At 68.7% G+C, this 112037-nt stretch carries 110 protein-coding genes (1 of these 110 running past the window's edge); 50 read left to right on the plus strand and 60 right to left on the minus strand.

Annotation, left to right across the window (positions count from 1 at the left end; all coding sequences use genetic code 11):
- The first annotated feature begins 36 nt into the window (after nucleotides 1-36).
- Nucleotides 37-498 carry an SRPBCC domain-containing protein gene (locus ACFVHY_RS00005; protein ID WP_390266752.1) on the plus strand — a complete coding sequence of 154 codons (462 nt, stop codon included), beginning with the start codon at nucleotides 37-39 and terminating at the stop codon, nucleotides 496-498.
- A gap of 11 nt (nucleotides 499-509) precedes the next feature.
- Here ACFVHY_RS00005 and mnhG read toward each other — a convergent pair whose 3' ends face one another.
- The 6 genes from mnhG to ACFVHY_RS00035 are packed head-to-tail and all read right to left on the minus strand — an operon-like array spanning nucleotide 510 to nucleotide 7311.
- The gene (gene mnhG, locus ACFVHY_RS00010; protein ID WP_390266756.1) at nucleotides 510-842 is read right to left on the minus strand and encodes a monovalent cation/H(+) antiporter subunit G; all 333 of its coding nucleotides are present in this window, start codon (nucleotides 840-842) and stop codon (nucleotides 510-512) included.
- Nucleotides 839-1102 carry a monovalent cation/H+ antiporter complex subunit F gene (locus ACFVHY_RS00015; RefSeq protein ID WP_058251350.1) on the minus strand — a complete coding sequence of 88 codons (264 nt, stop codon included), beginning with the start codon at nucleotides 1100-1102 and terminating at the stop codon, nucleotides 839-841. The genes mnhG and ACFVHY_RS00015 overlap by 4 nt, the downstream gene beginning before the upstream one ends.
- The gene (locus tag ACFVHY_RS00020; protein ID WP_390266759.1) at nucleotides 1099-1956 is read right to left on the minus strand and encodes a Na+/H+ antiporter subunit E; all 858 of its coding nucleotides are present in this window, start codon (nucleotides 1954-1956) and stop codon (nucleotides 1099-1101) included. The genes ACFVHY_RS00015 and ACFVHY_RS00020 overlap by 4 nt, the downstream gene beginning before the upstream one ends.
- On the minus strand, nucleotides 1953-3569 hold the full coding sequence (locus ACFVHY_RS00025) for a Na+/H+ antiporter subunit D (protein WP_390266762.1): 1617 nt from the start codon (nucleotides 3567-3569) through the stop codon (nucleotides 1953-1955). The genes ACFVHY_RS00020 and ACFVHY_RS00025 overlap by 4 nt, the downstream gene beginning before the upstream one ends.
- Nucleotides 3566-4360, minus strand: a complete 795-nt coding sequence (locus ACFVHY_RS00030) for a Na(+)/H(+) antiporter subunit C (protein ID WP_390266765.1) — start codon at nucleotides 4358-4360, stop codon at nucleotides 3566-3568. Before ACFVHY_RS00030 ends, ACFVHY_RS00025 begins: the two co-directional genes overlap by 4 nt.
- On the minus strand, nucleotides 4357-7311 hold the full coding sequence (locus ACFVHY_RS00035; protein WP_390266768.1) for a Na+/H+ antiporter subunit A: 2955 nt from the start codon (nucleotides 7309-7311) through the stop codon (nucleotides 4357-4359). The genes ACFVHY_RS00030 and ACFVHY_RS00035 overlap by 4 nt, the downstream gene beginning before the upstream one ends.
- A 73-nt stretch (nucleotides 7312-7384) precedes the next feature.
- On the opposite strand from ACFVHY_RS00035, the gene ACFVHY_RS00040 reads away from it, so the two are divergent.
- Nucleotides 7385-7813: a hypothetical protein gene (locus tag ACFVHY_RS00040; protein ID WP_058251345.1), complete on the plus strand. Its 429-nt coding sequence runs from the start codon at nucleotides 7385-7387 to the stop codon at nucleotides 7811-7813.
- 8 nt (nucleotides 7814-7821) lie between these two features.
- Here the strand turns inward: ACFVHY_RS00040 and ACFVHY_RS00045 are convergent, their stop codons facing one another.
- From ACFVHY_RS00045 to glp, 6 genes are all read right to left on the minus strand, one after another.
- Nucleotides 7822-8679 carry a universal stress protein gene (locus ACFVHY_RS00045; RefSeq protein WP_390266771.1) on the minus strand — a complete coding sequence of 286 codons (858 nt, stop codon included), beginning with the start codon at nucleotides 8677-8679 and terminating at the stop codon, nucleotides 7822-7824.
- Entirely contained in the window at nucleotides 8676-10355 is a 1680-nt protein-coding gene (locus tag ACFVHY_RS00050) for an MDR family MFS transporter (RefSeq protein WP_390266774.1), read from the minus strand. Before ACFVHY_RS00050 ends, ACFVHY_RS00045 begins: the two co-directional genes overlap by 4 nt.
- Before the next feature lie 193 nt (nucleotides 10356-10548).
- Nucleotides 10549-12843, minus strand: coding sequence for an AAA family ATPase (locus ACFVHY_RS00055; protein WP_390266777.1), 2295 nt, complete (start codon nucleotides 12841-12843; stop codon nucleotides 10549-10551).
- A complete protein-coding gene (locus tag ACFVHY_RS00060) occupies nucleotides 12840-13886 on the minus strand; it encodes a CDP-alcohol phosphatidyltransferase family protein (protein WP_390266780.1) in 1047 nt (348 codons plus the stop codon). The genes ACFVHY_RS00055 and ACFVHY_RS00060 overlap by 4 nt, the downstream gene beginning before the upstream one ends.
- A 26-nt stretch (nucleotides 13887-13912) precedes the next feature.
- Entirely contained in the window at nucleotides 13913-14644 is a 732-nt protein-coding gene (locus ACFVHY_RS00065) for a phosphatidylserine decarboxylase (RefSeq protein WP_390266783.1), read from the minus strand.
- Between the two features lie 104 nt (nucleotides 14645-14748).
- Nucleotides 14749-15990: a gephyrin-like molybdotransferase Glp gene (gene glp / locus ACFVHY_RS00070; RefSeq protein ID WP_390266786.1), complete on the minus strand. Its 1242-nt coding sequence runs from the start codon at nucleotides 15988-15990 to the stop codon at nucleotides 14749-14751.
- 99 nt (nucleotides 15991-16089) lie between these two features.
- Between glp and ACFVHY_RS00075 the strand changes: the two genes are divergently transcribed.
- Entirely contained in the window at nucleotides 16090-16890 is an 801-nt protein-coding gene (locus ACFVHY_RS00075) for an HAD-IIA family hydrolase (protein WP_390268741.1), read from the plus strand.
- A 76-nt stretch (nucleotides 16891-16966) separates the two neighbouring features.
- Here the strand turns inward: ACFVHY_RS00075 and ACFVHY_RS00080 are convergent, their stop codons facing one another.
- The 4 genes from ACFVHY_RS00080 to ACFVHY_RS00095 form a co-directional block, all read right to left on the minus strand.
- Nucleotides 16967-17425, minus strand: a complete 459-nt coding sequence (locus ACFVHY_RS00080) for an SRPBCC family protein (protein ID WP_058251338.1) — start codon at nucleotides 17423-17425, stop codon at nucleotides 16967-16969.
- Nucleotides 17426-17526: 101 nt separating this feature from the next.
- Entirely contained in the window at nucleotides 17527-18012 is a 486-nt protein-coding gene (locus ACFVHY_RS00085; protein ID WP_390266790.1) for a DUF350 domain-containing protein, read from the minus strand.
- Nucleotides 18013-18125: 113 nt separating this feature from the next.
- Complete coding sequence (locus tag ACFVHY_RS00090; RefSeq protein WP_390266793.1) at nucleotides 18126-19238, minus strand: acyl-CoA dehydrogenase family protein; 1113 nt, start codon at nucleotides 19236-19238, stop codon at nucleotides 18126-18128.
- A 41-nt stretch (nucleotides 19239-19279) separates the two neighbouring features.
- Nucleotides 19280-20473, minus strand: a complete 1194-nt coding sequence (locus ACFVHY_RS00095; RefSeq protein ID WP_058251335.1) for an acyl-CoA dehydrogenase family protein — start codon at nucleotides 20471-20473, stop codon at nucleotides 19280-19282.
- Nucleotides 20474-20682: 209 nt separating this feature from the next.
- Between ACFVHY_RS00095 and ACFVHY_RS00100 the strand changes: the two genes are divergently transcribed.
- Complete coding sequence (locus tag ACFVHY_RS00100) at nucleotides 20683-21303, plus strand: TetR/AcrR family transcriptional regulator (protein ID WP_390266797.1); 621 nt, start codon at nucleotides 20683-20685, stop codon at nucleotides 21301-21303.
- Here the strand turns inward: ACFVHY_RS00100 and ACFVHY_RS00105 are convergent.
- Nucleotides 21255-22493 (minus strand): MFS transporter, encoded by a 1239-nt coding sequence (locus ACFVHY_RS00105; protein ID WP_390266800.1) that lies wholly within the window; start codon nucleotides 22491-22493, stop codon nucleotides 21255-21257. The two genes, ACFVHY_RS00100 and ACFVHY_RS00105, sit on opposite strands and share 49 nt — an antisense overlap.
- Nucleotides 22494-22580: 87 nt before the next feature.
- Here ACFVHY_RS00105 and ACFVHY_RS00110 point away from each other — a divergent pair, with 87 nt between their 5' ends.
- Both ACFVHY_RS00110 and ACFVHY_RS00115 read left to right on the plus strand, forming a co-directional pair.
- Nucleotides 22581-23162, plus strand: coding sequence for a TetR/AcrR family transcriptional regulator C-terminal ligand-binding domain-containing protein (locus tag ACFVHY_RS00110; protein ID WP_390266803.1), 582 nt, complete (start codon nucleotides 22581-22583; stop codon nucleotides 23160-23162).
- 23 nt (nucleotides 23163-23185) lie between these two features.
- Nucleotides 23186-24598, plus strand: a complete 1413-nt coding sequence (locus ACFVHY_RS00115; protein WP_390266806.1) for an amidase — start codon at nucleotides 23186-23188, stop codon at nucleotides 24596-24598.
- Between the two features lie 156 nt (nucleotides 24599-24754).
- On the opposite strand, the gene ACFVHY_RS00120 is transcribed toward ACFVHY_RS00115, so the two are convergent.
- The 7 genes from ACFVHY_RS00120 to ACFVHY_RS00150 all read right to left on the minus strand — a co-directional run bounded on the left by ACFVHY_RS00120 (nucleotide 24755) and on the right by ACFVHY_RS00150 (nucleotide 31759).
- On the minus strand, nucleotides 24755-26410 hold the full coding sequence (locus ACFVHY_RS00120) for a cation acetate symporter (protein ID WP_390266809.1): 1656 nt from the start codon (nucleotides 26408-26410) through the stop codon (nucleotides 24755-24757).
- Nucleotides 26407-26763, minus strand: coding sequence for a DUF485 domain-containing protein (locus ACFVHY_RS00125; protein WP_058251329.1), 357 nt, complete (start codon nucleotides 26761-26763; stop codon nucleotides 26407-26409). Before ACFVHY_RS00125 ends, ACFVHY_RS00120 begins: the two co-directional genes overlap by 4 nt.
- 173 nt (nucleotides 26764-26936) lie before the next feature.
- Nucleotides 26937-28700: a cation acetate symporter gene (locus tag ACFVHY_RS00130; RefSeq protein WP_390266812.1), complete on the minus strand. Its 1764-nt coding sequence runs from the start codon at nucleotides 28698-28700 to the stop codon at nucleotides 26937-26939.
- On the minus strand, nucleotides 28697-29095 hold the full coding sequence (locus ACFVHY_RS00135; protein WP_390266815.1) for a hypothetical protein: 399 nt from the start codon (nucleotides 29093-29095) through the stop codon (nucleotides 28697-28699). Before ACFVHY_RS00135 ends, ACFVHY_RS00130 begins: the two co-directional genes overlap by 4 nt.
- Nucleotides 29088-29903, minus strand: coding sequence for a LytR/AlgR family response regulator transcription factor (locus ACFVHY_RS00140; protein WP_390266818.1), 816 nt, complete (start codon nucleotides 29901-29903; stop codon nucleotides 29088-29090). The genes ACFVHY_RS00135 and ACFVHY_RS00140 overlap by 8 nt, the downstream gene beginning before the upstream one ends.
- A 79-nt stretch (nucleotides 29904-29982) precedes the next feature.
- On the minus strand, nucleotides 29983-31173 hold the full coding sequence (locus ACFVHY_RS00145) for a sensor histidine kinase (protein ID WP_390266821.1): 1191 nt from the start codon (nucleotides 31171-31173) through the stop codon (nucleotides 29983-29985).
- Nucleotides 31166-31759: a TetR/AcrR family transcriptional regulator gene (locus ACFVHY_RS00150; RefSeq protein WP_390266824.1), complete on the minus strand. Its 594-nt coding sequence runs from the start codon at nucleotides 31757-31759 to the stop codon at nucleotides 31166-31168. The genes ACFVHY_RS00145 and ACFVHY_RS00150 overlap by 8 nt, the downstream gene beginning before the upstream one ends.
- An 81-nt stretch (nucleotides 31760-31840) precedes the next feature.
- Here ACFVHY_RS00150 and ACFVHY_RS00155 point away from each other — a divergent pair, with 81 nt between their 5' ends.
- A complete protein-coding gene (locus ACFVHY_RS00155; RefSeq protein ID WP_390266827.1) occupies nucleotides 31841-32791 on the plus strand; it encodes an SDR family NAD(P)-dependent oxidoreductase in 951 nt (316 codons plus the stop codon).
- On the opposite strand, the gene ACFVHY_RS00160 is transcribed toward ACFVHY_RS00155, so the two are convergent.
- From ACFVHY_RS00160 to ACFVHY_RS00185, 6 genes are all read right to left on the minus strand, one after another.
- Entirely contained in the window at nucleotides 32785-34314 is a 1530-nt protein-coding gene (locus tag ACFVHY_RS00160; RefSeq protein WP_390268744.1) for a polyamine aminopropyltransferase, read from the minus strand. The two genes, ACFVHY_RS00155 and ACFVHY_RS00160, sit on opposite strands and share 7 nt — an antisense overlap.
- A 100-nt stretch (nucleotides 34315-34414) precedes the next feature.
- Complete coding sequence (locus tag ACFVHY_RS00165; RefSeq protein ID WP_058251322.1) at nucleotides 34415-34840, minus strand: DUF350 domain-containing protein; 426 nt, start codon at nucleotides 34838-34840, stop codon at nucleotides 34415-34417.
- 57 nt (nucleotides 34841-34897) lie between these two features.
- Complete coding sequence (locus ACFVHY_RS00170) at nucleotides 34898-35431, minus strand: DUF4247 domain-containing protein (protein WP_390266831.1); 534 nt, start codon at nucleotides 35429-35431, stop codon at nucleotides 34898-34900.
- Complete coding sequence (locus ACFVHY_RS00175; RefSeq protein ID WP_390266834.1) at nucleotides 35428-35976, minus strand: DUF2617 family protein; 549 nt, start codon at nucleotides 35974-35976, stop codon at nucleotides 35428-35430. Before ACFVHY_RS00175 ends, ACFVHY_RS00170 begins: the two co-directional genes overlap by 4 nt.
- Nucleotides 35977-36038: 62 nt before the next feature.
- Nucleotides 36039-36674: a DUF4178 domain-containing protein gene (locus ACFVHY_RS00180; protein ID WP_068970516.1), complete on the minus strand. Its 636-nt coding sequence runs from the start codon at nucleotides 36672-36674 to the stop codon at nucleotides 36039-36041.
- Nucleotides 36675-36744: 70 nt separating this feature from the next.
- Nucleotides 36745-36987 carry a hypothetical protein gene (locus ACFVHY_RS00185; RefSeq protein ID WP_390266837.1) on the minus strand — a complete coding sequence of 81 codons (243 nt, stop codon included), beginning with the start codon at nucleotides 36985-36987 and terminating at the stop codon, nucleotides 36745-36747.
- A 353-nt stretch (nucleotides 36988-37340) separates the two neighbouring features.
- Between ACFVHY_RS00185 and groL the strand changes: the two genes are divergently transcribed.
- The 7 genes from groL to ACFVHY_RS00220 all read left to right on the plus strand — a co-directional run bounded on the left by groL (nucleotide 37341) and on the right by ACFVHY_RS00220 (nucleotide 45713).
- On the plus strand, nucleotides 37341-38966 hold the full coding sequence (gene groL, locus ACFVHY_RS00190; RefSeq protein WP_058251318.1) for a chaperonin GroEL: 1626 nt from the start codon (nucleotides 37341-37343) through the stop codon (nucleotides 38964-38966).
- Complete coding sequence (locus ACFVHY_RS00195) at nucleotides 38935-39210, plus strand: winged helix-turn-helix transcriptional regulator (RefSeq protein ID WP_390266840.1); 276 nt, start codon at nucleotides 38935-38937, stop codon at nucleotides 39208-39210. The genes groL and ACFVHY_RS00195 overlap by 32 nt, the downstream gene beginning before the upstream one ends.
- A gap of 44 nt (nucleotides 39211-39254) precedes the next feature.
- A complete protein-coding gene (locus ACFVHY_RS00200) occupies nucleotides 39255-39914 on the plus strand; it encodes a DsbA family protein (protein WP_390266843.1) in 660 nt (219 codons plus the stop codon).
- A gap of 402 nt (nucleotides 39915-40316) precedes the next feature.
- A complete protein-coding gene (locus ACFVHY_RS00205) occupies nucleotides 40317-41243 on the plus strand; it encodes an MSMEG_6728 family protein (RefSeq protein ID WP_390266846.1) in 927 nt (308 codons plus the stop codon).
- Between the two features lie 363 nt (nucleotides 41244-41606).
- The gene (locus ACFVHY_RS00210) at nucleotides 41607-42632 is read left to right on the plus strand and encodes an alpha/beta hydrolase (protein ID WP_390266848.1); all 1026 of its coding nucleotides are present in this window, start codon (nucleotides 41607-41609) and stop codon (nucleotides 42630-42632) included.
- Nucleotides 42633-42660: 28 nt separating this feature from the next.
- Nucleotides 42661-43467: a tyrosine-protein phosphatase gene (locus ACFVHY_RS00215; protein ID WP_390266851.1), complete on the plus strand. Its 807-nt coding sequence runs from the start codon at nucleotides 42661-42663 to the stop codon at nucleotides 43465-43467.
- Between the two features lie 44 nt (nucleotides 43468-43511).
- Nucleotides 43512-45713 (plus strand): glycoside hydrolase family 3 C-terminal domain-containing protein, encoded by a 2202-nt coding sequence (locus ACFVHY_RS00220; protein ID WP_390266854.1) that lies wholly within the window; start codon nucleotides 43512-43514, stop codon nucleotides 45711-45713.
- A gap of 5 nt (nucleotides 45714-45718) precedes the next feature.
- On the opposite strand, the gene ACFVHY_RS00225 is transcribed toward ACFVHY_RS00220, so the two are convergent.
- Nucleotides 45719-46201 carry a PaaI family thioesterase gene (locus ACFVHY_RS00225; RefSeq protein ID WP_058251304.1) on the minus strand — a complete coding sequence of 161 codons (483 nt, stop codon included), beginning with the start codon at nucleotides 46199-46201 and terminating at the stop codon, nucleotides 45719-45721.
- Nucleotides 46202-46329: 128 nt separating this feature from the next.
- Between ACFVHY_RS00225 and ACFVHY_RS00230 the strand changes: the two genes are divergently transcribed.
- The 5 genes from ACFVHY_RS00230 to ppk2 all read left to right on the plus strand — a co-directional run bounded on the left by ACFVHY_RS00230 (nucleotide 46330) and on the right by ppk2 (nucleotide 50101).
- Nucleotides 46330-46938 (plus strand): TetR/AcrR family transcriptional regulator, encoded by a 609-nt coding sequence (locus ACFVHY_RS00230; RefSeq protein ID WP_058251303.1) that lies wholly within the window; start codon nucleotides 46330-46332, stop codon nucleotides 46936-46938.
- Between the two features lie 139 nt (nucleotides 46939-47077).
- Complete coding sequence (locus ACFVHY_RS00235) at nucleotides 47078-47755, plus strand: DUF4166 domain-containing protein (protein ID WP_058251302.1); 678 nt, start codon at nucleotides 47078-47080, stop codon at nucleotides 47753-47755.
- A 90-nt stretch (nucleotides 47756-47845) separates the two neighbouring features.
- Nucleotides 47846-48286: an SRPBCC family protein gene (locus ACFVHY_RS00240; RefSeq protein ID WP_058251301.1), complete on the plus strand. Its 441-nt coding sequence runs from the start codon at nucleotides 47846-47848 to the stop codon at nucleotides 48284-48286.
- A gap of 109 nt (nucleotides 48287-48395) precedes the next feature.
- Entirely contained in the window at nucleotides 48396-48917 is a 522-nt protein-coding gene (locus ACFVHY_RS00245; RefSeq protein WP_058251300.1) for a DUF6764 family protein, read from the plus strand.
- A 233-nt stretch (nucleotides 48918-49150) separates the two neighbouring features.
- Complete coding sequence (gene ppk2, locus ACFVHY_RS00250) at nucleotides 49151-50101, plus strand: polyphosphate kinase 2 (protein ID WP_058251299.1); 951 nt, start codon at nucleotides 49151-49153, stop codon at nucleotides 50099-50101.
- A gap of 61 nt (nucleotides 50102-50162) precedes the next feature.
- Here ppk2 and ACFVHY_RS00255 read toward each other — a convergent pair whose 3' ends face one another.
- Entirely contained in the window at nucleotides 50163-50975 is an 813-nt protein-coding gene (locus ACFVHY_RS00255; protein WP_390266860.1) for a hypothetical protein, read from the minus strand.
- A 356-nt stretch (nucleotides 50976-51331) separates the two neighbouring features.
- Here ACFVHY_RS00255 and ACFVHY_RS00260 point away from each other — a divergent pair, with 356 nt between their 5' ends.
- On the plus strand, nucleotides 51332-52576 hold the full coding sequence (locus ACFVHY_RS00260) for a DUF222 domain-containing protein (RefSeq protein WP_390266863.1): 1245 nt from the start codon (nucleotides 51332-51334) through the stop codon (nucleotides 52574-52576).
- Between the two features lie 88 nt (nucleotides 52577-52664).
- Here ACFVHY_RS00260 and ACFVHY_RS00265 read toward each other — a convergent pair whose 3' ends face one another.
- From ACFVHY_RS00265 to ACFVHY_RS00285, 5 genes are all read right to left on the minus strand, one after another.
- Nucleotides 52665-54335 carry a thiamine pyrophosphate-binding protein gene (locus ACFVHY_RS00265; RefSeq protein ID WP_390266866.1) on the minus strand — a complete coding sequence of 557 codons (1671 nt, stop codon included), beginning with the start codon at nucleotides 54333-54335 and terminating at the stop codon, nucleotides 52665-52667.
- Nucleotides 54335-55126 carry a cyclase family protein gene (locus tag ACFVHY_RS00270; protein ID WP_390266869.1) on the minus strand — a complete coding sequence of 264 codons (792 nt, stop codon included), beginning with the start codon at nucleotides 55124-55126 and terminating at the stop codon, nucleotides 54335-54337. Before ACFVHY_RS00270 ends, ACFVHY_RS00265 begins: the two co-directional genes overlap by 1 nt.
- Nucleotides 55126-55860 (minus strand): tellurium resistance protein, encoded by a 735-nt coding sequence (locus ACFVHY_RS00275; protein WP_078111705.1) that lies wholly within the window; start codon nucleotides 55858-55860, stop codon nucleotides 55126-55128. The genes ACFVHY_RS00270 and ACFVHY_RS00275 overlap by 1 nt, the downstream gene beginning before the upstream one ends.
- Before the next feature lie 104 nt (nucleotides 55861-55964).
- Nucleotides 55965-58142, minus strand: coding sequence for an Ig-like domain repeat protein (locus tag ACFVHY_RS00280; RefSeq protein ID WP_390266872.1), 2178 nt, complete (start codon nucleotides 58140-58142; stop codon nucleotides 55965-55967).
- Nucleotides 58143-58170: 28 nt separating this feature from the next.
- Nucleotides 58171-59847 (minus strand): Hsp70 family protein, encoded by a 1677-nt coding sequence (locus tag ACFVHY_RS00285; protein ID WP_390266875.1) that lies wholly within the window; start codon nucleotides 59845-59847, stop codon nucleotides 58171-58173.
- A gap of 76 nt (nucleotides 59848-59923) precedes the next feature.
- Between ACFVHY_RS00285 and grpE the strand changes: the two genes are divergently transcribed.
- Complete coding sequence (gene grpE, locus ACFVHY_RS00290) at nucleotides 59924-60433, plus strand: nucleotide exchange factor GrpE (RefSeq protein ID WP_390266878.1); 510 nt, start codon at nucleotides 59924-59926, stop codon at nucleotides 60431-60433.
- On the opposite strand, the gene ACFVHY_RS00295 is transcribed toward grpE, so the two are convergent.
- On the minus strand, nucleotides 60394-62448 hold the full coding sequence (locus tag ACFVHY_RS00295; RefSeq protein WP_390266881.1) for a prolyl oligopeptidase family protein: 2055 nt from the start codon (nucleotides 62446-62448) through the stop codon (nucleotides 60394-60396). The two genes, grpE and ACFVHY_RS00295, sit on opposite strands and share 40 nt — an antisense overlap.
- Nucleotides 62449-62509: 61 nt before the next feature.
- On the minus strand, nucleotides 62510-63454 hold the full coding sequence (locus ACFVHY_RS00300) for a hypothetical protein (protein WP_390266884.1): 945 nt from the start codon (nucleotides 63452-63454) through the stop codon (nucleotides 62510-62512).
- A 217-nt stretch (nucleotides 63455-63671) separates the two neighbouring features.
- Between ACFVHY_RS00300 and ACFVHY_RS00305 the strand changes: the two genes are divergently transcribed.
- Entirely contained in the window at nucleotides 63672-65249 is a 1578-nt protein-coding gene (locus ACFVHY_RS00305) for a serine hydrolase (RefSeq protein WP_390268747.1), read from the plus strand.
- Nucleotides 65250-65252: 3 nt separating this feature from the next.
- Here the strand turns inward: ACFVHY_RS00305 and ACFVHY_RS00310 are convergent, their stop codons facing one another.
- Genes ACFVHY_RS00310 through ACFVHY_RS00320 form a run of 3 tightly spaced genes read right to left on the minus strand, consistent with a single transcriptional unit; the run spans nucleotide 65253 to nucleotide 67636 of the window.
- Entirely contained in the window at nucleotides 65253-65741 is a 489-nt protein-coding gene (locus ACFVHY_RS00310; RefSeq protein WP_390266887.1) for a DinB family protein, read from the minus strand.
- Between the two features lie 10 nt (nucleotides 65742-65751).
- Nucleotides 65752-67011 (minus strand): NADH:flavin oxidoreductase, encoded by a 1260-nt coding sequence (locus tag ACFVHY_RS00315; RefSeq protein WP_390266890.1) that lies wholly within the window; start codon nucleotides 67009-67011, stop codon nucleotides 65752-65754.
- A gap of 22 nt (nucleotides 67012-67033) precedes the next feature.
- Nucleotides 67034-67636 carry a TetR/AcrR family transcriptional regulator gene (locus ACFVHY_RS00320; RefSeq protein WP_390266893.1) on the minus strand — a complete coding sequence of 201 codons (603 nt, stop codon included), beginning with the start codon at nucleotides 67634-67636 and terminating at the stop codon, nucleotides 67034-67036.
- Nucleotides 67637-67754: 118 nt separating this feature from the next.
- Here ACFVHY_RS00320 and lpdA point away from each other — a divergent pair, with 118 nt between their 5' ends.
- Both lpdA and ACFVHY_RS00330 read left to right on the plus strand, forming a co-directional pair.
- On the plus strand, nucleotides 67755-69140 hold the full coding sequence (gene lpdA / locus ACFVHY_RS00325; RefSeq protein WP_390266896.1) for a dihydrolipoyl dehydrogenase: 1386 nt from the start codon (nucleotides 67755-67757) through the stop codon (nucleotides 69138-69140).
- A 4-nt stretch (nucleotides 69141-69144) separates the two neighbouring features.
- Nucleotides 69145-70029: a DNA-3-methyladenine glycosylase family protein gene (locus ACFVHY_RS00330; RefSeq protein ID WP_390266899.1), complete on the plus strand. Its 885-nt coding sequence runs from the start codon at nucleotides 69145-69147 to the stop codon at nucleotides 70027-70029.
- 15 nt (nucleotides 70030-70044) lie between these two features.
- Here ACFVHY_RS00330 and ACFVHY_RS00335 read toward each other — a convergent pair whose 3' ends face one another.
- Together ACFVHY_RS00335 and ACFVHY_RS00340 are read right to left on the minus strand one after the other, a co-directional pair.
- Complete coding sequence (locus ACFVHY_RS00335) at nucleotides 70045-70689, minus strand: class I SAM-dependent methyltransferase (RefSeq protein ID WP_390266903.1); 645 nt, start codon at nucleotides 70687-70689, stop codon at nucleotides 70045-70047.
- A gap of 16 nt (nucleotides 70690-70705) precedes the next feature.
- Entirely contained in the window at nucleotides 70706-71242 is a 537-nt protein-coding gene (locus ACFVHY_RS00340; RefSeq protein WP_390266906.1) for a carboxymuconolactone decarboxylase family protein, read from the minus strand.
- 25 nt (nucleotides 71243-71267) lie between these two features.
- Between ACFVHY_RS00340 and ACFVHY_RS00345 the strand changes: the two genes are divergently transcribed.
- Nucleotides 71268-71732 carry a MaoC family dehydratase gene (locus ACFVHY_RS00345; RefSeq protein WP_058251282.1) on the plus strand — a complete coding sequence of 155 codons (465 nt, stop codon included), beginning with the start codon at nucleotides 71268-71270 and terminating at the stop codon, nucleotides 71730-71732.
- Nucleotides 71733-71749: 17 nt separating this feature from the next.
- On the opposite strand, the gene ACFVHY_RS00350 is transcribed toward ACFVHY_RS00345, so the two are convergent.
- Entirely contained in the window at nucleotides 71750-73159 is a 1410-nt protein-coding gene (locus tag ACFVHY_RS00350) for a lipase family protein (protein WP_390266909.1), read from the minus strand.
- A gap of 297 nt (nucleotides 73160-73456) precedes the next feature.
- Between ACFVHY_RS00350 and ACFVHY_RS00355 the strand changes: the two genes are divergently transcribed.
- Nucleotides 73457-74869 (plus strand): lipase family protein, encoded by a 1413-nt coding sequence (locus ACFVHY_RS00355; protein ID WP_390266912.1) that lies wholly within the window; start codon nucleotides 73457-73459, stop codon nucleotides 74867-74869.
- Between the two features lie 68 nt (nucleotides 74870-74937).
- On the opposite strand, the gene ramB is transcribed toward ACFVHY_RS00355, so the two are convergent.
- On the minus strand, nucleotides 74938-76380 hold the full coding sequence (ramB, locus tag ACFVHY_RS00360; protein ID WP_390266915.1) for an acetate metabolism transcriptional regulator RamB: 1443 nt from the start codon (nucleotides 76378-76380) through the stop codon (nucleotides 74938-74940).
- A 60-nt stretch (nucleotides 76381-76440) separates the two neighbouring features.
- Between ramB and ACFVHY_RS00365 the strand changes: the two genes are divergently transcribed.
- The 5 genes from ACFVHY_RS00365 (at nucleotide 76441) to ACFVHY_RS00385 (ending at nucleotide 82225) form a co-directional block, all read left to right on the plus strand.
- Nucleotides 76441-77211: a hypothetical protein gene (locus tag ACFVHY_RS00365; protein ID WP_390266918.1), complete on the plus strand. Its 771-nt coding sequence runs from the start codon at nucleotides 76441-76443 to the stop codon at nucleotides 77209-77211.
- 467 nt (nucleotides 77212-77678) lie between these two features.
- Nucleotides 77679-78974 (plus strand): isocitrate lyase, encoded by a 1296-nt coding sequence (aceA, locus tag ACFVHY_RS00370; RefSeq protein ID WP_058251280.1) that lies wholly within the window; start codon nucleotides 77679-77681, stop codon nucleotides 78972-78974.
- A 162-nt stretch (nucleotides 78975-79136) separates the two neighbouring features.
- Nucleotides 79137-80003 carry a 3-hydroxybutyryl-CoA dehydrogenase gene (locus ACFVHY_RS00375; RefSeq protein ID WP_390266921.1) on the plus strand — a complete coding sequence of 289 codons (867 nt, stop codon included), beginning with the start codon at nucleotides 79137-79139 and terminating at the stop codon, nucleotides 80001-80003.
- A gap of 288 nt (nucleotides 80004-80291) precedes the next feature.
- Nucleotides 80292-81077, plus strand: a complete 786-nt coding sequence (locus tag ACFVHY_RS00380; RefSeq protein ID WP_390266924.1) for a heparin-binding hemagglutinin — start codon at nucleotides 80292-80294, stop codon at nucleotides 81075-81077.
- A gap of 209 nt (nucleotides 81078-81286) precedes the next feature.
- Nucleotides 81287-82225: a hypothetical protein gene (locus ACFVHY_RS00385; RefSeq protein ID WP_390266927.1), complete on the plus strand. Its 939-nt coding sequence runs from the start codon at nucleotides 81287-81289 to the stop codon at nucleotides 82223-82225.
- An 87-nt stretch (nucleotides 82226-82312) separates the two neighbouring features.
- Here ACFVHY_RS00385 and ACFVHY_RS00390 read toward each other — a convergent pair whose 3' ends face one another.
- On the minus strand, nucleotides 82313-82837 hold the full coding sequence (locus ACFVHY_RS00390) for a helix-turn-helix domain-containing protein (protein ID WP_137810858.1): 525 nt from the start codon (nucleotides 82835-82837) through the stop codon (nucleotides 82313-82315).
- 73 nt (nucleotides 82838-82910) lie between these two features.
- Between ACFVHY_RS00390 and ACFVHY_RS00395 the strand changes: the two genes are divergently transcribed.
- Nucleotides 82911-84155, plus strand: coding sequence for a benzoate/H(+) symporter BenE family transporter (locus ACFVHY_RS00395; protein WP_390266931.1), 1245 nt, complete (start codon nucleotides 82911-82913; stop codon nucleotides 84153-84155).
- On the opposite strand, the gene ACFVHY_RS00400 is transcribed toward ACFVHY_RS00395, so the two are convergent.
- Genes ACFVHY_RS00400 through ACFVHY_RS00410 form a run of 3 tightly spaced genes read right to left on the minus strand, consistent with a single transcriptional unit; the run spans nucleotide 84076 to nucleotide 86575 of the window.
- The gene (locus ACFVHY_RS00400) at nucleotides 84076-84927 is read right to left on the minus strand and encodes a PPK2 family polyphosphate kinase (RefSeq protein ID WP_390266934.1); all 852 of its coding nucleotides are present in this window, start codon (nucleotides 84925-84927) and stop codon (nucleotides 84076-84078) included. The genes ACFVHY_RS00395 and ACFVHY_RS00400 overlap by 80 nt on opposite strands.
- On the minus strand, nucleotides 84924-85748 hold the full coding sequence (locus ACFVHY_RS00405) for an SDR family NAD(P)-dependent oxidoreductase (protein WP_390266937.1): 825 nt from the start codon (nucleotides 85746-85748) through the stop codon (nucleotides 84924-84926). Before ACFVHY_RS00405 ends, ACFVHY_RS00400 begins: the two co-directional genes overlap by 4 nt.
- Nucleotides 85748-86575: a TetR/AcrR family transcriptional regulator gene (locus ACFVHY_RS00410; RefSeq protein ID WP_176455861.1), complete on the minus strand. Its 828-nt coding sequence runs from the start codon at nucleotides 86573-86575 to the stop codon at nucleotides 85748-85750. The genes ACFVHY_RS00405 and ACFVHY_RS00410 overlap by 1 nt, the downstream gene beginning before the upstream one ends.
- 41 nt (nucleotides 86576-86616) lie before the next feature.
- Between ACFVHY_RS00410 and ACFVHY_RS00415 the strand changes: the two genes are divergently transcribed.
- The 6 genes from ACFVHY_RS00415 to ACFVHY_RS00440 all read left to right on the plus strand — a co-directional run bounded on the left by ACFVHY_RS00415 (nucleotide 86617) and on the right by ACFVHY_RS00440 (nucleotide 92196).
- A complete protein-coding gene (locus ACFVHY_RS00415; RefSeq protein WP_078111699.1) occupies nucleotides 86617-87957 on the plus strand; it encodes a DUF445 domain-containing protein in 1341 nt (446 codons plus the stop codon).
- 146 nt (nucleotides 87958-88103) lie between these two features.
- Nucleotides 88104-88625: a helix-turn-helix domain-containing protein gene (locus ACFVHY_RS00420; RefSeq protein ID WP_390266940.1), complete on the plus strand. Its 522-nt coding sequence runs from the start codon at nucleotides 88104-88106 to the stop codon at nucleotides 88623-88625.
- 3 nt (nucleotides 88626-88628) lie between these two features.
- Nucleotides 88629-89804: a heparin-binding hemagglutinin gene (locus ACFVHY_RS00425; protein ID WP_390266943.1), complete on the plus strand. Its 1176-nt coding sequence runs from the start codon at nucleotides 88629-88631 to the stop codon at nucleotides 89802-89804.
- Between the two features lie 68 nt (nucleotides 89805-89872).
- Nucleotides 89873-90196 (plus strand): DUF2516 family protein, encoded by a 324-nt coding sequence (locus ACFVHY_RS00430; protein WP_058251270.1) that lies wholly within the window; start codon nucleotides 89873-89875, stop codon nucleotides 90194-90196.
- Nucleotides 90197-90202: 6 nt separating this feature from the next.
- Complete coding sequence (locus tag ACFVHY_RS00435) at nucleotides 90203-91021, plus strand: MerR family transcriptional regulator (RefSeq protein ID WP_065630158.1); 819 nt, start codon at nucleotides 90203-90205, stop codon at nucleotides 91019-91021.
- A 59-nt stretch (nucleotides 91022-91080) separates the two neighbouring features.
- Complete coding sequence (locus ACFVHY_RS00440; protein WP_390266947.1) at nucleotides 91081-92196, plus strand: alpha/beta fold hydrolase; 1116 nt, start codon at nucleotides 91081-91083, stop codon at nucleotides 92194-92196.
- A 13-nt stretch (nucleotides 92197-92209) separates the two neighbouring features.
- Here ACFVHY_RS00440 and ACFVHY_RS00445 read toward each other — a convergent pair whose 3' ends face one another.
- A complete protein-coding gene (locus ACFVHY_RS00445) occupies nucleotides 92210-93304 on the minus strand; it encodes a UDP-N-acetylmuramate dehydrogenase (protein WP_390266950.1) in 1095 nt (364 codons plus the stop codon).
- Nucleotides 93305-93342: 38 nt separating this feature from the next.
- Here ACFVHY_RS00445 and ACFVHY_RS00450 point away from each other — a divergent pair, with 38 nt between their 5' ends.
- From ACFVHY_RS00450 to ACFVHY_RS00470, 5 genes are all read left to right on the plus strand, one after another.
- Nucleotides 93343-93849 (plus strand): DUF2505 domain-containing protein, encoded by a 507-nt coding sequence (locus tag ACFVHY_RS00450; RefSeq protein WP_390266953.1) that lies wholly within the window; start codon nucleotides 93343-93345, stop codon nucleotides 93847-93849.
- 10 nt (nucleotides 93850-93859) lie between these two features.
- Nucleotides 93860-94372 (plus strand): DUF2505 domain-containing protein, encoded by a 513-nt coding sequence (locus tag ACFVHY_RS00455; protein WP_390266956.1) that lies wholly within the window; start codon nucleotides 93860-93862, stop codon nucleotides 94370-94372.
- A 110-nt stretch (nucleotides 94373-94482) separates the two neighbouring features.
- The gene (locus ACFVHY_RS00460; RefSeq protein ID WP_390266959.1) at nucleotides 94483-95181 is read left to right on the plus strand and encodes a class I SAM-dependent methyltransferase; all 699 of its coding nucleotides are present in this window, start codon (nucleotides 94483-94485) and stop codon (nucleotides 95179-95181) included.
- 10 nt (nucleotides 95182-95191) lie between these two features.
- Nucleotides 95192-96067: a carbon-nitrogen hydrolase family protein gene (locus tag ACFVHY_RS00465; protein ID WP_390266962.1), complete on the plus strand. Its 876-nt coding sequence runs from the start codon at nucleotides 95192-95194 to the stop codon at nucleotides 96065-96067.
- Nucleotides 96064-97239, plus strand: coding sequence for a hypothetical protein (locus ACFVHY_RS00470; RefSeq protein WP_390266965.1), 1176 nt, complete (start codon nucleotides 96064-96066; stop codon nucleotides 97237-97239). The genes ACFVHY_RS00465 and ACFVHY_RS00470 overlap by 4 nt, the downstream gene beginning before the upstream one ends.
- Before the next feature lie 7 nt (nucleotides 97240-97246).
- Here ACFVHY_RS00470 and ACFVHY_RS00475 read toward each other — a convergent pair whose 3' ends face one another.
- Nucleotides 97247-97870, minus strand: a complete 624-nt coding sequence (locus ACFVHY_RS00475; protein WP_390266968.1) for a hypothetical protein — start codon at nucleotides 97868-97870, stop codon at nucleotides 97247-97249.
- Between the two features lie 231 nt (nucleotides 97871-98101).
- Here ACFVHY_RS00475 and ACFVHY_RS00480 point away from each other — a divergent pair, with 231 nt between their 5' ends.
- Nucleotides 98102-98230: a hypothetical protein gene (locus ACFVHY_RS00480; protein WP_259935821.1), complete on the plus strand. Its 129-nt coding sequence runs from the start codon at nucleotides 98102-98104 to the stop codon at nucleotides 98228-98230.
- A 518-nt stretch (nucleotides 98231-98748) separates the two neighbouring features.
- Here the strand turns inward: ACFVHY_RS00480 and purU are convergent.
- Nucleotides 98749-99645 (minus strand): formyltetrahydrofolate deformylase, encoded by an 897-nt coding sequence (gene purU, locus ACFVHY_RS00485; protein WP_390266971.1) that lies wholly within the window; start codon nucleotides 99643-99645, stop codon nucleotides 98749-98751.
- 27 nt (nucleotides 99646-99672) lie between these two features.
- Here purU and deoC point away from each other — a divergent pair, with 27 nt between their 5' ends.
- Nucleotides 99673-100350, plus strand: coding sequence for a deoxyribose-phosphate aldolase (deoC, locus tag ACFVHY_RS00490; protein WP_211539042.1), 678 nt, complete (start codon nucleotides 99673-99675; stop codon nucleotides 100348-100350).
- A 33-nt stretch (nucleotides 100351-100383) separates the two neighbouring features.
- Here deoC and ACFVHY_RS00495 read toward each other — a convergent pair whose 3' ends face one another.
- Together ACFVHY_RS00495 and ACFVHY_RS00500 are read right to left on the minus strand one after the other, a co-directional pair.
- Nucleotides 100384-101361, minus strand: coding sequence for an NAD(P)/FAD-dependent oxidoreductase (locus ACFVHY_RS00495; RefSeq protein ID WP_390266974.1), 978 nt, complete (start codon nucleotides 101359-101361; stop codon nucleotides 100384-100386).
- Nucleotides 101358-102251: a class I SAM-dependent methyltransferase gene (locus ACFVHY_RS00500; RefSeq protein ID WP_390266977.1), complete on the minus strand. Its 894-nt coding sequence runs from the start codon at nucleotides 102249-102251 to the stop codon at nucleotides 101358-101360. The genes ACFVHY_RS00495 and ACFVHY_RS00500 overlap by 4 nt, the downstream gene beginning before the upstream one ends.
- A gap of 47 nt (nucleotides 102252-102298) precedes the next feature.
- Between ACFVHY_RS00500 and ACFVHY_RS00505 the strand changes: the two genes are divergently transcribed.
- Together ACFVHY_RS00505 and ACFVHY_RS00510 are read left to right on the plus strand one after the other, a co-directional pair.
- Nucleotides 102299-102901, plus strand: a complete 603-nt coding sequence (locus ACFVHY_RS00505; RefSeq protein WP_137810487.1) for a helix-turn-helix domain-containing protein — start codon at nucleotides 102299-102301, stop codon at nucleotides 102899-102901.
- 63 nt (nucleotides 102902-102964) lie between these two features.
- Nucleotides 102965-104221: an Ig-like domain-containing protein gene (locus ACFVHY_RS00510; RefSeq protein WP_390268750.1), complete on the plus strand. Its 1257-nt coding sequence runs from the start codon at nucleotides 102965-102967 to the stop codon at nucleotides 104219-104221.
- 3 nt (nucleotides 104222-104224) lie between these two features.
- On the opposite strand, the gene ACFVHY_RS00515 is transcribed toward ACFVHY_RS00510, so the two are convergent.
- Nucleotides 104225-104989 (minus strand): SDR family NAD(P)-dependent oxidoreductase, encoded by a 765-nt coding sequence (locus ACFVHY_RS00515; protein WP_269552011.1) that lies wholly within the window; start codon nucleotides 104987-104989, stop codon nucleotides 104225-104227.
- A gap of 38 nt (nucleotides 104990-105027) precedes the next feature.
- On the opposite strand from ACFVHY_RS00515, the gene ACFVHY_RS00520 reads away from it, so the two are divergent.
- The 3 genes from ACFVHY_RS00520 to ACFVHY_RS00530 are packed head-to-tail and all read left to right on the plus strand — an operon-like array spanning nucleotide 105028 to nucleotide 108179.
- Nucleotides 105028-106155, plus strand: coding sequence for an ROK family transcriptional regulator (locus ACFVHY_RS00520; RefSeq protein WP_078111687.1), 1128 nt, complete (start codon nucleotides 105028-105030; stop codon nucleotides 106153-106155).
- A 58-nt stretch (nucleotides 106156-106213) separates the two neighbouring features.
- Nucleotides 106214-107023: a transglutaminase family protein gene (locus ACFVHY_RS00525; RefSeq protein ID WP_078111686.1), complete on the plus strand. Its 810-nt coding sequence runs from the start codon at nucleotides 106214-106216 to the stop codon at nucleotides 107021-107023.
- Between the two features lie 4 nt (nucleotides 107024-107027).
- Entirely contained in the window at nucleotides 107028-108179 is a 1152-nt protein-coding gene (locus ACFVHY_RS00530; RefSeq protein ID WP_390266982.1) for a putative zinc-binding metallopeptidase, read from the plus strand.
- On the opposite strand, the gene otsB is transcribed toward ACFVHY_RS00530, so the two are convergent.
- The 4 genes from otsB to ACFVHY_RS00550 form a co-directional block, all read right to left on the minus strand.
- Complete coding sequence (otsB, locus tag ACFVHY_RS00535; protein WP_390266985.1) at nucleotides 108176-108964, minus strand: trehalose-phosphatase; 789 nt, start codon at nucleotides 108962-108964, stop codon at nucleotides 108176-108178. The two genes, ACFVHY_RS00530 and otsB, sit on opposite strands and share 4 nt — an antisense overlap.
- Complete coding sequence (locus tag ACFVHY_RS00540) at nucleotides 108961-110448, minus strand: trehalose-6-phosphate synthase (RefSeq protein WP_288815476.1); 1488 nt, start codon at nucleotides 110446-110448, stop codon at nucleotides 108961-108963. The genes otsB and ACFVHY_RS00540 overlap by 4 nt, the downstream gene beginning before the upstream one ends.
- 46 nt (nucleotides 110449-110494) lie before the next feature.
- Nucleotides 110495-110665 carry a hypothetical protein gene (locus ACFVHY_RS00545; protein ID WP_165630609.1) on the minus strand — a complete coding sequence of 57 codons (171 nt, stop codon included), beginning with the start codon at nucleotides 110663-110665 and terminating at the stop codon, nucleotides 110495-110497.
- A gap of 164 nt (nucleotides 110666-110829) precedes the next feature.
- Nucleotides 110830-112037, minus strand: the 3' portion of a protein-coding gene (locus ACFVHY_RS00550) for a threonine/serine exporter ThrE family protein (protein WP_137810482.1). 289 nt of this gene lie beyond the right edge of the window; only the last 1208 of its 1497 coding nucleotides appear in the window; its start codon lies beyond the right edge, outside the window; its stop codon occupies nucleotides 110830-110832.

A 112037-nucleotide genomic window follows, 5' to 3' on the forward strand; every position in this document is an offset into this window, starting at 1 on the left:
GCCGAGCTCGAAGGGTCCTGAAAGCGCGGTTGAGCGATGTTCGAGGACTCGGAGCCGGACCCGTCGCTGATCGACCTTGCAGTGTTCGTGGAACGGCCGCCGGCGGTCGCCTGGCGCGCGCTGACCGAGCCGGATCTGATCGCCGAATGGCTGTCGCCGACAGTCGGTTTCCGGCCGGTCGTCGGGACCACGTTCATCGTCGAGGTGGCGGTGCCGGGCAAGCCGGGCGCGGAGATGGCCTGCCAGGTGGTGGTGGCACACGAACCCGAACACCTGGTCTACAGCTGGACCGACCTTCGGGGGAGCCCGCCACAGCGTTGGATGATGGACTACCGGTTGGCCTCTCACGGCCGGGGAAGCCGGTTGTTCTGGCAGATGAGCGGTTTCGACCTTGCCGACCGCTACCAGCGATTCGCGCGGAATGGGATCGAACGGGCATGGGCTCGAACGCTGCTGCCGGAGTTCGCCCGCGTCGTGCGCGCACTCGACACCCGGTGACACCGATCACCTCAGTCCCGGTCCGGCGACTCCATGTCCCGCTGATCGATGAGTCCGTCGCGGGCCCGTTGCTCCTGGTAGGCGAGCCGGCCGATCCGATGCGCCACGACGGGTGCGGTGATCAGGGCGAAGAGCCCGGCGAGAATCAGCATCCCGCTGTCGACGTTGTCGCCGAGCCGGAGCACGGCTCCCAGCAGGATGAGGAGCAGGCCGAAGGTCTGCGGTTTGGTGGCCGCGTGCATCCGGCTCAGGGTGTCCGGAAACCGGACGAGTCCGATAGCGGCGGTGACCGCCATCAGGCATCCGAGGAGCAGCAGCGTCGCGCTGACGATGTCGATGATCATGTCTGGTCGTCCCGGACTCGGAACCGCGCGATCGACACCGACCCGACGAAGCTGAGGAGGGCCAGGGCCACGATCGCCGGGACCACCGTCGAATCACGGCTGAACGCCGCCCAGGTCCCCAGGCCGCACATGCACAGCGCGATGAGCACGTCGAGTGCGACGAGTCGGTCGAGCGTGGTCGGGCCGCGCAGGATGCGGATCATCGTCAGCACCGCGGCGACGAGCAGCATGGCGGCGGCGATCGTCCAGACGTAGCTCATGAGTCACCTCGTTCCCGCTCGGGCTCGGCCGGTCGTCGTTCCGGTTCGGCGTCGTCGATCGACCGGGCGTTGTCGACCGACCGGTCCACCGTGCGGACGTGGTGGAAGTCCTCGTCGATGCCGTGGAACGGACTCGGATGCCATTCGCTGTCCCGCTCGAACGCCTTGATGAACATCCGCTCGACGTAGGCGACCTGATCGTAGAAGGCCCGCACCTTCTTCTCCGAGCGGACGTCGAAGACGTGCACGTAGAGCATCCGGCGTCGATGGTCGATCTCCAGGACCATGGTGCCCGGCACCAGGTTGAGGTAGTCGACGGCCAGGGTCAGCACCATGTCGGACTTGATCGCGACGCGCACCCGTACCACGGCGCCCAGCGGTGGCCGGCCGGGACGGATGGCCATCCAGCCGATCTGCACACTCGACACGAAGAAGTCGACGATCAGACGGCCGACGAGCTGCAGTACCGACAGGGGATGGATACGGCCCTCGACCGGGACCCGCGGCAACGGCAGCACGGTCAGCACGAGCATCGCCAGCACGATCCCTGCGATCACATTGGCCCAGGACAGCGTGCCCCACAACAGGACCCAGACGAACGTCAGCCACGCGATGGTCCACAACCGGACCGCGACCTCGCGGCCGTCGCTGCCCAGCCACCTGGGCACACGGGTGTGCGTGCGCAGCCACACCAGCGCGCCGACGAAGTGCCAGAAGACGAACAGCAGCGACACGCGCCACACGTTGATGACCAGGGACAGGACCGGTCCCTTGGTCGAGACGACCGGCGGCCGCCGTTTGGGCGCCGCGGATGCTCCGCGGGCGCGGTCGTCGGCTCGATCCTGCGCGCTCATCGGGTACCACCCACTCCCAGCACGGCGTCGACGTAGACGGCGCGGTCGACGACGTCGGTCGCCGCATGGTCGGTGAAGTCGAAGATGGGCCCGGCCCAGAGGGTGAGCACGAGTCCCGCGGCCACCATCGCCATCGTCGGCAGCACCATCATCACGGGCATCCGACCGACGTCCTCACGGTCGGAGAACGCGGCGTCGTCGGCGCTCTCGTCGATCAGTGCGGACGGGCCCTTGTCGGCGAGATCGCCTTCGGGGGCGTCGGCGCGCGGTCGCCAGAATCCCTTGGTCCAGATGCGGGCCATGACGTAGAGGGTGAGCAGGCTGGTGACCACCGACCCGGCGACGAGGATCCAGGCCAGCACGGACCCGTCCTGGGTGCCCGCCTCGAGGAGGGCGACCTTGCCGATGAAACCGGAGAACGGTGGGATGCCGCCGAGATTCAGCGCGGGCACCAGGAACAGGACGGCCAGCAGGGGGCTGGCGATGAGCCCGCCCAGGCGGCGGAGCGAGGCCGAACCGGCTTGACGTTCGATCAGGCCGACGACCAGGAACAGCGTCGTCTGCACGAGGATGTGGTGGGCGACGTAGTAGATCGCCGCCGACATCCCGAGGTCCGACGACAGCGCGATGCCGAAGATCATGTAGCCGATGTGGCTGACGAGGGTGAACGACAGCAGTCGCTTGATGTCGGCCTGGGCGATCGCGCCGAAGATGCCCACGAGCATCGTCAACAGGCCGGCGACCAGCAGCACCGTGTCCATCGTGCCGCCGGGGAACAGCAGCGAGTGGGCGCGCACGATCGCGTACACACCGACCTTGGTGAGCAGGCCGGCGAACACGGCCGTGACGGGTGCCGGCGCGGTGGGGTAGGAGTCGGGTAGCCACGTCGACAGCGGGAACACCGCGGCCTTGATGCCGAACGCCACGAGCAGCACCGCGAACAGCGCGTTGCGGGTTCCGTCGGGGACGTCGTCGAGGCGCACGGCCATCTCGGCGAGGTTGAGGGTGCCGGTCGTCGCGTACGCGAACGCGATGCCCGCGAGGAAGATCAGCGACGACACCATCGACACCATCACGTACGACGCGCCCGCGCGGACACGTTCGGCGCTCGCCCCGAGGGTCAGCAGCACGTAACTCGCGGTCAGCAGGATCTCGAACGAGACGTACAGGTTGAACAGGTCGCCGGCGAGGAACGCGTTGCAGACACCCGCGGTCAGGATGAGGTAGGTCGGCAGGAAGATCGATGTCGGCTGCTGGGCCGTGCCGTCACGGATACCCTGCCCGATCGCGTACACGACGACGCACAGCAGCACGATCGTCGAGACGACGAGCATCAGGGCCGCGAGCTGGTCGACGACCAGCGTGATCCCGAGCGGTCCGTTCGGGTAGCCCTTGTCTCCCCAGCCGCCGATCGCGACCGCGAAGGTCCCGTGGCGGTCGGTCAGGTACAGCATCAGGCACGACGCGACGAACGCGACGGTGATGGCGACGATCGACACCGCCCGCTGGATCTTGGGGCTGCGGCCGAGCAGCAGCGAGACGGCGGCAGCGCCCAGCGGCACCAGCGTCGGCAGCGTGATCAGGACGGGGATCCATGACTCCTGCGGGGTCATCGGTCACCCCCGTTCTCGTCGGCGTGCTTCTTCTTGTCCGGCCCGACCACGTCGCGGTCCGGCATCTCACGCTGGTCGATGACGTCGGGGTCGGCGTCGTCCTCGCCGGACCCGTCGGGAGGTGCGACGGCCGACTTGGGGCCCACCTCGTCGGGACCGAGTTCGCCCGGCCCGTACACGTCCGGCCCGTCCTCGCGGGCGGCGGTCTGCGCCGAGGTCTCGGGATCGGGCTCCTCCTCCGCGCCGCCGATCTCGTCGACGACGTCGGAGTCCGTCGGCATGATGTCGGTCTCGTAGAGCGCGGCGTGCCGGGCGGCGGCCTCCTCCGCGGTGAGCGGATTGCCCTTGTCGTCGAAGTGATCGCCGGTCGGGGTGTCGGAGTGGGTCAGTGGATCGTCGCTGCGATCGCGGTCGGGTGCCGTCCCCAGCGATCCGCTCAAGATCTTGACGTCCTCCTCGTCGTCCTCGACGTCGTCGTCGTCCCGGTTGATCACGAACAGCCGGTAGACCAGTGCCAGGACGAACGCGGCGACGCCCATCATGATCACGATCGCGGTCAGGACCATGCCCTGCGCGAGGGGATCGGCGTCGGACGCCCGGTTCTCCGACGACCGGCCCATGATCGGCGGGTTCCCCATGCCGCCCGACACGACGATGATCATCAGGTTGAGCGCATTGCCGACGAGCAGGAGCCCGAAGAGCATCCGGACCAGACTGCGTTCCATCAGCAGGTACACGCCGCACGCCGCCATCGCGCCGACGACCAGCATCAGCGAGAGATTCGTGGTCATCGGCTCACCTGCTCGCCGGTGGTGTTCGCGGCGTCGTCCGTCGCGGTGTCGCCACGCGAGTTCTCGATGCGCGCCGCGGTGCGGGCGATCGTGGTCTCCACATCGAGACGCGCGCCGAGACTTCGCAGCACGTCCAGGACGAGCCCGACAACGATCAGGTAGATGCCGAGGTCGAAGAACAGGGCGGTCACGAACTTGATGTCGCCGAGGACCGGGACGGTGACCTCGAAGACCGCCGACGAGAGTGCGGGGGCGCCGAGGAACATCGAGACGATCGCCGTGGTCGCCGAGACGGCCAGGCCGGCGCCCAGGATGCGGCCGGGCTCGATCGGCAGCGCCTCACCGAGTTCGTAGCGTCCGCCCGCCAGGTAGCGGAGGACGAGCGCGAGACCCATCGTCAGGCCGCCGGCGAAGCCACCGCCCGGCGCATTGTGGCCGGCGTAGAAGAAGTAGATCGACAGCACGACCATCGTCGGGAACAGCAACCGCGTCGTGGCCTCGAGAACCATCGACCGGTGGCGCGGGTCGCGCAGTCCGGAACCGAGGAGCCACGTGGTGCGGTCCGGTGGGACGTGATCGTCGTCGTCGCTGTCGTCCCCGTTGTCGCCGGCCTGCAGCCGGGCGGCGTCGGCCACGCGTGGTGCCGCTCCGAAGCGGCGGTTGCGGAAGACCATCGACGCGACGCCGGTGGCGGCCGCGATGAGCACCGACACCTCGCCGAGGGTGTCCCAGGCGCGGATGTCGACGAGCAGGACGTTGACGGCGTTGGCGCCGTGACCGTAGTCGTAGGCGGCCTCGGGCAGGTCGACGTGGAGCGGTTCGGTCGAGCGGGCGGACGCCGCGAACAACCCGATCAGGACCAACATGGCGCCGAAGGCGAGTCCGATGAGGGCGCGAAGCGGCTTGAACCCGGTGGCGTGCCGCTTCTCCGGTTCGGCGGGCAGCTTACGCAGCACCAGCACGAAGATGACCAGGGTGAGCGTCTCGACGAGGAACTGGGTGAGCGCGAGGTCGGGGGCGCCGTACAGCGCGAACAGCATCGCGCAGCCGTAACCGGTGATCCCGACGACGAGGGTCGCCGCGAGGCGGTTGCGGAGCAGCACGGCGGCCAACGACGCGGCGACGATGCACCCGCCGATCACCAGCTGCACCGGCTTGGCGTCGTAGTCGATCTCCAGTCGGTCGCGAGCGCCGGCGAACAGCACGATGGTCGGCAGCAGGATCGCGGTGCACAGGATGACGCCCTGCGTCACCGGCAGTGACCCGCGCTGGGTGTTGCGCGTCAGCAGCAGCGACAGGGTGTCGGCTCCGCGCAGCGTCGCGTCGTAGATGCGGTCGGCGTTCACCAGCGGGCGGAAGCCGAAGACGCGGTCGCGGACCCGGCGGATACCGAGGAACAGCAGGGCGCCGCCGACGATGACGATGATCGAGAACACGACGGGCAGACCGAACCCGTGCCACAGCGCGAGATGCTCGAGTTCGTGCCCGTAGCCGTCGAGGGTCTCGGCGTACGGCTCGAAGAGAGCGCCTAGCTGCGGGCTGAACACGCCGGCCGCCACACCGGCCGCGGCGAGCGCCACCGGCGAGAAGTAGAAGGGCCACTTCGGCGGGTGCATCTTGGCGACCGCCGGACTCGGGGTGCTGCGCACCTTGCGGCCGAACGCGCCCCACAGGAAACGGAGCGTGTAGGCACAGGTGATGATCGAGCCGACCAGCAGGATGATGTCGACGGCGTGGGCCTGCCACGAGACGAACGCCCCGGTCTCCCACACCGAGGCGAAAGCTGTTTCCTTGCCGACGAATCCGAGGGTGACGGGGATGCCGGCCATGCTCGCCCCGGCGACCGCGGCGGTGATCGCCAGCCCCGGGAGACGATGGCCGAGCCGGGCGAGCTTGCGGACGTCACGAGTACCCGTCGAGTGGTCGATGATGCCGACGACCATGAACAGCGACGCTTTGAACAGCGCGTGCGCGACGAGCATCGCGATGCCCGCCATGGCGACGTTCGCGTCGCCGATGCCGACCAGTACGGCCATGAAGCCGAGCTGGGACACCGTGCCGAACGCGAGGATGAGTTTGAGGTCGAGCTCGCGCAGCGAGCGCCATCCGCCGAGCACCATCGTCACCAGGCCGAGCCCCACCACGGCGATCTGCCAACTGATCGTCACCGAGAAGGCGGGGGCGAGACGTGCGATGAGGTAGATGCCGGCCTTGACCATCGCGGCCGCGTGCAGGTACGCGCTGACCGGGGTCGGTGCGGCCATGGCGCCGGGCAGCCAGAAGTGGAACGGGACGATGGCCGATTTGGTGAGCGCGCCGATCAGCAGCAGGACCACCGCGATGTCGACGTAGACGCCGGTCGGCGGTGCCGAGACGATCTCCGACAACAGGTAGGTGCCCGACCGCTCGCCCAGCATGATGATGCCGACGAGCATGGCCAGACCGCCGAACGTGGTGACCAGCAGCGCCTGAGTGGCGGACCGCCGAGCCGTCGCGCGCACCCCGTAGAAGCCGACCAGCATGAACGAGAGCACGGTCGTGAGCTCCCAGAACACGTACAGCACCAGCATGTTGTCGGAGATGACGAGGCCGAACATGGCCGCGGCGAACGCGACCATCTCGCCGCCGAACACGGCGACGCGGGGACGGGCGTCGTCGAAGTAGTGGGCGCAGTAGCAGAGGACGAGCGCACCGACCCCGAGGATCAGCACCGACAGGATCGCGGTCAGGGTGTCGAAGCGGGTGGCGATGTCCATCTGGAGTGATGGGACCCAGCTGACCGTCTCGACGCGGGCGGCAGCCGCATCGGCCGGCGGCCAGTTGAGCACGACCCAGATCAGCGCGCCGAGGGGCGCCAGTGCGAGAACGTAGAAACCGCGGGTACCCATCCAATGGATGACTGCGGGCGCGACGAGTGCGCACACTGCCAACGCAGCCAACACAGAGATCAAAAGGGCACTCCGTCTTTCTCCCGGCGGGGTGTCACGGGCGAGCACCCGCGGTGGCTACTTTACCGTTGCCCGTATGTTCCGGTTCGACTGGCTCCGGCGTACCGCCGTCAGCATCGCCGCTGTCCTGCTGGTGTTCGGCCTCGTCGTGGGTTGTGCGGACGAGGAGCAGGCCGGCCCCGACGGCGTCCCGTTGCCGTCGGATTTCCCGGCCGCGCAGGTCCCGCTCATCGACGGTCACGTGCTCTCGGCGAGCGGCAGTCGCTCCGACGGTTGGGAGGTCGCGGTGCAGGGCCCGGCCAACGCGGGCAATCAGCTCGAGGCCGCGACCGAGACGCTCACCGAGGCCGGTTACGTCGAATCGCACCGGTCGACCGAGGGCGGACAATCGGTCGTCGTGCTGTCGGCGACCAAGGAGGGTTCGACCTACTGGGTCCAGATCGGCGCGTCCCCGCAGGCTGCGGGCGGTGGGTCGTCGGTGTTCTATCTGGTCAACGTGGAGTAGGCATCGCACTAGCTCGTCGACCCGCGGTCGAGGTGACCGGACCGGCTGTGATCGACGATCGCGATCGGGCATCGCGTGTGGTGCTGAGCGGCGCGCGCCACCGACCCCGCCCAGGTCGCGAAGGTGCTCCCCGCGCGTGGCCGGGTGACGACGAGCAGCGACGCCTGCGGAACCGCCTCGCCGACGGCCCTCGACGGGTTGCCGTTGACCAACTGCAGCGTCGTGTCGCGGTCGGGGAAGCGCCGGCGCCAGGGTTCGAGCAGCGCATCGGCTCGCGCGTACACCGCTTCGATCCGAGTGGGCGGGGCGTCGTCGGGGATCGCGCACACGATCGCCACGGGGCTGTCGGTGGCATCGGCGTACTCGAAGGCGGTCGACAGCGCGAGATCGGACGGGGCGTCGGCATCGATGGCCGCGACGACCGGACCGCCCGTCGCGAGGTTGCCGTACGGAACCGTCACGACCGGGCATCGCGACCGGGCCGAGAGCGCGGAACTGATGCTCCCGGTGGTGAGGCGTTCGATGAGGCCGGGTCGATGATGGCCGAGGACCATCAGATCGACCTGACCCGACAGCCTGGTGAGCAGGGGTATCGCGAAGTCGTGTTCGACGACGGTCTCGATGCGCAGGCCCGGATGTCGGGTGCCGAGACGGCCGGCCACCGCGGTCAGGTGGGCGGCAGCTGCTTGCCGCGTGGCGGTGACGTCGAAGTCGAGTTCGAACTCGCTGAGTGGTTGCAGCGCAACGGCTGCCGCGAATCCGTGGATCAGTAGCAGGCGGTCCCCGTCGCGGGCCGAGGCGGCCGCCCAGTGAGCGGCCGCCTCGGATTCGGGACTCAGATCGACCCCGACGGCGATGGTGTTCATCGGGCGCGGGTGGCGTCGCCCGTCCGCGTCTCGCCGGCGATGGCGTCGTCCGCGACGGGACCGACCGTCGACGGTGCCACGGCTGCTGGCACGGTGGCGTCGGCGACCGCCGCCTCCTGCGCGCGGCGCTCCTCGTCGCTGCTCATCGTTTTCAGCGCAACCTCCTTGATGAACGCGATGGCGATGAAGCTCAGGGCGGCCATGACCGCCGCGACCAGGAACACCCGGGCGGTGCCGTCGCCGTACGCGCCGCGCACGATGGCCGCGATCGGGGCGGGCAGTTCGTTCAGGTTCGCCAGCCCGGCACTGCCGCCGCCCGACGCACCGGCGCCGATGCCCAGCGCGCCGAGCCCCTTCGCGATGAGGTCGGTGACGTGGTTGGACAGCACCGCGCCGAGCACCGACACACCCGCGGCACCGCCGAGTGAGCGGAAGAAGGTGACCGTCGAGGTCGCCGCACCGAGGTTGTCCGGGCTGACGTTGTTCTGCACCGCCAGCACGAGGTTCTGCATCGTCATGCCCATGCCGCAGCCCAGGATGAAAAGGAACACGCCGACCACGACCATGTCCGTGTGTGCGTCGATGGTCGCGAGCAGTCCGAAGCCGATCGTCATCATCGCGGCACCGGCCACGAGGAATCGCTTCCACCGCCCGTACCGGGTGATCAGGTTGCCCGACACGGTCGCCGACAGCATCGAACCGATGACCATCGGCAGCGTCAGCAGGCCGGCCGCGGTGGGGGAGTAGCCACGTGCGATCTGGAAGTACTGGCCGAGGAAGACCGCACCGCCGAACAGTGCGACGCCGACGCCGACGCTGGCGAGGGTGGCCAGCGTGGTGGTGCGGTCGCGGAAGATGTGCAGCGGGATGATCGGGCTGGAGACCTTCGACTCGACGACGATCGCCAGGGCGAGGAGCACGACACCGAGTGCGACGAGACCGTACGAGGTCAGCGAGGCCCAGTCGAAGTTCTTACCGGCCAGCGTCACCCAGATGAGCAGGGTGCTGACGCCCGAGGCGATGAGGGCGGCACCGAGGTAGTCGATGCTGACCTTCTTGCGGACCACCGGGACGTTCAGCGTGCGCTGGATGACGAGTAGGGCGATGACGGCGAGCGGGACGCAGACGTAGAACGTCCAGCGCCAGCCGAGCCAGCTGGTGTCGACGATGACGCCGCCGATGAGCGGACCGGCGACGGTCGCGACGGACATCACCGCGGCCATCGGGCCCTGGTAGCGGCCGCGTTCGCGCGGGCTGAACATCGTCGCGACGACGATCACGACCAGCGCCTGCAGGCCGCCGAGGCCCAGGCCCTGGATGACGCGGAAGCCGATCAGCATGTCGACCGAGGTGGAGAGCCCGGCGAGGACCGAACCCAGGGTGAACAGGAACAGCGCGCCCTGGACCAGCAGCTTCTTGCTGACCAGGTCGGCGAACTTGCCCCAGATGGGCGTGGTCGCGGTGGACGCGAGCAGGGTCGCGGTGATGACCCAGGTGTACTGGTCCTGGGTGCCGTGCAGGTCGGTGATGATCGTCGGCAAGGCGTTGGACACCACGGTCGACGACAGGAACGCGACGAACATGCCGAGCAGGAGGCCGATGAGGGCCTCGATCTTCTGACGATGCGTCATCGGCACGTCTTCGGCCGGCGCCATCGCGGACGCGGGTGCACTCATATGGCAAACCTCCGAGAAAGAGAGCTGCCCGCGACGAGAAGACGGGCGGGCGGCGAATCGGCGCGCGCGGTGGCGCACCCGATTGGTTGATTGATGCAACTATAAGTCGTGATGGTTGCAACCAACAACTATCGGAGGTTATTCCTGGTGTGTTCCGGGACTCACCCGGTGGCCGAGGGAGGCTCGGCGGTGCTCAGTCGAGCCGGCGCTCGGCGTAGGCCTTGAGGTCGGCGACCTGCGCGGGATCGAGCGACGGCCGAACCCGCTTGCGGGCCTCCTCGACGTCGGCCACAGTCACCGCGGCGGCGTCGATGTCCCGGCGCATCGCCGACAGGGCGGCCTCGCGCAGCAGGGCCGAACAGTCGGCCGCCGAGTAGCCCTCGAGGTCGCCGGCCAGCTCATCGAGGTCGACTCCGTCGAGCGGGACGTCGCGCCCGGTGGCGCGCAGGATGTCCCCGCGGGCGTCGGCGTCCGGCGGCGGCACGAAGACGAGCCGTTCCAGCCGCCCGGGCCGCAGCAGCGCCGGGTCGATGAGGTCGGGTCGGTTCGTCGCACCGAGCACCACGACGTCCTGGAGCGGTTCGACGCCGTCGAGTTCGGTGAGCAGCGCGGCGACCACCCGATCGCCGACACCGGAGTCGGTGGACTGACCGCGGCGCGGGGCCAGCGCGTCGACCTCGTCGAGGAAGATCAGCGAGGGCGCCGACTCGCGGGCACGGGCGAACAGATCCCGCACCGCCTTCTCCGACGACCCGACCCACTTGTCCATCAGCTCGGCGCCCTTGACCGTGTGCACCGACAACTGACCCGACGCCGCGAGCGCGCGGACGACGAAGGTCTTGCCGCAGCCCGGCGGGCCGAACAGCAGCACCCCACGCGGCGGGTCGACGCCGAGCCGGGCGAAGGTGTCGGGGTGTTGCAGCGGCCACAGGACCGCTTCGGTCAGAGCCTGTTTCGTCTCGACCATGTCGCCGACGTCGGCGAGGGTGATCGAGCCCAGCGCGACTTCGGGGGAATCCGAACGGGACACCGGCCGGATGACGTCGAGGGCGCCGACGAGATCCTCGGTGCGCAGCGACGGCGCGGACTTCTCGGCACTCGCACGCGTCGCGGCGCGCAGCGCGGCCTCGCGGGCCAGCGCGGCGAGATCCCCGGCGACGAAACCGGGGGTGCGCGAGGCGACCGACGTGAGGTCGAGGTCGCCGTCGGTCGGGACGTTCGACAGGATCGCCGAGAGCAACCGCGCCCGGGTCGCGGCGTCGGGGAGGCCGATGACCAGTTCCCGGTCGCAGAGCGACGGGTCGCGCAACCGGGCGTCGAGGCGTACCGGTTCGGCGGTGGTCGCGATGAGTGCGATGCGGCCGTCGGCGATGCCGGAACGCAGTTCGTCGAGGATCAGTGCGGCGACGGGCTCGGGTTCGGCGGGCAACAGCGCGTCGACGTCGGTGATCAGCAGGACCCCGGCGCCCGCCCGGGTGCGGGCCACCGCGTCGGCGACCGTCCGCAGGCGGCTGTTGGCCTCCGTCGCACCGACCGTCGGGCCGTCGATGGTCACCAGCGTGCGCGACGCGCACACCGAACGGACGAAGGTCGCCTTGCCGCCGCCGGCCGGGCCGGTGACCAGGACGCCGAGACGCGGTGTCGCACCGAGGGTGCGCAGCACTTCCGGCTCGTCGAGGGTGATGGTGAGCCACTCGGTGAGCTTGGTGATCTGGGAGTCCACGCCGACCAGCTCCGACACCGGCCGGACCGGGATCTCGGGCTCCCGGGCGGGCTCGCGGACCGGGCTGGGCGCGGCGGCCGGCCGCGGGCGGGAGTCGGACTCCGACACCATGCCGAGGGCGCCGGGGATCCGGGGTGACCCCGGACCGGTCCGGTCGACGAGGGGCGGCACCTCGCCCGCGGTCGTCGACCACAGCACGGCGGTGTTGGTCTGCACGCTCACCGGCGTCGACGCCGGACCGCCCGCGGGTGGCCCGGGCTCGGTGGCGGTGACGGTCAGCAACTCGGTGGTCCAGGTGATCCCGACCGACCGGGCCAGGGCGCGCGTGGCCTCGGTCGCGGCGAGTTCGGGGCCGAGGTCGCGGGGGAGCAGCGAGACGGCGTCGCCGACGGACAGGACCTTCCCCAGCAGCGCGCGGCGCAGCGTCGACTCGGTGATCGACTGGGTGGCCAGCGCCGAACCGCTCACCACCACCCGGCTTGCGCCCTGCACCTCAACGGGCGCCAGCACGACCGTCGAGTTCTCGCGGACACCGGCGTTGGAGAAGGCGATCTCGTCGAGGAGGGCGACGCCGGTCGGCGCGGAGGCCTCGGTCGCGGCCACCACGGCCGCCGTGACCCGTGCGCCGGTGATCGACACCGCGTCCCATTCCCGCAGCGAGAGGGCCGTCAACACCTCGGGATGTACGCGGATGATGCCGCGCCGCGCCTCGGCCGCCGAGGGATTGTGCCGCGCGGTCAGCGTGAGGGAGGCCGGTGTGCTCATTCGGACTCGCTTTCGGTCGTCTCGCCGGGCGCGCCGACCACGGACCGGCCGGGGCCGGTGGGACGGTTCAGGCCCATGCGGCCGAGGGAGTTGATGACCGGCCGACGGCGTCGACCTCCGGGCGACGTGGCACGCAGGGCCCGGCGCTGTGCCCGACGTTCGGCCGGCTTGTCGTCCCAGTGCTCGGGCCGGGAGGCGACCCAGCGGCGCGCGCGCCACGCGTACGGGATGTGCAGGACGTATCCGGCGATGGCGATCATCATCAGCACGTACGGGAAGGTCACCAGCAGTGCCGCGGCCGCGGCGACCAGCACCAGCAGGCCGGCCACCGCGCGGGCCGGGATCGACGCGGTCTTCAGCGACGACGTCGGGACGCGACTGACGGCCAGGAAGGCGACGAAGATCAGCCACCCGCCGACGGCCGGCAGCGACGTCCACCACCCGTCGCCGAACTGTTGCTCCAGCCCGATGGGCAGGAGCGCGCAGATCGCCGCGGCGGGCGCGGGGACACCGACGAAGAAATCCTTGGTGTACGCGGGTGCCTCGTCGTCGTCGAGCAGGGTGTTGAACCTCGCGAGGCGCAGGACGATGGCGCAGCAGTAGATCAGTGCGAGCACCCAGCCGAGGTCATGCCCGTCGATGAAGTAGAAGTAGATGATCATCGCCGGCACCACACCGAAGTTGATCGCGTCGGCCAGCGAGTCGATCTCGGCGCCGATCCGGCTCGTGGCTCCCATCAGGCGTGCGACCCGACCGTCGATGCCGTCGAGGAACGCGGCCGCGACCAGGAGAGCCATCGCGGTGTCGACGTCGCCGTTGATCGCCGACCGCATGGCCGTCAGGCCCGCGCAGATCGCGAGGATCGTCAGCGACGACGGGATGACGATGCGGCTGGCCTGTGCCTGGCGGCGCAGACGCCGGCGCTCCGGCTCCCGCGGAACCGGATGTGTCTGTGCGTGCCGGCTGGCCGAGCGCGCGGTCGGGTTGCGCGCGGTGCGCGAGCCGGGGCGTCGCCGCCCGGGGTTCGTGCCGGGTGAGGTCATGTCGGTCGGGTTCACCGGGCCGGAGTTCACTGATCCAGGTACGCGAACGGGGTCTCGCCGCCGACCGCGCGCTGGCCGACCGAGACGCGGGGCCGGGTGCCGGCCGGGAAGTAGACGTCGACGCGCGATCCGAATCGGATAAGCCCGTAGGTCTCGCCGATCGTCAGGGAGTCCCCGACCGACGGCTCGCACACGATCCGACGGGCGATGAGACCGGCGATCTGCACGACGGCCAGCTCGGGACCGGGCGCGCCGTCTGCGGCGCTGGTGCGGATGGTCATCGTGGTGCGCTCGTTGTCGCGGCTGGCCTCGGGGAGGTCGGCGGAGACGAACGCGCCGGGCGTGTGGGTCACGGTCGTCACCGTGCCGGCGACCGGGACGCGCTGCACGTGGACGTCGAAGATCGACAGGAAGGTCGAGACCCGGGGCAGTGGCTGTGTGCCCAAGCCGGACTCGGCGGGCGGGACGGCCTCGTCGACCAGGGCGATGGTCCCGTCCGCGGGGGCGACCACCACACCTGGCTCGGTGGGGGTGACCCGCTTCGGATGCCGGAAGAAAGCAGCGCACGCGCCGGCGGTCAGCGCGGCCGGCCGGGCGATCCAGCGGTGTCGACGCCCGAGGAGCGCGACGGCGGCGGGCGCGGCGACGAACGGCACACCCGCCGGGTGGATCGGAGGGATGGTCTCTCGGGCCAGATCGAGAAAATGGGCGACACGGCCGGTGTCACCGGAGCCGTCCGGACGCGGACGTCGGGCCACGATCAACCTCCTCTGGCCTGTGTCCAGGCCGGATAAATGGTGCGCACCGCATCGCCGGGTGCATCGGCGTCCACTCTAGAGCGCCGCGCCCGGAGACCTCGTCGTCAGCGCAGGACCAGCACGTCCACCAGGGTGCCCGCCTCGACCGCCTCGACGTCGGCGGGGACGTCGATGAGCGCGTCGGCCTCGGCGAGGTAGCGCAGGTGATGTGACGCCGGCGGGCCGATCGGGTCCACCCCGACCACCCCGTCGCGAGGCCCGGCGTCGAGCACGCCGCGCAGGAACTGTCGTTTGCCGCGGGGTGAGCGGATGTCGGCACCGAGACGGGCTCGGATCCGTTCCCGGTCGGCGGGCAGTGCCATCGCGGCCCGCAGCGCAGGCCGGATGAAGACCTCGAAGGACACGAGTGCACTGACGGGGTTGCCCGGCAGCGTGATGATCGGCACGCGCCGGCCGCGGGAGGAGGGGAAGTGGCCGCACCCCTGGGGCATACCCGGCTGCATCGCCACCTTCACGAACTCGACGGTCCCGGTCGCCGACAGTGCATCCTTCACCACCTCGAAGGCGCCGGCGCTGACACCACCCGAGGTGATGATCAGATCGGCGTCGTCGGCGACCTCGTCGAGCCGCGCGGCGAAGTCCGCGGTGTTGTCGGGCACGAAATGCAGGTGACGGCCGGTCGCGCCGGCCTCGATGACCGCGGCGGTCAGCATCGCGCCGTTGGACTCGTAGATCTGCCCGTGGCGCAACGGTTTTCCGGGTTCGACGAGTTCGGAACCGGTGGACAGCACGACGACCCGCAGCCGCCGGGCGACGGTGATCTCGGCGAGGCCCAGTGCGGCGAGCAGGCCGATCTGCGGTGCGCCGATCACCGTGCCGGCCGGCAGCGCCCGGGTGCCGGCCTCGATGTCGGAGCCACCGCGCCGGATGTGCCTGCCGCGCTCGGGTGCGGCGGTGAAGGTGACGGTCGGCGCCGCGGCCACCGGGCCCACCACGGCGTCGGTCAGTTCGACCGGGACCACCGCGTCGGCGCCCGCGGGCATCGGGGCGCCGGTCATGATGCGGTGCGCGGTGCCCGGCTCGAGAGTGAGGTCGTCGGTGCGGCCGGCGGGGATGTCCGCGGCGACCGGCAGGGTGACCGGGTCGTCGGCGCTCGCGTCCGCGAGATCGTCGGCGCGGACCGCGAATCCGTCCATCGCGGAGTTGTCGAAGCCGGGCAGCGACAGCGGGGCGTCGACGTCGGTGAACGTGGCGAGACCCAGCGATTCGGGTACTGCGATCTCCGACGGTTCGGCGGGGCCGAACAACGCCGCGACGATGCGCTGATGCTCTACGACGGTACGCATCCGCTCAGCATGCCAGGTGTCGACGGAGACGATGCCGCCGTCCCGGCTCGTCGCCGGGCCGTCCTGCGACGCCGCTGGGCGAGGACTACATTCGTGCGCATGGCGCTGGGTCTGCTGTTCGACATCGACGGGGTGATGGTCACCTCGTGGCAGGCGCTGCCCGGCGCGGTCGAGGCGATCGCCGATCTCGCCGACCAGGGCATCCCGCGGATGTTCTTGACCAACACGACGTCCCGCTCGCGTGGCGAGATCGCCGAGGCGCTCAACGAATGCGGTTTCGAGGTGAAGCCGGACGAGATCCTGTCGGCCGCCAAGCTGACCGCCGAACACGTCGCCGCCACCTATCCGGGCAGGCGCGTGTGGGTGCTCAACCAGGGCCCGATCGCCGAGGACATGACCGGCGTGGAGTTGACCGACGATCCCGCGTCGGCAGAGGTGGTGGTACTCGGCGGCGCCGGTTCGGTCTTCACGCACGCCACGCTGTCCAAGGTCCTGGAGATGATGCTCGACGGGATTCCGGTGATCGCGATGCACCGGTCCATGACCTGGTCGACGGCGGACGGCTTGAGCATCGACACCGGGGTCTACCTCGAGGGCCTCGAAAAGGCTTCGGGCGCAAAGATCAAGGCGATCGGCAAACCGTCGCCGGTCGGTTTCCGGGCGGCCACCGAAGTCCTCGGTCTCGAGCCGACCCAGGTGGTGATGGTCGGCGACGACATGCACAACGACGTTCTCGGCGCCCAGGCGGCGGCGCTGATCGGGGTCCTGGTCCGCACCGGCAAGTTCCGCGAGGAGGCGCTGCATGCGCTGCAGCGTGACGAGTTCGGGCCCTACCCCGACCACATCATCGACTCGGTCGCCGACCTCCCCGAGCTCATCGGCAAGCTCAGCGGAACCTGATCGCCGCGCCCTGAGGAGCGAGCTTGCGAGCGTCTCTCCGCTCCCTGAGGAGCGAGCTTGCGAGCGTCTCGAAGGGTCAGTTGGACTCGGCGGCGCGCTTGATCTTGCCGAGGGTCTCGGCCATCCCGAGCTTGAGTTCCTCTTCGAACGACTCGGCGCCGCCGAAGAGCTTGTCGACGAGTACCGACGACACCTTGGTGGTCGAACCGTTGACCTCGCGCCGCTCGGTGACCGTGACCCCGGCGTCCTTCGGGGTGATGGTGTAGCTCCAGATGGTGTGGTTCTCCGCGACCCGGAAGCCGAGTTCCTGGTTCGGGGTGAACCGGACGACCTTGGAGGTGGTCGGCCACACCAGCGGGCCCCGGCGGTTGATGTTGATGGTCTTGGTCCCCAACCCGACGGTGCCGCCGCGGATGATCATCTTCTTGCACTGGGGGCTCCACTCGCCCATGCGCTTCAGATCGGAGATCACCGACCACACCTGCTCGGGCGTGGCGTCGATGTCGATGGATTCCTCGATGAGTGCTGCGGTCATGGTCGCTCACCCTATGGGCTTGTTGGCCGAGGGTCAATAAGCATGTTCGGGCGCCTGAGTCAACCCCGGAAAACGCCTGGACCAGCGATGTCGCGCCGAACTCAGACCAGCAGGGTGATCCCGATGACGGCACCGATGGCCACGAAGACGGCGGCGGTGATCCATCCGGCTGGGTGTTCGTCGGCGGCCCGGCGTCCGGTGGTCGCGGCGTCGTCGGGGGTCTCGCCACCCTGCGGCGCGCCGTCGAAGAGCAGCGTGCCGAGCTTCCCGGGTGTGAGCCAGTCGATCAGCACGAACGACCACATCATCACCGCGATCGCCAAGACCGTGTACGCGACGGTGTAGAGCAGCGCGCGCCACAGTTCCAGGAGTTCGGTGTCGATGACCGAACAGACCAGCACGATCGCGAGGCCGATGACCATCGATGTGGTCAGCAGCACCGCGTTGCGGTTGTGCTCGATCCACACCAGCTGCCGCAGCCGGCCCGGTGTCACCAGGTCGAGGGCGGCGAAACCGAGGACGAGCACGGCGATCCCCACCAGGCTGAACGATGCCCCCGCGGCCAGGTTGTCCCGCAGCAGTTCCATCCGGCTCCCTCTCGCCTCGCATCGGAATCAGCGGGCTGCCGCCCGACAACGACTTCAGCGAAGGCCTGCGCGCGAGAACGCGCAGGGCCTTCGCTGAAGGACAGTAGCCGGTATCAGCCGACGCTGAGCATGTCGTAGGTGTCGATGTTCTCCGCCAGGCGGGTCACATGGTCCGACGCGTCGCCCAGGGTGTGGCTGATCGCCGTCAGACGGCTCACGTAATGGGCGATCGGGTACTCGGCGGTCATGCCGATACCGCCGTGCATCTGGATCGCTTCCTGACCGATCAGGCGCGCCGAGCGGCAGATCTGCAGCTTGGCCCGCGACGCGATGATCGGATCGGCGATCCCGTCCGCGAGCGCCGACGTCGCGTAGATGCTGACGCTGCGAGCGAGTTCGAGCTGGACGTACATGTCGGCGGCCCGATGGGTGAGGGCCTGGAAGGCCGACAGCGTGACGCCGAACTGCTTGCGCGACTTGAGGTATTCGACGGTGAGGTCGAGGCTCCGCTCCATCGCGCCGACGGCCTCGGCGCACAGTGCGGTCTGGATGCCGACCTCGGCGTCGGCGATGGTCTGCGACGCGTCGCCGGTGCCCAGTCGCGTCGCCTTGACGTCGCGGAACTCGATCTGCGCGCCGCGACGGCGGTCGTGCGTCCGGTACGGCGTCCGGGTGATGCCCTGGGCATCGGCGTCGACGAGGTAGAGGCCGACGCCGTTGTCGTCGCGCGCCGACACGATCAGCTTCGCAGCGCAATCGCCATGTCCGACAAGGCTCTTGGTGCCGTTGAGGACGCCGTCGGTCGACGCGGTGGTCTCGACCCGCGCCTCCGGCCAGCGGTCGCCCGGCTCGGTGTGGGCGAAGGCCATCAGCAGTTCGCCCGACGCCAGTGCGGTCCGCAGCTCGGTGCGGGTCGCGTCGTCGGCGAGGCCGAGGAGCGAGCCGGGGACGAGGACCGAGTCGAGGTAGGGCTCAGGTGCCAGTGCGCGGCCGAGTTCGGTCATGACGCTGGTGAATTCGACGGGGCCGGCGTCCATGCCGCCCTCGTCCTCCGGGAAGGTGAGGCCGAGGATGCCGATCTCGGCCAGCGACTTCCACACCTTCTCGCTCCAGCCGAGATCGGTGTCGGTGACCTTGCGCAGCGTCTCGACGTCGTAGGTCTTGGTGAGGACCTCGCGAACGGTGTCGCGCAGCATCCCCTGCTCTTCGGAAAGCTCGAAATCCATGGTGTTCCTTAGTGAAAGGTCGAAAGGTGCGGGGTCGGCGCTCAGAGGCCGAGGACGGCCTTGTCGATGATCTGGCGCTGGACCTCCGACGACCCGCCGTAGATCGTGACCTTGCGGTAGTTGAGGTAGGTCGGGGCGGCGAGCTGGGCCCATTCGGGGGCGCTCACCTCGGCGCTGCCGTTCGGAGCCGAGGCGTCGAGCTGGGCGACCGGGAGCGAGTCGGGGCCCGCGATGTCGGCGAGGAGCTCCATGGCGGCCTGTTGCAGCTGGCTGCCGGTCAGTTTGAGCAGCGATGATGCCGGGTTCGGCTTGCCGTCGGCCGATGAGGCGGCGACGCGCAGCTGGGTGAGCTCGAGGGCGAGCAGTTCGTTCTCGACCTCGGCCAGGCGGGCGGCGAACAGCGGATCGTCGAGCAGGGTGCCCTTGGCGGTCCGGGTCTGCTTGGCGAGTTCCTTGGCGCGGGCGAGCTTGGCCTTGGTGTAGCCGACGCGGGCGATGCCGTTGCGCTCGTTGCCGAGCAGGAACTTCGCCTGGGTCCAGCCGCTGTTCTCCTCGCCGACCATGTTCTCGGCGGGCACGCGGACGTCGTTGAAGAAGACCTCGTTGACCTCGTAGCTGCCGTCGATGAGCTGGATCGGGCGGATCTCGACGCCCGGCGTGTCCATCGGGAACAGGAACATGCTGATGCCGGCCTGCTTCTTGACATCGGGGTTGGTGCGCGCGAGGCAGAAGATCCAGTCGGCGAACTGGCCGAGTGTGGTCCAGGTCTTCTGTCCGTTGATCACGTAGTCGTCGCCGTCGCGGACCGCGCGGGTCTTCAGCGAGGCGAGGTCGGAGCCGGCCTCGGGCTCGGAGAAGCCCTGGCACCACCAGATGTCGAGGTTGGCGGTCTTGGCCAGGAAGCGTTCCTTCATCTCGTCGGAACCGAACTGGGCGATGACCGGGCCGATCATGCCGACGTTGAACGGCAGCATGTCGGGGACGAACGCGAGGCTCATCTCCTCGCGGTAGATGTGATGCTGGATCGGGGTCCAGTCCTTGCCGCCGTGCTCCACCGGCCAGCTGGGGGTGGCCACACCGTGCTCGTTGAGGATGCGCGTCGTGGTGACGAGGTCCTCGGGGTACTGGAGCTTGCCCTCTTCGCACCGCTTGCGGACGTCTTCGGGGACCTTGGCGAAGATGCTGCGCAACTCCTCGCGGAAGGCCTCTTCTTCAGGACTGAATTTCAGCTGCATGGGTTCTTCTCTACTCCTGTCGAGGGTGTCCGTACCCCGGGCGGTGTGGTCGAACTGGGGACCTCTGCCGTGTGCACCCAAGCTGGGGAAACCCAACCGAGCCACGAATGACTAAGCGCTTGCTTAGTGATAGGTTGCACTATGCCGCGCGGGCCCGATGCTGTCAATCACGGGCCCGTCGCGATGACCAGTCCGACCGTTCCGAGAAGGTGACCGTGGGCCCGTCTGCCGATCCGACGTCCGAAGTCCGGCCCGTGGCCGCCCGGGCTCGGCTCCTGCGCGCCGCCGTCGAGGCGTTCGCGGCGAAGGGGTTCAACGGGACGACCACGAGGGACATCGCCAACGGCGCGCAGATGAGTTCGGCGGCGGTCTACGTGCACTTCCGCTCCAAGGAGGAGTTGCTGTTCGAGATCTCCGACGCCGGTCATCGCGCCATCCTCGCGGCGATCGACGACGCCGACGATCCGTCGGCGTCCCCTGGCGACCGGCTGCGGGCGATCTTCCACGCCTTCACCGAGCACCACGCGCGCGAGCACGTGGGGGGCCGGGTGGTGAACTACGAACTCAACGCCCTCGCGCCCGACCATCTGGACACGGTGATGGCCATGCGTCGCGAGATCACCAGACGGGTGCGCGAGATCATCGAAGCCGGGATCGCTTGCGGCGACTTCGATGTCGCCGACTCGCTCGCCACCACCAACGCGATGCTGTCCATGGGTATTGATGTCGCGCGCTGGTATCGCGAGGACGGTGCGCTGTCGCCCGCGCAGATGGGGGACTTCTATGCCGAACTGGCGATGCGGATGGTCGGTTCGCGGTCGCCGGCCTGAGGGCTCCGGCGTCGCATGACGACGGCGAGGATCGCACCGACGAGCGCGACGACCAGTACATAGCAGACGTAGCCGATGATCGTGGCGCGTAGTCCGATGTGCGACACCACGATTCCGGCGATGACGGCCGGCACGCTGAAGGCGAGGTAGCTCGCGACGAAGACCGACGAGAAGACCTGGCCGCGCTGCGGGGCGGGGGTGGCGGCCGAGATGTTGTCCATCGCCGCGAGGAAGGTCGCCGCCCAGCCGGAACCGGCCACGACGGAGCCGATCACGTACGTCGGCAGTGATTCGGCGAGGACACCCGACAGCGAGATAAGGACGCCGACGGCGAGAGCGGGGTAACCGTAGGCCGATTTGACTGTCGACGAGCGGCCCGTGATGAGCAGCGACGTGACCGCCGCGCAGGCGAAGAAGACGAACAGGATCAGGCCGGCGGCACCGTGATTGCTGACGCCGAAGACCTGGGAGACCACCGACGACCCGAGTGACAGGTACAGTCCGCCGAGTGACCAGGTGGCGATGAGTGCCGGGGCCGAGGCGAAGAACACCCGGCGAACCACCCGGGGGACGCTGATCTGCGGGGCGAGTGTCACCGCGAGATGCCGCCGGGAATCGAAACCGCCGCGCTCCCCGGTCTCTGGTACCACGAGCAGCGCGATCAGCAGGGCGGCGAACAGGCCCAGGATGATCTCGAAGACGAGGATGCGCGGGGCCGGGGCGTACTCGACGAGGAGGCCGGCGACGGCCACGCCGCCGGCCAGACCCATGGCCGGGGCCGCGCCGATGATCGTCGAACCCATGCGTGCGGTGGGTTGCAAGTCGACGGTCGTGGCGGTCAGTGTGCCCATGGCGGCGCCTGTGGCCAGCCCCTGCAGGGCCCGGGCCGCGAGCAGTGTGCCGACATCCCCGGCGACCACGAACAGGATCATGCTGATGATGAGGAGCGCCAGGGCGACCGCCAGCACGGGGCGGCGGCCGATGTGGTCGGACAGCGAGCCGACCGTCAGCAGACTCAGGAGCATCGTGACGACGTAGACGGCGAAGACCAGGGTCAGCGTCAGCGACGAGAAGCCCCAGAGTTCCTGGTAGACGGGGTACAGCGGCGACGGCGCGGCCGAGGCGAACAGGACCATCACATAGGTCGCGGCGATCAGCCAGAACGCGCGATGTGGATGAAGCGGCGCCATCTCGTCTCCTTAACGCAAACTCGTTTGCATTAGAGACGCTATAGGCGGGAGGGCCACAAAAGCAATCAGGTTTGCAATAATGCTCGCATGACGAGTGTCAGCGCACCAAGCCGTCGACCCGGCGGACGCAGCGCCCGCGTGCAGTCCGCCGTCTACACGGCGGTGGGGCAGCTGGTGGGCGCCGGACGCCGCGAGACGATGACGATCCCCGAGGTCGCCGACCTCGCGGGGGTCAACCCGACCAGCATCTATCGACGCTGGGGATCGATCGACGCACTTCTCGGAGAGGTGGCCGTGGCCGCCCTGACCCAGGGTGAGCCGCTGCCCGACACGGGCACTCTCGCCGACGACCTGTCCGAGTGGGCCCAGATCATCGCTGCCGACATCGCACGCCCGAAGCGCCGGGCCTACCTCCGGGCCATGGTCGCCGCGCGCGAGGACATCGTCGAGGTCTGTCCCTGCTGGGAGATCCGGCGCGAGCACGCCGAGCAGATGATCGCGCGAGCGCGGGACCGCGGCGAGGCCACACCGTCGGTCCGACAGGTGCTCGACCACGTGATCGCCCCGCTGTATCACCATGCGGTCTTCGGACTCGAGCTCGACGCCGATCACGCCGCCGGCCTGGTCGATGACGTCTTGTCGATGATCGGAGCTGCGCCGAGAAGGTAGGCCGAGACGATAGGGTCCCGGGAATGAAACACGTTCACGCGTTCACCGACGACGCACTCGGCGAGCACGACGCGGTCGGCGTCGCCCAGGCCATCGCCACCGGGGAGATCTCCGCCTCCGAGGCGGTCGAGGCCGCGATCGCGCGGATCGATGCCGTCAACCCGCACCTCAACGCCATCGCCTTCGACGATCGCGAGCGTGCGCGCAAACGCGCTGTCGACAACGACTTCCCGCTGGGATCGTTCATCGGGGTGCCGTCGATCATCAAGAACAACACCGATTTCGCCGGGCTGCCGACCTGTCACGGTTCGGCTGCGGTGCCCCAGCGCCCGGCGAAGGCCAACGAGGCGTTCACCAATCAGTTCCTCGCGAGCGGCGTCAATGTGGTCGGCGCGTCGACGATGCCCGCCTTCGGGCTGACCTCGACGACGGAGTTCGTCGACCGTGAGCCGACCCGCAACCCGTGGGACACCGACTACTCGTCGGGCGGCTCGTCCGGTGGTTCCGCGGCGCTCGTCGCGGCCGGTGCACTGCCGATCGCCCACGCCAACGACGGTGGCGGGTCGATCCGCATCCCCGCCGCCATCTGTGGGCTGGTCGGACTGAAGCCGAGTCGTGGGCGCGTCGAGGCGTCGAAAGAGACCCGGGACGCGCCGATCGACCTCGTGTCGAACGGGATCGTCAGCCGTTCGGTGCGCGACACCGCCCGATTCCTCGCCGACACACAGGGTTTCCGGCCCGCGCCCGGGATGCCGCCGGTCGGGTTGGTCGAGGGGCCGGGGACCAAGCGGCTCAAGATCGCGCTGATCACCGAGCCGCTGACCGGCTCGCTGCTCGACCGGGACACACAACGGTGTGTCACCGAGGCCGCCGAGCTGGTCGAGTCCTTCGGACATCGCACCGAGATGGTGCCGCTGCCGGTGGACCGGGACTACGTCCGGGACTTCATCGACTACTGGTCACTGCTCGCTCTGGCGCTGGACCGATTCGGAAAACGGGTCGTCGACAAGGGCTTCGACCGTTCCCAGGTGGACTCGTTCACCCGCGGGCTCTCGCGCAGCGCGCTCCGGCACTTCTACCGGCTGCCCGGGGCGGTCCGCGGGCTGCGGAAGTCCACGGCCGCGATCCGCGGACTGCACGACACCTTCGATGTGGTCCTCAACCCGACCGTCGTCCACGCGACCCCGGAGATCGGGTACCTCGATCCCGCACTCGACTTCGACGAGGCGATGGGCCGGCTGACCCGGTTCATCGCCTTCACCCCGGCCAACAACACCGCGGGCACCCCGGCGATCAGTCTGCCTCTCGGACAAACGGAATCGGGCATGCCCGTGGGCATCCACTTCGCTGCCGACCTCGGCCAGGAACGCACCCTCCTCGAGTTGGCCTTCGAACTCGAGGCGGCTCGACCGTTCGCGCGAATTCAGGACGCCTGAGACACGTAATACGTTCCCGCGGTGACGTTTCCGTCCCGCTGATTGGATCCGATAAGCGAGGCGGAAACGGCACCACGGGAGGCATCCCACACCGACGACAGACGCACCACCGAAGATCGGTGGTGCGTCTGTCGTCGCGGGTCGAGCGCGAGTTGGCTAGTGCTGCACGGCCTTCTCGGCGCCGATGCCGGTGAGGGAGCGAACCTCCATCTCGGCGTTGCGTTCCGGGGTGCCGTTGTCCGACGGGCTCGTCAGCGTGCCGACGATGCCGAGGACGAAGGCCAGCGGGATCGAGATGATGCCCGGGTTGGCCAGCGGGAACCAGGCGAAGTCGGCGCCGGAGATCATGGCGGTCGACGAGCCGGAGACGGCGGGGGAGAAGACGATCAGCACGATCGTGGAGATCAGGCCGCCGTACATGCTCCACAGGGCGCCGCGGGTGTTGAACCGCTTCCAGTAGAGCGAGTAGACGATCGTCGGCAGGTTCGCCGCCGCGGCGATCGCGAAGGCCAGCGCCACCAGGAAGGCGATGTTCTGGCCGTTTGCGAGGATGCCGAGGACGATGCTGACGATGCCGAGCACCACGACGGTGTATCGCGAGACGCGGACCTGGTCGGCCTCACTCGCCTTGTTGCGCTTGATCACCGAGGCGTAGATGTCGTGGGCGAACGACGCCGACGCGGTGATGGCGAGGCCGGCGACCACGGCGAGGATCGTCGCGAAGGCGACCGCCGAGATGATGCCCAGCAGGACCACGCCACCGAGTTCGAACGCGAGCAGCGGTGCGGCCGAGTTCTGTCCGCCGGCGGCGTCGAGGATCTTGTCCGGTCCGACCAGGGCGGCCGCTCCGTACCCGAGGACCAGGGTGAACAGGTAGAAGGCGCCGATGAGGGCGATGGCCCAGACCACCGACTTGCGAGCCTCTTTCGCGGTCGGCACGGTGTAGAACCGCATCAGCACGTGCGGCAGGCCCGCGGTGCCGAGGACGAGCGCGATGGCGAGTGAGATGAAGTTGATCTGGCTCGTCAGGGACCCGCCGTACTGGGCGCCAGGGGCGAGAACGTCACGCGCGGCGACCTTTTCGCTGGTCGAGTCGGTCACCGCGTCCTGGGCCGCACCGAGGATCGACGACAGGTTCATGCCGAACTTGGCCAGCACGATGACGGTCATGATGCCGGCGCCCGCGATGAGCAGGACGGCCTTGATGATCTGCACCCAGGTGGTGCCCTTCATACCGCCGATGAGCACGTAGACGATCATCAGCGCACCGACGACGGCGATGACGATGGACTGGCCGAGGCGTCCCTCGATGTCGAGGAGCAGCGCGACCAGGCCGCCGGCGCCGGCCATCTGGGCGAGCAGGTAGAACAGCGACACCGCGAGGGTGGAGATCGCCGCGGCCAGGCGTACCGGGCGTTGCTTGAGACGGAAGCTGAGGACGTCGGCCATCGTGAATTTGCCGGTGTTGCGCAGTAATTCCGCTACCAGCAGCAGGGCGACGAGCCACGCGACGAGGAAGCCGATGGAGTAGAGGAAGCCGTCGTAGCCGTAGACCGCGATGGCGCCCGCTATACCGAGGAAGCTGGCCGCCGACAGGTAGTCGCCGGCGATGGCGACGCCGTTCTGCGGTCCGGAGAATCCGCGGCCGCCGGTGAAGAAGTCGGCAGCGGTGTTGTTGTTCTTGCTGGCCTTGATGACCACGAACATCGTGACCGCGACGAACGCGGCGAAGATGGCGATGTTGGCGGCCGGGCTGCCGACGGTCGCCGCGAGGACGGTCTCGTCGGTGGTGGGTACGGCAGTGGCGTTCACAGCGCGGGCCCGCCTTCCATCTCGTTGCGGATCGCCTCGGCCTTCGGGTCGAGATTGCGATTGGCGAAGCGTACGTACATGCCGGTGATGACGAAGGTGCTGACGAACTGCAACAGACCGAGGATCAGGCCGAGGTTGATGTTGCCCCAGACCTGGGTCGCCATGAAGTCATGGGCGAAGGCGCCGAGCAGCACGTAGAGGGCGTACCAGATCAGGAAGAACGCGGTCAGCGGGAAGACAAACTTCCGCAGCGTCCGCCGCAGTTCCTGGAACTCCGGACTGGCCTGCATCTCGATGAACTCTTCGCCGGTCGGCGCGTGTGGCGCCGGTGGTGGTTGGTCGACGGTCGACACGTTTCCTCCCAGGGTGACGTGGCCACATGTGTGATGGCTCTACGAAGGTCAGCCTGAATGAGGTGCAGATCACAGACAATCGGGTGGCCTGGGTCACACGCCGAAACCCGCCGTCCGTGCGCCGGACGGTCGGTGAGATCCGACGAACGGCGAACGGTCACCTGTCCGAACGGTCAGGTCGTTCGCTCGTCCGGGGCCCGTCCCGGGGTGCGATCGAGCCCCATCCCGACGCGTTCCGGGACGTGCATCCGGGCAAAGGTCCGTGCGAGGTCGACGGGTACCCGTCCCCGGGTTGCCTTGCTGACCAGCACCATCGTGCCGAACGCGAGCGGGACCGTCACGGCGGCCGGGTAGCCGATCACGACCGCAAGCCACCCGCCCAGCACGTCGTCGTCGACGACCCCCGCGATCGCCAGCATCGTCGCCGACCCCGACGACGCGCCGCCGACGACGAGTCCGGCGATGGCGCCGACGGCCGTGAGTCCGCGCCACCAGATCCCGAGGACCAGCAGCGGGCACAGCGTCGACGCGGCGACGGCGAACACCAACCCGACGGTCCGGGACAGTTCCAGGGACGCGGCGGCCAGCGACAAGCCGATCGGGATCAGTCCGCCGATGACCGCGGCCACCCGGAAGTCGCGCACGCGGCCGCGCAGCAGATCGGTGGCGAGCGCCCCGGCGACCGACACCAGCAGACCCGACGACGTGGCGAGGAAGGCGGCGATCGCCCCGGCGGCGACGAGCGCGGCCAGGATCTGACCGGCGATCCCGCCGACCGCCGCGCTCGGCAGCAACAGAACCGCGGCGTCGGCGGTGCCGGTGATCAGCAGTTCGGGGACATAGAGCCGTGCGAACACCCCCAGCAGGATGGGGAACAGGTAGAACAACGAGAGCAGTGCGATGACAGCCAACGCGGTTCGCCGCGCCGATCGCCCGTCGGGGTTGGTGTAGAACCGCACCAGCACATGGGGCAGGCCCATCACGCCGAGGAACATCGCGATGATGAGCGACAGCACCTGGTACAGCGGGTGACTGCCGCCGAAGCCCCCACCGGGGGCGATCCAGTCCGCGTTCTGTGCCGGCGCGCCCGCGACGACCGGGGTGGCCGCACCGGCGTCGAGGAAGATCGTCGAGCCCGCGGAGATGACGTGGGGTCCGGTGGTGTCCACCGGCGCGTCGTCGACCACGATCCCGTCCAGCGTCCCGGTGACCCGTACGCCGGTGGTCTCGGCGACGGTGACCGAGACGTCGGTGGTCACGTCGACCGTCGTCGCGGTGGTGATGCGCGGCGGCGCGGGTTCGCCGACGGGCGTGGGGTCCTGGGCGAAGACGCCGATCAGGACGAGCGCGGGGACGGCGATCGCGGTCAGCTTGAGCCAGTACTGGAAGGCCTGCACGAAGGTGATCGACCGCATGCCGCCGCCGACCACGTTCACGATCACGATCAGTCCGACGCCGACCACGCCGGCCCACACCGGTGCGCCGAGAAGGATGTTGAGGGTGAGTCCCGCGCCCTGGAACTGCGGGATGAGGTACAGCACGCAGACGACGACCACGACGAGCATCGCGGTCTTCCGTGCCGCCGGCGAGGCGAGGCGGAACTCGGCGAAGTCGGGCACCGTGTAGGCCCCGGAACGACGCAGGGGCGCGGCGACGAACAGCAGCAGGCCCAGGTAGCCGGCGGTGAACCCGACGGGGTACCAGAGTGCGTCCGCACCGTATTTCGCGATCAGCCCGGCCACGCCGAGAAACGATGCCGCCGACAGGTATTCACCGGACACCGCGGCGGCGTTCCAGCGTGAGCCGACGCTCCGCGACGCCACCAGGAAGTCCGACGTGGTCCGTGAGAAACGCCCGCCCCACGCGCCGACCGCGATCGTGGCGATGGCCGCGGCGAACAGGCCGATCGCGGTGAGGGCGTGGACGTCGGTCGTCACGGCGAACCCGGTTCGGGTGCGTCGGACAGATCGTCGTCCACGAGGCCCATGAAGTCGCGTTCGGCCTGCTCGGCGAGATGGACGTAGAGCCGTCCGGTCAGATACAGGAGTGGGAAGGCGAGTACTCCCAGCATCAGCCAGATGAGTCGAATTCCGAAGACGTCCGCGTCGGCGATCCCCGGAAACGCCCAGGCCGCGACGGGTATGGCGGCAGCAACGGCGAGCAGGGCTCCCCCGAGCCGAAGCCCGAGACCGAGTTGGGCGCGCATGAGGCCGCGGACGAGCGCATCACCGACCTCGGTCTGCTCCTGGACCTCGACGCGGGTGCGGACCATTCGCGCCCCGCGGCGGGAGGCGAGCACCACCCGTTCGCGCTGGGGCGGGTGCTCAGCCATCGTCTCGTGCAGTGGGGGAACGATACTGGCGCAGCGGGTCCCGGATGAGACGGTCCTTGAGTTCGCGGACCTGCCGGCGGCTCACGGGCAGCTCCACAGCCTCGGATGCGCCGTTCGCGCGGACGCACACCACCGTGCCGCCGCCGACCGTCCGCAATCCGGTGACCATCGGCAGCGCGACGAGGTAGGACCGGTGCACCCGCGCGAATCCGGTTTCCTGCCAGCGCGATTCGAGCGTCGACAACGGAATGCGGACGAGGTGTGCGCCCGAGTCGGCATGCAGTCGGGCGTAGTCGCCGACGGCCTCGACCCAGGAGATCGAATCGCGCCGGACGAGCGAGGTCACGCCGCTCATCTCCACCGGAATGACCTCGTCCGATGCGGCGCGGCGCTCCGGTCGAACGGTCGGTTGCGCGGGCTCGGGTGTGCGCTCCCGACTGTCGAGGCTTGCGCGGACCCGGTCGACCGCCTGGGTGAGGCGTTGTTCGCGTAGGGGTTTGAGCAGGTAGTCGACCGCTCCGACCTCGAAGGCGTCGACGGCACGGTCGTCGTGCGCGGTGACGAACACGATCGCCGGGGGCGAGGCGTATTTCGCGAGGACGCCGGCGAGTTCGAGTCCCGACAGGCCGGGCATGTTGATGTCCAGGAAGATCGCGTCGATGCGGTGCTCGTTGAGTTCGCGGAGGGCGCCGGTGGCGTCGGACGCGGAGCGGACCTCGGCGACGTCGTCCTGCCGGTTCAACAGGTAGCCGAGCTCGTCGAGCGCAGGTGGTTCGTCGTCGACCGCGAGTACCACCAGTGCGGTCATGGAACACCTCCCGCCTCGACGACAGCCCGCAGTTTACCGCCCTGGAGTTCGGTCACCGCCGGAACTCCGGCGTTGCGTTTCACGCCCGGATGCCTGCGCGGAACTTCGGGACACGCATCCCCACCTTGGTGCCGGCGCCGACCGCTGTCTCGACGACGAGTCCGTAGTCGTTGCCGAACGCGGCGCGGAGCCGGTGGTCGACGTTGGTCAGGCCCACGTGGGCACCCTCGCTGTGGTCGAGGGCGTCGAGAGCTCCGCTGCGTAGGAGTTCGGGTTCCATGCCCACGCCGTCGTCCTCGACCGTGATGACACAGTCGGTGCCCTCGTCGGCCGCGACGATGGTGATCGTGCCGCCACCCTTCGACGCGAGACCGTGCCGGACGGCGTTCTCGACGAGCGGCTGCAAGGCGAGGAACGGCACGACGACGTTCAGGACCTCCGGCGCGACATGCAGTTTGACGTCCAGGGCATTGCCGAAACGGGCGCGTTCGAGGGTGAGGTAGCGGTCGATGTTCCGTAACTCGTCGGCCAGCACGGTGTATTCGCCGGCGGCCCGGAAGGAGTATCGGGTGAAGTCGGCGAAGTCGAGGACGAGATCGCGCGCCCGGTCGGGGTCGGTCCGCACGAACGAGGCGATGGTGTTGAGTGCGTTGTAGATGAAGTGCGGACTGATCTGCGCACGCAGGGCGAGGACCTCGGCGCGGTTGAGCCGTGCGCGGGAGGCGTCGAGGTCGGCGAGTTCGATCTGGCTCGACGCGTACCGCGCGACCTCGGCGATGGCGCCGAGCATCCCGGGTCCGGGGCGTCGCGTGGTGGCGACCACGAGGACCCCGACCCCGACGTCGTCGGCGAGGAGCGGCTGGGCCACCAGCGCGCGCACGGGCGACTCGGCGCCGCTGGGGTCGGTGAGCAGCACGCGCCGGAGGTCGCCCAGCGCGGACGCCGCCGCACGGTCGGCGTGACCGAGCATCTCGTCGTCCCAGATGGCCTCGCCGTCCGGCTCGTGGGCGAGGCGGCTCGGTTCGCCGTCGAACAGTGCTACCGCTTCGGCGCCGGTCAGGGTGTGCAGGTGCGGCAGTGCTTCGCGAGCCGACTCCGCCGACAGTCCGGTGCGCAGTGAGCGGGCGGCGAGCGACGCGGTGTGCAGCGCCAGATGAACTGCCCGCTCGGCCGGGGTCCGCACGACGCGACGGGTGCGGATCAGCACCACTGCGCCTGAACATGCCAGCACCCCGAGGAGAACGAGGGCGACGGTCACGCCGCTAGACATCGATGCCCCGATCGGCGTCCGTGGTGTGCGGCAACGACGACACGGCGAGATCGATGAGGGTGTGCCGGTCGGCGTGCCACTTGTCGGGCGGCAGATGGCCGTGGGTGTCGAGGTCGGTGAGGCCGTGGGCCGCCGCGAAGAGCAGCGCTGCGTGGTGTCGCGCGGCATCGGCACCGACGATGCGACTCACGAGGGACACCAGGCCGTCCTGAGCGCGTGCCGCTGCGGGGATCGCCGGCGCGCCGGCCGGGGTCGCGAACATGAGCCGGTACAGGTGCGGCCGGTGCACGCCGAGGTCGGACAGCGCGTGCAGCGCCGATCGGACGGCATCCTCGGGCGACAGTTCCGGGTCGGCGGCGATGGCGTCGAGACCGTCCGCGACGACCGCCCACGCGTCGGTGGCGAGGGCCGCCAGCAACTCCTCTTTCCCGATGAAGTGGCGGTAGGCGGCCGAGCGGGAAACCCCGGCGCCACTGCCGACTTCGCGTAGGGTCACCGCCTCCGGACCGCCGTGGTCGAGAAGTGCCGACGCCGCGGCCAGCAGTGCCTGCCTGGTGTGTGCCGCGCTCTCCGCCCTCGTGGTCATCACCCGAGCTTACAGTTGACATCGTCAACCGAATGGCGTCTTCTGGTGTTGACAACGTCAACTCAAACGGCGGGAGCCGATATGACTCGACCACTCACCCCGAATCCGGACTGGACGCTGGTCATGACGGGAGCCACCCGCGGGCTCGGTCTGGTCGCCGCCCGGTCCATCGTGTCGATCGATCCGTCATGTCATCTCGTGGTCCTCGCCCGCGGCGGCGGACCCGCGGGGTTCGTCGACGGCTTCGGCGAGGGCGCCGGGCGCGTCGTCGCCGTCGACACCGATCTCGCCGACACCGCCGGGACGATGACAGCGGCGGCGGAGATCCGGCGGATGCTCGACGACGCGACGCTGCCGCCGCTGCGCGGGCTGGCAGGCAACGCGGGCATCCAGCACCTCGACGACGAGCACGTCACCGCCGACGGAGTGGAGGCGACCTTCGCGGTCAACGTACTCGCGAACCACCTGCTGATCGGTGAGCTCGTCGGACATCTGACCCGTGGCTCCCGGATCACCATCACGGTGAGCGACACGCACTTCGGCGATCTCCGGCACAATCTCGGGATGGTCCCCGCGCCGCGGTGGACGAGCCCGGCACGCCTGTCCCGACCGGGTGCGTTCGGCGGTTCGAGTCCGGCCGCCGGCCGCACCGCGTACTCGACGAGCAAACTGGCGGCCATCCATCTCGTCCACGAGTGGGCGCGCCGGCTCCCCGACGGCGTCGAGATCGTCTCGTACAACCCGGGTTACGTGCCCGGTACGGACCTGGCCCGGGCGGCGAGCGCACCGCAGCGGTTCGCGAACAGATGGGTCCTGCCGGGTCTGGCCCTGGTCGGCCCGTTCGATCGGGTACCGACGGCCGGTCGACGCCTCGCCGAGACTATTCTCGGTGTGCCGCAGGCGCGCACCGGTTCCTACATCGATCGCGGGCAGGTGTCGGAGTCATCCGCGGAGAGTCATGACCCCGATCGTGAGCGCGATCTGTGGGATCACCTGGAGTATCTGCGCGCGAAGGCGTTCCGGCGTCAGTAGGTCGCCCACTCACCCTGTGCGTACCGGAGAATCCGCGGGTCCATGAGGGTCGACGGCGGCAGATCCAGTCGCTGCCGATCCAGTGGGAAAACCGTGGCCGCCGCCAACTGTTCGGGGCTGAGGAACCGAAGGGGGCCGGGTGCGTCCACGGTCGGGGTCACCCTGCCCCCGGCGCCGGCCAGGTGGAATCCCCAGTCGCCGAAGGCCGGCACGTCGACGTGGTACGGGGTCGGGTCCAGTCCGGCCGCGCGCATGGTCGAGGCCACGCACCAGAACGACTTCGGCGCGAAATACGGGGAACCGGCCTGTACGACGGTCCGGCCCGTCTCGGCGAGATGAGCGCGGACCATCGCGTAGAACTCGGTGGAGTACAGCTTTGCGGTGGCCGAGTCGTCGGGGTCGGGCATGTCGACGATGATCACGTCGAACCGGCGGTCGGTGCCACGCAGCCAGGAGAAGGCGTCGGCGGCGATCACCTCGGCTCGGGGGTCGGTCATCGATCCCCGGTTCAACGTGGTGAGACGCTCGTCGGTCCGGGCGAGTCGGATCATCTCCGGGTCGAGTTCGACGAGTGTGACGTCGCGGGCGTCGGGGTAGGTGAGCACCTCGCGGAGCGCGAGTCCGTCACCGCCGCCGAGGATCAACACGGAGTCGTGGTTCCCGGACATCGCCGGATGCACCAGCGTCTCGTGGTAGCGATGTTCGTCGACCGAGGAGAACTGCAGGTCGCCGTTCAGGTACAGGCGGGTGTCGGCCGTTGCGCCGAAACGGTTCTCGGTGATGACGATGTCCTGGTACGCACTACGTTCGGCGGCGACGATGGGATCGCGGTACAGCGCTTGGCGCGCGGTGATCTCGAAGCGGCCGGACAGCATCAGGCCGGCGATCAGGACGGCGACGACGGCGACGGCCGACGCGGAGAGGGCAGCCATCTGGGTGCGCGACATCGACTTGCGGAAGATGACGAAGACGAGGAAGCAGCCGGCCGCGGCGTTGACGAGCCCGACCACCAGAGCGCCCCGCAGCTGGCCGAAGAACGGCAGCAACAGGAACGGGAAGCACAGGCCGCCGATGAGGGCGCCGATGTAATCGACCGCGAACATGTCGGCGACCGCCGAACCCGCCTCCTGGCGTCGAATCCGTTGCAGCAGAACCATCAGCAGCGGGATCTCGGCGCCGATCAGGATGCCGAGCACGAACGCCACCAGGACGAGGGCGGGCGTGTACAACTCCAGGTAGGCGAATGCCGCGTAGAGCGCCATCACCGACAGTCCGCCGATGAGGGCGAGCAGCAGTTCGATGACCGCGAAGGCCGTGACCGATTGTGGCTGGAGCGGTTTCGCGGCGAGTGACCCGATGCCCATCGCGAAGACCATGACCGCGAGGACGATCGACGCCTGCGTCGCGGTGTTGCCGATCAGGAACGAACCGAGCGAGACCAGCGCGAGCTCGTACACCAACCCGCAGGCGGCGCAGACGAAGACGACGGCCAGCAGTCCGGCGCGGGCGAATCGCGGTCGCATCGCCAGCGCGTCCGGAACGGGTTCGGTCGTCACCGGTTCGGCGTCGGCGGCAGCGGAGTCGTGACCGGTCACGGACAAACGGGGGAGTGCGGGAACCCGGTCACAGGATGGAGGCGGCCACGATGATCGACACCCCGATGTGTGCGACGCCCTGCACCCACACCGCCGGGTGGCTCTCCGGGTGGACGAGCAACTCGCCGAGATTGCCGGGGGTCAGCAAGTCGATGACGAGGAAGGTCACCGCCATCACGACCAGGCCGATCGCCGAGTACACCGCGGTGTAGGTGAGCCCCTCGAGCAGTCGTCCCTCGCTCGCGACGATGGCGGCGGTGACGATCACGGCGACGGCGAGCATGTTGGAACCCACCAGGATGCCGGCGTTGCGGTTGCGGTCCGTCCACAGCTGCGAACGGAGCTTCCCGGGCGTGAGCAGGTCGAGGATGCCGAACGAGATGATCATCAGGATCACGCCGACACCGGCGTAAGCGCCTGCAGCGTAGGCGTTCTCAGCGATATCAGCGAGCATGGTCTTCTCCGTTGGTTGGTCGGACGAATTCGATGGCACGTGCCGGACGGACGACGATCATTTACCGCCACCACCGCTCCCGCCGCCGCGGTTTCCGCTGCCGCTACCCGCGTAGCGGGGGGTCGGGACCCAGAAGGCGCCGACGTAGGGGTGGTAGTGGTGATACCCCGACCGGTAGTCCCGGCTGAGCATCACCCGGGTGGCGCCGGCCGCCAGCGGGAAGAGGCCCACGAGGTAGTCGGGATATTGGAGGAACTGCGTGCCGGCGATGTTGCCCGTGCCGGCGGCGCCGCTCCGCTGGTCGCTGGGACGTTCGGCGCCGCGGATCTCGGCCGCCACCTGCTCCGGTGTCCCGTCGGCGACATAGGCGTCGACGTCGCCTTCGTCGAGGGAGGTGTCGCGCTCGTAGTTCTGCGTGATGTAGTCGCGCGCCGACCCCCCGATGCCGCCGCCACGGGCAACTCGCGCGGTGCATGCACCGATCAGCGCGAAAATGGTGAGCACGACGATCACGCCGATGATGATGTTGCGGGTCTTGTTGAGACGGCGGCGTGGGTCCGGTGGGCCGCCGGGCGGTGGTTGACCGGTCATGGGCGGGCCACCGGGCCGCGGTCGATCCTGCTGGAGGTGATCACGACCTCGGCGGCCTTGGGGTAGGTGTGCCAGGTGTGCCAGCTGATGGAGTCATCGGTGGACTCCGACACGATCGCGGTGACGGCGTGCGGCTCCCCCGGGAAGCGACCCATCACGCACGGATGTCCGGTGGCCAACTGTTCGGTGACGCGAACGCTCAGCTGTTCGACGAGTGCGGCGAGCTGGTCGGAATTGACCTGTTCCACACGGGAACTGAAGTAATAGCCGCTCTCCTGGAAGCTCTCCGGCAGTGCCGAGGTCACCTCCGGCAGGCAGGCGACGGTCTCGCAGATCCGCTGCGCCCCGTCGTCGACGAGTACCTGATGGCTCGCGCCGAGCAGCCGCACCGACACCGTGATGCCGTCGATCTCGCGATCCTCTTGTGCCAGGGGCTCCTGCAAGGGTGCGCTCAGCGAGAACCCGAGCTGGCTCGCGCTGGTGTCGGCGTAGGCCACCGCGAGTTGCGCGGCGGGGTCGCCGGGATGTTCGGAATTCTCGGTCATGCGGTGTGGGGTCTCCGTGCTCAGGGCGTCTGGTGTGGGCGGGCCGGCGTCGAGGGTCGCCGTCAGGGTGTTTCCGGAGCCGGGTTGGTGGGGTAGATGCGGTAGTCCGCGCGGGACAACAGTTCGCCGCGGGCGCATTCCCAGCCGCTGCCGTAGTCCTCGAAGGACAGGCGGTCGTCGCCGGCCTGATAGTCGTGATAGGCCATCCGGCCCGAGGTCGCGACGCCGGTGGTCCCCGCGGAGGTGAAACGCGCCGAGCCCGCTTCCTCCGACTGGTATCGACGCCCCTCGAGCTCCACGGTGTCGGGGCCAGGGGTGACGGCGGCACCGGGTACCTCGTGCCACAGCACGACCTCGAGGTCGGGATCGTCCTCGACCGAGATCCAGGCCTTGGACCCGACACCGGTGTCGAGGAAGTTCTCGGTCCAGGTGTAGCCGTCCTGCGTCAGGCGCAGGGTGCCCCGGACCGCGTAGGTCTGACCGCGCAGTTCGACGAGGTCGCCGGGTTTGAGATCGCGGGGGTCGCCGTAGACGGAATCGTCGTCGGCCGACGAGAAGGGATCGCCGGGGCGATAGGTCCGCTCACGCAGGGCGTCCTGCTCGGCCTGCCGGGCCCGCCGATTGCCCAGGAAGTTGAAGATGACGACCACCGCGATGATCGCCAGCAGCGCCACGATGATGATCAGCAGGAATTCCACGGTTCAGACCCTAGTCGACCGGCAGCTTGCGGGACGTCGGTCGTCGGGGGTGCGAATGACCGTGACCGCCTCACCGCCCTCCGGCGTCGACGGCGCGCAGCTCCGCGATCACCGGGGCGAATACCTCGAGCGCGGGTTCGAGCACGGTGAGATAGCTGATCCCGGTCCGCTCCCGGAGGTCGACGAGGCGGGCGGCGATGTCGGAGACCGATCCGATGAGCACCGACGGCAGGTCCAGGAACTCCTGAGTGCTCATCGACAGTTCGTGCTTCGCGGTGAGCTCGTCGGCCACCGCCGTCGGATCATCGGTCACGGAGACGATCTGTAGCAGGAGATTCCACTCCACCTCGACGGCGCGGTCCCCGCTGCGTCGAACTCCTCCCGGCCGCGAGCATGTTGACCCCGAACCTGAACTCCCTGGAGGCGAGTGACACGTCCTCAACGTAGTCAGCGTCGCGGCGGCCGACAACGCAGCCGACGGGGACACCTGATCCAGCCTTGCACTCGCACTGGTCGAGTGCTAAAAACGAGGTTGGCACTCGCGAGCTGTGAGTGCCAGGTCGGGACGGTGAGGCCGGTACCGAATGACACACCGGTCGTCCGTCGCGGGCACCGAGTTCCGGCCATACGAACCTAGTGTCACCCCCTTCGGAGGATCACTTACCCATGGCCAAGCAAATTGCGTTCGACGAAGAGGCCCGTCGCGGCCTCGAGCGGGGCCTCAACAGCCTTGCCGACGCCGTCAAGGTGACGTTGGGACCCAAGGGTCGCAACGTCGTCCTGGAGAAGAAGTGGGGCGCCCCCACGATCACCAACGATGGTGTGTCCATCGCCAAGGAGATCGAGCTGGAGGACCCGTACGAGAAGATCGGCGCCGAGCTGGTCAAGGAAGTCGCCAAGAAGACCGACGATGTCGCGGGCGACGGCACCACCACCGCCACCGTTCTCGCCCAGGCTCTCGTCCGTGAGGGTCTGCGCAACGTCGCTGCCGGCGCCAACCCGCTGGGTCTGAAGCGCGGCATCGAGAAGGCCGTCGAGGCCGTCACCGAGTCGCTGCTGAAGAGCGCCAAGGAGGTCGAGACCAAGGAGCAGATCGCTGCCACCGCCGGTATCTCGGCCGGCGACGCCTCGATCGGCGAGCTCATCGCCGAGGCGATGGACAAGGTCGGCAAGGAAGGCGTCATCACGGTCGAGGAGTCCAACACCTTCGGCCTGCAGCTCGAGCTCACCGAGGGCATGCGCTTCGACAAGGGCTACATCTCGGGTTACTTCGTCACCGACGCCGACCGCCAGGAAGCCGTCCTCGACGACCCATACATCCTGCTGGTCTCGGGCAAGGTCTCGACCATCAAGGACCTGCTGCCGCTGCTGGAGAAGGTCATCCAGGCCGGCAAGCCGCTGCTGATCATCGCCGAGGACGTCGAGGGCGAAGCTCTCTCGACCCTCGTCGTCAACAAGCTCAAGGGCACCTTCAAGTCCGTCGCCGTCAAGGCCCCGGGCTTCGGTGACCGCCGCAAGGCCATGCTGGCCGACATCGCCATCCTCACCGGTGGCGAGGTCATCAGCGAAGAGGTCGGCCTCTCGCTCGAGGGCGCGGGCATCGAGCTGCTCGGTACCGCTCGCAAGGTCGTCGTGACCAAGGACGAGACCACCATCGTCGAGGGCGCGGGCGATCCCGACGCCATCGCCGGTCGTGTCGCCCAGATCCGCGGCGAGATCGAGAACAGCGACTCCGACTACGACCGTGAGAAGCTGCAGGAGCGTCTGGCCAAGCTGGCCGGCGGTGTTGCGGTCATCAAGGCGGGCGCGGCCACCGAGGTCGAGCTCAAGGAGCGCAAGCACCGCATCGAGGACGCCGTCCGCAACGCGAAGGCTGCCGTCGAAGAGGGCATCGTCGCCGGTGGTGGCGTGGCCCTGCTGCAGTCGGAGCCGGCCATCGACGCACTCTCGCTCGAGGGTGACGAGGCCACCGGCGCCAACATCGTCAAGGTAGCGCTGTCGGCTCCGGCCAAGCAGATCGCGATCAACGCCGGCCTCGAGCCGGGCGTCGTCGCCGACAAGGTCCTCAACTCGCCCACCGGCACCGGCCTCAACGCCGCCACCGGTGTGTACGAGGACCTGCTCAAGGCCGGCATCAACGACCCGGTGAAGGTCACCCGCTCGGCGCTGCAGAACGCAGCCTCGATCGCGGCTCTGTTCCTCACCACCGAGGCCGTCGTCGCCGACAAGCCCGAGAAGAACGCCGCCCCGGCCATGCCGGGTGGCGACGAGATGGGCGGAATGGGCTTCTGATCTCCTGATCAGATCCCTGCGTCCTCTCACGCAGCATCACCGAAGGCCGGTCACCCGACAGGGTGGCCGGCCTTCGGCGTTCAGAGCCCATCGGCACGACCATCGCAGCGCGAATCCGCGGGTCGACTACACCCTGACGGATGCCGGCCGCGACCTCGTCACGACGGTCCACGGCCTGTGCGACTGGTCGCGAACGCATCTCGACGACCTGCTCGACGCGCCTGGGGCGGCTGATCGGGTGTGACGCACTCCGGGAACGTTCTCGATCCGCGAGGTGTTGAGAGGGCAATGAGCGCTCCCATCACCGTCGACATCTGGTCCGACATCGCCTGCCCCTGGTGCTACATCGGCACACGCAAGTTCGAGGCGGGCCTCGCCGAGTTCGACGGACGCGACGACGTCGAAGTGACCTACCACAGCTTCGAACTCGCACCGGATACGCCGGTCGACTTCGACGGTTCAGAGGTCGACTTCCTCGTCCGGCACAAGGGTATGCCGGCCGATCAGGTCCGGGGGATGCTCGACCAGGTCCGCGGGATCGCCGCCGAGGTCGGTCTCGACTACGACTTCGACCGGCTGCAGCACACCAAGACGCTGAAAGCGCATGAGGCGCTGCACTTCGCGAAAGCGCATGGCCGACAGGCGGAGCTGGCCGAGCGTCTGTTCCAGGCGTACTTCGAGCAGGGACGCCACGTCGGCCGCGCCGACGAACTCGCCGACCTGGCGGCCGAGGTCGGTCTCGATCGCGACGCCGTCCTCGCCGCGCTGGAGTCGGGCGAGTACTCCGCGGCCGTCGAGGCCGACATCGACCAGGCCCGTGCATACGGGATCAGCGGGGTTCCCTTCTTCGTGCTCAACGGCAAGTACGGGATCTCCGGAGCCCAGGCGCCGGAAACCTTCGCGCAGGCCCTCGACAAGGTTCGGGCCGAGGAGTCCGATCGTGTCTGACCCGCTTGTGTCCTTCGAGATGATCGGCGACGACGACGCGGCGGTCTGCGTCGACGGCGTGTGTGCGGTGCCGGAGGTCGGGACCGACGCGTCGGACTCCGCATCCGACTGAGCCCCGAAGTCCGAGCGGCGATCATCTCTTCGAGGCCACCCGCGGGCTTCGGCTGACGCCGCGCGGCAGAAAGATCGCACCCACCGCTGATCGAGCCGAGTCGAAGCCACCGTGGTGACCTGGGTCCACGCTGCGCGGCAGTAGGTCGCACCCGCCGCTGGTTGAGCCGGTCCTGGTGTGACGCCGGGGCCGGGATCGCCGATCTTCGGTAGCAGCTGACAACTCTGAGTTCGGGCTGCGCGGAGCTCCGCCGGGTGTGAGCGCCCGTCCGAAGTGGGTATGCGAGCGCCATGCAGACGTTCCTGCCGTATTCGGACTTTCGACGCTCTGCCGAGGTCCTGGACCCCGCGCGCCTCGGCAAGCAGCGGGTGGAGACGTTGCAGATCCTGCGGGCGCTCGAACTCTTCGATTACGGCTGGACGAGCCATCCCGCGGTCACGATGTGGCGTGGGCACACCCCGGCGCTGGTCGCCTACGGGCTCGCTTTCGTCGACGTGTGGACCGGCGGCGGTCGTGCGGACACCACCGCTCCGATGATCGCCGAGTTCGCGCCCGAGGTGGTGGGTGCGTCCCAAGCCGAGCTGACCGTGCAGGGCCTGATGCCCGCGTGGCTCGGCGACGACCGACTCCATCGCAGTCACCGTTCGGCGCTGCTCCGCAAGGCGCCGGACTTCTACGGCTTCGTGTTCGACGACGTCGACATCGACGACGAGATGCCGTACTTCTGGCCGGAGCCGCCGGCCACCGACGCGCACGATCTGGACGAACCGACCCGCACCGTGTGGATCATCCGGGCCGGATCCGACGAACAGTACGCACAGTTCCGACAGCGGCAGATCGTCGGATTGGGCGTCGAATCCGGCATCGACGCCGACGCCTCGGTGGGCACCGAGACCGGCCTGCGCGTGTTGCTGAAGGAGCGAAGTCCCGGGCGGCGGCCGGGTAAGGACCTCCGCGTGCTCGCGTCGTTCGTCTCCGATCTGCGGGTGGGGGACGAGGTCGCCGTCGTCGACCCCACCGATCCGGACGTGCTGCCCCTGGGGACGTTGATCGGCGAGTACGAGTTCTCCCGCCGGGGCAGGGCGCTCACCCCGCATCGGCGCCGGGTCCGCTGGACCGGCACCCTCGAGCGGTCGGCCGTCGCCCCGCCGGCGCTGCTCCAGAATCCACGCATGCTGTTTCCGGTGTCGGTGCGATCGGAGGCGGTCCGGCTGTAGTCCGATCGGCCGAATTCGGCACCGGCTGCTCCGTGAATGCGTTCCGTGCGCCTTTCGAAGTGGCCGGTCGTTGTCGACGGCAGAGACGACTCCGGCCTGGTGCGCTCGCCCGAGATCGGCTGTTCAGGAGCACGACGTCTCGACCGGTCGGGATCAGTCATCGTGAAACCGCCTCCAATGATGACCAAGGTGCGCGCAATCGCGAGGTGAAAAGCGATGACCCCCGGCCGTGAGAATCCGGACGGGATCGTCTCCGGTGCGTATGGTGACACGTATTCGGATCGAGATCTGCGTGTGTGAATTCCGTTGTCGAGACGGCGGCGCGGTAGTGATGTGAGCATGTAGCGATGTGAAGGGACTGTGATGTCCGCAGTGGGTGGTCTGTTCCGCCGACGCCTGGTCGCCACAACGGTCTCGATCGTTGTACTCGTTGTCGCGCTTGCTGTTCCGTCGTTCGCCTTCGCCGACCCGGGAGATGCCTCGTCCCGGGCGAAGGCGCTGGCCCGCGCTGTCGCCGATGGCCGGGTCTTGGACCTGTCGGTGTATTCGCCGTCGATGAAACGTCACGTACCGGTCCGGGTTCTCGTGCCCGCCGACCGCTCGGTGCCCCGACCGACGCTGTATCTGCTGAATGGCGCGGGTGGCGGCGAGGGCACCGGACACTGGTTCGAGCAAACCGACATCGTCGATTTCGTCGCCGACAAGAATGTGAATGTCGTCGTGCCGATGCGCGGCGCGTACAGCTATTACACCGACTGGGTCAAAGTCGACCCGGTGCTGGGGCGAAACAAATGGACAACGTTTCTGACCAGTGAACTACCGCCGCTCATCGATCGGAAGCTGAACACCACCGGCGTGAACGCGATCGCGGGGATCTCCATGGCGGGAACGTCGTCGTTGAGTCTTGCCGAAGCCGCACCTCAGCTCTACCGCGCCGTCGCCTCCTACAGCGGTTGTGCCGAGACGAGTACGAATCTCGGCCGACTCGCCATCCGCGCGGTCGTCGAAGGACGCGGCGGCGGCGACATCGCCAACATCTGGGGCCCGGTCGGCTCCCCGGGGTGGCGGGCGCACGACCCGGTCGTCAACGCCTACAAGCTGCGCGGCAAGGCGATCTACATCAGCACCGGCACGGGGGTCCCCGGACCGCACGACCAGTTGCATGGCCAGGGAATCGACGGGAAGACCACGATCTACATCGACCAGATCGCGGTCGGCGGCGCCATCGAGGCCGCCACCCACCAGTGCACGCTCAATCTCGATCGTCGACTCAAGCAACTCGGCATTCCCGCGACCGTCGACTATGCACCGGGGACGCACGCCTGGCCCTACTGGCAGGACCAGCTCGTGAAGTCGTGGCCGATGCTCGAAAGCGCGCTCACCGACTGACCGCCGCACAATCTGTCACGATGTGACCGTGACTGCGACCCCCGGCGCGCCCAGCCCCATCTCCAGCCTGCCCAACCTCCGCGATCTCGGCGGCTGGCGGACCGGGGACGGACAGACGGTCCGATCCGGTGTCCTGTACCGGTCGACGGATTTCTCCGCGCTCGACACCGCCGACGTCTCCACGCTCGAATCACTCGGTCTGAAGACCGTCTACGACCTGAGATCGGCGCACGAGAGCGAGGCCATCCCCGACCCCGTCCTGCCCGGCGCGTCGAACATCGCACTCGATGTCCTCGCCGATGCGCAGATGTCGATTCCCGCCAACATCGGTGCTGTTCTCGCCGACCCCGCCGTCGTCGCGCAGGCCGACGAGATGCTGTCCGGCGGCAAGGCGCGCGAAATGATCTGCGGGACCTATCGCGAGATGATCACCCTGCCCAGTGCGACGGCGTCGTACACCCAGTTGTTTCGTGGACTGATCGACGGCTCGACGCCGGCCCTGGTGCACTGCACCACCGGCAAGGACCGAACTGGTTGGGCCGCAGCATCTCTGCTGACGCTGCTCGGGGTGCCGAAGGGCGACGTCTATCGCGACTACCTGCTCACCAATGAACGTCTGATCCCGTCGCTCACACCCATCTTCGACGGGTTCGCCGCCGCCGGGGGCGATCCCGAGCTCCTCGTCGGCGTGCTGGGCGTCGACTCCGGCTACCTCGACGCCGCGTTCGACGAGGTGGACAAGCGGTACGGCGGAATCGAGGGTTATTTCGGCGAGGCGCTGGGCCTGGGTGCCGCCGACCAGAAGGCGCTGCGTGACCGCTATCTCGACGGGTGATCCGGCGGCGGTACACCAAGTCGTCCCGTCGGTAGTGTCTTGGGGTGAGTGAATTCAGCTTGACCGAGAAGGCCGCGCTGGGCAGCGGCGCCGATTTCTGGACCACCAAACCGGTCGGTTCCGTTCCCGCGCTGACACTCACCGACGGTCCGCACGGGGTCCGGAAACAGACCGGCGCCACCGACCACCTCGGCCTCGCCGGCAGCGAACCCGCCACCTGCTTCCCGCCTGCGGTCGGACTCGGCCAGAGTTGGGACACCGGGCTGATCCGTCGTGTCGGCGAAGCGCTCGGACGCGAGGCACGCGGTCTCGACGTCGACGTGCTGCTCGGCCCGGGCGTGAACATCAAGCGAGATCCCCGGTGCGGCCGCAACTTCGAGTACTTCTCCGAGGATCCGTTCGTCACGGGCCGGCTCGGCGCGGCGTGGGTGAGCGGCGTGCAGAGCGTCGGGGTCGGCACGTCGCTCAAACACTTCGCGCTGAACAACGCCGAGGACGACCGGATGCGGTCGAGTTCGGACGTCGACCCGCGCCCGATGCGGGAGATCTACCTCCGCGCCTTCGCGCACATCATCCGCACGGCGAACCCGTGGACCGTGATGTGCTCCTACAACCGCATCAACGGCACGTACGCGGCGGAGAACCGGTGGCTCCTCACCGAGTTGTTGCGGGGTGAGTGGGGCTACGACGGCGTGGTGGTCTCCGACTGGGGCGCGGTCGCCGACCGCGTTCGGGCGGTCGCCGCCGGCCTGGATCTCGAGATGCCCGGCCCGGGGGACCGCACCGACGCGCAGGTCGTGGACGCGGTCCGGAACGGAACCCTCGACGAGACGGCGGTGGACCGGTCGGCCCGGGCGGTCCGGGAACTCGCGGAGCGGGCCGCCGCGGGCCGGACGAACCGGCCCGTCGTCGACTTCGATCTCCACCATCGCCTCGCGCGCGAGGCCGCGTCGCGGTCCATCGTCCTGCTCAAGAACGACGGCGATCTCCTCCCGTTGCGCCCCGGACGCTCCGTCGCGGTCATCGGCTCGTTCGCGCACGACCCCCGTTATCAGGGCGGCGGCAGTTCGCACGTGAACCCGACACGCCTCGACGTACCGGTGGACGAGATCCGGGCAGCCGGCGGCACGGTGACCTACGCCCCGGGTTTCAGCACCGACGGCTCGCGGGTGGATACGGCGGGCGCGATCGCCGCGGCGGTCGACGCCGATGCCGCCGTACTGTTCCTGGGACTGGCGGCCGCACAGGAGTCGGAGGGCTTCGACCGCGACGACATCGAACTGCCGGCGGACCAGGTCGAGTTGCTGACCGCGATCTTGGCGGTGCAACCGCGAACGGTGGTCGTGCTCGCTCACGGAGGCGTCCTGCGCCTCGGATCGATCGCCGCGGCCCCTGCAATCCTCGACGGCGCGCTCCTCGGCCAGGCCGGGGGCGGGGCCATCGCCGACGTGCTCTTCGGGGCGGTCAACCCGTCGGGTCGGCTCACCGAGACCGTGCCGGTCAGATTGCAGGACACCCCGGCATACCTGAATTTCCCGAACGAGAACTCGCACATCCGGTACGGCGATGGCATCTTCGTCGGCTACCGCTGGTACGACGCGCGGGACATCGAGGTCGCCTACCCGTTCGGACACGGGTTGTCCTACACGAGTTTCGAGTACTCGGATCTGTCTGTGGCATCGGATGATCCGGGCGTCGACGGTGTGGTCGTCGGGGTGACGGTGACCAACGCCGGTCCTCGGGCCGGGCGTGACATCGTCCAGGTCTACACGTCGAAGCCTGAATCACGTGTCGGACGACCGCCGCGCGAGCTGACGGGCTTCACGACCACCCGCGACCTCGAACCCGGTGAGTCGCAGAGAGTCTCGATCGCGCTCGACCGCAGCGACCTCGCGTACTGGGACACCCGCGTCGATGAGTGGGTCGTCGAACCGGGTGAGTACGGGGTCGACGTCGGCGCGTCGAGTCGGGACATCCGGCTGACCACCACCGTCGAGATCGCGGGCGACGAAGTTCATCTCGCGATCGACGAGAACTCGACCCTCGGCGAGGTCCTGGCGAATCCTGCTGCGGCGCAGGCGCTCGCGGATCTGGCCGAGAACAACCCTCTGATGAGTGCCGGGAACGACGCCCTGGGCGTCGACATGGCGCGGATGCTCGCGTCGATTCCGCTCGGACGCCTCGCCGGGTTCGGGATGCGGGACGAGGACATCGCCCGGATCATCGCGGCGGCACGCACGGACTGACCGCGCTACCGGAACACGATGCAGGTGGTGGTCCCGTGGGCGACGAGCTTGCCGTCGGCGGAGAACACCTTGCCCTCGGCGGTCGCGGTGGTGCGGCCGGCGTGGATGACGGTGCCCACGCCGGTCAGCTCCCCGGCGTCCACGGCGACCGAGCGGATGTAGTTCACCTTCAGCTCCAGCGTCGTGTAGCCGACCCCGGCGGGCAGGGTGGTGTGGACGGCGCACCCCATCACCGAGTCCAACAGCGTGGCGCAGATGCCGCCGTGAACGGTGCCGAGGGGGTTGGCGAAGTCGGGCTGCGGAGTCACGGCGAAGGTGACCGCGCCCTCGTCGATCTGCTTGGGCACCATGCCCAGGAGGCGGCCGATGCTCGGGCGGTCGGAGCCGGCGCCGCCCGCCTGCCAGGCCCGCAGCAGTTCGAGTCCGGACATGGCGGTGGGATCGGTGGGTGCGTCAGTTGTGGTCGTCATGACTATGCATGGTTGCATACTCCGCCGTGATTATGAAGGTCTGCATATTGGCGAGGCCGCGCCGCATACGGGATGACCTCGGCCGATGCTATGTATGCTGGCCACGACATCGGTTGTATGAGGGTCGGCATAGGAGTTGTTGCTGCATGGCGTCACATCCCGCCGAGTCCGTGATCACCGGCGCGGACGACCGCGGCCCCCGCGAACGCATGGTCGTGCACGCGGCCGATCTGATCGGCCGCGACGGAGTCGCCGCCACCTCCATCGGCGACGTGATCTCGGCGAGTTCCGCACCACGGGGGTCGATCTACCACCATTTCCCGGGCGGCAAGACCCAGCTGATGACCGAAGCCGTCCGGTACGCCGGTGAGTTCATCGCCGAACGCATCGGGCGTCCGACCACGATGACCCCGGCCGACACGGTGCGCGAGATCGGCGGGGTGTGGCGGCGACTATTGGTCAACACCGACTTCCAGTTCGGCTGCCCCGTGCTCGCCGGCGGACTCGCCCGCCGCAGCGAGCCGGCGGTGGCGGACGCGTCCGCCGAGATCCTGCAGCGCTGGGCCGACCTGGTCACCGCGCGGCTGGTGGTCGACGGCGTCGACAGCGACCGTGCCGACTCACTGGCCAACCTCATCATCGCGGCGGTCGAGGGAGCGGTCGGATTGTGCCAGACGCGGCGCAGCGTCGAACCCCTCGATCGCGTCATCGCCGAACTGGCGAGCCTCTGCGACGCGGCCGTCGATCGGGTCTGATCCGGGGCGAGACGTTGGACACAGGTGTGCTCCGTTAGTAGGTTCACCATGTCGTCACCGCCGTGGTGGCGTCTGGCCTGTATCCGTTCATCGTCGGGGTGGGCTCGAAATCGGTGGGTGAGCTCGGGGAGGTTGCGCCATGACGCCGGTCTTCCGGCATGCGCTGGGTTCGGACTTCGACCGTCTGCATCCCAACGTCGCATGGCGCTACGGCATCGACTCGACTTCCGGTGTCGCGCAGGTCTGTAGCGGGATCTACGAGTCGGTCTACGTGTCGTCGGCGCTGCCGCCGCCCGCCCTGTGGCATTACGCCAAGCGCAATGCGCTGCCCTCGAAGACCAGTCGCATGGTTCCGTTCACCCAGGGTTACTACTGCTACTCCGACGAGCTGGGGCGCGAGTCGCTCGCGGTGCTGCGGAACTTCCAGTACACGACCGGCCCGCGCAAGCTGAATTCCCTGCTGGTGGCCGGGCGCACGGGTCTGGTCGACTATTTCGGCGACGGCCCCGAGTTCCTGTATCCGATCGAACCGTCGGTGACGCGATCCGGCGAACTGCTGCTCGAGAGCGGACCGATGCGCTGGCTCGGACGCGGACCCAAGGTCGGGATGAAGGGGCTGTTCACCGCTCAGATGAAGTACATCGAGGGGTGGGACGAGAAACGGGATCGATTCCGCTGCGACGCGACCGTCCGCAACCCGGTCATCGGCGAGATCATGCACTTCCGCGGCTGGTTCACCGCCGTCGACCAGGCGTGCTCGTTGCGTGACATCCCGGACGAGGCGTGGCCGGTCAACCTGGTCGACCGAGAGAGCTGAACGGTTCGATCCAGGGCGACTCCGTCGCGGCTCGACACAGCCTCGACAGTTCGTTGCATCGGCGGCCAGGGCGCGCGGTAGGTTCAGCGCATGGCTGTCTCAGCGAACATCGAATTCGACGTCGCCGCCCCCGTCTCGGTGGTGATGGAAGTGCTCATGGACATCGAGTCCCTACCGGACTGGTCGGGACCGCACAAGGAAGCCGAGATCTTGTCCAGCTACGACGACGGCACGCCGCAGAAGGTGCGGATGGTCGTCACCGCCGCGGGTATCTCCGACGAGCAGACCTGCACCTATGACTGGACCGAGAACTCGTGCGAATGGCACCTCATCGAGTCGAATCAGTTGAGCGAGCAGCACGGCAAGTACACCGTCACGGAATCCGACAAGGGTGCCCATGTCCGCTTCGACCTGGCCGTCGAGCTGAAGATCAAGCTGCCCGGACTTATCGTGAAACGCGCCCAGAAGATGGCCGTGGACACCGCGCGCAAAGGACTCACCGCGGAAGTGGAGAAGCGCGCGGCGGCCTGAGGACGATCGTGACCGGGACGTGACGAGTCGATCGTCTCCTCCATGGCGCCGGCCCCTGTACGCTGAGGGCGTTCCTTACCGGGCGCCCGAGCTATGGAGGCCAAAGCAGTTGAGAATCAAGAAGTTTGCCGTTCGCGGCCTGGTCCTGGCGGCGGGGCTCGCCGGATGTGTTGGTTTCGCCGGGTTGTCGGGCGAAGGGGTCGCCGCGGCGGACACGCGTTGTTCGGTGTCGAACGGTCATCAGGTCGAGCGTGTCGAGGGGCGCAGCGGTTGCGGCGCCAAGGCCGGAGTCGGCAGTCGCGCGAGTGCCGACGAATACAGCGGTCGCGGCACCGCGGTCTCGGTCTCGGACAACGGCGGCAACGCCGCGGCCTACAACCTGCAGCCCGGTTCGACGGCGCTCGCCGGCGCCAACAGCCGGGGCAACGCCTACTCGGTCACGACCGGCCCGAGCGCACTGTCCGTCGCCCAGGCGCGTCGCGGTGGTACGACGGTGGCGATCGGCGGCTGGGGCGGCGAGGCCTACGCCGGTCCCGAAGGTGCCCGCTGCAGTGGCGGTTTCGCGACCGCGTTCGACACCAGCACCGGTAAGGCATGTCTGCACGCCGGTTCGATCGACCTGCGGAACTGACGCCGACCGACACTGAGCTGCACCACCGCTGGTTGAGCCGACACCGAGCGCAGCCGCCGGGCCGAGCAAGCGACGAAGGAGCGCGTCGAGGTCGAGGAGTCGAGTCGAAGCCACCGAGCGCAGCGAGTCGAAGCCACCGAGTGCACGACACCTGAGAGACAGAACACGCCCGGCGCGACGGTAGTTCACCGGAGCGTCGGGCGTCGTTCGCCGCTTCGACCTATCGTTGTGGAGTGACCGACCTCCACGATCCCGAGACCCAGATCGGCCCCGACTTCAGCGTGCTCAACGGCCGCGAAGCGCTTCAGCAACTCGTCGACCTCCACGACACCACGCACTTCACGGTCAACGACGACGATGACGACGACCCGGTCCTGCTGACCCTGCCCGAACGGAATGTCGTCGACACCTGGCGCGAGGACTACCCGTACGAGGAGCGCATGAGCCGCCGCGAGTACGAGGTCACCAAGCGGCGGCTGCAGATCGAACTGCTGAAGCTGCAGAAGTGGTCCAAGCAGACCGGGCAGCGGCATCTGCTGGTCTTCGAGGGCCGGGACGCGGCGGGCAAGGGCGGCACCATCAAACGATTTAACGAGCACCTCAACCCGCGCGGCGCTCGCACGATCGCCCTGGAGAAGCCCAGCGAACGCGAGGCCACCGAGTGGTACTTCCAGCGGTATGTGCAGCACCTGCCCGCCGGCGGGGAGATGGTGTTCTTCGATCGCTCCTGGTACAACCGCGCCGGCGTCGAACGGGTCATGGGGTTCTGCAGTCCGCAGCAGTACACGCAGTTCGTCGCCCAGGTCCCGGCGTTCGAGAAGATGCTCGTCGACGACGGGATCAACCTGGTCAAGTTCTGGTTCTCGGTCACCCCGCTCGAGCAGCGGACCCGGTTCGCGATCCGTCAGATCGACCCGGTGCGCCAGTGGAAGCTGTCGCCCATGGACCTGGCGTCGCTGGACAAGTGGGATGCCTACACCGAGGCGAAAGAGGCGATGTTCGCCACCACCGACACCGACCACGCACCCTGGACGGTGGTGAAGTCCAACGACAAGAAGCGGGCGCGGATCAACGCCATGCGTCACGTGCTGAGTCTCTTCGACTACGACGGCAAGAACGAGTCCTTCGTGGGCACACCCGACCCGCTGATCGTCGGCCGCGCCGCGGATGTGATCGGGGAGTAGTTGCGCGGCCGATGCGAACGCCGTCGCATCAGTGCGACGTCGTCCTTGTCGCGCACGCTTGTCAGCGCCGCCCCAGGATCAGCCGTCCCAGGATCCCGACGGCGAACATCGCGACGCCCACGCCGCCGACGATCAGTGCGACCCGGGTGACGTCGTCGTAGGCGCCGTCGATGATGAGCTCGGCGACCTGGCGGCCCGAGCGCTCTGCGCCGGCCACCTCCTGCTTGGCGCGGTCGGCGAAGAACAGGCCCATGGCCCAGGTCGAGACGCCGGCTGCAAGCACGCCGAGCCCGAGCCACGCGAAGACGGTTCCGCGTCGTCGGGCGATCAGCAGCGCGAGCACGGCTGCGATCACGGCCACCGCCGCCGAGCCCCAGGCGAGCAGCGTGATCTGGCTACCCACCTCCGCGTACCGGCCCGCCTCGAGGCCTGAGGCGCCGTTGGTCAACTCGACGACCACCGGCCCCTGGATCGCGTTGCCACCGGTCAGGTTCAGGGAGCGGTTGATCATGTTCGTGATGTCGAGTTGCATCACCGAGGTGTCCGAACCGGGCGCCGGCTCCTCGAACAGGAAGTCGTGCTGCTGGCCGACGACGTCGGCGAAGTCCTGCTGGAACTGCTCGCTCTCGGTGTAGCGGCCCGCCAGCGGCCGCACCAGGACGCCGGCGATCGGCAGGTCTGTCCGCGCTGTCGCCTGCGCGGCGATCTCGTCCGCTAGGTAGTCCTTGACCTGCTGGTTCTCGGCCATCGGTGCGACCGTGGCGACGAACCCAGCCCGATCGACGATGCGTTGATCAAGCCAGAAGGACGGCACGGCGAGGACGGTCGCCGCGATCGCGACAAGTGTCAACAGGGCACTCAGGAAGCTACGCACAGCAACGAGGCTACCGAGCCGCGGGCGGGAAAACCGACCGGCTGGGTCGGCCGGTCACGTGCCCGGGCATATGGGTTCTCGATCGGCGACGTCGGCGCGGTGTTCGTGGGCGCCGGCGGCGACCGAACCGTGCCAGATGGCCTGGTTCCCGGAGTGCGACCGCCGGAGTTCGGCAATGACGGACTCGGGTGCGGATGGGCTCCCACTTGTTACTGGTGGGGCTTCTGTTCACCATAGTCCACTACGGTTCACCGCTGGGGTGCGAGTGACAGCGACTGCAGTGCAACAGGATTCGATGACGATGAGGCCTGTGGAGAAATCTCGTCGTCGAACGTGATTGCGAGTAGCTTGGTGTCATGCCCTCAATCACCGAACTCCGCGACACCCTCATCTCACTGCCGTCACCACCCGACGACGGCAGTGGCCGTGCTCTGCACGAGCGGCTCGACGAACTACGGATGCTGCGCAACGTGCTCGATCACCAGATCGCCGTACATACAGCACTTTTCGAAGCCACGGGTGCCGCAGTGCGGGCGGGGTCGACCACGCGGAACGCGTTGATCGAGATGGGCATGCCGCCCGCGGCCGCGCACCGGTATGTGCGCATCGCCGGCGGGCTGGAGTCGGTGCCGAAGGTTGACGACTGTGCCTCGGAGGGTTATCTGTCTGCCGAGTGTGTCGACGCGGTGATCCGCGGACTAGCGCTTATTGACAAACGTTCTGCCACAGCGCTGTCCGACGACGAGCGCAGCGGATACGAGAGTGAGTTGCTTGCGCAGGCGTTCTCCGGAGCCACCCCCGCCCAGATCGACGACCACGCCCGTGGGATCGCCATCCGGGTCGCCCCCACCGACCCCAGCATTGTGGCGGCGGCCGATGACGCGTCGCTGAACACCGTGCACACCCACATCACCGAAGACGGGCGGGTCGCGATCACCGGAGATGTGACCGCGGTAATCGGGGAGAAGTTCGTGTCCATGATCGACGAACGGTCCTGTCCGCGTCCCGAACCCGACGGCGCGACGGATCGTCGCGGTGCGGCCGAGCGACGCGCCGATGCGCTGGAACTGTTGTTGGATCAAGCTGCAATCGGCGCGGCGACGAGCACCGCCGGCGCACCCCGCACCCAACTCCTGGTGACCATCCCCGCCGACGGGACTGACCCAGCGCGCCTGCCCTGGGTCGGGGCGGTCTCAGAGTCGACGACACGGCGCCTGTCATGTGACGGCGGAGTGGCCGAGATCGTCCTCGACGACGAAGGGGTGCCGTTGCGGATGGGCACCACGAAACGACTGTTCCCGCATTATCTGCGGCAGGCGATCATCGTCCGCGATCGGTGTTGTGTGAAATGCGGTGCCCCCGCTGCACATACCCAAGTCCACCACCTCGTTCACTGGGCCGATGGTGGCCCCACCGATCTGGACAACGGGTGCCTGTTGTGCCAGCGCTGTCATACCCAGGTCCATCACCACGGCTGGCAGGTCGTGATGGGACCCGACCGGCATCCGTGGCTGATTCCGCCCGCCGACATCGACCCGCGGCGCCTACCCCGGCCCGCCTACAACCGGCGGACCATGCGACTCGGCGACGCCCTCGTATAACTGCCCAGCGCAGACCAACCCCTCTGGCGTCGACCCCGGCGCCACACGACCTTTGACAACTCCACAGTGTGAGGCGATCCCGGCGGGGTCAGTGCCCGGCAAAGGCCTCCGCGAGCCACCAGGCGCCGCCGTCGTCGGTGATCTTGGCGTCGATGACGAGAGGACCCGACGGTTGGGGTGAAGAGAGCGAGGCGACCCAGTCCCGTACCTCGTCCAGGTCGTCGAGGCCGGTGACCGTCACGCCCGTCGCGCCGTGTCCACGGGCGATCGCGGCGATGTCGACCTCGGGGAACGTCACCGTCGTCATGTCGGCGTCGCCGAAGTGGTGCACCTCGGCACCGTATGCGGAGTCGTTGTAGACGATCACGACCAACGGCAGTGCCAGACGTACGGCGGTCTCCAATTCGGCGATGGCCATGAGGAATCCGCCGTCGCCGGTTCCTAGCACCGGGACCCGGTCCGGTTGCGCGAACGCCGCGCCGATGGCTGTGCCGAGGCCCAGTCCGATCGACTGGAAGGCCTGCGTGAAACAGAAGCCGAATTCGTCTGGCACGGACAGATGCGTCGACGGATAACCCATGAAGTTGCCGGAGTCGATGGATACGACGCGGTCGGCGGGCAGGATCTCGTCGAGCGCGATCGTCAGTGCCCGCGGGTCGACCCGACCGGGGGTCACCTCGCCGGTGACGGGGACGTCCTGCCACCTCGATGACGCCGAGATCCGTTCCCTGACTTCGTCGGTGCGATAACCGGTGGTGCGGCCGTCGGCCGCCAGGATCGTGTGCACGTCTGCCGCCGTTGCACCGCAGTCGCCGACCACCCCGAGGTCGATCGGGCGGTGTGCACCGATGGCGTCGATGTCGACGTCGACCTGCACCACGGTCGTGTCCTTGCCGATGAGTCGGCCGTGCCGCATCGTCCACATGTTCAGGGCGCAACCCCATCCGACGATGAGGTCGGCGTCGGCGATCAGCTCGGCGGTGGTGGGGGAGGAGAAGCCGCCGGAGATGCCGAGCGAGAACGGGTTTCCCGCGAACAGGCCGGTCGCGACCGCCGACGTCGCCACCAGCGCACCGACGGCCTCGGCCAGGGCCGCGATCTCCGGACCGGCGGAGCGCGCCCCTCGGCCCGCGACGAAGACGGGACGCCGCGCACCGCGGATCGCATCGGCGAGGCGGGCCGCCGACCGGGTGTCGGGACGCGGCCGCGGCGGTTCGGCGGAGAGCTCGACGGGTCCCTCGGAATCCGCTGCGGCCGCGGCGATATCGATGGCGACATGGAGCACGACGGTCCGGCGCTGCGTCACCGCGGTGCGGAAGGCGCGGATCACATCCGTCACCACCGTGCCCGGTCCGTAGACGCGGTCGTTCACGGCGCCGACGCTCGCGGCGAGCGCCTCCTGGTCGATGCGGAAGTTCGACCGCAACGCCGACGCGGGTGCATCGGCGGTGAGCACGATCATCGGCGTATGGCTCTTGGCGGCCTCGGCGATGCCGGTCATCGCGTTGGTGAGCCCACAGCCCTGATGGACCGACAACACGCCCACCCGTCCCGACATCCGCGAGTAGGCATCGGCCATGCTGGCCGCGCCGCCCTCATGGCGGGCGGCCGTGAACGGGACACTGCCGGCCCGAAGGGCGTTGGTCAGCACGAAGTTTCCGCTGCCGACCACACCGAAGGCATGGCCGACGCCGAGATCGGCGAGAACGCGGCCCGCGACGTCGGCGACCGTCGGACCGTAGCGGCCGGGTGCCGCCATCAACTCTCGACGATCGCCAGCACGCGCGACGGACTGCCGGTGCCGCCGACGATCGGCAACGGACTCACGACGATCACCGCGCCGGTCGGCGGGAGCGAGCCGAGGTTGCGCAGCGAGGTCAGCCCGTACTTGTCGTTGCCGAGGAAGTGGTAGTGCACGGGGAAGGCGGGATCGAAGCCGCCCGCGAGACCGGCGTCGACGCCGACGGTCTCGACGCCGAGGCCGGTGATCTCGCGCTCGGTGGCCAGCCACTGCGCGCACTCCACCGACACCCCGGGGGTGTGCGACCCGGTGTCGTCGGCGTTGAGGAACTCGGCTTCGGAGCCCCCGCGCGACTCCCAGCCGCTCCGCAACAGTAACCAGGTGCCGGCGGTGAGGCGACCGTGTTCGGTCTCCCAGGCCTCGACCTCGGCGACGCTCAGGAGATGATCCGGATCGTCGGCGACCTCATCGGTCAGGTCGAGGACGGCCGCCGGGCCGATCAGCCGTTGCACCGGGATCTGCGAGACGTCGTCCCCGTCGCGTCCGCTGATCCAGTGGATCGGTGCGTCGAGATGGGTGCCGATGTGCTCGCCGGTGTGAATGTTGTTGTGCCGCCAGTACGGCCCCGGCTCGTTGTAGGCGCTGACCTCTTCGAGACTGAAGTCGATCAGGTTCGCGAACGGCGCGGGCAGTCGCAGCGCGGGCGTCGCCGCACTGAGCGGGGTCGTCAGGTCGATGACTCGCAGGGAGCCATCGGCCAGACCGGCGACAAAGCTGGCCAACCGGTCGGACGTCGTGGAGTCGGCCACTACTTGCGCGCTCCGCGCCAGTTCATTCCCCAGCCGTACGCCTCGTCGACCTTGTCCTGTGCCCCGCGGATGTAGCGCACCTCGCGGTTGAGAACCAGCTCGCCACCACGGTTCTCGAACAAGGCGATCGCGCACGAGAGCGCCGACTGGTCCGCCTCGTCGAGCCGGACCTCGATCTCCGGGCCGTTGGCCGGGAACAGGGTGACGACGCCGTTGGCCCCGGCCCAGTTCGGGGTGCCCTCGTAGATGTAGGCGAAGATCAGGATCCGGCGGATCCGGTCGGTCGCGGAGAGGTCGATGTACATGTTCTCGCCGCCGGAACCCGAGCGGTCGTCGCCGTCGAGGTAGATGATCGGTTGTCCGTCACGGGGCGCCCGGAACGAGTTGCCCAGGGCCTGCACGATTCCCTTGCTCCCGTCGGTGAACTCCCACAGGCAGGCGAGGTCGAGGTCGATACCCTGCGCCTTGCGGAAGAGACCGCCGCCCTTGGAGTTCGACGTCCAGCTCAGATTGACACGCACTTGACCGGAGGTCGCACCCTGCTTGCTCAGCGAGATGCTCGGCGCCGACTTCGTGAGGGTGATCTTCGACAGCGAGACCGGCGGCGCGGGCGGCTGCTGACCGTAGCCCGCGGGGGTGGGCGGCTGCTGGCCGTAACCCGCGGGAGCGGCCGGGGGTTGGGCGGGCGGCTGCGGCGGCTGGGCCTTCGGACGCTTCGTGTAGTCGATCCCCATCTCGGTTCCTCATCTCGTCGTGGTGACATCGTCGTCGGGTGCGATGATCGGACGGCGAAAACACACTCGCCGCAGGTGTTGGCGCCCAGCGTAGTGGACCATCGTCAGCGACCGGTGTCCGTTGCCGGGGCGTGGGCCCGCGCGGACGGACCGAAACTCGATGCGACGTCGAGCTGCCCCTGCGGATTCCGGCGGCAGCTGGCCACGGCGACATGGCAGGGACGTGGGACGTTCGCGGGGATCGGGTAGCCGTCGTCGATCTGGTATCGGGTGTTGGTGATCTTCGACGCGACCGCCGCCGGGTCGGCGGGGTGTTCCGGAGCGGCATCCGCCCGAACGACCACCATCGCTTCGGTGACACCGGCCGGCCACTCGAAGCGCACGGTGTCGGCGTCGACGCGGACTGCGGTGATCGGCGGCGGATCGTCGGGATGGGGGGTCGCCGGCGGCTGCGGCGCTGCGGTCGCCGAGGCGGGGGCGGCCGGCGCGGGGGTGGCGTCGGAGCGGGCGGGGGCGGACTGGTTGCCGGCCAGCACGGCGGTGACCTCGTACACCGGCGGCACCGGGTCGGGCCGACTGCCGTCGGAGAGTTCGGTCCCCGCGGTGCGGCCGAGCGTCCGGGTCGACCCGTCGAACCCGATGCGCACGACGCGGTAGGTCACCGACTCCGTCGCGGACGGATCCCAGGAGACGGTGATCGCACCACTCTCGGCGACGAACCGGACGTTGCTCGGCGGCTCCACGGTCAGCACCGTCGCCGCCGAGTTGAGGCCCTCGTGATCGGTGATCCGACGTCGCATCTCGGCGGCGGCGGTGAGGCTCGCCGGGTCGCTCGCGGATGCCGACCGCGCGATCTCGCCCGCCTGGGCGACGATGTCCCGCGACGCCTCGAGGCGGGCCTGGAGCGACCCGCCCGAGTCGGGAAGACGGTCGATGTCCCGGGCCCGCCGGAACACGTCCTCCAGCAGTTCGAGCGCCGCGACGTGGCGCATCTCGTCCGCGAGGTCCCGGGCCCGGCGGGAGTCCGCCACCGCCTGCGCGATGACCCGTTCGACCTCGTCGGCGACCGCCGCGATCTGCCGGAGCGCCGCGGCATCGTCGCCGGCCCCGGCACGCGCATCGGCGATGGCCGCGCGCGCCCCTACGGGCAGGCCGTCGCGCAAGGCGGCGCGGGCGGCGCGGAGATCGTTCTCCCACAGCCGCTTCGGCGGGGGGACCTCGACAGGCTCGGCCAACGGCGGGGGTGGCTCGGCCGACGGCGGGGGTGGCTCGGCCGACGGCGGGGGGCCGGCCGGTGGGCTCACGGCTGCTCCGAATTCGGCGGCGAGTCCAGCGATCACGGTGCGCGCATCGCGTGCGCCGAGTCCGCGGGTGCGGGCCTCGTCGAGCAGGAACTCATGGTCCTGCGCACCCAGTTCGTCCTCGACCAGGACCGCGGCCCGGACCCGTGGCCGGAGATGGTCGGTCACGGCGTCGATGACCGATTGCCGATACTCCTGCGCCAGCACGGGATCGGAGAGCAGGACGTCGTGTACGTGGACCAGCAGCTCGTCGAGGACCGCGCGGAACCGACCGGCGGCGAGCTCACGGGCTCGTTCGTTGACCGCGGCGGCCCGGGACTCGATGAGACCGCGATCGGCGGCGGCGTCGGTGTCGAGGTGCAGCAGGGTCAGGAGCGTCGGGGTCGGGTCGCCGTCGCGGAGTCGGTCGAACTCGGCGAGCAGGTCGACGATCTGACCGCGTTGCTGCGCCGACAACGACACCCGCGGAGGCACGGGTTCGACGGACGCGGGCGGTGCGTCGTCGACGATGCGATGACGCCGCAGTCGGGTGGCGATCTCGGCCGGATCGAGGCCGCCCATGGCGCCGATCTCGTCCAGCCCGGCGCGCTTGGATCTCGGGATTCCGCCGTAGCGTTCGTTGAGCCGCGCGATCGCGTTGTCGAGGAGTTCGAATCGCTGCTGATCGCGCAGTTCGCGTCGGGTGCTCACCGCACGGGCCTCGGCGATCCGACCGGTCTTGTGCCGCAACGGCGCCGACCGCTCGTCGTGTTCGGCAACCAACCGGGCCACCAGGATGCGGTACTTCGGGTGGTCGCGTTGCTTCTGCCAGAAGGCCCACACCTCGTCGAGTCGGGCGGCCACCGCGGCGTCGTCGAGCCGCTCGGCCTCCTCGATCGGGAGGTCATACAGTTCGAACGAATCCGATTCGCTCGGGCCTCCGCGTTTCTCGACCGCGGCGAGCACACGTTTGCGATAGTCGTTGCCGACGAACGGTTCCATCCAGGTCTCTCCCCTCCGGCGGAGGCGGTCAGTGGTCGCGGCGCCGGGAGCGGTGGACCTGGTCGAGTTCCCGCTCGACCTCCGATTTCGACAGCGAGGCACCGGTTTTGGCCGACAATGTGAGCGGGATCTGCGCATCGACGTGGAACGCGGTGACGTGCAGTACGCCGTCGAAGGCCATCTCGAAGGTCACCGACACCTCGCTGCCCTCGTCGTATCCGGGCGGGATGTCGGTGATCGCTCCTTCGATGAGGACCTTGGCGTCCTCCGGTCTCGGGGAAGCCGACTGCCCCTGCTGTTCCAGCACGACCAGTTCGATGCGGGACTGGTCGCGTCGCATGGTCCCGAACGACCGTCGCACCCGGATCGGGAGCGTCGAATTCCGCTGGACCAGCCAGCTGGCCTCGAGTTCGCCGTTGTGGCCGTTGACCGCCAGCACCCCGAAACCGCGGGAGACCACTGTGTCCACGAGGACCTCGAGCATGCGGCGGACACTGCTGACGGGCAGCGCGAACGCGTGGGCGACCCGGCTGCAGGACTCGTCGAGGTCGGCCGGTGCGACGGCGTCGAGACCGCGCTCCTCGCGCAGGCGTCCGCGGGTGGTGAGGTCGGCGCGGACGAGTCGTTCGATCTCCAGCTTCTCGCCGTAGATCGCCGCCCCGCGGGCGACGGCGAGGTCGGGGTCGTTCAGTTCCGGTGTCTTGCCCAGTGCGGCGGCGAGTTCCCGCGCGACCATCGGCATCCGCGACGAACCGCCGACCAGCAGGACACGGTCGACGGCTGACACCCCTCGGCGTTCGGCGGCGGCCAGGCATGATCGGGTGAGTTCGACGGTCCGGGCCAGCAGCGGACGGGTGAGTTCCTCGAGTTCGGCCCGGGTGAGCGTGATGACCGACCGGACGCCGTCGTGGGCGACGATGACCGAGGTCGAATCCGACTCGGTCAGTTCGTGTTTGGCGCGCTCCGCGGCGAGGATGAGCGACTGCGAGCCGGCCGAGTCGTCGAGCGGGTCCTCGGCGTCGGGGTGTTCGGCGCAGAACGTGCGCGAGAGGTGCAGCGCCAACCGCTCGTCCCAGTCGGCACCGCCGAGCTGGTGATCGCCGTCGACGGCGAGCACGGTGATCCGGCGATCGGCGAGTTCGATGACCGTCGCGTCGAAGGTCCCGCCGCCGAGGTCGTAGACCAGGACCGTCTCGTCGGGTGTGCCCTTGGCCAGCGGGTCGGTCAGGCGGCTGAAGCCGTAGGACAGAGCGGCGGCGATCGGCTCGGACAGGACCCCCGCGACCTCGAGGCCGGCGTACGTGCCGGCCTGGATCGTCGCGCGCCGCTCCTCGTCGCCGAAGTAGGCGGGCACCGTGATCACGGCCCGCTCGACCTGCTCGCCGGCGAACGTGGCGTCGGAGATCAGTGACTTGAGGATGAGCGCCGAGATCGCCGGCGCCGACCAGGTCTGACCGTGCGCGACGAAACGCCACTGGGCATCGCCCATCCGCCGCTTCACCAGGCTGCAGACGTTCTCCGGGTCGAGTCTGGCCTGCCGGCGGGCCCCTTCGCCGACGACGTGATCCGTCGGCGACGTCAGCAATACCGTCGACGGGGTGGTCGGTGCGCCGGTCAGTCCGACGATCACCTCCGGGCGGCCGTCGGCGTCGATCTTCGCCATCGCCGAGTTGGTGGTTCCGAGGTCGATCCCGATTACGCCCACGATCGGGGATGCTAGCAGCGCAGACGGTCTCGCCGGTGCCGGACGATCGGCCGGTGGAGTTGATTACGCTGGCGGAATGACGTCTCCGGAGGGTGATGTGCCCGAGCGAATCGACGGGCTCGCGCAGTTGGGCGAGCAGGTGTCCGACCTCGCCCTCGTGGTCGCGCGGCAGACCAGGACGATCGAGCGGCTCGTCGACGCCGCGAAGTCCCCGGCCGCGGCGGCCGGGGCGGACACCGCCCTGCTGGTCGACCTCTTCGCGCTCCACACCGATGCGGCGACGTGCGCGGTCTCGGCGTCGGAAGCCGACCGGCCCGCGTTCGAGCTGCTGCGCGCCGGACTGGAACGCCTCATCGTCGGCCGCGGGGGAGCGGTCGTCGCACCGCCCGCCGGAACCGACTTCGATGCCCGCACCATGGAGGCGGTCGACGTCCATCCGACCGACGACGCGTCCGCCGACCGCACCGTCGCCGAGCTGCTCCGTCCCGGGCTGGTCGTCGGCGAGCGGTCGGTCCGGCCGGCGGCAGTGGTGGTCTTCCGGAGCGGTCAGGCGTCGGGAGAGAGTGTCCGCCAGAGGAACTCGTAGGCCAGGGCCGATTTGAACGCGGCCTGCTTGTTGTCCGCCGCGCCGCCGTGGCCGCCCTCGATGTTCTCGTAGTACTGCACGTCGTGGCCGGTTTCCTCCAGGCGGGCAACGAGTTTGCGCGCGTGGCCGGGGTGGACGCGGTCGTCGCGGGTCGACGTCGTGACCAGGATGGGCGGGTAGGTCGCGTCCGCGTCGACGTTCTGATACGGCGAGAACGGTTTCATGAACTCCCACTGTTCGGGGTCGTCGGGATCGCCGTACTCGGCCATCCACGACGCCCCGGCCAGCAGGAGGTGGTAGCGCTTCATGTCGATGAGCGGGACCTGGCAGACCAGGGCGCCGAACAGCTCGGGATAGCGCGTCAGCATCACGCCCATGAGCAACCCGCCGTTGGAACCACCCTGGGCGCCCAGCTGTGACGCAGTGGTGAGTCCGGTGTCGACCAGGGTGCGCGCGACGGCAGCGAAATCCTCGTACACCTTGTGCCGCCCCGCTTTCTGCGCCTGGGTGTGCCACGACGGGCCGTATTCGCCGCCGCCCCGGATGTTGGCGATGACGTAGATCCCGCCGCGCTCGATCCAGCTCTGCCCGGCGATCGCGAGATAGCTCGGGGTGAGGGCGTTCTCGAATCCGCCGTAGCCGTAGAGCAGCGTCGGTCCGTGGGACACGTCGCGACGACGCACCACGAAGTACGGCACCTGCGTGCCGTCGTCGGACGTCGCGAAGTGCTGCTCGGCGGTCACCGCGTCGGAGTCGAAGAACGCGGGACTGTGTTTGATGACCTCCGGGGCCCGGCCGCTGTGGCCGTGGAGCAGACTCGGCGGATCGGTGAACGACGTCGCCGACCAGAACACCTCGTCGCTCTCGTCGGGATCGGTGTCGAGGACCGACACCGTGGCGAGGTCGGGCAGACCCGGCATGTCCACGTCCTGCCAGGTGCCGAGTTCGAGTACCTCGACCCGGGTGTGCACGTCGTGCAGCTTCACGATGATGAGATGCGAACGCGTGTAGGCGTAGTCGACGAGGCTCGTGTGCGCATCGGGCGCGAAGAGCACTGTCGCGTCGCGGTCGCCCGCCCGGTAGGACTCGTAGTCGAAGGCCAGCAGGGTGCCCGGTGCGTGTGTGGTGCCGTCGATCTCCCACTCCGATCGCGTGAGCACCAGCAGCCAGTTCATCCGGACCCCGGCGTGCGCGTCGGTGGGCACGTCGAGCAACTCGGGGCGGCCGTCGCGCAGTTCGTAGTCGAGAGAGTTGAAGAAGTCGGTGGCGCGACCGACGAAGTGGCGTTCGAATCCCGGTGTGCTGTCGTAGCTCGCCCGCACCGACACGTCCCCGGTCTCGCCGGCGAAGACCGTCACGGCCTCCGACAGCGGGGTGCCGCGCGTCCAGCGCTTGACGATGCGGGGGTAACCGGAATCGGTCAGCGAGCTCAGCCCGTCCGGTTGCACGCCGAAATCCGTTCCGACGTAGACGGTGTCACGATCGATCCACCCGACGTCGGATTTGTTCTCCGCCAGCTCGAAGCCGTCGGCGACCCAGGTGCGTGACGGGATGTCGAACTCGCGGACCACGGAGGCGTCGGCGCCGCCGCGCGAGAGGGAGATCAGCGCGCGCTCGTACTCGGGACGCAGGACGGAGGCGCCGGCCCACACCCAGTTCTCGTCCTCGGCGCGTGCGAGTTCGTCGACGTCGATGAGGACATCCCAGTCGGGGGTGTCGGTCACATAGGAGTCGTACGTCGTACGACGCCAGAGGCCACGCGGGTTGGTCGCGTCGCGCCAGAAGTTGTACAGGTACTCACCGCGGCGACGCGCGTAGGGGATGCGGTCGTCGGTGTCCAGGGCGGCAAGCGTCGCGGCCTCCAACTCGCGGAAGCGTTCCGACGACGTCAACGCCGCCACCGTGGGCTCGTTGTGCGCGCGCACCCAGGACAGCGCGTCGTCGCCGGTGACCTCTTCCAGCCACAGGTACGGGTCGGTGTCGGACGTGGGGGCGTCGTAGCCGTGCTCGGTCATGGCGTCCAACCTACGCGGGTGTCGACGGCGGGATGCTTCCCCCACAAGCCGTTCGACGGGCTCACAGAAAGCGCTGCAGTGCCGCTTCGAGGTCGGGGCCGGGGGTGATCGAGAGCTGCCGGGTGTCGGGGTCGGCGGTCGAGATCCGGGTCACCACGCCCTCACGCCAGTAGTAGATGTGTGGACTCAGCTTGCCGACGGCGGTTTCGTGTCTCTTCGCAGTCGCAGTAGCGAGATCGCTGATGGCGAGGACCGCCGTCTCGTCGCGTACGCGGTGCATGCAGATCGTGTTGCGGTCAGGTACCCCCACGACCACGCCGTCGGGCGCCTCGGAGACGCCGAACACCGCGTGGAGTATCGCGGGCATGTTGCCGAGTTTGGAGGCGATGAAGACCGAGGCACCCGCAACCCAGGTGAGCGGGCCGTCGGTTGGCGACGAGACGAACTCGACGGGTTCGGCGTCGGTGTTGCGCTGTCCGACGACGAAGAGCCGGTCGACGCCGCGCTCGGACACCTCGTCGGATGGGAGGTAGGCGACCGTCTCCGGGTTGTCAATGCACAACACCATCGCCAGGTCGTCGGCCAGGCGACGGGCATACCCGAGATCGATGGGTGCGGAGTCGACCGCGTCGAACGTGAGGAGCCGGGTGCGCACTCGGGACTCGAACTCCTCGGGCGCCAGTCTCGAAGGGGGCACATCGCTTCGGGCGCGGACGAGTTGCCCGAAGTGGAGATCGATGGCGGGCCCCCACTGATCGCGCGGTGTCGAAGCGCATCGTCGGAACACTGAGTCGAGTCCGTGTGTCGCCCCGTCATCGCGGCGCACCGACGCACCGTCGGCCGCGAGGGTGGCAGTCGACCCGAGCGCGCCCAGCGCAGTCACCGCCCGGCGCCCGATCCACGCTGTGTCCTCTCGGGTCAACGACAGCGGAAATGGCGAAGTGGAACTCGACGACGCCGACGATCCGGAACCGTCGGCGCCCGCGGGCGGTGCGTGGTGATCCATGCCCCGGACAGTAGTCGGCACGACGCCGCGACAGCACGCGTGGACCTCACTGTCTCCCCCCGCAAATGACCTGCGCAAAACGCCCACTTCCCGCTTCGCGCCCGGGGTATCGTGACCGAGCGACGTCGAGGAGACCCCCATGGCCACTGCCCATTCCGTTCCCGCCCGCTGTCCCGGCCATGAACCCCCGCGGACGCCGAGATGGGCCCGCCTCTCGATGGCCACCTGTTCCCTAGTCGCCGTGGTCGCGCTCGTCGCGGCTTGCGACAGCGGGTCCTCGGGCACCGGGGCGCCACCGTCTGCATCGGAGTCTCTGGAGAACCCGAATGCCGTTGCCGCCGAACCGCTGCCGGCCGACGCGGTCGACAAGGCGGTCGGACAGCTCGACGACCTGGTCAACTCGATGATGGAGTCGACGAAGATCCCGGGTGTGGCCGTGGCCGTCGTGTCCGGCGGTGAGACCAAATACGCCAAGGGCTTCGGTGTCAAGGACATCACGACCGGTGAGGCCGTCGACCCGAACACCGTCTTCCAGCTGGCGTCGGTGTCGAAGTCGGTGGGATCGACGGTGGTCGCGGCCGCCGTCACCGACAAGACTGTGACGTGGGAGATGCCGATCGTGGAATCGCTGCCGTGGTTCGCGCTCGCCGAACCGTACGTCACGCGCACTGTGACCGTCGGCGACATGTACTCGCACCGATCCGGTCTGCCGGACCATGCGGGCGACAAACTCGAGGACATGGGGTACTCGCAGCAGGAGATCATGCAGCGCATGCGCTTCATGCCGCTCGACCCGTTCCGGATCAGCTACGCCTACACCAACTTCGGGGTGACGACCGGTGGCGAGGCGGTGGCGGTGAAGGCCGGGACGGACTGGGCGACGCTGTCGCAGGACCTCATCTACGGCCCGCTGGGCATGACCAGCACCAGCTCCCGCTACGTCGACTTCGAGCGCCGGGCCGACCGCGCGGTGGGGCACATCAAGGAAGACGGCAAGTGGGTCAAGACCCCGATCCCGCGCGATCCCGACGCGCAGTCACCCGCCGGCGGTGTGAGCTCGAACGTCAACGACATGGCGACGTGGCTGAAGATGGTGCTGGCGCAGGGCAAGCACAACGGCCAGGAGGTCGTGGCCCCCGACGCGCTGCTCCCGGCCCTCTCACCGCAGATCGTGTCGAGCCCGCCCCAGACGCCCGACAATCGCGCCGGATCGTACGGCTACGGCTTCAACGTCGGGGTGACCGAGGACGCCCGGACGCAGTTCAACCACGCCGGCGCGTTCGCGTCGGGCGCCGGCACGGTGTTCTCGATCCTGCCGTCGGCCGACACCGCCATCGTCGTCCTGTCCAACGCCGCGCCCCTCGGTGCGGTGGACTCGATCGCCGCCGAGTTCATGGACCTCGTGCAGTTCGGCGAGATCCGCAACGACTGGCGCGACCTCTATGCGAAGGCCTATGCCCCCCTGAGTGTGCCGAGCGGCGAACTCGTCGGCAAGGAACCGCCGTCGAATCCCGCACCGTCGCAACCACTGCCGTCGTATGTGGGTACCTACGCCAACGCGGTGTACGGACCGGCGGAGATCGTCGAACGCGACGGGAAGCTCGTCCTGGAGATGGGGCCGGGCGGCGTCCGCAAACACGAGCTCTCCCACTGGGACGGCAACACCTTCACCTTCACCCTGCTCAACGAGAACGCCGAACCTGGCTCGATCTCGCAGGTCACGTTCGACGGCCCGCGTATGACGATCGAGTACTACGACGACGAGGAGAGCAACGGCGAGTTCATCCGGCGCTGACGGTCAGCGGCCCGTCCGGCCGTCGACGCCCTCGCGGATGATGTCGAGATGGCCGGCGTGACGGGCGGTCTCCTCGATCATGTGGGTCAACGCCCACCGCATCGACGGGGAGGAGCGACGTCCGCACGCCCTGGGCGCCGCCTCGGCGAGATCGGTGTAGGCGTCGATGACCTCGCCGGCCTCGGACACCGCGCGGCGGTATGCCGCCTGCACCGACGCCACGGTCTCGTCGTCGGGGCATGCGAACGTCGCCTGCCAGTCGTCCGCGTCCTCGCCCAGGAAGAAGAACCGTTCGACGAACGTCAGATGGCGGACCACCCCCAACAGGCTGGTGCCCGACGGCACCGCGGCCGCACGGGCGTCGACCTCGGAGACGCCGTCGAGTTTGGCCACCGCGGAGGCGCGCAGATAGTCGAGGAAACCGACCAGCACCTCCTTCTCCGAACCGCCGGTCGCCGGTGGCGGGGTGTCCTTGCGACGGCGGGGAGGCATGGCCCCCACCCTAATGGTGGGCGGCCGCCGGGTCGGGGACCTCGCCGGTCCGGACCGGGCATCGGGTGTGGGAGTAGATCGTCGGCATGCAGAGATTGCAGTGGACGCATTTCGACGTCGTCGACGGGTCGGCGGCGAGGCGCAGAGGTAGGTCGGGTTCACGCAGGAGCGCGCGCCCCATCGCCATGAAATCGAAGCCCTCGGCGAGCGCGAGGTTCATCGAGGCGCGATCGGTGACGCCGCCCAGGAGGATGAGCGGCAGATCGACGGCCTTGCGGAGTTCGCGCGCGAGAGGCAGCAGATAGGCGTCGTGATAGCGGTAGTGCTTCAGGAAGACCGGTGCGAAGGCCTTCAGTCCGTACTTCATCGCACCGGAGAACGCATCGGCGAACTCTTTGCGGGGTGCCTCGCCGTGGAAGAGGTACATCGGGTTGAGCAGTGAACTACCCGCGGTCGGTTCGATGGCGTCGAGGTGGCCGTCGGATTCCAGCAGCTGTGCCACCTGGCATGCCTCGTCGACGTTGAAGCCACTCAGCCTCGCCCGGCCCCGGGTCCGCGCCGCGGGCGAGCGCTCGAGGTCGACCCGGCCGACGCCGTCGAAGAGGTTGAGCTTCACCCAGATCGCAGCCTGGTCCCCGACCTCGTCGCGCACGCTCTCGACCACCTCACGGGCGAGGCGGGCGCGGTTGACGAGGCTCCCGCCGTAGGCGTCACGACGCCGGTTCAGCAGCGGGGACAGGAAGCTGGAGATGAGATAGTTGTGGCCGCAGTGGATCTCGAGTCCGTCGAAGCCGGAGTCCACCGCAAGCCGTGCGGCCCGGCGGAACGTGGTCCGCAGGTCGGCGATGTCGCCGACGCTGATCGCACGGGTCACCGACATCCCCATCGGCGCGGGTATCCGTGACGGTCCCAGGGAGGCGGCCCGGTTCGACGCCGAGTTCGCGACCGCGCCCGCGTGCCCCAGTTGGGCCGCCGCGAGCGCTCCTTCGGCGTGGATGGCGTCGGTGAGTCTCCGCAATCCGGGAACCGCGTCGGGGCGCATCCAGATCTGGTGGCGGTCGGTGCGGCCCTCGGGTGAGATCGCGCAGTAGGCGACCGTGCTCATGGCCACCCCGCCGGCGGCGACCTCGCGATGGAACTCGATGAGTTCGTCGGTCACCAGGGCGTCGGGCGTCATCCCCTCGAAGGTGGCGCATTTGATCAGGCGGTTCCGCAGGTGCAGCGGTCCCAGCCGGGCGGGGCTGAACGGTCCGGTGGTGGGGCTGTCCACAACGGGTCCTCTCACTCGTGTCTCACGTGGCGGGTGCGGTCAGTCCGGCGGTGACGAAGCCGGACAGGGCCGTCACGGAGGCGGGGCTCGAGGTCTCGGTGCCGCCGAACCGCAGGAGGATCAGCTGGAAGGCGAGTGCCCAGCGTCGGCGCGCTTCGGTCGCGGTCAGGCCGGGGACGGCCTCGGCGAGCATGTCGGCGAACGGATCGAGATCGAACCAGCGCGACGTCCAGCTCGCGGTGGGATGGGCGAATACAAACCGTGCGAGCAGCTGTAGGTGCAGATGTCCGGTCGGGTCGGACTGCAGGTCGACGAAGGGGGCCACCACGACGTCGACGACACGCGCGATCGGCGTCGCGGCCGGGTCGAGGGAGGCCAGCGGGTCGGCCCACAGCGGACCCAGGCGAGACTCCAGCAGCGCGATGGTGAGGTCGTCTTTGGTGCCGAAGTGATAGTGCACTGCGGCCGGGTTCGCCTCGGCGGCCGCGCAGATCGCCCGGACGGACACCTTGTCGTATCCCTCGGCGAGGAAGAGACGTTCGGCGACGGCCAGCAGGGCGTCGCGGGTGGGCAGCGACGTCGAATCGCCGCGCCCACCGCGTCCGGCGCGCGTGGTCTGGGTCACACGTCGAGGAAAGCACAGTTCAGTCGATGTTTCAATCAATGATTGAATACGCTGGTTGCTACCGGCGAGTATTGGGACACTCTGCGGCGACGGTCGGTCGGGACGTAGGCTGGCGGTCGTGGCTGAACACTTTCAAACAGTTGTATTGGGTGCAGGTCCAGGTGGGTACGTAGCCGCGATCCGGTCGGCTCAACTGGGCATGAAAACCGCCGTCATCGAGGAGAAGTACTGGGGCGGTGTGTGTCTGAACGTCGGATGTATCCCGTCCAAGGCGCTGCTGCGGAACGCCGAGCTCGCGCACATCTTCAACCATCAGGCCAAGACCTTCGGCATGAGTGGTGACGTGTCCTTCGACTTCGGGGCGGCGTTCGACCGCAGCCGCAAGGTGTCGGACGGCATCGTCAAGGGCGTCCACTACCTGATGAAGAAGAACAAGATCACCGAGATCGACGGGTATGGCGTGTTCACCGACGCCAAGACCATCAAGGTGGGCGATCGGGAGATCACGTTCGACAACGTCATCATCGACACCGGCTCCACGGTCAAGCTGCTCCCGGGCGTCGAGCTGTCGGAGAACGTGGTCACCTACGAGACCCAGATCCTCACCCGTGAGCTGCCCGAGTCCATCGTCATCGTCGGTGCGGGCGCCATCGGCATGGAGTTCGGCTATGTGCTGGCCAACTACGGTGTCGACGTCACGATCGTCGAGTTCCTCGACCGCGTGCTGCCCAACGAGGATGCCGACGCGTCGAAGGCGCTCGCCAAGGAATACAAGAAGCTCGGCATCAAACTGCTGACCTCCACCCGGGTCCAGTCGGTCACCGACAACGGCGACAGCGTCACCGTCACCTACACCGACGCCAAGGACAAAGAGGGCGAGCTGACCGTCGACAAGGTCCTCATGTCCGTCGGATTCGCCCCGCGCGTCGACGGCTTCGGCCTGGACAAGACCGGTGTCGAGCTGACCGACCGCGGCGCCATCGCGATCGACGACTACATGCGCACCAACGTCGACAACATCTACGCGATCGGTGACGTCACCGCCAAGCTGCAACTCGCCCACGTCGCCGAGGCGCAGGGCGTGGTGGCCGCCGAGACCATCGCCGGTGTCGAGACCATGACCCTCGGCGACTACCGGTTCATGCCGCGCGCGACGTTCTGCCAGCCCCAGGTCGCCTCCTTCGGGCTCACCGAGGCGCAGGCCAAGGACGAGGGTTACAACGTGAAGGCGACGACCTTCCCGTTCTCGGCCAACGGCAAGGCGCAGGGCCTCGGCGAGACCACGGGCTTCGCGAAGCTCGTCACCAATGCCGACACCGACGAGCTGCTCGGCGGACATCTGGTGGGCGACAACGTCTCCGAGATGCTCCCCGAGATGACGCTGGCCCACAAGTGGGACCTCACCGCCAAGGAACTGGCACGCAACGTGCACACCCACCCGACCATGTCGGAAGCCCTGCAGGAGACGTTCCACGGCGCTCTCGGGCACATGATCAACCTGTAGTCGCTTGAGTGCCGACGAGCGGTCCCGGGAGTGGAAGCTCCCGTGGCCGCTCGACCTGCCGGGGACGGTGGGCCTGCACCGGCGGGGTGCAGGCGACCCGTCGTTCGTGTACGCCGGGGACGGTTCGGTCTGGCGGGCGGTGTACACCCCCGACGGGCCGGGCACCCTGACGATCGCCGTGCGGTCCGGCGTCGTTCTCGGGCGCGCGTGGGGACCCGGCGCGGACTGGTTGCTCGAACAGATGCCGGTCTTCCTCGGGGCCGCCGACGATCCGGCCGCCCTCGTGCCGCGCGATCCGGTTGTGGCCGAACTCGTCCGGCGCGCCGAGGGTCTGCGGCTCTCGCGCACCGATCGGGTGTGGGAGGCCCTCGTGCCGGCGATCCTGGAGCAGAAGGTCGTCGGTGCCGAGGCGTTTCGTGCCTGGCGTTACCTGGTGCGACGCTTCGGTTCTCCCGCACCGGGGCCGGTGCCGGAGACCATGCGGGTGCCGCCGCCCAGGGAGGACTGGGTGCGGATTCCGAGTTGGGAGTGGCACCGCAGCGGAATCGAACCGGTTCGCATGCGGACCATCCGCGGCGCGGCCACCATCGACGTCGAACGTCATGCGCGAAAGCTGACCGTCCTGCGCGGCGTCGGACAGTGGACCGAGGCCGAGACGCTGTCGCGGTCACTCGGCGACCCCGACGTGGTCAACGTCGGCGATTATCACATCCCGAAACTGGTCGGGCTCACCCTGATCGGCGAGGCGGTCGACGACGCCGGCATGCTCGAACTGCTCGAACCCTATGCGGGGCAACGTCAACGGATCATCAGGCTGGTCGCCCGACGCGGCGCCCGTCCGGAGCGGCGCGGGCCGCGGATGACGGTCCGCGACTACCGGGAGTTCTGACGCGCCTCGGGCCGCCTACGACGCCGCCCTGCGCGCCAGCACGAACTGGCCCTGACCGGTGATCGTCTGCTCGATATCGGTCACTCCGGCGCGTCGGAGGCGCTCGACGATCTCGTGGTCGTCGAAGATCCGGTACCCGCTCGCCCCGGCGAGCGGCCGGACGCCCGGGAACGAGGTGAGCGGCGTCGTCACCGAGGTGAAGACCACGATCTCGCCACCGGGTGCGGTCACCCGCACCAGCTCGTCGACGACCGGTAGCGGGTCGGGGATCAGATAGAGCGCCGCCAGGCAGGTCACCACGTCGAAGGTGTTGTCGGCGAACGGCAATGCGTGGGCATCACCCCGCAGGAACGCGGCCCGCCCCACCGCGTTGGTCTGCGCGGCCCGCGCCAGCATGGGCGCGGAGAAGTCGATGCCGATGCAGCGACCGTCGCCGGTGAGTCCGTCGGCGATCTCGCGTGTGTAATTGCCGGGGCCGCAGGCGACATCGAGGACCAACCGGTCGCCGGGGCGGGCGAGGTAGGCGCGTAGTGCACGGTCGAAGTCGGCGGTGGAACGGCCGCCGAGGCTGAAGAGCCGGGTGAAGGTCGGCCGCCAGAGATGTTCGTAGATCTCGGCGAAATACTCGTTGCGCATCAGGCGCTGCGCGATCGACTCCATGTCAGGGGTGTCGCAGTCAGGAGCGGGCGTCGCGCTGGACGCGCAGCGTGTGGATGGTGGTCGCGAGGCTGTCGTATTGACCGACGAGCAGGGTGAACCCGATGAGCCCCCGGTCGTCGAGGTGCCGGGACAACGCCTGCCAGGCGATGTCGGAGACGTCCTTGGTCTCGACGAGTTCGTCGACCGCGCGCAGGATCGCCCGTTCACGATCACCCCACCCGGCGTCGGGCCCCTCGAGGATGCGGTCGAACTCGTCGGCGGTGATCCCGGCCCGACGGCCGAGGCGTCGGTGATGGTCGAGTTCGTAGTCGCAATGCCGCAGGTGGGCCACCCGGATGATCACCATCTCGGAGTCCTTCCGCGACAACACACCGAACGGCATGAGGCGACTGCTGAAGTGGAGCCACCCGCGGAACAAACCTTTCGCGCGACCGAGGGTCGAGAAGATGTGCGCGTCGTCGACACCCATGACGCGTGCGGCCCCCCGCGCGAAGACGAAATTGACCGGCCCGAGCTCCCGGAAACCACCCGGTGCGACGCGAGGTGTGCCCATGGGCCCACGGTAGACTACGCGGACTATGACGCACACCACACGGACGTTCACCAGTGTCGATGAACTGAAGGCCGCGATCGGCGAGGACCTCGGCTCGGGCGAGTGGCTCGAGATCACCCAGGAACGGGTCGACGCCTTCGCCGATGCGACCGGCGATCACCAGTGGATTCACGTCGACCCCGAGCGTGCGAAGTCCGGTCCGTTCGGGACGACCATCGCGCATGGGTACCTGACGGTGTCGCTGCTGCCGATGATCGCGGGGAAGATCTTCACCGTCGAAGGTCCCAAGCTGGTCCTGAACTACGGCATGAACAAGCTGCGCTTCCCGAACCCGGTGAAGGTCGGCGCCCGCATCCGCTCGAACGCGGTGATCACCTCGATCGAGGAGACCCCCAAGGGCGTGAACATGGTCGTCACCAACACCGTCGAGATCGAGGGTGAGGCGAAGCCCGCGTGCGTCGCCGAGAACCTTCGCGTCCTCGTCTTCTGACCGGGGCGGCTCGACGCTCAGCGGCGGCACTCGTCGACGGCCGGCTCGCCGCGTAGCCGGCGGTCGAGCCAGTCGAGGGCGACGGGGAAGCCGAGCAGCGCCGCGCTGACGTGTTCACCGAAGACCTCGCGGTAGGCCATGACCGCGCCGAGGGCGCACTGTTCGCGGTAGAGGGTGCGGGCGCCGGCCGCGGGTATCCACCACTCGTGGGTGCCGTGGTAGATCAGCAGGGGGACGACGGAGGCGCGGTCGGCCATCGCGGTCAGCCGATAGATCCGCTCGGCGGTCGGCGACCGGAACGGGTCGGGATCACTCGAGAGCAACTGCATCGGCAGGAAGGTGCCGCCGGCCACCGCCTCGGGGATCACGCACACGTTCTTCAACGGCGACGACGCGAGCCAGCGCGCCGGCCGGTTCGCGAGGGCCAGGATCTCTGGACGCTCGCGCGCGATGCCGACGGTGGCCGCGTGGAACAGGCCGGTCGCGAGGTTCGCGTTCATGCTCCCGACCAGCATGCGGAAGTCAGCCGGGACACCGCCGAGAGCCGCGCCGACGACACGGTCGGTGAGCTCGGGTGCGTACTCGCCCAGTAGTTTCGCCGCACCGTGGGTGGCGATGGCACCGCCCGAGTACCCGGTCATGGCGATCCGACTGCGGCGCAACAATTCCGGGCGCACATGGAGGGTCGCGCGGACGGCATCGAGGATCACGTGCCCGGCGAGCACCGGCTCCGCGTAGGCCATCCGGGGTCCCTGGTGATCGGGCACGAGCACCGCATAGCCCTCGTGCAGCGCCAACTGGGTCGTCGGCGGGATCAGGTCGGTGACGCCCGTCGCGATGGAAAACCCATGTGCGAGTGTGTGTCCCGGTGTGCAGGCGGCACCGAGTGAGTCGATCGGCAGGTTGTTCACGAGCATCGGCGTCGGTGCTCTGGCCGTTCGACGCGGGACCAGCAGGGTCGCGGTGCCGTAGATCGGCGCCCCGACGGCATCGGTGCTGCGGAACTTGATCAGCGTTGCCGATCGGAGCGGTACGGTCACCACCGGCCCGGCGGCGGCGGTGACGTCGCGGGTGGCGATCACGTCTCCCGGCGTGCGTGAATCCAGGTCGGCCGGCCAGCGGTCGAACATCGGGTCACCCGTGGGGGACGGCAGGATCGCTTCGCGCAATTCGAGTGCGCGGTGGTCGAATCCGTCGGCCCGCGCACGAGGCGGGATCGTGCGGAGCCGCGGTATCGGCGGCGGTGGCACCACGCGGTCGATCGCGCCTGCGACGGGCGGCGGCAGCGGCATCATGTTCGGCGGGTCCGCGGCCGATGGTCCGGCGGACAGCGAGCCGACGGCGGCCACCAGCGAGCCGACGGCGGCCACCAGCACGGTGGCCGCCCACACCGCCCGGCGTCGAAGCGCGTGCCGGGTTTCCGTCATGGCGGTGCCTCCGCGTCGAAGAGCGCTTCGTCGGTGACCTTAGGACAGTCGACCCGGCGCGGACCTCCGTTGCGCATCGATGGTCGCCGCACCGAGACGCAACCGTGATGTGCGGCGCGATAGGCGGTTTCGCGTGTCACCCGACCGGACTACATGGGTGCCGCCATGGATGGTCGCTCCCGCGCAGGCCGTCGTCACCGACTAGCATTGGCGGAGGTCATCGCGGTTCGAGTCGTCAGAGGTGCTGCCGGGGGGCGGGCGACTCGACGATGGCCGAGGTGAGACGGGAGGTTGGCGATGCCGACCAGGGGTGTTCTACGACGATCGGTCCGACGAGCAGCGGTCGCGGTGACGGCGACGTGTGCCGCCGTGGCGCTCCTCGCGGGCCCGACCGGGACGAGTGGTCCCGCCGATGCCGAGCCGCCCAATCTCACCGCGGTCCCGCCACAGTTGCCGGCGGACGTCGACGGCCTGATCCCGGCGCCGCCGGTCGAGAAGCTGTCGCGCATCCCGGAACGGTCCCGGATTCCCGGCGCCTCCCGTGAACTGCAAGAACTGCGCGAGGCGATCATGCCGTCGCCCAGTGGCGACCGGTTCTTCGACCACTGGCCGGCCGGTCTGGCCGCGCGGACACCCGGTGAGGTCCTGACCACGCGGTCGGTGACCCGGGTGGCACAGCCCCTGGTCGTCGTCCCGCTGCGATCGGCGCGGCAGGTCAAGTTCCGGACGACCGACGCCAACGGCGCCCCGATGTTCGGCACGGCCACCCTGCTGCTGCCGGCCAAGGCCTGGACCGGGCGGGGCGACCGCCCCGTCCTGGTCAACAACTCGCCGATCGTCGCGCTGGGCACCAAGTGCACGACGGGCTTCACCTACGCGCACGGTTTCACCAACAACACGAACGAGACCGATCTCATCCCGCCGTTCACCCAGCTCGCGTTGGACCGGGGTTATGCGGTGCTCGTGCCCGACCACACCGGGCCCCGGATGGCCTACGCCGAACCGTATGTCGCGGGCCACGTGATCCTCGACTCGTTGCGCGCGGCCGGCGCTCTCGACCCGGCGAACTTCGCCCGCGGACCGGTCGCCATGGTCGGCTACTCCGGCGGGGCGATCGCCACCCACGGCGCGGCCAAGCTGGCCGCGCAGTATGCGCCCGACATCGCCGGACGGTTCGTGGGTGCGGCCATCGGCGGGGTGCCCGCCGACTACCGGACACTCGCCGGCGCCATGAACGCGAACCTCGCGTCCGGGGTCTTCCACGCCGCGATGCTCGGCGTCGCCCGAGAACGGCCCGAGGTCCTCCGGATGTCGAACCATCTCGCGAGATGGCTTGCGACGTCGGAGATCCGCAACATCTGCACCGATGACATGGGCAACCTCGGGATCGCTCACCTGCCGACGCAGCTCCTGTCGACCGACCCCGATCCGTTCCACTCCGCGATCGCCGAAGAGCTCTTCGAGGTCACGTCCATGTCGGATCTGAAGGCGTCGATGCCGTTGCTGATCTACCACGGGCGCTACGAGTGGTGGGTTCCCGCAACCCAGGCGCGGGCGCTCGCCGCCCAGCAGTGCGATCTCGGTGCGACGGTGACGTATCGGGAGTACGAGGCCGAGCACGTCACGGCGGCTGCGGTCGGGTTCCCGGACACCGCGACCTGGCTCGACGAACGTCTGCGCGGAGTGCCCGCTCGGGACGAGTGTCGATGAGTTGTGCTGCGACCCTTCGTGGCTCGTCGCTATCGCTCCTCGCACCTCAGGGAGCAGAGGGGGGCGGATCAGGGCGCGGCGGGGCGCGTTTCGGTGAGGCTCATGTACGGCGAGACGCTGCTGGTGTGTTCGTCGATGCGGAGTGACGCTCCGACTGCGGGGAATGCGCGCTGGGCGCAGTTGGTCCGCTCACACACCCGGCAGCCGGCGCCGATCGGGGTCACATGCGCCTGCGGTCCGATCTCCAGACCGTCGGAATAGATCACCCGCGCGGCATGGCGCAGTTCGCATCCCATGCCGATCGCGAAGGTCTTGCCGGGCTGTCCGTAGCGGGTGGCGCGGCGTTCGACGGTGCGCGCAACCCAGAAGTAGTTCCGGCCGTCGGGCATCTCGGCGATCTGGGTGATGATCTTGCCGGGATAGGCGAACGTCTCGTAGACGTTCCACAGCGGACAGGTGCCGCCACTGGACGAGAAGTGGAATCCGGTGGCGGACTGTCGTTTCGACATGTTCCCGGCCCGGTCCACGCGCACGAACGACCAGGGGATGCCCCGCAGGTTGGGCCGCTGCAGCGTCGAGAGGCGGTGGCAGATCGTCTCGTAGGAGACGGCGTAGAAGGCCGAGAGGCGTTCGATGTCGTACCGGAAATCCTCTGCGGCGCCGTGGAATTGGCTGTAGGGAAGGACGACTGCGGCGGCGAAGTAGTTCGCCAGACCGAGTAGTCCCAGCGCCCGGGCGTCCTCACCGCTGAAGTTCGCCTCGTCGACGAGTTTGTCCAGGAGATCCTGGTACTCGAGATAGCAGAGCTCGCTGGCGAGTTTGAAAGTCCGCTGACCTGCCGAGAGCGACGCGGAGAACTCCAGACGCCGGGCCTCGCGGTCGAACCGGTGCAGGGTGTAGTCCCCGAGGTCGACGCGGCGCACGATGCTGACGCCGTGGACGCTCTCGATGCGGTTCATGATCTCGCGCCGGATGTCGGCGGAGTGCATCCGCATCCGGGTCGTCATCTCCTCGGCAACGACATCGAGCTCGTGAATGTAGTTGCGGCGCTGGTAGAAATAGTCCCGCACCTCCTCGTGCGGCGCGCTGATGGTGCCCCGCATGCTGCGGTCGCCCCGCTCGTCGGTCGCCGCCGCGAGCTGGTCGGTGGCGACCCGGTAGCGGCGGTGCAGGTTCACCATCGCCTGGGCCATCTCGGGATGCGAGGCGACCATCGCGCTGAGCCCCTGGGCGTCGAGTGCGCCGGGGGAGGCCTCGAGGTCGTCGTCGAGCAGGGCCTCACGCAGCTCCGCGACCAGCCGGACATCGTCCTGCGAGTCGAAGAACCCGGCGTCGACGCCGAAGGCCTCGGTGATCTTCGACAGCACCGACGCGGTGAGCGGACGGGCATCGTGTTCGATCTGGTTCAGGTACGACGCCGAGATCGACAGGGTCTGTGCGAGCGCAACCTGCGACAGGCCGCGCTCGGAACGCAACTGGCGCAACCGCGAGCCCACGTAGGTCCTGCTCATCGTCCACCTCCCGGACAGGTGCTGCCGCTTCGCGCGTCGTTCCCAGGGTACGGTGACCGCGTGCTACCCCTCCTCGGCCGACGCCGCCCGCCGGCAGCGCTGGCCGCGTCGGTCGTGGCAGTGGCGCTCGGCCTCGCGGGGTGCGCGGGCGATCCGGAAGCAGCGACGGCTCCCCGCGGTCCCGCCGATCTCGTGCTGTCCGAAGCCCAGCTGCCGCCCGCGTACACCTCCGCCCCGCTGTCGGTGGCGGATCTCGTCGCCGGGAACCGGGCCGCCATCGACGCCTCCCGATCGGTGCGCGTCACGCCCGAGTACTGCCGGCCCACCTCCGACGCCGCGCTCAACGACCAGCTGACCGCCGACAACTCGGCGGTGCTGGCCGCCCGTGACGGCGCGACGGGCACCCTCGTCGAACTGGTCACCACCGCATCGCGCGACATCGACGCCGACCGGCTCACCACGACCGGCCGCTGCTCTCGGACCACGACGGAGATCACCACCGGCAACCTCGCGGGCAGTCGGGTGCTCACGGTGTACACCGAACTGCCCCAGCCGGAGATCGACGGCGGGTTGCTGCCAGGGGAGCAGATGCTGCTCACGCGATCCGACGTCACGACGACCCTGCCCGACGGCGGTGTCCGGCGGCAGATCGGGTTCGCCGGGTACGCCGTGCTCGACCGGCCGGCATCCGGGCCGTTGACGATGCAGCTGACGGTGTCGGGTGCGACCACCCGTGCGAGCGATCCGCCGTCCATCCCGGTGGAGCCGATCGAACCGTCGGTGTTCGCGGATCTCTTCGAGACCGCCGTCGAGCGCGTCACCACACCCTGACGGCCGCCGTCCGCTGTCCGCGGACCGTTCCGCCCAGGTGTGATGGACATCACTTTCGGGTATCCGGTCGTCCGGGTGGGGGTCCGAGGACCTCCGGGCCCCAGGATCGGCTCGACTACTCGTGAGTAGAAAATCCCAGTACGGACGTACTTTTTGGCGGAAGTGGGCCTTGCGTTCACAGAACCATATTCGCAAACTTTGCAAACCGGTGGCGAAAAATAGCCCACATTTACACGCTTCGAGGGTTGGACCTGCGGGTTTGTGTTGTGGCACCCTTGCTGCAGGCACCACCGATACCAAGTCGACTGGGTTCGCAAATTCGGCCGAGACTGACGCCGATCGCGATCACACACCCCAGGCGAGGGCATCGGCTGTCTGTCAGCAGAGAGGTTCCGGCGGCGCGCCGGGCCGTCGCCCCGATCCGGTCCCCGGTCGGGACGAGCAGGACAACGAAAGCGAAGCAGCCAATGAGCAACGTCGGAAAGCCCCGTACCGCCGCGGAGATCCAGCAGGACTGGGACACCAACCCGCGCTGGAAGGGAATCAAGCGCGATTACACCGCCGAGCAGGTCGCCGAGCTCCAGGGCTCGGTCGTCGAGGAGCACACCCTCGCCCGCCGCGGCGCCGAGATCCTGTGGGACGGCGTGACCAAGGGCGACGGCAGCTACATCAACGCCCTGGGCGCTCTCACCGGTAACCAGGCCGTGCAGCAGGTCCGCGCCGGCCTGAAGGCCGTGTACCTCTCGGGTTGGCAGGTCGCCGGTGACGCGAACCTGTCCGGCCACACCTACCCCGACCAGTCGCTCTACCCGGCCAACTCGGTCCCGAGCGTCGTGCGTCGCATCAACAACGCGCTGCTGCGTGCCGACGAGATCGCCCGCGTCGAGGGTGACAACTCGGTCGACAACTGGGTCGTGCCGATCGTGGCCGACGGTGAGGCCGGCTTCGGCGGCGCCCTCAACGTCTACGAACTGCAGAAGGCCATGATCGCCGCGGGTGCCGCCGGTACCCACTGGGAGGATCAGCTCGCGTCGGAGAAGAAGTGCGGCCACCTCGGTGGCAAGGTGCTCATCCCGACCCAGCAGCACGTCCGCACCCTGAACTCGGCTCGTCTCGCCGCCGACGTCGCCGGTGTCCCCACCGTCGTGATCGCCCGCACCGATGCCGAGGCCGCGACGCTGATCACCTCCGACGTCGACGACCGCGACAAGCAGTTCGTCACCGGTGAGCGCACCGCCGAAGGCTACTACCACGTCAAGAACGGCATCGAGCCGTGCATCGAGCGTGCGAAGTCCTACGCGCCGTACGCCGACATGATCTGGATGGAGACCGGTACCCCGGATCTCGAGCTGGCCCGCAAGTTCGCCGAGGCCGTCAAGGCCGAGTACCCCGACCAGCTGCTGTCCTACAACTGCAGCCCGTCGTTCAACTGGAGCAAGCACCTCGACGACAGCACCATCGCGAAGTTCCAGAACGAGCTGGGCGCCATGGGCTTCACCTTCCAGTTCATCACGCTGGCCGGCTTCCACTCGCTGAACTACGGCATGTTCGACCTGGCCTACGGCTACGCCCGCGAGCAGATGTCGGCGTTCGTCGACCTGCAGAACCGCGAGTTCAAGGCTGCCGAAGAGCGCGGCTTCACCGCCGTCAAGCACCAGCGTGAGGTCGGCGCCGGCTACTTCGACAACATCGCCACCACCGTCGACCCCAACACCTCGACCGCTGCTCTCAAGGGCTCGACCGAGGAAGGCCAGTTCCACTAGGAACTCGCCACCGTCGTGATCTAGGCGAACCAGGCAGGCGGTCCGCGGCTTTCGCTGCGGGCCGCCTGTTGGCGTATCCCGGGCTCGGCGCGTGCCCGGTGGGTCACCCATGTTCTTGCGAAATCGGTTCTTGCCGAAGACGTTTCCACCCGAGGAGCCGACATGACAAACCAGAAGATCTCCCGCGTCGGCGTGGTGGGGGCGGGACAGATGGGCGCGGGGATCGCCGAGGTGTGTGCGCGGGCCCACGCCGACGTGCTCGTCTATGAGTACAGCCGGGAACTCGTCGTCGCCGGTCGCGCCCGGATTCTCCGATCACTCGATCGCGGTGTGTCGAGCGGCAAACTGACCGAACGCGAACGCGACCAGGCGTCGATGCGACTCCGCTTCACCACTGACCTGGGCGACTTCGCCGATCGCCACCTCGTGTGCGAGGCCGTCGTCGAGGACGAAGCGGTCAAGACCGAGATCTTCGCCCAACTGGACAAGGTCGTGACCGACCCCGGGGCAGTCCTGGCGTCGAACACCTCGTCCATCCCGATCATGAAGCTGGGCATGGCAACCCAGAACACCGCGCGCGTCATCGGCATGCACTTCTTCAACCCCGTACCGGTTCTCCCGCTGGTCGAACTCGTCACCACCCTGACGACCGCTCCGGAGATCGTCGAGCGCGCCGAGACCTTCGCCCACGACGTGTTGGGCAAGCAGGTGGTCCGGTCGGCCGATCGATCCGGGTTCGTCGTGAACGCGTTGCTGGTCCCGTATCTGCTCTCATCCATCCGGATGGTGGAGAGCGGTGTCGCGACCGTCGACGACATCGACAAGGCCATGGTCCTCGGGTGTGCGCACCCGATGGGTCCCCTCAAGCTGGCCGATCTGGTCGGACTCGACACGATCAAGGCCATCGCCGACCGGATGTACGAGGAGTTCAAGGAGCCGCTCTACGCACCGCCTCCACTGCTGTTGCGCATGGTCGAGGCGGGGCGACTGGGCAAGAAGGCCGACCACGGCTTCTACCGGTACGCCTGATCGACGCCGGTCCGGCGGGCCGTCTGGGGTGACCTGCGTCACGAGTGTTAGCAAGATGCTTGCATTTGCTAGCACGGCGTGGATACTGGTTAACGGAAACACCAATACCGATGGCGCCGCGGTTCCCTTATCTCGCGCGGTGTGAGCCGGATCGAATTGGCTTGCAACACCGACCGTTTCGAGGCGGCAGGCGACGGATTGTTCCGACATGCGCCCGGCGAAGACGCCGAGATCAACGAGACCGCATGTGCTGCAGCGCGATTGGTGACCCGACCGAAGGAGTCCACTGTGACCACCACCGAACGTAACTACGCCCCCCTCTATGCCGCCGTCGGCGCCGGCGACTACGCCTTCGCCCAGGTGACCGAGAAGCTGACCGAACTGCGTGAGCGCACCGAGGCTGCTGCCGAGACCGCCCAGTCGCGTCTCGAGGCCCGCTACGCCGAGACCAAGACCCTGATCACGGATCTGCCCGAGACCGCCCAGACGCGTTTCGACGAGGCCAAGACCCGCATCGGCTCGCTGTCCGAGGAGGTCCCGAGCGACCTCGACGAGCTGCGCGGCAAGCTGACCGCCGAGGAGCTCAAGCGCCTCGCCGACCCCTACGTCGAGAAGGCCTACGGCCTCTACACCTCGCTCGCCGAGCGCGGCGAGGCCACCCTCGAGCGCCTGCGCACCAAGCCGCTCGTCCAGGAGAACCTGTCGCGCGCCGAGAAGGTCTACAACGACGCCGTCGACCTGACCGAGGACGCCCTCGGCGTCGTGTCGACCCAGACCCGCCTCGTCGGTGATCGTGCGGCGAAGCTCGCCGGCCGTGCGAGCGAGCAGGTCGAGGACGTCGCCGTCGCGATCGAAGAGGCCGGCAGCAGCGTCAAGGAGCAGGCCGACGACGCGGCCAAGGAGATCGACGGCGCCGCAGGCACTGTCGAGGCCAAGGGCCGTGCAGCCAAGGCTTCGCCGGCCAAGAAGGTCGCCGAGGCCAAGGACACCCCGGTGCCGGCCGTGAAGAAGACCGCCGCCAAGAAGGCGCCGGCCAAGAAGGCCCCGGTCAAGAAGCCGACCACCGCGAAGTAAGTCGCACACAGTCGCATCCGGCAACGCCCCCGCTTCCGGCGGGGGCGTTGTCGTGTGTGGGGGAGCCTTCGACTCGGGACGAGGTCCCTGTCCCGCGGTGGTGTTTCGGTCCCGCTGATGAGATCTGATCAGCGGGAGGGAAGCGGGGCCGCGGGAAGGCTGGGGAAAACCCGATGGAGCCGAAACGCCCTCTGCTGCGTCGAATAGAGATGACCAGCTACCCACTGGACCGCTACGGTCTGATCCGTCGCGGCGCCGCACTCGACGCGGCTTTCTCCGACAATCTGCTTGCTGCAGCGGTATCCGCCGGCGACCTGATCCGCCTCATCCCCGGCGTCTACGTGCCGGCATCCGATGACATCGCCGGGCACGAAGGCGACCAGGAGTTGCATCGCCTCAAGTCTGTTGCGATCGCCACGTCACAACCCCCGAGCGCACCGCAGCTGCCGCTGAGTCACGTCTCGGCCGCCGCGGTGCTCGGCATTCCACTGCTGAAGCCCGAGACCGAACGCGTCCACGTCACCAACGGCAAGAAGGCCGGCGGATTCATCGCGACGCATCGTCACGTCCACGCCGCCGTCCTGACGGCAGACGAGCTCGCAGTCGTCGACGGAATACCCGTCACCAGAATTGAGCGAACCGCTGTCGATGTAGCGGCCGGGGGCGACTTCGCACAGGCCCTCACCGCCTTTGACCAGGCACTTCGGGCAGGCGCCGATCGTGAGCTAATGGGGCGGATCCTCACCTCTCGTCGTCGGCAGGGGGGCAGAGTGGCTCGGCGTGCGCTGGCACTGGCCGATGGGGCGGCCGAAAGTGTCGGCGAATCGTGGAGTCGGGCGCAGATGATCGAGGCCGGCCTGCCGGTTCCGCGACTGCAACACGAGTTCTGTGGGCGGAGCGGCGTCTACCGTGTCGACTTCGACTGGGAGGCGAAGCTCGTCGGCGAGTTCGACGGCATGGTCAAATACGGCCGCCTGCGGGCGGCTGGCAAGACCGTGGCCGATGTCGTGCTGCAGGAGAAGCTGCGCGAGGACGAGATCCGCGCGCTGGGCCCCGTCGTCGTGCGCTGGACCTGGTCGATGCTCGAGGACGGGTCCTTCATCGGCCTGCTCCGGCCATGGCTGGAGAAGTTCGAGTTGATGAGCTGAGTCCCGCGGCCCCGCTTCCGTCCCGCTGATGAGATCTCATCAGCGGGACGGAAACAGCACCGCGGGAGCGGGATTCGACGGCGCCGGTCAGGGCGTCCGGATGGTGAGGACCGCGAGCGCGCCGTCGTCGCTGCGGTAGGTGTGCGCAACGTCGGACAGCCAGTGCAGGGATTCGCCCGGTCCCGCCGCGCGTTCCTCGCCGGCGCGACCGGCCCGGAGATGGCCGCTGACGACATGAACGTGCTCGACGACGCCGGGCCCGTGCGCGGGCGACTCCCTGGTTCCGCCCGGGCTGACGCGCAACCAGAAGACCTCGGTGACCGAGCCGTCGTCGTGATGCTCGACGTGCAGCACCCGGGCGGCGAGGTGGGGGCCGGCGCCCTCGACTCCGGATTCCTCGCCCAGGAGGGCGGACAGCGGCACGCCGAGCGGACCGGCAATGGCGTACAGCGTGTCGAGGGTCGGGTTTCGTTGTCCAGCTTCGAGTTCGGACAGCGAACCCTTGCCGATCCGCGCTTCCCGGGCGAGGCCTGACAAGCTCAGGCCCCGCTGCTTTCGGATGGCGGAGATCCGGGCCCCGACCGCGCGTCGTCGATCCTCGCCGGGTGTCATCGTCCTCGTCTCGTTCCCGTCGCTGCCGACAACCACTGTTCTGTTTACGGAACGATACCGCTATGCTCGCGACATGACCAGTCCCGCGCCGCCGGCTCGCAGTGAGCCGATCATCGCCGGAGTCGTCACCTCGCTTGTTGGTTTCACCTCGTCGTTCGTCGTGGTGGTCACCGGCTTGCGGGCCGTGGGCGCCAGTCCGGCACAAGCCGCGTCGGGTCTGCTCGTGCTGACGATTCTGTTCGGACTCGGATCGATTGCGCTGTCGCTGCGCACCCGCCGACCGGTGACACTGGCGTGGTCGACCCCGGGCGCGGCACTCCTCGTGTCGGCGGGTGCGTCCTACGACGCCGGGTGGCCGGCGGCCGTCGGGGTGTTCCTGGTGGTGGGGTTGCTGATCCTCGCGACCGGACTGGTCCCCGCACTCGGCGAACTCATCGGCCGGATTCCGACGCCGATCGCCCAGGCCATGCTGGCCGGCGTGCTGCTCACCCTCTGCCTCGCGCCGATGACGTCGCTGGCCGCACAACCGTGGTCGACACTTCCGATCCTCATCGTGTGGCTCCTCGCAATGCGGTGGCTGCCGCGGTGGGCGCTGCCACTGGCGCTGGTCACCGCGCTGGTCGTGATCGGGGTCAACCTCGCCGTCGACGGATACGACGGCTGGGCGGGTGAGTCGTGGTGGCCGCAGTTGGTCTGGACGACACCGACTTTCGACGCGACGGCGATCGTCGGACTGGCGGTCCCGCTCTACATCGTCACCATGGCCTCGCAGAACGTTCCCGGGGTGGCCGTGCTCAAGTCCTTCGGCTATGAGACGCCCTGGCGTCCGGCGATGTTCGTGACCGGCACGGGAACCGTACTCGGAGCGCCGTTCGGCGGACACGCCATCAACCTCGCGGCGCTGTCCGCGGCACTGGCCGCGGGTCCGGAGGCGGGCGCCGACCGATCACGGCGATGGATCGCCGGTGTGGCGACGGGGTCGACGAGCCTCGTACTAGCGGTGCTGTCGGGTGCGCTCGTCGTCGTCACGGCGATCGCGCCGGACGGACTGCTCGAAGCCGTTGCGGGACTTGCGCTCCTGGCCACGTTCGTGGCCGCGATCATGGGGGCGTTCGAGAAGCCTGAGTTCCGCATTCCCGCGGCACTGGCGTTCGTGACCGCGGCCGCGGGCGTCACCTTCGGTGGGATCGGCGGCGCGTTCTGGGCGCTTGTCGTCGGGTTGGCGGCGCACGGGGCGCTCAATCGGCGGCGGCGAGTCGTCTCTTCTCGGCCTCGACGTCGAAATCGGCGGCAGGCCAGTCGAGGTCGAGGCGAGTGAGCGCGTCGATGAGTAGTTCGCACACCGCGAGGCGCGCGAACCACTTGCGGTTCGACGGGATGACGAACCACGGCGCGGAGTCACGATCGGTCAGGTCGAAGATGGCCTGATACGCCTCGAGGTAGTCATCCCAGTGGCCGCGTTCGTCGACATCGCCCGGGTTGTACTTCCAGTACTTGTCCGGTCTTTCGAGGCGCGCGGCGAGGCGGCTCTTCTGCTCGTCCTTCGACACCACGAGGCAACACTTGACGACGGTGGTCCCGCCGGCGACGAGTTCGGACTCGAACTGGTTGATTAGGTCGTAGCGTTTCTCCCACACCGACTGCGGGACGAGGTTGTGCACCCGGACGGGGAGGACGTCCTCGTAGTGCGACCGGTCGAAGATCCCGATCCGGCCCGCGGGCGGCAGGGCGCGGTGGATTCGCCACAGAAAGTCGTGCTGCAACTCCTCTTTCGTGGGTTTACCGAACCCTTTGATCGACAGGCCCTGCGGGTCCATCATCCCGCCCACGTGGCGCACGATGCCGCCCTTGCCGGCGGTGTCCATGCCCTGCAGCACGAGCAGAACCGAGCGGTGGTCACCGGCCCGGCCGTTGGCGTACAACAACTCCTGGAGATCGGCGAGAACCTCGCCGCGCTGCGCGAGCAACTCCGTGCCGAGGGCCTTGTCGCCGTCGAAGCCCGGCGTCGTCTCCGGGTCGAACGACGCGATCGGCCCGATGGCCCCGGCGCGCAGGGCATCGGCGGCGGGAGTGGTCCAACCAGCGGTCATGGGGTCCTTTCGGGGTCGGATGCGGGCGCCGGCTCGGCCGGGGGTGGGAACAGCGGCCCGCCACCGAACGCCGTGCGATGTGAATCCGGCGGCGTGCCATCGTTGTTCACGATCCCATAGGCGGAACCGAGTTCGGCGGTGACGAGCGTGCGGCCGCTGAGGTCGGACAGCCCGGGATCGGCCGCGAGCCGGGAGATGACCCGGCCGACGAACTCGGGATCCTCCGCGCGGGCGAGCGAGAAACCGGCGAATTCGTCGACGCCCAGCGACAGCAACAGCTCGGTGCGGATCAGGCCGAGCCACAACGAGATCGAGCTGACACCGGTGCCCCGCAGCTCCACCGCCATGTCCGCGGCCATCTTGTCCAGGGCGGTCTTGCTCATCCCGTACAGGACCGAGTGCAGATGGCCGCGCGAGCCGAACGACGAGATGTTGGCGATGAGCCCGCGGCCGGCGTCGGTCATGAGCCGGGCCGCGTGCACCGAGGCCACGTAGTGCGCTCGCAGTCCGACGCCGATCAGGGTGTCCCAGTCGTCGACCGGTCGCTTCCAGAACGGGTCGGAGAACCCGCCGAAACCCTTCGGCGCGGCCCACGCGTTGTTGACCAGCAGATCCAGACCTCCTGCGCCGGTGGTGATCTCGTCGAACACCGCGGTCACCGCAGCGTCGTCGGTGTGATCGCAGGGCAACGCGCGGGCGCCGTCGGGGCCGGTTCCCTGTCGCGACGTGACATACGTCGTCCACCCGTCGTCGATGAGCGCACGAGCGATGCCGTACCCGACGCCGCGACTGCCGCCGGTGACGAGAGCGACGCGCGTCATCAGGCGCCGGGGGTCCCGGAGGCGGGATCGGCGGGCAAGGGGTCGGCGGGTGGGGGATCGAAGAGCGCAGGCGGCGCCGCCAGGAACTTCTCCCGGGACCCGTTGACCTGCCAGACACCCACGACCGCGCTCCAGACCATCATGGTCAGATAATCCACGACTTCGTCGGCGCTGAGGGTGCGTTTGGTCATCCACCAGTCCACGACGTGCTGGATACCGCCCACTAGCGCGTGCGACCAGAGCTCGGCGCCGGTGGTGTCCGCGCCGCGTTCGGCCATCCGCAGCTGGATATTCCCCATCACCAACTGGGTGACAAGTCGCACCGAATCGGCGGGCGCCGGAGATGAGGTGGGTGAACTGGCCAGGGCGAACCGGTACAGCTGCGGTTCGTCGTCGACGGCGTGCACGTACACCCCGATGATGGTGTGGGTGAGCGTGTACTCGTCGAGATCGTCGGCGATCGCCTCGGTCAGCCGCGGGTAGATCGTCGTCTCGAAGAACCGCACCGTCGTCGCGACGCCGAGGTCGCTCTTGTCGGCGAAGTAGCGGTACAGGACGGTCTTGGAGACGCCGATGTGGGTGGCGATCTCGTCCATGCCGACGTCGGCGCCCAGTTCACGGACCGCGGCGATGACACCGTCGGTGAGTTCGGTGCGTCGGGCGAGCTTGTGCTTCTCCCACCGCTGTTTGCGACCGTCGGGTTTGGCGCCGGTCTCGGCGACCGACTCGGTGACCGTCGTCAGGACCTGTTCCAGCCCGCGCGTCACGTTGGCCGCGGCCGCCACTGCGGCGCGCGCGGCCGCGGCGGGATTCGGGCGGTTGGCCATCACGCAGCCAGCGTAGTCGCTCGATGGGTGACACTGGTTCCATGGCATCGACAGTCATCCCAGGAGTCGCCGTTCAGCACGACGGTCCGCCGGCCACGGCGTCCGCGCCCGGATTCGGCGGGAACAGCGCCGGCGACGAGGGCAGACGCAGGGACCTTCGCAAGATGAAAGCGGTGGCCACCGGCTTCTTGGTCTTCGCCGCGATCGTGTATCTGTTCACCCGCTACCTCGAGCATCGCGACGGCGCCGACGTCGCGGCCTGGGTCGGCTACGTCCGCGCGGCCTCCGAAGCCGGGATGGTCGGCGCGCTGGCCGACTGGTTCGCGGTGACCGCCCTGTTCCGCCACCCGCTGGGCATCCCGATCCCGCACACGGCCCTGATCCGCAAGAAGAAGGACGACATCGGCGAACAACTCGGCGGCTTCATCGAAGAGAACTTCATGACGCCCGATGTGGTGGTGTACCGAGCCGAGCAGCTGGATCTGCCCCGACGGTTGTCGACGTGGGTGGCCGACCCGCGCAACGCGCCGCGGGTGAGTGGCGAAGCCGCCCGAGCGATCAAGCTCGCCGCGGAGATGCTGCGCGACGAGGATGTCGAACAACTCATCCAGGCCGCGTTGAAGTGGGCGGCCGAACCCCAGTGGGCGCCGCCCACCGGCCGCATCCTCGAACAGCTGATCGCCGAGGATCGTCTCGAGCCGGTGTTCCAGCTGCTGTGTGACCGGGCTCATGAATGGGCGGTCGGCAGCCAGGATCTGATCGATCGGGTCGTCGACCGGGACGGACCCCAGTGGACGCCGAAGTTCGTCAACAGTCTGGTGGGGGACCGGATCTATCGCGAGCTCGTCGACTTCACCTACAAGGTGCGAGTGGATCCCGATCACGAATTACGGCGTGCCATGCACGAATTCGTGGAGAAGTTCGCCGACGATCTGCAACACGACCCCGAGATGATCGCCAAGTTCGAGGCGCTCAAGCTCGAACTGGTCGGGCGCGACGAGGTGACCGGTGCCGCGTCGACGGCGTGGCAGACCGGCAAGGCCGTCATCGAGGAGATGCTGTCGGACCCGAACAGCACGCTGCGGAACACGTTGTCGGACTCCATCATCCAACTCGCGGAACGTGTCCGCGACGACCGGCCGCTGCAGGAGAAGATGAACGGTTGGGTGGCGCGGGTCGCACACCACGTCGCCGCGAACTACTCACAGGAGATCATCTCGGTCATCACCGAGACCGTGCGTGGTTGGGATGCCGATGACACGAGTCGCAAGATCGAACTACAGGTCGGCCGCGACCTGCAGTTCATCCGGATCAACGGCACCGTCGTCGGCGCACTCGCCGGGCTCGTCATCTACTCCACCTCGGTGCTGATCTTCTCCTGACGCATCGTCGCCGCATCGTTCGCGGCGTCGAACCGGGAGTTTGCTGTGTGCTTGCACGGGCTAGCACTGGTGTTGATACTGGGAGAACGGGCCGAAAGTCGGACACATCGCCGAACGTCGGGCCCCACCATGAGAACGGAGCGTTGATGCAGTCCGAGAAGGATGAAGCGTCCCCCGACGCGGACCGCGCCTCGGCCGCCGACTCCGCCGCACCGGGTGAAAGCTCCACTGCTGACCGCGTTTCCGGCGTCGAGGTGGCCGGCGACGACCCTGATTCGACGACCCCCATCGCGGTGGAGGCGGTCGAGGCCGTCGCCAACGCGGCCCAGGACATCGGTGCGTTCATCCGGTCCCAGCGGGTCGCGGGCAAGGTCTCGCTGCGCCAGCTCGCCGAGCGGGCGGGCGTGAGCAACCCCTACCTGAGCCAGATCGAACGCGGCCTGCGGAAACCGTCGGCGGAAGTGCTCGCCCAGATCGCCAAGGGTCTCCGCGTGTCGGCCGAGGTCCTGTACGTGCGGGCGGGGATACTCGAAGAACGGCCCGCGAGCCCGGTCCGTGATGCTCTCATCGCAGATGACTCCATCAACGAACGTCAGAAGCAGATGTTGCTGGAGATCTACGAGTCGTTCCGGAAAGAGAACACGGTCGAGTCGACCGGCAAGGAGTAGTTGATGAGCGAGAACCCGTTGACCACAGCCGTGGGGCAGGTGGCTGCCTTGCTCGCAGACGTGCGTGAGCGCGGCGAGGCCGCGAGCGAGCAAGCCCAATCGAAGCTCGTCGAGACCGTCGGGTCGACCCAGGCGAAGGTCGCCGACGCGCAATCCAAGATCGCCGAGACCGTCGAGAACACCCAGTCCAAACTCGCCGAGACGGTCGGTTCGACACAGTCCAAGCTCGAGGCGCGGATCACCGGTTCGCGGGACGACGCCCAGGCCCGGATCGACGAGGCGCTCGCCACGGCACTGGCCATCTTCGAGGACGCGAGGACCAAACTGTCGGCGCTGCCGGTCGAATTGCCCGCCGAGATCGAGGATCTGAAGGCGCGGTTCTCCCCGGAGGAGCTGCGCAAGGTGGCCGAGGCGTACCTCGCGGTGGCCGCGGGACTGCTGACCGCGCTGGCGGAACGACGCGACGAGGCGGTGGAGAAGCTCAAGTCACAACCGCTCGTCGGCGAGAACCTGCCGAAGCTCGAGAAGGTGTACAACGACGCCGTCGGTCTCACCGAAGACGCGCTGGGGACGATCTCCGAGCAGACGCGGGCGGTCGGCGAACGTGCGCTGAAGCTGGCGAACCGGACCGACGATGCGCCCCGCGACGAGAAGCCACGCATCGAGCCGCCGGTGAAGTCGGAAGGCGACATCGTTCCGCCGGCGAAGGCGGCACCGGCGAAGAAGGCGGCACCCGCCGAGAAAGCCGCGGTCACGACGGCGCCGGCCAAGGAAGCGGCGAAGAAGGCATCGCCGGCGAAGGAAGTGGCGAAGAAGGCCCCGGCGACGAAGACTCCGGCGACCAAGGTCCCGGCCAAGAGTGCGCCGGCCAAGAAGACGCCGGCCAAGAGCGCTCCGGCGAAGAAGGCGGCGACGAAGAAGGCGGCGCCGGCCAAGGCGCCCGCCAAGAAGGCCGCCGCCGTCAAGGGCCCGGCCGAGCGGGCTGCCGCGAAGACCGCCGCCAAGAAGGCCCCGGCAAAGAAGGCTCCGGCAAAGAAGACTCCGGCGAAGAAGGCTGCGACCACACAGACCGCGGCCAAGAAGACCTCGGCGAAAAAGGCCGCCGCGAAGCAGACCCCGGCCAAGAAGGCTGCTGCCAAAAAGGCCCCGGCGAAAAAGGCGTCTCCCGGCGCCGAATGATCGTCGACGGGCCGGGTGACCGCACCGCGTCGTAGGGTGTCGCAGCAAACGGCACTCGCCCGACTACAGTGTTCGACGTGGACTTCTTCAGCGTAATGGCCTACGGCCAGAGTCTGATCATGCTGACCCTCACGGTGGTCGCGGGCATCGCCTCGACCGTCGCGCTCATCCACGCCGCCATCCAGCGGCCCGACGCCTTCCCGGCGGTGGATCGGCAGAGCAAGGTCATCTGGGTCTCGATCCTCGCCGCTGCGACCCTGTTCATCTGGTTCTTCGGTGCGGTGAACTTCCTGGGCATCATCGGAGTGGTCGCGATGCTCGTCTACCTCGTCGACGTACGCAAACGGGTCGACGACATCCAGGGCAAGTCCTGGTTCAGCAAAAGGGCCTGACGCATCGTGGCGGAGTATCGGATCAACGACCTGGCGGAGGCGTCCGGGGTCAGCGTTCGCAACATCCGGGTCTATCAGGACCGCGGATTGTTGCCGCCGCCCACCATTCGCGGACGCGCCGGTTGGTATTCCGACCAGCACCTCGTCCGGCTGAACCTGATCTCGCGCATGCTCGAGCGCGGTTACACCTTCGCCACCATCAGTGAGCTGCTGCACGCGGCGCATCACGGCATGCGGGTGGAGCAGATCCTGCGCGGCACACCGAAGGGCGGCCGGTTCCGCAACTTCAAGCGCGCGGCGACGATCACCATCACCGAGTTGCGCAAGACGCTGAACGCCAGCGACCGGTCGATCGCGCTCAGCCAGAAGCTCGGACTACTGGCGAAGGACGGCGCGCACTACGCGATTCGCAACCCGGAATTGCTCGAGGGGGCCGAGATCCTGGTCAAGAGCGGGGTCGACATCGATGTCCTGCTCGACCGGTGGGTCCGCGTTCAGGAAGACCTCGAAGATGTCGCCACCAGCTTCGTCTCGATCATCACCGACAAGTACTTCGACGAGAACCTCCCCGACCTGGGCGAGGCCGGCGTCAGCGAGATGGCCGACCTCATCCAGACGGTTCGGCCCATCGCCCACGAGATCGTCGAGACGACGTTCCGCAAGGCGCTCGACGAGCAGATCTCCAAGGCGATCGGGGAGGCGGCGACCTACTTCGACGCCGAGGTGCCCCCGCCGGTCCTGCCCGCCGACGAGGAGTCAGAGCCGGCACAGGCGGACTATGAGACAACGGACGTTGGTACATTGAACCCCGAGACGGGGCGCTGAGCCGGATTCGGTGCCCTTGCAGAGGACCAGTGAGGTCCTCGACAGGTGAGGAGTGCCGGATGAACACGAAGTCTGTGGCCAGTGCGGGCAGCGTTGCCACCGCGATCGGGGCGGGCGTGGTCGCGCTGGGAATCGGAACCGTCTTCGCGCGACTCGCGCGCGAGGCACTGCAGGCCGAATTCGCCGTCGACGACGGCCCGGACGATCTCCTCACCCGCCCGGACAACCCCCCGCAACGTCTCGAGGTCCCGACCGCGGACGGGGCCCGTCTCAATGTCGAGGTCTACGGTGACCCCGACGGCCCCGGCGCCGACGACACCGGCGACGTCATCGTGATGGTCCACGGCTGGACCTGCAACACCGCCTACTGGTACCCGCAGATCAACCACCTGGCCGCCTCCGAGGGCGGCTCCCGCCGGGTCGTCACCTACGACCAGCGCGGCCACGGTGGCAGTGAGCGCGGCCACCGCCGACCGACCGTCGCCATGCTCGGTGAGGACCTCGACGCGGTGCTCGAGGCCGCGGTGCCGCCCGGGCGCCGCGCGATCCTGGTGGGACACAGCATGGGCGGCATGACCATCATGTCGTGGGCGGCCCAGTACCCCGAGAAGGTCGGGTCGCTGGTGTCGTCGGTGGTGCTGGTCTCGACCGCCGCCAAGGCGGTCATGGACAACCACCTGCTGATCCCGGTCGATCTGCCGGTGTACGCCAAACCGTTCGCGCCGGCCGCCGCGAAGATGATCACCTCGGTCCCGGTTCCGATCCCGAAGACGTCCTACGGCGTCCGCTTCTCGCACTACATCGCCCTCGGGCCGCACGCCCGCCGGGCGCACGTCGAGTTCGTCGACGAGATGATCGGCTCGTGCCCGCCGCGCGCTCGGGCCGGATGGGGTTCGGCGATGGGGAAGCTCGATGTGACCGCCGGACTCGAGGCGTTGACGGTGCCGACCACCGTGGTCGTCGGCACCGAGGACCGGCTCACCCCGCAGGTACACGCCGAGCAGATCGCCGAGGTGTTGCGCCGCAACGGTTCGCTGCGAGAGCTGGTCGTCTACGACGGCGTCGGACACATGTCGAGCATCGAGGCCGCCGAACGCTTCAACGCCCTGCTCGACGACGTCGTCGCCGAGAGTTCCCGGGCGACAGCGGATCTGAAGGACGCCCAGGCGGTCTGACCGGCCCTTCCCGTCACAGACTGCAGTTGACCAGAACCGGCTCGGGCCGCAATGTCACCCCGAACGCCTCGACGACGCCGTCGCGGACCTCGCGAGCCAGATCGAGGAGCTGGGTGGTGGTCGCGGCGCCCCGATTGGTCAGTGCCAGAGTGTGTTTCGTCGACAGTCGGACCGCCGCGTCCGGGCCCGGGTGCCCACGGTGGAAGCCCGCCCGTTCGATCAGCCACCCGGCCGACAGTTTGATCGCCGCGTCGGTGTCATCGGTGCCCGCGCGATAGGTCGGGATCGCGACATCGTCGCCGACGCGGGCCGCGATCCGGTCTAGCACCGCCGGGGCGTCATCGCCCGGCACGATCGGGTTGGTGAAGAACGAGCCGGCGCTCCAGGTGTCGAAGTCCGTCGCGTCGAGCACCATGCCCTTGCCCGCGCGCAGGTCGAGCACGGCTGCGCGCACCGTGGCGGCGTCGACCCGATCGTCCGGCTCGACCCCCACGCGGGTGGCGAGTTCGCGGTAGCGGATCGGCTGGCTCACGCGATCGTCGTTGAGCCAGAACGAGACCGCGACGACCACGAAGTCGTGCCGGTGCTTGAGATTGCTGGTCCGGTAACCCAGACCGAGCTCGGTGGGGGAGACCCACCGCAGGTTGCCGGAGCGTCGATCGAGTACCTGAACCGATCGGAGGATGTCGGCCACCTCGACGCCGTAGGCCCCGACGTTCTGCACCGGGGTCGCCCCGGCCGCTCCGGGGATCCCGGAGAGGCACTCGAGCCCGCCGTAACCGGCGTCGACCGTCGCGGCCACCAGCTCGTCCCAGCCCACGCCGGCGTCGGCGACCACGTGCGGCCGTCCCGACTCACGGCCCGAGCCGAACTCGACGCGGCCGCTGGCGAGTACGACCGCCGTCCCGTCGAACCCGGCATCGCCGATGACGAGGTTCGAACCGCCGCCGACGACGAGGACCGGCTCGGACCGTGCATCGAGGTCGAGGATGGTCTCCACGATGGTGCGGGTGTCTTCGCAGCGGATGATCTCGCGCGCGGGCCCACCCAGACGCAGGGTGGTCAGCTCGGCGAGGGGCGCGCTCAGCGGCGCCTGCGTGTCGGTCACGTCCTCAACGTTAACCGGCGGGCGGTAGCGTTCTCATCATGGCGAGCAAGCTGCAGCACACGGTGTCCTATCCCTTCTCCACCGCGCGTCTGTGGGCGATCTACACCACCGAGAAGTTTTGGCACGACCTCGTCGAGCGCATGAACTCCGGGCACGGGCATGTCGAGAAGGTGACGATCACCGGCGACACGGTCACCGTCGAGATCCAGCAGGGCATTCCCGCCGACAAGCTGCCGTCCGCGGTCACCAAGGTCATGCCGGGCGACCTCCGAATCCCGCGCAAGAACACATACCGCCTGGTCGGCGACCGGATCGAGGGGGAGACACATGCCACGGTCGAGGGGGCGCCGGTGCCGGTCGACGTCACCGGCACCACGCTGACGTCGGGTGACCCGGCGACCACCGACAACCGTGCCGAGGTGTCGGTGAATCTCCCGCTGTTCGGCGGGAAGATCGAGAAGTCGGTGGTCAGCGAGCTGTCGGCGCTGCTCGACGCCGAGCGCGGACACACCGTCGAGTGGGAGACCGAGAATCCGCTGACGTAGCCTGGTCTGCATGGCACGACGGCTCAGCTACTCCGCTCGGTACACGCAGTCCGCGGAGAAGCTCTACCAGGCCCAGAGCATCAAGCAGTACTGGGACGACATGATGGCGGGCTTCCAGATGATCTCCCCGCATTGCGAGGTCGATTCCTTCGTCTCCGACGAGACGGGTATCCGGGTGGTCCTCAAGCAGACGATCGGTCGCGAACAGCTGCCCGCGCTCGCGCAGACGGTGATGAAGAAGGACATGGTCATCACCCGTGAGGAGACCCTGGGCCCGTTCGACCCGGACAACACCAAGGGCACCTACAACGCCTCGATCCCGGCGGGACCGGGCAGCCTCAACGGCTGGCAGGAACTCTTCCCCACCGAGAACGGTGGTTGCACGATCCGCCGGACCAGTGAGGCGAAGGTCTTCGTCCCGTTCGTCAACGGCAAGCTCGAGCAGATGATCCTGATCAACCTCGTCGACCTGTTCCGCGCCGAGGCCGAGTACGCCAAGGACTGGGTCGACAAGAACTTGTGATCCGAGCCGGCCGCCCGTCCGTCAGGTCCGAGCGCATCGAGCACAGACCGCAGGGCCGGGTCACCCGGGGCACGACGAACATCAACCGGCTCCGGCGGGTGGACCGGTGGATGGTCCACTCCTCGCAAGTGCGCGCCGCCCTGGACGTGCCCCGGCCGCTCGTCGTCGACCTCGGGTACGGTGCGCGTCCGGACACGACCGTGGAGATGGCCGAACGGCTCCGCGCAGTCGCCCCAAGTCTGGAGATGGTCGGCCTCGAGATCGATCCCGCCCGCGTGGTCGAGCCCCGCGCCGGCGTGCGGTTCGGTCTCGGCGGCTTCGAGCTGGGCGGCCTGCGACCCCGGGTGGTGCGCGCGTTCAACGTGCTGCGTCAGTACGACGAGGACGAGGTCGACGACGCGTGGGCCCGGATTCGCGGTGCACTCTCGCCGGGCGGGGTGATTGTCGAGGGGACGTGCGACGAGATCGGCCGACGGTGCAGCTGGGTGCTGCTCGACGCCGACGGGCCGGTGAGCCTGACCCTCAGCTGGGCGCCGGAGCATTCGGACCGTCCGTCGGAACTGGCCGAGCGACTGCCCAAGGCGCTGATCCATCGCAACGTGCCGGGCGAGCCGATCCACTCGCTGCTGGCCCTGGCCGATCAGTGCTGGGACATCGCCGCGCCGCTGGCGCCGTACGGCCCGCGCGCCCGATGGGTGCATGCACTGGGTCTGCTGCGCGACCGGGGGGTCGACTGCGAGGTGCCGCGGCGCCGCCTGTCCGACAATGTGCTCACGGTTCCGTGGGAGACCGTCGCACCGGCTGGATAGTGTGGCCGTCATGCGTGTCGCGATGGCCCAGATCAGTTCGACCGACGACCCCGCCGCCAACCTCGAGACGGTGCGTGCGGCCACCGCGGACGCGGCGTCGCGCGGTGCCGAGCTCGTCGTCTTCCCGGAGGCCACGATGTGCCGGTTCGGGGTGCCGCTGAAGCCGGTCGCCGAGGACCTCGACGGTCCGTGGGCGCGCGGGGTGTCCGAGGTCGCCGCGGCGTCGGAGGTCACGGTGGTGGCCGGTATGTTCACGCCCGCCCGCGACGGCCGGGTCCGCAACACCGTTGTCGTCGCACACCCGGACGGGACACGTCGCGGGTACCACAAGATCCATCTCTACGACGCCTTCGGATTCACCGAGTCGAAGAACGTGGCCGCGGGGGCGGAGCCGCTGACCTTCGCGGTCGGCGACGTCACCGTCGGCGTGGCCACCTGCTACGACATCAGATTTCCCGCATTGTTCACCCACCTCGCGCGGAGGGGCGCCCAGGTGATCGTGGTACCCACGTCGTGGGGCTCCGGACCGGGCAAACTCCGTCAGTGGGAGGTGCTCGCCTCGGCCCGAGCGCTGGACTCGACGACCTTCGTCGTGGCCGTCGACCAGGCGTTTCCCACCGACGACGCGGCCGCGTCGTCGAGCGCGCCGACCGGAATCGGACACAGCCAAATCACAGACCCGTTCGGTACGTTGGTCGCCGCGTATCCGGATAGCATCCGGGTGGACGTGCACGACCTCGACCTAGCACTGGTCGACCAAGCCCGTACGCAACTGGCAGTCCTCGCCAACGAGCGCCCACTGCCGGTCGGCGGCGAGACGGACAACGACGTGACGCCGGCCCACACGCGGCTCCGCGAGTCAGACGACCCAGGACGGAACCCATGAGCGACAGCACCACGCCCCGCCCCGATTCCGGGGACAACGCCGACGAGACCGCGAAGATCGATCCGCACGCCGGGGACCCCTCCCAGCCCGGTACGACCGGCGAGCCGACGTCGACAGGCCAGGGCGGCGAATGGCGTCCGGTGTCCGGCACCGAACAGGGCGAGCCGCCCGCCACCGAGCAGTTCGCGACCGAACCGATCGTCCCGGGAGCGCAGGCCTACTCGGCCATCCCGCCGTCCGATGCCGACACCGGTGCCATCGGCGGCGCCAAGCCCCCCACCTCGCAGTTCGCGCCCGGCGAGGACCCGTACGGGCCCGGGACGACCGCCTCGGGACCGATTCCGCCGGGATCGCCCGACGGCACCGGCAGCGGGCCGGTCCTCACCTCCCCGCGCAAGAAGCGGAGCACCCGCAAGATCGTCGCCTTCAGCGTCGTCGGTGTGTTGCTGTTGGCGGTCATCGCCGCGGTCGGCAGCGAGCTGTACCTGCGCAACAAGGTCACCAACTGTCTCGAGGAATCCTTCAGCGGACTGACCGGCGTGCCGACCGAGGTGTCGCTCAGCCGTAAGCCGATCCTCCTGCAGGGCAGCGGCGACATCCCGTTCGTACAGGTCGACACCGATGACAGCGCCGGGGGCGTCCGTCTGCACATGCGTGCGGACGGCATCTCTGGCACCGAGAACTCCACCGACATCCAGAGTCTCGACGGTACGGGTTTCATCCCCTACGAGCGGATCGTCGAACTCAGCAAGGAGCAGGCCGGGGCGTCCGGTCAGAGCACCGGCACCCCGACCGGTGGCGTCGGCGCGGTCGAGCAGATCACCGGCAATGCGGCCGACGGCACCTTCGAGGTGCAGGCCGCCTTCCCGGTCATGGTCTTCCAGGTGCCGGTGTCGGCGACCATCAAACCGGTGCTGAACGACGGCCGGGTCGACTTCGAGGTCGTGAAGGCCAGCGCCCTGGTCTTCGGCATCCCGCCGGATTTCGCGCAGCAGATCGTCGACCAGATCACGACGTCGTCGCTCGGCCCGTTCTTCGACGAGGTGCAGGTCGACTCGCTCGAGGTGACCGACAGTGGGCTCGAGTTCGCCATCAGCGGTTCGGACGTGCAGCTGACCAGTGAGATGACCGGCACGTCGTCGCAGAGCCAGTCGGGCGGTTGTTCGGTCTGATCGGGACTCAGACCGCCGGCGGCGGGTCGACGGTCAGGAACCAGACCGTCGGTCCGCCGGTCAGCGTGAACTCTCCGTAGACCCGGCCGCCCCACTTCCGTGCGTACACGTCGACCATGTGGGCGTCTGCCGTGCTGGCGGTGACCGGCGACCCCGCGCCGAGGGCCTCCTGCAGGACGGGTTCGAGCATTGCCGCGAGAGCGCCGTTCCTTCGATGGGCCGGGTGGACGAGCGCGAACACGATGCTGTGGGCGGAATCGATCGCGAGCGCACGCGATTTCTCCTGGAGTTCACGGAATCGTGGAATCAAACCATCCAGGGCGGCCACGAAATGGCGTGTACGGTTCGCCAGTTCGTCGTCGACCGGTTGGGTCCGATGATCGGGGCCCGCCACCGCGATCAGTCCGGTCAATTCCCCGGTGGTGGCGAACAGGCCGCGCAGGCCCGGCAGCAGATCGGTGAAGAGGACGTCGCCGTACCACCGGAACACTTCGGGCGGGGAATTCTCGCCCAGAAGCCATCGATAGACCGGGACCTCCTGCATTCCCCCCGCGAGAAGGTCGAGTGCTAGCGGGCGGTCGGCGGCCGTCAACGACCGTGATCTAGTCCCGGTCGCGTGAATGCTGACCATTGATCCATGCCACCATGAAATCCCCGCGAATGTTCCCGGTCGGGTGAATTCCGCGGTCGATGGCGCGAGATTCATGTGTTGTTTAGAACGGCATTTGAGAACCCAAACCAAGAATTATTCATATCGCAGGACGATTCCGTGATCGGTCTGTAACGTCGCCCCCGAGTCGTGTGACCAGGTGAGACGCGCGACCGACACTCTGGCATCTCACCATCATCAGAGGAGACGGATATGGCAGGCATAGTCGAGGGCGGTCTCGCGGGTGCGATCGGAGGTGCCGTCGAGGCGATCATCGGCGGGCTCGGTGACGCGGGTTCGCTCGGCGGCGGTTCGCTCGGCGGCAGCGATTCGGAGACCTGAATCGGCCCGACTTACCACCGGTTCAGCAGTTGATGGCCCCGACGGCATCAACTGCTGAACTGTTTCTGGGCCGAGTCATGATTTGACGCAGGCGCCCACACGTTGCATCTTCGATGCATTACACGGGTGTTCATATTCGATTTCCCATGATTTCAATTCGGGCAACGTTGCGCTTTCAGCTGGGATAACGCTGTTTCCGTGGGTCCGATTGTTGCGATATGCGAAGGCGGGTTTCGCTGATAGGGGAGACATTCCCGAAATGAATATGTAACGTCGGCGACGAGCCGACGCACGGGTGAGAGCGGACGGTGATCGACGAACAATCTCACCGATGACGAAGGGAGCAGATATGTCTGACGCAATCGAGGGTGGCATCTCCGGCGCTATCGAGGAGATCATCGGCAACCTGGTCACCGGTTCGCTCGGTGGCGAGGAAGACCCGGCGTAAGCCGAAGCCGACACAGACTTGACACCGCCCCGCGACGCCACGTCGCGGGGCGGTGTGCTGTGTCGGGACCTCAGGTGAAGACGACGGTCTTGCGGCCGTGGACCAGAACACGATCCTCGAGGTGCCAGCGCAGACCGCGGGAGAGCACCAGGGCCTCGATGTCGCGGCCCTGGCGGACCATGTCGGCGACCGAGTCGCTGTGGTCGACGCGGATGACGTCCTGTTCGATGATCGGACCGGCGTCGAGGTCGGCGGTGACGTAGTGGCAGGTGGCGCCGATCAGTTTCACGCCCCGCGCGAAGGCCTGATGGTAAGGCCGGGCACCGATGAAGCTCGGCAGGAAGCTGTGGTGGATGTTGATGGCCCGCCCGGCCCATGCGTCACATAGCTGTGGCGGCAGGATCTGCATGAAGCGCGCGAGCACCACGGCGTCGGGGTCATAACCCTCGACGATCCGCCCCAGCTCGCCGAAGGCCTCGGCCTTGCGCTCGCTCGCGAACGGCACATGGTGGAACGGGATGCCGAACCGAGTGGCCAGGTCTTCCAGTTCGCGGTGGTTGCCGACGACCGCCCGGATGGCCGCCGGTAGTTCTCCACGATGTGCACGTCCGAGCAGGTCGATGAGACAGTGGGTCTCCTTGCTTACCAGGAGAACCACGGACTTCGTCTCCCGCGAATCGGTGAGGCGCCAATCCGTTTCGGGCCCGAGTTCGGCGGCCACCTCCGATGCGAAGCGCGCGCGAAGTTCGTCCGCGGTCGACGACACCGAATCCGCGCGGATGGCCTGGCGGGTGAAGAACCACCCGGTCTCCTCGTCGGAGTGATAGGCCGCCTCGGTGATCCAGCCCCCGACATCGGTGAGGAAGGTCGAGATCCGCGCCACGATGCCGGTGCGGTCGGGGCAGCCGAGCGTCAGCACGTAGCGGCGCTCGGTCTGGTCTGTCGGGATCGTCTGTGCGGGGGCCACGACAGTCAGTGTGCCAAGCTCGTCGGTGTGACGAACAAGGACCTGCGACGCGGCGACGTCGCCGCCATCATCGACCACACCTTGCTCAAACCCGAGGCGACCCGGGCCGACGCGGAGGCCACGGTCGCCGAGGCCGCACGACTCGGGGTGCTCGCCGTCTGCCTCTCGCCGTCGATGTTGCCGATCGACACCGGGGAACTGCGGACCTGTGTCGTGGCCGGGTTCCCGTCAGGGAAACACCACTCGCTGGTCAAGGCGGCCGAGGCGCGTCTGGCCGTCGACTCCGGGGCCGACGAGATCGACATGGTGATCGATGTGGGTGCGGCCGTCGACGGCCGGTTCGACGAGGTGTTCGCCGACGTCCTGACCGTCCGGGAGGCCGTCGGCGACGACACCCTCCTGAAGGTGATCATCGAATCGGCCGCGCTGCTGCAGTTCGCGGGGCCCGACACCGTCACCGAGGTGTGCCGCCGCGCCGAGCGGGCCGGTGCGTCGATGGTGAAGACGTCGACCGGATTTCACCCCGCGGGCGGCGCGAGCGTCGAGGCGGTGCAACTGATGCGTGCCGCGGTCAGCGACCGGGTGGGAGTCAAGGCGAGCGGTGGCATCCGGACCGCCGAGGCGGCCGCTGAGCTCATCGCCGCGGGGGCGACCCGGCTCGGGCTGTCCGCGTCGGCCGCCGTGCTCGACGGATTCCCCGAGTAGGCGGCCGGCCGCGGACCTGCGGCCCGTTATCGGTCACGCCAGGGCGGAGACCTTGGCGTCGAGGTCGGCCATGACCAGGCTGGCGTTGGCCGCGGCACCAGCGGACACGCCCTCGCCCATGGCGACGGTCACCATCGCATGCACGGTGGTGGTGTTGCCCACCGCCCATACGCCCGGCAACGCGGTCTCGCCCATCGGGCCGGTCCCGACCAACCCGCCCATCGGGCCGTCGTCGAGGGTGCCGCCCAGTCGCTCGTAGAGGTCGCCGCGGACGACGAATCGCGGCGAGACGACCACCGCGTCGGCCTCGACCACGGTGCCGTCGGTCAGGAGCACGCCGTCGAGGTGGGCAGAACCGTTCTCCGCGCGCGTCCGGACGCGCTCGACGCGGGCGTCGACGACCTCGATGCCGACCGCGGCGAAGTGTGACCGATCGTCGTCCGACAGGGCATCGGGATCGTGCGCGACCACGGTCACCCGGTCGCTGAGCTGGCGGAACATCAGTGCCTGGTGCGCCGACATCGGGCTCGTCGCGATCTGCACGATGCGTGTTCCGCGGACCTCGTAGCCGTGGCAGTACGGGCAGTGCAGCACATCGTGTCCCCACAACTCCGCGACGCCGGGGAGGTCGGGGAGTTCGTCGACCAGGCCGGTCGCCAGGATGAGGCGACGGGCCGCGACGACCTCGCCGGAGGACAGACGCAGGGTGAAGTCGTCGACGGTGCCGGCCGCGTCGACGACTGTGCCGGAACGGATCTCGGCGCCGTATCCCGTCGCCTCCGCCCGACCGCGGGCGAGTAGCTCCACGGGTGCGATCCCGTCCTGCCCCAGCACATTGTGGGCGCCGGCCGCCGGTGCGTTGCGCGGTTGCCCCGCGTCGATGACCACGACCTTGCGCAGTGATCGCGCGAGGACGGTCGCGGCGCTGAGTCCGGCAGCTCCGCCGCCGACGATGGCGACGTCGTATTCGGTTGTGAGGGAGTCTTTCTGGGCGGATGAGGAGTTGGTCATCGTTGCTCGCTCTCGAGGGTGGGGATGGGGGAGGTGCGCGGCCGGGCGACCCAGAGGAGTCGTCCGGCGGCGAGGGTCAGGTCATCGAGACGATTCCGCGCGTCTGCCTCGGTCAGGTCGTCGAGCAGGGCGAGGTCGGCGGGATCGAGGGTGTCGGCCAAACGGTGCCGGAACTGGGCGAACCAGTGCCGGGCGTACCGCGCGACCGAAGGGCTCGGGTCGCTGCGCCGGACGTGGACGGTCTCGGCGCGGAGTACCTCGTAGTCGACGTCGTCAAACGCGTCGGTCCAGTCCACGAGCGCCTCCCACCCGGCCCCGGCGGCCGCGGTCTGACAGCGGTCCTGCAGCCCGAGCAGTTCGGCGTCCTCGTGGGCGGGGACGAAACGCGGGACGCCCGCCATCTCGGTGATCACGACGATGCCGTCCGGTCCGAGCGAGGTCGCGGCCTCCCGCAACAGGCGCCGCGGATCGGCGACGTGATGTAGCGACATCGCCGCCCACACGACGTCGGGCATTCCGAGCGGCGGCAGTCCGTCGTCGAGATCGGCGACGACGGCGGTCACCCGATCGTCGAAACCGCCCTCCCGTGCGCGTCGTTCGACGAGCGCGACCATGTCTGACGACCCGTCGACCGCCAGGATCGAGGCCTGTGGGAAGCGGCGAGCGAGTGCCTCGGTGCCGGTCCCGGTCCCCGCCCCGAGGTCGGCAATGCGCGCGGGTACGCGCCCCAGGGTCTCCGCGACGAGACGGGCGGCGTCCTCGAGGTAGTCGGCCATGAGCTCGGCGTCGAGGTCGAGGACCGCGGCGAGCCGGGCGTGGTTGTGGTGGTCGGCGTGGTTCGCGTGCTCGTGATGTGCGCCGGTCGGATGGGGATGGTGCGTGCTGGTCATGACCTCACGGTAGCGCCGGCATGCCCGGATGGCATAGCATCTTGCCAATGACGCAAGAACTCGACGCGGTGGTCCGCCAGCGCATCCGCGGCCTCCGCATCGCGAGGGGCTGGACGCTCGACGCGCTCGCCGCCCGGTGTTATCTGTCGCCGTCCACACTGAGTCGGATCGAGACCGGACATCGGCGGGTGGCGCTCGACCAGCTCGTGCCGATCGCCCGCGCGCTGGGCACGACCCTGGATCAGCTGGTCGAACCCGCGGACGACACCGACGTCGTGATCCGGCCCCAGCCGCACGAGGTGGAGGGCATGACGATGTGGCTGCTCTCGCGGGAGAACGCCCCACAGGGTGTCACCGTGGCGAAGATGCGGTTCGACCGCGAGCAACCCGTCGGTGACCTGCGCGTCCATCCGGGCTACGAGTGGTTCACGGTGCTGTCGGGAACCGTGAGGCTGTGGCTGGGCGACCGCACGATCCTCGTGCCCGAGGGTGACGCCGCGGAGTTCTCGACGATGATCCCGCATGCCATCTGCGCTTATCAGGGCCCGGCGGAGGTGCTGTCGATGATGGACCACGCCGGCGAGCGCGCGCACCTGCCATCCGTGCGAACCGGACCCGCGGCACGCGACGACGACGCCCCGGACGCCTGACCACCTGCCCCGCGGCCGCACACCACCGATGCGCGGCGGCGCATCGGTACTGTTGTTGCGGTGATGACTCCCCAGACCTCGGTGAACCGACGCTCCGTGCTCGCCGCGGCCGGGGTCGGAGCGCTCGGGGTCGCGGTGGCGGCCTGCTCCGGCTCCGGCCTCGGCCCCGGAGACGACACACCGGCCGACCCGCCGGTCACCCTGACCTTCACCCCGGCCCTCGATGCCGAGCCGGCCACCCCGACCGCCGAGTTCTCGGTCAAGGCGACCGACGGTTCCCTCAACCCCGACGTGAAGCTGACCAACCCGCGCGGCGTCGTGGTGAAGGGTCAGTTGTCAGAGGACCGGACGACCTACACGATCAGCGAGCCCCTCGGTTACGGCACCGAATACACCTGGAGCGGAACGGCGGTGGGTCTCGATCGCAAGGTCGTGCCGGTCGCCGGGACGTTCACCACGTTGCAGCCGTCGAGTCAGGTGAACGTCGTCGTGAACATCGGCGACGGTCAGGAGGTCGGCATCGCGGCGCCGATCATCCTGAAGTTCAACGGGACGGTCGAGGACAAGGAGGCCGTGGAGCGGGCGCTGACCGTCACCACGACACCACCCACCGAGGGGTCGTGGGCGTGGCTCGGCGAGGACAACGGCTCCCGCGTGCACTGGCGCCCCCGCGAGTACTACGCACCCGGCACGAAGGTCAGCATGGCAGCCAAGCTGTACGGCCTCGACCACGGCGGTGGCGCGTACGGCGCGGCCGACGTGACCAGCGACTTCGCCATCGGGCGGGCCCAGGTGGTGAAGGCCGAGGAGTCCTCGCACCGGATCGTGGTGCTCCGCGACGGTGTCGAACTCATGGCGCTGCCGTGCAGCTACGGCGGCGGCGACCTCGACCGGAACGTCACGCGCTCGGGCATCCACGTGGTCACCGAGAAGTACGAAGAGTTCTTCATGAGCAACCCGGCCGCGGGTTACTTCAACATCCGCGAACGCTGGGCCGTGCGGATCTCCAACAACGGCGAGTTCATCCACGCGAACCCGGCGACCGTGAACGTGCAGGGATCGGCGAACGTCACCAACGGATGCATCAACCTGTCGGAGGCCGACGCCGAACGCTACTTCCGGGTCGCGGTCTACGGCGACCCGGTGGAGGTGACCGGGACGCGGATCGCGTTGTCGGAGGCCGACGGCGACATCTACGACTGGATCTACGACTGGGAGACCTGGCAGGGCATGTCGGCCATCAAGGGCGAGGTCCGCGAGACCTCGGTCCCGGCCACGCCCAGCGGGGCGCCCACCTCGAACGCCCCGGCCCCGCGCTAGCCGTTAGCCGGTCTTGATGTTCCGCCGGGCCGAGGCCTGATCGCGCGGCTTGAGGATGATCTGGTCCAGGTTGACGTGCGGCGGCCGGGACGCGACGAACCCGATGACCTCGGCCACGTCCTCGGCGACGAGCGGTGTCAGGCCCTCGTAGACCTTGTCGGCGCGTTCCTGGTCGCCTTCGAAGCGGACGAGGGAGAAGTCGGTCTCGACCATGCCCGGCGCGATCTCGGTGAGCCGGACCGGCTTCCCGAGGAGTTCATAGCGCAGGGTCCGGTGGGTGACACCCTGCGCGTGCTTCGCCGAGGTGTACCCGGCGCCGTTGTCGTAGGCTTCGAACGCCGCGATCGAGGTGACGGAGACGATCAGGCCGTCACCCGACGCGATGAGTGCGGGGAGCAACGCCTTGGTGACCCGCAGGCTCCCCAGCACGTTGGTCTCCCACATCCAGCGCCAGTCGTCGAGGTCGGCGGTCGACACCGGGTCGAGACCCTTGGCGCCACCGGCGTTGTTCACCAGCACGTGCACCGTGTCGAGGCCGTCGACGAAGGCGGCCACGGAATGCTCGTCGGTGACGTCGAGTTGCCTTCCGGTGCCGCCGATCTCGTCGGCCAGCGCGGTCACCCGATCGATCCGGCGCGCCCCCAGCACCACGTGGAAGCCCTGCGAGGCGAGCTGACGCGCGGTGGCCGCGCCGATCCCCGAACTGGCGCCGGTGACCACGGCGATCGGTCGGTTGTCCGTCGACTGGGAGGCGGTGTCGGTGCTCATGGGCTCAACCTTACGGACAGCGCTGCTACATTCGTCGCATGAGTGGGGGAGTGATCCCGGCGGCGCTGCAACTGACCTCCACCCCGGCGGCGGCGGTACTGCATGCGATCCGGGTCGGCGGACCGGTGACGCGGGATCAGCTCGCCGCGACGACGGGTCTGTCGCCGGCCACCATCAACCGTCAGGTGCACGCGCTGGCCGCTCACGGTCTGGTCGTCGAACGCCCCGATCTCGCCGGGCCGAAAGCGATTGGCCGGCCCAAGAATCCGCTGACCATCGACCGCGACTCGCTGTGCGTCGCGGGTATGCACATCGGCGCCCGCCGGACCGTGCTCGTCATCGCCGACCTCGGCGGCCGCACACTGCACAGTCACGCCGTGCTGACGCCGACCGGCGATCAGGAGGACGCGCTCGCGCACCTCAGCGGACTGCTCGCCGAACTCGCGGCCCGGTTCAGCGGACGGCGGGTGCTGTGGGGAGGCGTCGCGGTCGGTGGCGCGGTCGACGCCGAGACCGGGGTGGTGAACCACCGGGTCCTGGGCTGGCATCAACTCGCCGTGGGCGCAACACTTGCCGGGCGTCTCGACACGCCGGTGTCGGTCTGTGAGCACGTCGAGGCGATGGCGGCCGCGGAACTGCTCCTGTCCCACCCGCGTGACGACGGGGGCTCCGGGTTGTTCTTCTACGCCCGCGAAACGGCCGGGATGGCAATGACTCTCGACGGTCGGATACACGTACCCGAACGCGGGGCCGGCACCATCGCGCACTTGCCGGTCACGGCTCCGGTGCTCGCCCCCGGTCTCACCCGGGTCCGGTTGCAGAACGTCATCGGCAACGACGCCGCGGAGGCCGCGGCGCGTCGGCTGGGGATCAGCCCCACGGCGGCCCGGATCGTCGACGAACGGGCCCGCGTGCTCGGCGAATCGGTCGCGCTCATCCGGGATGTGATCAACCCCGATGCCATCGTCGTGGCCGGTGACGCCTTCGCCGCACACCCGCACGGGCTCGCGCCGGTGCAGGCGGCCTTCGACGAGGCGACCACGCTGACCTGGCCGCTGGAGATCGCACCGTCGAGATTCGGTGTGCGCGTGCAGGAGAGCGCAGCGGTGGTGGTGGCGCTCAGCGTCATCTACGCGGATCCGATCGCGGCGATGGCGACGCTGTAGACAGGCCGTCGGCCCGCCTGCCGCTGCCGTCCGCGCCGGTATCCCCTACGGTGTGTCCATGACGCTGCCCCGCGATGTGTCCGCACGGCTCGAACTGCGGGTCGACGACCCCACCGAACTGGAGATGCAGATCACCGTCGCCCGATTGCCCGGCCTCCAGTTGGAGGAAGAACTCAAGGTCGAGTTCGACGGCCAGTGGGTGACGCCGGAAGAGATCATCGGTCCGCACGGTTCCCGGATTCACCGGCTCCAGCTGGAGCGGGGTGTCCTGAACATCGACTACTGGGCGTCGGTCCTCACCCCGGCCGATCCGCTGCCCGTCGACATCACCGACCGCTCGACCTATCTGCGCCCGAGTCGATATGCCGAGTGCGACAAGTTCTTCGGCTTCGCCGCGGGACAGTTCGACGCGTCGCTGCCCGACGGGGAGATCCTGACCCAGGTCGCGGAGTACGTGTCGGACCGGCTCAGCTACATCCCCGGGACGAGTGATCCCATCGACGGTGCCGCCGACACCCTGCTGGCCGGGGCGGGGGTGTGCCGCGACTACGCACACCTCGTCGTCGCGCTGCTGCGGGCGCTGAACATCCCGGCCCGCCTCGTCGCGGTGTACGCCCCGGGATGTTCGCCGATGGATTTCCACGCCGTCGCCGAGGCGATCGTCGACGGTGAGTGGGTGGTCGTCGACGCGACCGGGCTGGCCCCGCGTCAGAGCCTGGTGCGGATCTCGACCGGGCGCGATGCCGCCGACACCGCGTTCCTCGACAACCATCGCGGGTCGATCAACCTCAACTCCTACGAGGTGACGGCGACGGTGCGCGGCGAGCTTCCGATCGACGACGGGAATGCGCGCGTCCGGATAGGGTGAGCGCGTGCATGCGCTCACCTGTCCGGTCTGCAATGCGTTGTCGGGCTTCGATCGTCAGACCTGCCCGAACTGTGCGACGACCGTGGGCGTGCACCTGCCGTCGCGGTCGCTGTACGCGGTCGGGCCGGAGGGGGTCGAGATCGACGCCGGCGCCGGGAGCGGAGCGAGCGGGCCGAGTGAGAAGCGCCTGTGGGTGTGGTGTGCGAATCGTGATCGGACGCAATGCAACTGGTTGACGCTCGCCGAGGTCACCGAGGACAGCATCGGCCTGCGGGGTCGGTGTTTCCCCGAGTCGCTGATCCGGCGTCAGCCCGACGCCGAGGACACGCTCGCGCTCGAGAAGCTCGCGCCGGCATCGTTCGACCTGCGGCTGCTGGTGTACCAACTCGTCGATCTGGGTCTGCCGGTGGAGCCGTTCTGGCGCACCGAGGGCGGCCTGGCCTTCGACCTGTTGTCGAGTCAGACCCTCGGCCGGCCGGTGATGATCGGGCACGCGGGCGGGGTGGTGACCATCGACCTCGCCGAGACCCAGGACGCCTATCGGGAGCGCCTCCGGGTCGACCTCGGCGAGCAGTACCGCACCATGCTGGGTCATTTCCGCCACGAGACCGGGCACTACTACGAACACGTCCTCGTCGAGACCGGCCCGGGCGCGGAACGCTACCTCGACCGGTGCCGGGACCTGTTCGGCGACGAACGCGCGAGCTACGCCGACGCGATCAACCGCCACTATCGGTTCGGGGCACCGGAGAACTGGCGCGAGTCGTACATCTCCGAGTACGCCACGATGCATCCGTGGGAGGACTTCGCCGAGTGCTTCGCGCACTACCTCCACATCACCGGGACCATCGACACCGCCCGGGAATCCGGGCTGAATCTCGACGCGCAGCAGGTCCGGTTCACCATGGACCGTGACATCGTGCCGCTCCGGTCGTACGCCGACGAGCCGATCGAACGGCTGCTCTACGACTGGAAGTGGTTGTCGCTCATGTTGAATCGGGTGAACGTGGCCATGGGGCGCCGGCCGCTCTATCCGTTCACCATCCCCGAGCCCGTCGTGCGCAAACTCGGCTTCGTGCACGAGGTGATCCGGGAGAGTGCGCGGCGGGCGGTGACGACGGACCCGCTCGTCGTCGCACCCGCCCAGCCTGCCTAGCGAGCCGAGGCCGTCCGTGCCCGCTGCTCGGCCACGAACGCGAGAACCGTTGCCACATCGTCGGTGTCGGCGATGCGATAGTCGGCGGCGGTGTCACCTTCACCGACCTTGATGCCGATGTCACCGGTCTGCGGACGCAGGTGGGCGAAGGCCTTCTCGTCGGTGACGTCGTCGCCGAGGTAGATGACCGCGTCGGCGCCGACGGCCGCGCGCAGGGTGTCGAGGGCGTGGCCCTTGCTGGTCTCGATCACCGCGAGTTCGAGAACGGCCTTGCCCTCGGTGGTGTGCACCCCCGGCCAGGAGGCCGGGCCGGTGCGGGCGCGATCGAGCGCGGCGACGGCGTCGGACGCCGACGCGTTACGCACGTGCAGCACCGTGCTCGCCGGTTTGACCTCGACCGTGCTGCCCGGGAATTCCGCTGCGATGGCGCGCAACTCGTCGATCAGACGGGTCAACAGCGCGCGCGCTTCGTCGGTGACCTCGACCGCGAACCCGGACTCGAACTCACTGCCGTGACTACCGACCAGCACGACCGGGGCAGTGAGGCCGGACAGTTCCGCGAGCACGGCCCGTTCGCGGCCGGACACCACGGCGACGACGGTGTCGGGAAGTGCCGCGGCGGCGACGAGAGCGTCGATCGACGCGGGTTCGGGGACGGCGTCCTCGGGACGCGCGACGATCGGCGAGACACATCCGTCGTAGTCGCTGGCCACGAGCAGCACCCCCACGCCGGCGACCCGGACCAGCGCGTCGGTGAGTTCGGCGGGAATCCCGGTGTGGCTCACTCGGGCTCGTCCACCAGATGAACACCCCGGTTGGGCGACAGTTCGGTGTCGGAGTCGGCACCGAGGGTGCCGAGGAAGCTCTCCGCCCACTTCGCGACGTCGTGTGCGAGGACCTGCCTGCGCAGCGCGCGCATGCGCCGCCTGCCCTCGTGTTCGCTCTGTTCGACCGCGGCCTCGATCGCGTCCTTGACGCCGTCGAGGTCGTACGGGTTGGCCTGGTACGCCGAGCGCAGTTCGGCTGCCGCGCCGGTGAACTCGCTGAGGACGAGCGCGCCGCCCAGGTCACCCCGGCAGGCCACGTACTCCTTGGCGACCAGGTTCATGCCGTCACGCAGTGGCGTGACCAGCATGACGTCGGCCGCGACGAAGAAGGCGACGAGTTCCTCACGCGGCACCGGACGGTGCAGGTACTGCACGACCGGCTGGCCCACGCTCGCGTAGGTGCCGTTGATGTTCCCGACGAGTTGCTCGATACCGGCGCGCATCTGCTTGTAGCTCTCGACGCGCTCACGGCTGGGCGTCGCGAGCTGCAGCATCACCGTGTCGGCGGGATCGAGTCGCTCCTCGGCCAGCAACTCGGAGATGGCCTTGAGCCGGACGTCGATGCCTTTGGTGTAGTCGAGCCGGTCGACGCCGAGCATGATCGTCTTCGGATTGCCCAGCTCACGGCGGATCTCGGCGGCGCGCTCCCGGATCTTGCGGGTCTTGGACAGTGCGTCGAGCTCCCCGGAGTCGATCGAGATGGGGAACGCGCCGACGCGCACGGTGCGGAAACCGACCTGCACCACGCCGAAGCGCGAGCGCACGCCGACGGTGCCCTTGCTGGTGGCCTGCCCGGCGAGGCGTCGGGCGAGGAAGAGGAAGTTCTGTGCCCCACCCGGCAGGTGGAATCCGATGAGGTCGGCGCCGAGCAGTCCTTCGACGATCTCGGTCCGCCACGGCATCTGCATGAACAGCTCGACCGGCGGGAACGGGATGTGCAGGAAGAAGCCGATCTTGACGTCGGGCCGCAGCATGCGCAGCATCTTCGGCACCAGTTGGAGCTGGTAATCCTGCACCCAGACGACGGCCCCCTCGCCCGCGGCTCGCGAGGCCGCCTCGGCGAAGCGTCGGTTCACCTCGACGTAGGTGTTCCACCATTCGCGGTGGTACTCGGGCTTGACGATGACGTCGTGGTAGAGCGGCCACAGGGTGGCGTTGGAGAAGCCCTCGTAGTACTCGGCGATCTCTTGCGCCGACAGCGGGACCGCGTGGATGTCGATGCCCTCGATGTCGGGGTTGTCATCGGAGTCGGGAATGCCCGACCAGCCGACCCAGGCCCCGGTGTTGGCGCGCAGGATCGGCTCGAGCGCGGTCACGAGTCCGCCGGGACTCTGCTTCCAGTTGACCGTGCCGTCGGGCAGGACCTCTTTGTCGACGGGCAGGCGGTTCGCGACGACCACGAACTCGGCACCGTCGTGGGTGGACCGGTCGGTGCCGGTCACTCCGGCGGTATCGGGGTTGGTTTCTCCTGCGCGCGGAGCCACCTGCTCAGGCGTTCTCGCCCGGCGCGATCCCCAGCATGGCGAACAGCATCCGGCACTCGTCGGCGTCGGTGGCGTACGCGGCGACGACTCGGCGTGCCGAGTTGGCGGTCTCGTCGGCCACCGGCTCCAGTTCGTCGTCGGTGATGTCGGTCGCGTCGGTGGTCTTCGCGGGCATGTGAGTCCCCTCGTTGTGCGGCATGGTGTGCGGTTCGGTGCGCGATGACGAGGCGCAGCCGTGCGGTGTCTCGGTCCGTTGCTGACTGGAGCGGCCGTCCGATGACACGCCCGACTCCGCATTCTACCCGGACATCGGTGGTGCTCACGGCCACCCGTCCGGCGTCAGCGTCGTGGCGGTGGCGGCCGCCACCGGTTCGCCCGGGCCCGTCGTGCCGCCGCGTCGGCCTGCCGCGCCTCACGGGCTTCGCGCAGGGCGATCCTTCGGCGGAGGCGCCAGTCCGGACGGGGTGGCAGCTGAGGGCGACGCAGCGACCGGGCGACGAACTCGCCCAGCGTGACCCCCGCAGCGAGGGCGCAGCCGATGGCCAGCGCGTTCGCGATCCAGGTGAATCCGTCGAGCGTCTGGTCGCCGAGGATGCCGTAGAGGCCGCGATACACCGCGAGACCGGGCAGCAGCGGGGTGATGCCGGCCACCGCGACGACCAGCGGCGGGGTCAACGCGCGGCGTGCCAGCAGGCCGCCGATCAGTCCGACGAACGCCGCCGCGAGACCGTTGGCGATGACGTCGCCGATGTCGGTGAACGTCGAGGCCGCCGCGACCGCGGTGCCGATGAAACCGCCGAGGAACGCCACGCCGAGGGCGCGCGTCTCGGCGTAGCTGGCCAGCGCGTAGGCGCAGGCGGCGACCGCGCCGGCGATCACCCGGATCGGCAGTTCGACGACCTCGAAGCTGGTGGTCGTGGTGATCGTGGGCAGGAAGATGCCGCCCGCCTCCAGGATTCGGATCGCGACGCCGACACCGGCGATGATGCCGCCGGTCATCAGCAGCAACTCGAAGAACCGGGCGACACCGGTGATCGGTGCGCCGGTGATCGCGTCCTGGACCGAGCCGACAAGGGACAACCCCGAGAGCAACACGACGATGCCGGCCGCGATGACCTGCGACGGCGCGATCTGCACACCGAGTCGTTCGGCCGCGGCGAAGACCAGGGCGGCCGGGACCACCGCGATGAAACCGCCGGTCAGCTGCTGGAAGAAGACCGGTGTCCCGATGCGGTTGAGCCAGCGGTTGACGGTGACCGTCACCACGGTCGTCAGGAAGGCGAGCGCGGCGACGAGGTATTCGCCGCCGAGGAGTACCGCGATGCCCGACGCCATGATCCCCCAGGCGGTCGTGGCCAGCCAGTGCGGATAGGGGTGCGGCGCGGTGATGATCTCGTCGACCATCTGGTGCGCGGTGGACGGGCTGATGAACGAATCGCGGATGCGACGGACGAGCCGGTCGACCTGCGCGAGCCGGGTGAAGTCCATCGACCGGTAGTAGACCTGCTCCATGGTCGTGATCGGCGGGAGCGTCGCGCCGCGCCGCG

This window comes from Gordonia sp. NPDC127522 (assembly GCF_042672305.1).
Taxonomy (GTDB): Bacteria; Actinomycetota; Actinomycetes; order Mycobacteriales; family Mycobacteriaceae; genus Gordonia; species Gordonia hongkongensis.

Excerpts from the sequence above, each read along its gene's own strand:
- ACFVHY_RS00060 (WP_390266780.1), bottom strand. The coding sequence starts at position 13,886 with ATGACCTCACCCGGCACGAACCCCGGGCGGCGACGCCCCGGCTCGCGC.
- ACFVHY_RS00395 (WP_390266931.1), top strand. The coding sequence starts at position 82,911 with ATGACCAGTCCCGCGCCGCCGGCTCGCAGTGAGCCGATCATCGCCGGA.
- ACFVHY_RS00525 (WP_078111686.1), top strand. The coding sequence starts at position 106,214 with ATGACGCTGCCCCGCGATGTGTCCGCACGGCTCGAACTGCGGGTCGAC.
- ACFVHY_RS00160 (WP_390268744.1), bottom strand. The coding sequence starts at position 34,314 with ATGCGACCGCGATTCGCCCGCGCCGGACTGCTGGCCGTCGTCTTCGTC.
- ACFVHY_RS00175 (WP_390266834.1), bottom strand. The coding sequence starts at position 35,976 with ATGACCGAGAATTCCGAACATCCCGGCGACCCCGCCGCGCAACTCGCG.
- ACFVHY_RS00545 (WP_165630609.1), bottom strand. The coding sequence starts at position 110,665 with ATGCCCGCGAAGACCACCGACGCGACCGACATCACCGACGACGAACTG.
- ACFVHY_RS00375 (WP_390266921.1), top strand. The coding sequence starts at position 79,137 with ATGACAAACCAGAAGATCTCCCGCGTCGGCGTGGTGGGGGCGGGACAG.
- ACFVHY_RS00410 (WP_176455861.1), bottom strand. The coding sequence starts at position 86,575 with ATGGCCAACCGCCCGAATCCCGCCGCGGCCGCGCGCGCCGCAGTGGCG.
- grpE (WP_390266878.1), top strand. The coding sequence starts at position 59,924 with ATGACGTCTCCGGAGGGTGATGTGCCCGAGCGAATCGACGGGCTCGCG.
- ACFVHY_RS00480 (WP_259935821.1), top strand. The coding sequence starts at position 98,102 with ATGGCAGGCATAGTCGAGGGCGGTCTCGCGGGTGCGATCGGAGGTGCC.
- ACFVHY_RS00155 (WP_390266827.1), top strand. The coding sequence starts at position 31,841 with ATGACTCGACCACTCACCCCGAATCCGGACTGGACGCTGGTCATGACG.
- ACFVHY_RS00080 (WP_058251338.1), bottom strand. The coding sequence starts at position 17,425 with ATGACCGCAGCACTCATCGAGGAATCCATCGACATCGACGCCACGCCC.
- ACFVHY_RS00440 (WP_390266947.1), top strand. The coding sequence starts at position 91,081 with ATGAACACGAAGTCTGTGGCCAGTGCGGGCAGCGTTGCCACCGCGATC.
- ACFVHY_RS00005 (WP_390266752.1), top strand. The coding sequence starts at position 37 with ATGTTCGAGGACTCGGAGCCGGACCCGTCGCTGATCGACCTTGCAGTG.
- ACFVHY_RS00350 (WP_390266909.1), bottom strand. The coding sequence starts at position 73,159 with ATGACGGAAACCCGGCACGCGCTTCGACGCCGGGCGGTGTGGGCGGCC.
- ACFVHY_RS00295 (WP_390266881.1), bottom strand. The coding sequence starts at position 62,448 with ATGACCGAGCACGGCTACGACGCCCCCACGTCCGACACCGACCCGTAC.
- ACFVHY_RS00425 (WP_390266943.1), top strand. The coding sequence starts at position 88,629 with ATGAGCGAGAACCCGTTGACCACAGCCGTGGGGCAGGTGGCTGCCTTG.
- ACFVHY_RS00030 (WP_390266765.1), bottom strand. The coding sequence starts at position 4,360 with ATGACCACGAATCTCTCGCTGATGCTGGTCGTCGGCGCGATGGCGGCG.
- ACFVHY_RS00280 (WP_390266872.1), bottom strand. The coding sequence starts at position 58,142 with ATGGAACCGTTCGTCGGCAACGACTATCGCAAACGTGTGCTCGCCGCG.
- ACFVHY_RS00225 (WP_058251304.1), bottom strand. The coding sequence starts at position 46,201 with ATGCAACCATGCATAGTCATGACGACCACAACTGACGCACCCACCGAT.
- ACFVHY_RS00145 (WP_390266821.1), bottom strand. The coding sequence starts at position 31,173 with ATGTCTAGCGGCGTGACCGTCGCCCTCGTTCTCCTCGGGGTGCTGGCA.
- ACFVHY_RS00090 (WP_390266793.1), bottom strand. The coding sequence starts at position 19,238 with ATGGATTTCGAGCTTTCCGAAGAGCAGGGGATGCTGCGCGACACCGTT.
- ACFVHY_RS00015 (WP_058251350.1), bottom strand. The coding sequence starts at position 1,102 with ATGAGCTACGTCTGGACGATCGCCGCCGCCATGCTGCTCGTCGCCGCG.
- groL (WP_058251318.1), top strand. The coding sequence starts at position 37,341 with ATGGCCAAGCAAATTGCGTTCGACGAAGAGGCCCGTCGCGGCCTCGAG.
- ACFVHY_RS00415 (WP_078111699.1), top strand. The coding sequence starts at position 86,617 with ATGGCATCGACAGTCATCCCAGGAGTCGCCGTTCAGCACGACGGTCCG.
- ACFVHY_RS00305 (WP_390268747.1), top strand. The coding sequence starts at position 63,672 with ATGGCCACCTGTTCCCTAGTCGCCGTGGTCGCGCTCGTCGCGGCTTGC.
- ACFVHY_RS00075 (WP_390268741.1), top strand. The coding sequence starts at position 16,090 with ATGGCGCTGGGTCTGCTGTTCGACATCGACGGGGTGATGGTCACCTCG.
- ACFVHY_RS00150 (WP_390266824.1), bottom strand. The coding sequence starts at position 31,759 with ATGACCACGAGGGCGGAGAGCGCGGCACACACCAGGCAGGCACTGCTG.
- ACFVHY_RS00140 (WP_390266818.1), bottom strand. The coding sequence starts at position 29,903 with ATGACCGCACTGGTGGTACTCGCGGTCGACGACGAACCACCTGCGCTC.
- ACFVHY_RS00335 (WP_390266903.1), bottom strand. The coding sequence starts at position 70,689 with ATGGAGTCGATCGCGCAGCGCCTGATGCGCAACGAGTATTTCGCCGAG.
- ACFVHY_RS00355 (WP_390266912.1), top strand. The coding sequence starts at position 73,457 with ATGCCGACCAGGGGTGTTCTACGACGATCGGTCCGACGAGCAGCGGTC.
- ACFVHY_RS00495 (WP_390266974.1), bottom strand. The coding sequence starts at position 101,361 with ATGACCAACTCCTCATCCGCCCAGAAAGACTCCCTCACAACCGAATAC.
- ACFVHY_RS00420 (WP_390266940.1), top strand. The coding sequence starts at position 88,104 with ATGCAGTCCGAGAAGGATGAAGCGTCCCCCGACGCGGACCGCGCCTCG.
- ACFVHY_RS00110 (WP_390266803.1), top strand. The coding sequence starts at position 22,581 with ATGACGAGTGTCAGCGCACCAAGCCGTCGACCCGGCGGACGCAGCGCC.
- ACFVHY_RS00045 (WP_390266771.1), bottom strand. The coding sequence starts at position 8,679 with ATGAACACCATCGCCGTCGGGGTCGATCTGAGTCCCGAATCCGAGGCG.
- ACFVHY_RS00265 (WP_390266866.1), bottom strand. The coding sequence starts at position 54,335 with ATGGCGGCACCCGGCCGCTACGGTCCGACGGTCGCCGACGTCGCGGGC.
- ACFVHY_RS00500 (WP_390266977.1), bottom strand. The coding sequence starts at position 102,251 with ATGACCAGCACGCACCATCCCCATCCGACCGGCGCACATCACGAGCAC.
- ACFVHY_RS00475 (WP_390266968.1), bottom strand. The coding sequence starts at position 97,870 with ATGGTCAGCATTCACGCGACCGGGACTAGATCACGGTCGTTGACGGCC.
- ACFVHY_RS00235 (WP_058251302.1), top strand. The coding sequence starts at position 47,078 with ATGACGCCGGTCTTCCGGCATGCGCTGGGTTCGGACTTCGACCGTCTG.
- ACFVHY_RS00390 (WP_137810858.1), bottom strand. The coding sequence starts at position 82,837 with ATGACACCCGGCGAGGATCGACGACGCGCGGTCGGGGCCCGGATCTCC.
- ACFVHY_RS00450 (WP_390266953.1), top strand. The coding sequence starts at position 93,343 with ATGGCGAGCAAGCTGCAGCACACGGTGTCCTATCCCTTCTCCACCGCG.
- ACFVHY_RS00095 (WP_058251335.1), bottom strand. The coding sequence starts at position 20,473 with ATGCAGCTGAAATTCAGTCCTGAAGAAGAGGCCTTCCGCGAGGAGTTG.
- ACFVHY_RS00405 (WP_390266937.1), bottom strand. The coding sequence starts at position 85,748 with ATGACGCGCGTCGCTCTCGTCACCGGCGGCAGTCGCGGCGTCGGGTAC.
- ACFVHY_RS00230 (WP_058251303.1), top strand. The coding sequence starts at position 46,330 with ATGGCGTCACATCCCGCCGAGTCCGTGATCACCGGCGCGGACGACCGC.
- ACFVHY_RS00025 (WP_390266762.1), bottom strand. The coding sequence starts at position 3,569 with ATGACCCCGCAGGAGTCATGGATCCCCGTCCTGATCACGCTGCCGACG.
- ACFVHY_RS00505 (WP_137810487.1), top strand. The coding sequence starts at position 102,299 with ATGACGCAAGAACTCGACGCGGTGGTCCGCCAGCGCATCCGCGGCCTC.
- ACFVHY_RS00510 (WP_390268750.1), top strand. The coding sequence starts at position 102,965 with ATGACTCCCCAGACCTCGGTGAACCGACGCTCCGTGCTCGCCGCGGCC.
- ACFVHY_RS00260 (WP_390266863.1), top strand. The coding sequence starts at position 51,332 with ATGCCCTCAATCACCGAACTCCGCGACACCCTCATCTCACTGCCGTCA.
- ACFVHY_RS00115 (WP_390266806.1), top strand. The coding sequence starts at position 23,186 with ATGAAACACGTTCACGCGTTCACCGACGACGCACTCGGCGAGCACGAC.
- ACFVHY_RS00340 (WP_390266906.1), bottom strand. The coding sequence starts at position 71,242 with ATGGGCACACCTCGCGTCGCACCGGGTGGTTTCCGGGAGCTCGGGCCG.
- ACFVHY_RS00055 (WP_390266777.1), bottom strand. The coding sequence starts at position 12,843 with ATGAGCACACCGGCCTCCCTCACGCTGACCGCGCGGCACAATCCCTCG.
- ACFVHY_RS00210 (WP_390266848.1), top strand. The coding sequence starts at position 41,607 with ATGTCCGCAGTGGGTGGTCTGTTCCGCCGACGCCTGGTCGCCACAACG.
- ACFVHY_RS00105 (WP_390266800.1), bottom strand. The coding sequence starts at position 22,493 with ATGGCGCCGCTTCATCCACATCGCGCGTTCTGGCTGATCGCCGCGACC.
- ACFVHY_RS00165 (WP_058251322.1), bottom strand. The coding sequence starts at position 34,840 with ATGCTCGCTGATATCGCTGAGAACGCCTACGCTGCAGGCGCTTACGCC.
- ACFVHY_RS00170 (WP_390266831.1), bottom strand. The coding sequence starts at position 35,431 with ATGACCGGTCAACCACCGCCCGGCGGCCCACCGGACCCACGCCGCCGT.
- ACFVHY_RS00135 (WP_390266815.1), bottom strand. The coding sequence starts at position 29,095 with ATGGCTGAGCACCCGCCCCAGCGCGAACGGGTGGTGCTCGCCTCCCGC.
- ACFVHY_RS00200 (WP_390266843.1), top strand. The coding sequence starts at position 39,255 with ATGAGCGCTCCCATCACCGTCGACATCTGGTCCGACATCGCCTGCCCC.
- ACFVHY_RS00465 (WP_390266962.1), top strand. The coding sequence starts at position 95,192 with ATGCGTGTCGCGATGGCCCAGATCAGTTCGACCGACGACCCCGCCGCC.
- aceA (WP_058251280.1), top strand. The coding sequence starts at position 77,679 with ATGAGCAACGTCGGAAAGCCCCGTACCGCCGCGGAGATCCAGCAGGAC.
- ACFVHY_RS00275 (WP_078111705.1), bottom strand. The coding sequence starts at position 55,860 with ATGGGGATCGACTACACGAAGCGTCCGAAGGCCCAGCCGCCGCAGCCG.
- ACFVHY_RS00310 (WP_390266887.1), bottom strand. The coding sequence starts at position 65,741 with ATGCCTCCCCGCCGTCGCAAGGACACCCCGCCACCGGCGACCGGCGGT.
- ramB (WP_390266915.1), bottom strand. The coding sequence starts at position 76,380 with ATGAGCAGGACCTACGTGGGCTCGCGGTTGCGCCAGTTGCGTTCCGAG.
- glp (WP_390266786.1), bottom strand. The coding sequence starts at position 15,990 with ATGCGTACCGTCGTAGAGCATCAGCGCATCGTCGCGGCGTTGTTCGGC.
- ACFVHY_RS00240 (WP_058251301.1), top strand. The coding sequence starts at position 47,846 with ATGGCTGTCTCAGCGAACATCGAATTCGACGTCGCCGCCCCCGTCTCG.
- ACFVHY_RS00400 (WP_390266934.1), bottom strand. The coding sequence starts at position 84,927 with ATGACCGCTGGTTGGACCACTCCCGCCGCCGATGCCCTGCGCGCCGGG.
- ACFVHY_RS00460 (WP_390266959.1), top strand. The coding sequence starts at position 94,483 with ATGGTCCACTCCTCGCAAGTGCGCGCCGCCCTGGACGTGCCCCGGCCG.
- ACFVHY_RS00020 (WP_390266759.1), bottom strand. The coding sequence starts at position 1,956 with ATGAGCGCGCAGGATCGAGCCGACGACCGCGCCCGCGGAGCATCCGCG.
- ACFVHY_RS00520 (WP_078111687.1), top strand. The coding sequence starts at position 105,028 with ATGAGTGGGGGAGTGATCCCGGCGGCGCTGCAACTGACCTCCACCCCG.
- ACFVHY_RS00085 (WP_390266790.1), bottom strand. The coding sequence starts at position 18,012 with ATGGAACTGCTGCGGGACAACCTGGCCGCGGGGGCATCGTTCAGCCTG.
- ACFVHY_RS00205 (WP_390266846.1), top strand. The coding sequence starts at position 40,317 with ATGCAGACGTTCCTGCCGTATTCGGACTTTCGACGCTCTGCCGAGGTC.
- ACFVHY_RS00470 (WP_390266965.1), top strand. The coding sequence starts at position 96,064 with ATGAGCGACAGCACCACGCCCCGCCCCGATTCCGGGGACAACGCCGAC.
- ACFVHY_RS00455 (WP_390266956.1), top strand. The coding sequence starts at position 93,860 with ATGGCACGACGGCTCAGCTACTCCGCTCGGTACACGCAGTCCGCGGAG.
- ACFVHY_RS00300 (WP_390266884.1), bottom strand. The coding sequence starts at position 63,454 with ATGGATCACCACGCACCGCCCGCGGGCGCCGACGGTTCCGGATCGTCG.
- ACFVHY_RS00050 (WP_390266774.1), bottom strand. The coding sequence starts at position 10,355 with ATGAGTGCACCCGCGTCCGCGATGGCGCCGGCCGAAGACGTGCCGATG.
- ACFVHY_RS00515 (WP_269552011.1), bottom strand. The coding sequence starts at position 104,989 with ATGAGCACCGACACCGCCTCCCAGTCGACGGACAACCGACCGATCGCC.
- mnhG (WP_390266756.1), bottom strand. The coding sequence starts at position 842 with ATGATCATCGACATCGTCAGCGCGACGCTGCTGCTCCTCGGATGCCTG.
- ACFVHY_RS00345 (WP_058251282.1), top strand. The coding sequence starts at position 71,268 with ATGACGCACACCACACGGACGTTCACCAGTGTCGATGAACTGAAGGCC.
- ACFVHY_RS00385 (WP_390266927.1), top strand. The coding sequence starts at position 81,287 with ATGACCAGCTACCCACTGGACCGCTACGGTCTGATCCGTCGCGGCGCC.
- ACFVHY_RS00040 (WP_058251345.1), top strand. The coding sequence starts at position 7,385 with ATGTTCCGGTTCGACTGGCTCCGGCGTACCGCCGTCAGCATCGCCGCT.